Raw genomic sequence first — 92,793 nt, forward strand, 5'->3', positions numbered from 1 at the left:
CTTGCTTGCGCCCCCTTTCTCCGCGTAGAAGAACCGTGCATTTCTCGTAACAAGACGTGAGATCTCTATGGCAGAGGATACCAGGTACGTGCTGAAACCGCTTCGCGAAGAGACGGACTTCACGCTTTACCGGGGCAGAGAACTCGGCAATCCGATGCCGATCCTGGTGCTGGCAGCCGTCGCCGAACCACCGTCACCCCAAGCCCTGCGGCGACTCGAACACGAATGCGCGCTGGCTACCGAACTCGACGCGGCATGGGCAGCCCAGCCGCTTGCGCTGGGCCGCTACCAGGGGCGAGCAGTCCTCATCCTCAAGGACCCGGGCGGAGAACCGCTGGATTGCGTCATTGAGCGCCAGAAAGACCACCCGCTCGATCTTGCCCGTTTCCTGCGTACCGCTATCGGCCTGGCGTCGGCGCTTGGCCAGATACATCGGCAGGGCCTCATTCACAAAGACGTCAAGCCTGCCAACGCATTGGTCGATGACGCTGGTCGCGTTTGGCTCACCGGCTTCGGCATTGCGTGCCGACTGCGTCGCGAACGTCAAGCGCCCGATTCCCCCGAATTCATCGCGGGAACCCTGGCCTATATGTCTCCCGAGCAAACCGGCCGCATGAATCGCTCGATCGATGCGCGCAGCGACCTCTACGCGCTCGGCGTGACGTTCTACCAGATGTTGACCGGAATGCTGCCATTTTCGGCAACCGATCCCATGGAATGGGTTCATTGCCACATCGCACGCAGGCCGCTGGCGCCCGACCAGCGTCGTACCGAAATACCAGCGCCCGTGTCCGATATCGTCATGAAGCTTCTGGCGAAGACGGCGGAGGAACGCTATCAGACTGCGGTGGGGCTTGAGCAAGACCTGCGGCTATGTGCACTCCAATGGGCGCGCGAGGAGCGCATCGACCCCTTCCCGCTTGGGCGGCAAGAACCGCTCGACCGGCTCTCAATCCCCGAGAGACTGTATGGGCGCACGCGCGAAATTGAGGCGTTGCAGCGCGCTTTCGACAACATCGTCCAAAACCCGACGACGGCGTTGATCCTCGTGTCCGGCTATACGGGAATTGGTAAATCGTCGGTGGTGAATGAGCTTCACAAGGTGCTGGTTCCGCCGCGCGGCTTGTTTGCATCGGGTAAGTTCGATCAATACAAACGCGACATTCCCTATGCAACCTTGGCGCAAGCCTTTCAACGGCTGCTCCGCCCTATCCTCGGCAAGAACGAAGCCGAATTCGCCCGATGGCGGGCGTCTCTGCAGCACGCGTTAGGATCGCTGGGTGCCCTCATCGTCGATCTCGTACCGGAGCTGGAGCTTATCGTCGGAGCGCAGGAGGCCGTCCCTGAACTGCCTGCGGCCGACGCGCAGCGGCGCTTCCAATCGTTATTGCGGCGCTTCATCGGTGTCTTCGCACGGCCAGAACATCCGCTCGCGCTGTTTTTTGACGACCTGCAGTGGCTCGACGCAGCGACCATGGACCTATTCGAGGATCTGCTCACGCGCGAGGGCGTTCCCCATCTGCTTCTCATTGGAGCCTATCGCGACAACGAGGTCGATGCTTCGCATCCGCTCATGCGCAAACTCGGCGCGATCAAGGCGGCCGGCGTACGGGCTGTCGAGGAGATCGTGCTGGGTCCGCTCAACGCACAGCACATTTCGCAGATAGTCGCGGACACATTCCATTGCGAACGAGATGCGGTGCGGGATCTGGCACAGCTAATTTCCCGGAAAACGGATGGCAATCCGTTTTTTGTCAACCAGTTCCTCTCGGTTTTGACGGATGAAGGTCTGATTGCGTTCGATCGTGTGAACGCGCGCTGGTCGTGGGATCTCGAGCGCATCCACGCGAAGGGTTACACGGACAATGTGGTTGACCTGATGGTCGGCAAGCTGGTCCGACTCCCTGGTAGCACTCAGAAAGCGCTGCAACAACTGGCGTGTCTGGGCAATATCGCGTCCACCGCGATGTTATCCATCATCTACGATAGCGCCGAAGAGGAAGTACACGCCAGCCTACTTGACGCACGTCGCCTGGAACTGGTCGATTATCTCGAGAACTCCTACCGCTTCGTGCACGACCGCGTTCACGAAGCGGCGTATGCCCTGATTCCGACCGGGCAGCGCGCCGCTCTCCATCTTCGGATCGGCCGGCTGCTCGTCGCCCATACGCCTCCCGGCAAGCTGGACGAGATGATCTTCGAGATTGTCAATCAACTCAACCGTGCGGCATCGCTGGTGACGGCACGACAAGAACGCGAGCAACTGGCCGAATTCAACCTGCTTGCAGGCAAGCGCGCCCGAGCCTCGTCCGCTTACCTGTCTGCGTTGAAATATCTCACGATGGGTGCGGCGCTGCTGTCCGAGGAGAGCTGGCAGCAGCGTCACGAACTTCGGTTTGCGCTGGAGCTAGCGAGAGCCCATTGCGAGTTCGCGTCGGCAAAGATCGGGGAAGCCGAAGTGCGTTTGCGCAATCTTTCCCATCGTGCCGTTACTACGGGCGAGCGCGCGGCGGTGGCCTGCCTTCAAATCGACCTTTATCAGGCAATCGATCGTAACGGCGAAGCCGTCGCGGTGGGTCTGCGCACGCTACACTCACTTGGCATTGATATTCCAGCTCATCCGACACGGGCTGAAGCGCGACATGCCTACGATGGCATCTGGACCCGGTTGGGTGCACGCGCGATCGAAGACCTTGTCGATTTACCGCTTGCTAGCAATCCGGATGCGCTAGCGGCTCTCGAGCTTCTGATCAAAGTCGCCGTACCGGCCCACTATTTTGAGTCCATTCATTTACTTGCCGTGGTGGTATGCACGGCGGTTGGTCTGGGACTCGAGCGAGGTCACAGCGAAGCATCGTGCATCGCCTACGCGCAGGTGGGCTTCCTGGCAGGGCCGATCTTCGGTCAGTTCGATGCCGGCTACCGCTTCGGACGCCTCGGCTGCGAACTCGTCGAGCGACCGGGGTTACAGCGCTTTCAAGGCAGGACATTCGAGGCGTTCGGATTTATCGCCGCCTGGACGCAACACGTCCGAAAAGGGCGCGAATTCCTGCTTCGTGCCTTCGACCTCGCCAGTCAATCTGGTGAGATCAGCTACGCCGGATACGCCTGCGGCCAGCTCAATACTAACTACCTCCTGGCCGGCGACCCGTTGGCCGACGTCCAACGGCAAGCAGAAGAAGGGCTCACCTTCGCACGCAAGGCTGGGCTCGGAACCGCGGAGCGCTGGATTCTAGGGCAACTCGGTCTCATTCGCAGCTTGCGCGGACTGACCACGCGCCTGGGCTCATTCGACAATGGGGCATTTCGCGAACGCGATTTTGAGCGAGAGTTGGCCGACAACCCGGCGCTGGGGTATCCGAAGTACTGGTACTACATCCGCAAGCTGCAGGCACGCTACCTCGCGGGAGAATTCCTGGACGCCTTGCAGGCCGCCACCACTGCCGAACCGTTGCTGTCGAACTACGTATTCGTCCTTGAGACGGCTGAGTTCCGCTTTTACGGAGCGCTTTGCCATGCGGCGGTCTATCAATCTGCGCCGCCCAACGAACGTCAATACCATCGCTCAAAACTGACAGAACAGCTCGAGAAGCTTGACACCTGGGCGCGCAATTGCCCGGAAAATTTCACGAACCGGGCTGCACTCGTGCGCGCCGAGATGGCCCGGATCGACAACCGGGAACTCGATGCCGAACGTCTCTACGAACGCGCGATTGATTCAGCGCGTGCCGCTGGCCTCGTCCACAACGAGGCCCTTGCCCACGAGCTTGCGGCGCGCTTTTACCTTGCGCGTGGCTTCGAGCGCATTGCGAACGCTTATTTCCGTATAGCACGCGATGGTTATCTTCGCTGGGGCGCAGAGGCCAAGGTGCGGCAGCTTGAGGAATCCTATCCCCAGATCAAGCCAGAGCAGACGCCATCGGGCATCGGCACAATCCTCGCGCCAGTTGATCAGCTCGACCTCGCGACAGTTATCCGGGTATCTGAGGCCGTATCGGCGGAGATGGAGCAGCAAAAACTGATCGATACGCTCATGCGCACGGCCATTCAATACGCAGGCGCCGAGCGCGGGCTATTGATTCTGCCGCACGCAGGTGCGTATCGAATCGAAGCGGAAGCAACGACGCACGCGGACGGTCTTGTAGTCGTGCTACGCCATGGGAGCATCGCTGGCACGGACCTGCCGGCGTCCGTTTTTCAGTTCGTTGTGCGGACCGGAGAGAGCTTGCTGCTGAACGACGCCATGGCAGACAGCGCTTTCTCCAACGATGACTATATTCGTCAGCGCAGCACCCGATCCGCACTGTGCCTGCCTATCGTCAGACAGAAGAGACTCGTTGGCGCATTGTATCTGGAGAACAATCTGGCGCCACATGTTTTCACATCCGATCGGGTTGCTATCCTGCGGCTTGTGGCATCACAAGCGGCTATTTCTCTGGAGAATGCTGCCCTCTATACCGATTTGCAACGCAGCGAAGCTTTCTTGGCTCACGGGCAAAGGATCAGTCACACTGGCAGCTTCGGCTGGAGCAGGGCAACTGGAGAGTTCTATTGGTCCGAAGAAAACTACCGCATTCTTGAATACGATCGCAGTGTCCCCGCCTCAGTGGACCTGGCTTTGCAACGGATACATCCTGACGACCGGGAGCGCACGCGGCAACTTCTCGATGCTGCGGTCAGGGAAATGAAGGACTTCGACAGTGAGCATCGCCTGACGATGCCGGACGGCAGAATCAAGCATGTTCATACCACGGGCCGGAAGGTGAATACCGGCGAGCTCAACTTTGTTGGAGCCGTTCGCGACATTACCGAGCGCAAGCGCGCCGAAGAAGCGTTGCGCCAAGCCTTGACCGATCTGGCTCGCAGTAATCGCGCAACGACCATGGGCGAACTGGCGGCTTCGCTGGCTCACGAAATCAATCAACCAATTGCGGCGGCGATCGCCTATGCCAACGCGTGCGTGCGATGGCTCTCTCGCGATGAGCCGGATCTCGATGAAGCGCGCGCGGCCGCGACTCACATTGTAAGCGATGGACAACGCGCCGCCAAAATCATCAGCAGGATCCGCGCGCAATTCGAAAAGGGTGCCCCGAACCGCGAAGTCGTCGATGTCAGCGAGATTGTCGAGGAGACGGTCGCCCTCTTGCACGGCGAGGCAGTGCGATACAACGTATCGGTGCAGATGGAACTGGAATCCGACCTGCCCCATATTGTCGGGGATCGCGTTCAACTGCAGCAGGTCACGATGAATCTGATCGTCAATGGTATCGAAGCAATGAAGGACCTTGACGGAATACGCCGGATGGTCATCAAATCGCGGCTGGCGGAAAACGAGCAGATTCTCGTCTCCGTCAGTGATACAGGCTTAGGCGTTCCGCCGCGTCTCGCTGAACAGATTTTCGATCCGTTCTTTACGACCAAATCCCATGGTACCGGAATGGGGCTGCGCATCAGCCGTTCAATCGTTGAGTTGCATGGCGGCCGTTTGTGGGTTGACAACGCCCTGCCCCACGGCGCCCGTTTTCAGTTTACATTGCCCGCCGGGATTCCTGAACCCGTAAGTAATTCGTGTGCATGACTCGCGCGTTGAAAACATCACACGGCCGGACATATTGTCCCTGAAGAGTCACATCATTCAGGTGAATCGTGACCGTGCGTACTTTTTCTGTGGCGACGTTGACCGTCACGTCGCTAGTCATTTTCACCGGGACGTTCGCATAAAATGCCGCGTTTTCAGAAGGACATCCTGAGAACTGGTAACTTCCGGATGTCTAGACCCGGACGGTCAGTTGAAACTCCTCCGGTTGTGGTCGCGTAAAATCCCCCACCGGGTGAAGCAGGATGAGGTCGAGTTTTATTCCTCTTTCGTTTTCTGCGCAAGCGCCTCGGCGGCTTCCTTGAGCCGGTAGCTGCGACCGTTGAACTCCAGCTGGTGGCAGTGATGCATGAGCCGATCAAGAATCGTCGTGCTCATCGTGTTGTCGCCCAGATACGCGCCCCAATCCTGTACTACGCGATTGGATGTGACGATGATGCTCCTTCGCAGTTTGTAGCGCTGATGGACCAGCGTCTGCAATAGCGCGCCGGCCTCGTCAGGAATCGAGCGCGCCAGGAACAGATCGTCCAGCACGAGCAGATCCGCCTCGAGTATCGCGCGCAGTCGCGTCTGTCGCTGCTCGGGCACACTGAGCGCGTAGCGGTTAAAGAAGTCGTCGGTTTCAAGATATTGGACCTTGTGGCCCTGGAGGACGGCCTGGTATGCGACTGCCTTGGCAACGTGCGACTTGCCAGTGCCAGGTTTGCCGATGATCAGCCCGTTCTCGCCCGCGGCGATGAACTTCAGCGCGTTGAGTTGGAAGCAGGCCTGCCGCGGGATTTTTGGATTGAACGACCAGTCGAACTCGGCCAGCGTGAGTTTTTCTTCAAGGCCCGACTGCTGGTAACGCCGCTCGATGAGCCGCGACTGACGCCGGTCGAGCTCGTCTTGCAGAATCATGGCAAAGGTCTCCAGGAACGGCTGCTGGGTGCCCTGTGCCTGCAGCACGCGGGTCTCCAGTGTGTCGCGTACGCCGGACAGGCGCAGCATTCTGAGCGCCCGCTCGATATCGGGTAGCGTGGTGGTCATACAGTTTCTCCTGTTGCGGGAGGTTGAGAGCTGGCGCTGTGCTGCGCGCCGACGTTGAAGAACTCGCCGTATTCGTTACCCGGGCGGATCAGGGGATGCTCTTGCGTGAGCGGCAAGGCCAGTTGTGGCGTCCGATCGAGGCGCTCAAGCGCCTGTTCGAACAGCCGCTCGACGACGGCGCGTACCTGCCGGTATCGATAGAGGTGATGACGCAGGGCGTGATCGCAGGCCTGCTCGACCAGCCAGGCGGGATACTTCTTCGCCAGCGCGACGATGCCCCACATGCCGCGGTGGCCGACGCGACCTTCGGCGTCAAACAGATGCTGGCACAGCGCCTTCGTTTGTGGACCGATGTCGCTGGCGCTGGCTAACGCGATGCTCGTCTGGCGCGATGGATTGAATGGCCGCTCGTTCTCGGGAAGCTCGAGCGAACCGGGCTCAGTGTGGCGTGGATGGGTGCGCAGCAGCTCCTGCGAGCGGCGATCACGGATCTCGATCGTGGTGTCGTAGATGCGCACGCACACGAGACTCCCGATGGGCGCAGGCCGCGCCGCATAGTTGCTGCGATCGACACTCACGGTGGTATCGTCCCAGACGGTGCGCACGACCTCAGTGAAGTAACGGAAGCCCGTCGCAGGCAGCGGCCGCAGGTGCGGTCTTTCCTCCTGGAACATCGCTTCGACCTGTCGCCGGGCGCGACCATGGATGCGTTTGGCGGCCCAGTTCTCTTCCCAGTGCATCAGGAATTCGTTCTGGGCTTCGAGCGATTCGAAACGCCGGCCGGCGAGCGCAGTGTTCTGCGTGTGCTGGATTGCATTCTCAACGGTGCCCTTTCGATTCGGATCACGCACGCGGGCCGGGTCGGCGACGACGCCGTAGTGCTCGAGCATCGAGGCATAGAGCCGGTTGATCTCGGGCTCGTACAGGTCGGGCGTGATGACGCCCTCGCGGAGGTTGTCGAGGACGACGTAACTGACGCTGCCACCGAAGTACCGGAAGGCCTCTTCGTGGAGTTGCGCCCAGACCTGTTTGCTGGACTTCCAGACCACGCGCCTGAAGCTGCGTCGCGAATACCTCAACGTCATGACGAACAGGCGTGGCCGGCGGTAGCGGCCCGTCTTCGGATCTCGGGTCGGTGCGCCTTCGCCGTAGTCCACCTGCGCCTCTTCGCCAGCGGCGCATTCGAGACGGTCGAACTGTTCCGGATCAACGTGGCGCAGGGCTCGCACGAAGCGTTTGACGCTCTCGTAGCTGGCCGTGAAGCCATGCTGGTCGACGAGGTAGATCGCCTGGGCGTTGCGCTTCAGACGCACCTGCTGTTCGATCCACTCCCGATAGGGTTCGCTGGCCGAACGCGCGAAGTTGAAGGAACTGGACGGTACGCCGCCAGAAGCCGGTGGTCGCGGGAGTGGAATGATATGAACGGCCCCGCCTACCGTGAAGGCGCCTGCTGGGGCGGATCCTCACGGGCCGACGGCATCAGAGTGCCCAGATTGGAAGATCATGAGGTCTTCACAGGCAACCGGAGGATCCAAAGTGAACTATACGACAGTCGGCGTAGACATCGCGAAGAACGTGATGCAGATGCACTGGGTCGATAACGACACTGGGGAGATCGTCAACAGGTCGATCAAGTGGTCAGCGTTTCTCGAGCATTTCGCGAACCGCACACCGTGTCTAATCGGGATGGAGGCGTGCGGCGGCGCGCAGCACTGGGCCCGCGCGCTGACCAAGATGGGGCACCAAGTCAAACCGATGCCTGCAAAGTTCGTCAAAGCCTTTAATATCGGTAACAAGAACGATCCTGCAGATGCACGAGCGATCTGGATGGCAACGCAGATCCCGAGTAAGTCCGTTGCCGTTAAAACCGAGGGCCAGCAAGCGGTCCTCGCTATGCATCGCATGCGCCAGCAACTGGTGAAGTTCCGTACGATGCAAGTCAACAGCCTTCGAGGATTGCTGACCGAATATGGTGAAGTCATGGGCAAGGGCCGGACTGCGCTGGACAAGGCAATACCGAGCGTTCTTGCCAAACTGTCGGAGCGTTTGCCAGCCATGCTGATTGACACGCTTCGCGAACAATGGAATGGCCTCACCAAGCTTGATGAGAAGGTCGATGAAATCGAACGACGGCTGAAGACCTGGATGAAGGATGACAAGGCAGCCCGGGCGATTGCTGAAATACCCGGCGTTGGTCCATTGAGCGCGACCGCTGCTGTCGCGACGATGGGTGATCCGGGGGCGTTCAAGTCGGGCCGTGAGTTTGCCGCGTGGCTCGGGCTGGTGCCCGGGCAAACAGGCACTGGAGGAAAAGTTCAGCTGCTTGGAATAAGCAAGCGCGGCGACACCTATTTGCGAACCTTGGTGATTCATGGTGCCCGCAGCGTTCTGTCTCATGCAAAACAGCCTGGAGAATGGCTCGATCAGCTCCAAAAGCGGCGACCACCGAAGATCGTCACAGTCGCGCTCGCCAACAAGATGGCACGAATCATCTGGGCCATGCTTGCGCACGACCGCCCCTACAACAAGGATCACGTAAGCACGAAACCAGCTTGACCAGTCGCTGTCTTTAGAGCGTGTTAGGCACTTCCAGCCAGACCTGGTATCCTGGCGGAATGAAAAACGCAGGCCTTACCCAACGGATGTATCGGATGAAGAGTGGTACTTCGCGGCTCCGTACCTGACCTCGATGAACAAGGACGCACCGCAGCGCCGCTACGAATTGCGCGAGATGTTCAACGCGCTGCGCTGGATCGTGCGCGCGGGTGCGCCGTGGCGTTTGCTGCCCAATGACTTCCCACCGTGGGAGATGGTCTACCAGCAGACGCAACGCTGGATTCAGGCGGGCTGTTTCGAAGCCATGGTGAGCGATTTGCGCTCGATCATCAGAGTTGCGCAGGACCGGCGAGGCCAGCCCAGCGCGGTCATTCTGGATGGTCGCACACTGCAGTCGACCTGCGAGAGCGGCCCACGCGCGGGCTATGACGGGTACAAGCGCAAGAAAGGCAGCAAGGTACACATGGCGGTGGATGCGTTGGGGCAACTGCTCGCGGTACACGTGACCCCGGCCAACGAACAGGAGCGTGCGCAGGTCGGAGAACTTGCGCGGCAGGTTCAGCAGGCCACAGGCCAGACGGTAAAGGTAGCGTTCGCCGATCAGGGATATACCGGCGAAGAGCCTGCACAGGCGGCACTCGACGAAGGCATCGAGCTTCAGGTTATCAAGCTGCCGGAGGCGAAAAAGGGCTTTGTGCTGTTGCCGCGCCGCTGGGTGGTCGAACGTAGCTTCGGCTGGCTCAACCGGTTCAGGCGGCTGGCAAGAGACTACGAGCGGTTGCCCGAAACCTTGGCTGGCTTGCACTTCGTCGTATTCTCCGTGCTCATGCTGGTTCACTTTGCAGCCCTTAACAAAAGTGCCTAACACGCTCTAGCGGCCGCTCGCGGCCCCCAGTACCGAAGCAGACTCGTTCCAGCCTGTAATGCCAACACCTCGCTGGGAACACGGACGATGAGGTAGATCCGGGAACCCGCTAACGAGATTATTTAGCCTGGCTACGCTGCAGATTGCGCAGAATCGAAATCGCCGGAGGAACAGGCTGGCGTGCCTTGCTCACGACAGGTGTCTCGAAGGTCTGCGTGTTCCCCGGGTCAAGAAGCTGCAGCAGAAAGTTGGCACCTTGGTAACTGAAGCCAAGCAGGTCTCCATGATTGTTTAGGCCCGTAATCACGGACAGGTTCAGCCCCGCAGGCAGATTGACGACCAGATCGGCCAAATTCAGTCGCACGCCAGGCGTGGGCACAAGATAGCTATTACCATCGCCGCTCCTTGTGATGACGATGAGGTTGTTCTCATTGAAGAGCAAGCTGGAGGAGCTGACGCTCTCGACAAAGTAGGTGTAAAACACGCCGTTGGCCCCCCAGATCCCGATGCGCTCATGATAGTTCGGTCCGAGCGTAAACGAGTACCCGAGAACATTGCCGGCCTGGTTGATAGCCTGCGCCCAGGCAAGGGTCTCACTTGGATCCCCGGGAAACGGGTCGAGAATTATAGTGTTGCTGTTCCGTGTGTCAAAACGGAAACCCCGAGCTCCGTTGAATGGAGCCGGACCCTCGGTTCCCGCAATGATTCCGTTATTGTTGATGCCTACAACGAATTGAACAGGGTTTGGCATACCCGGACCGAAGTTGATTGGCGTTGCCATGCCGTCGCGGTAAAGCACAAAAACGGTTCCCGACGCAGTGTATGACACGACGAGAGCTGTGCCGTTATCGTTAAGTGCCACAACATAGCCATACACCTCTCCGGGCTGCGGCGGAATTAGCTTGATCGAGCCACCCTGAATCAAGGCTGCCTGAAAGATACCATTGACGGGATCGACCAGTATGGACGCTCCAATGGTCCCGCTTGCGTTGACGGCATCCACGATACTTCCAGGCGGAACGGACAGAAGAACAGTAAGCTTCCCGCTTTGAACGTAGCCGAACTCGGTGACGTTGCAGAATATCGTGTCGCAGATCGCACCATAAACCCGACCGCTATTCTGAAGTGCACCGGGGGTAAACGTAGTAAACCCTGGCGGTAACGCGATCTGGTCGAGGGATACGTAGCGATAGTGAGGTGTCTGCGCATGGACTCCCACCGCCCAGCAATTAAGGATGAGTGCGAGAATGCAACCGCGACCTACGAACCACGATGGATTGACTCGTCTCCTGCATGAAGGGGCAAGCACGGTCGCACGCCTGACCGACAACCGAGATATCGAAGTGCGAATTGCAGCGGCGATTCCGCTCCACAAGACCACCAGCCACATCGGTACATTTTTCATTACTTCACTCCTTGCGATGCCGATCCTGCATTGGTTTGGGCGGCGAACCGTAGCCAACCTGTTTCCGCCGGTCGATGGCAGTTGACCTGAAAGTTGCAATACAAAAGCAGGGTGTTATTCACCACGAGCGCAAACGTGCCGTCAACGGGCGGGGGCAATGGCTGCACCGAGAACGTCGCTGTACCTCTACTTCCGCTGCACTTTCCGGTGGTGTTACGCGTGATCCAGAACCCTATGACGAGGGTGGTCCGAGTTTGGGTAGGCGTGTGATTCGTGTGAGTCATACTACCGTGCTGCGGCAAATTGAGCGTCTGGTCTGACAGAAACTGACAAGGACACGCCCATTGCCAATGCTGTTAAAGTCCATTTCATTTCCAATGTCCGTTTGATTACTTCTCGAAACTCGATCTACATTCTCCATCCCCCTGAATTAAATAAATATAGAGGCCAATTGAGCATATAAATTTATTAACCATGATCTAGAATAGATTTCTCAGTCGTCGAACTGCGATTCCACTGTGGCCCTCAGCTCCAGTAGGAAGCTAGCGCACGAACCGACTTGCAGCGAATACACTTGTTATAGATGTAGATTCGCCTTTCGCAAGCGGGTCGAGAGCGATATTTAAGAATGAAGGCTTACATTTGCTGTTTCAGCTTGTTCGCCTATGCCAGTAAATAGTTCAGACGTTAACGCAAGGTAACGGCAGGCGAATAGGATCCCAATTGCCGGCCAGACATTGGATTCCCATTCGTCAATCGAATGACAGCTTTGTAGAGCGGAACGGCCTTATTACTGGCCGAGCGACGCACTCGACGTAGGTCCCTTCAGGGTCGGTCAGCGACCAATAGCTGCGCGGCACACTGGATCTCCCTCCAAATGGAAGGAGAACGTCATGGAAACGCAGAATGACCCCACCGGCTACCGCGTGCCTTGGAATAAAGGCAGACTCACTGGACAGAAGCCACCACTGAAGCTGCCGGAAATCTGGGCGATTCGCACTAGGCTGCAAATGTCTTCGAACGTCCGAGAGCTGGCGATGTTCAACCTTGCAATTGATAGCAAACTCCGGCCGTGTGCCTTGACTCGGCTGCTGGTGAAAGACGTCTTAGCCATGTCGGATCGCGAGCAATGGTCATGCAGCAGAAGACGCAAAGACCGGTTCAATTCGAGATCATGCACATCACCGTCGCAAATCCCGTCGTTTGAAGAAACTGGTTGAGCCGATGGGCCGCGTTGGGAGAAGTTTCCTCTACGTCAAGGGAGTGGATTCGACCATGGTGGCTCTCCTCTCTGTCGTCCGATCGGGCTGTCAGGTGACGCGCGCCAGTTCTACTTGACGACCGACATGACCGGCGTAGTGCGTTTCGTCAACAGGCGATGGCGAAATGGCTCGGCGCCGCCGGTGCGCACGCCATGTCTCTCTCACTTGTCCTTGTAGGCTTTCGCCATGGCAATGATCTTGTCCTGACTGAAGTTGTTGATCTCGTCGATCAGGTCGTTCGTTATGAGCTCGTTTGCCGGGACCTTTACCTTGGTCACGCCCCACCTCTGCATGAAGTCCGTATAAGCGGAAAAGCTTTTCTCGGAGCTCTCTCCCCATTTGGACACACCGGACTTTTCGAGCCTTAAATTCGTCATGCGTGCCTGCAGAGTCCTCATGCCTTCGCGAAGGGCCGTCGCCTCGTCAACGCCGGTAGGTTTGGTCTCTGGATAGACTTCCCAGAGAATACGTATCGCGGCTTCCGGATTGGCAAAGGTGAAGACGGTACCCTTCGCGTAGCCTTGAGCGAGCGCTATTGCCTGATTGTGGTTGGTTCGTAAAGTATCTTCGAGAGCAAGGAAGCCATTTGAAGGAAAGTTCTCAATCTCGCCGGTCGGGAGACGCCGGAGCTTTACCCCGGCATTTTCGACCAGCGCATACTGCGTGTCGAACTGGCTCAGGGCGTCGATCTGGCCTGAGCGAAGCAGTGCTGCCGTCTGCGCCCCTTCGCCGGCCACGACGATGTGGATGTCGCGATCGGGATCAAGCCCCGCACTGGCGGCGAGAGCCCGCGCGATGAGCGCTCCAGTCGAACTCATTGCGGTGACGCCGATGGTCTTCTGCTTCAAGTCAGCGAGTTTAGTGATGGTGCTACTCTGAGGAACCGCGATACCGAAAATGTTTCCCTGGTAGGCGGTGTAGAAAATCCTCGCCTTCACCCCTTGCGAACGGATAATCGCGAGCGGTTCGACGGAAGCAAGTGCGTAGGGAATTGTCTTCGTCGCGACGAGCTTGACGCAGTCTGTACCCGCCAGCGGCACCAGCTCGACCGCAATTCCATTCCGCTCGTACCAGCCCATCTTCATGGCAACGGCGAACGGGGCCGCGGCGGTGGTGATGGTGCGAGCACACCAGCCAACCCGCACCGTGGTCTGAGCGGCGGCATCAAGTTCTGCAGCACCGAATAAATATGCGATTGCTACAAACAGGTAGACGCGTTTCATCGGATTTCTTCCCCGTCCAGCAGATCCGGAACCCGGTCCTGCGACCTGTCCCAGAAAAGTAGCCGCCTGCGGACGACAACGATGGCAGTGTGCAGAAGAAGACCCAGCAGGGAAAGAATGAAAAGAACTGAGAACTGACCCGCGGCGTCCATCGTGAACGTCATGCTCATCAGTAGCACGCCGAGTCCTTTTTGCGCACCGACAAACTCCGCCACAATTGCGCCAATAAGCGACAGCATCATGGCAATTTCGAAGCCCGCAAAAATGTAGGGCATTGCCCCCGGCATGCGCAGCATCCAGAAGATCTGCATCTCCGAGGCGTCAAGCGAGCGCATGAGTGCGACTCGATCTTCGTCAGCAGACCGGAGGCCCGCGATCGTGTTGACCATCAATGGAAAGAAGGCTGTCAGGGCAGCCTGGGCGACCTTCGACTCGAGACCGAGCCCAAGCCAGATAATGATGAGTGGTGCCAACGCCACCTTTGGCATGGCCTGAAACATGAGAATGAAGGGATAGAGAAAATACTCACAACGCGGGCTCAACGCGATGAGCGTGCCGAGAACGAGCGCCACGATGGAACCGGCAGTGAAGCCGAGCAGCGTTTCGACGAGAGTGATCCAGAGGTGGTGAACGTAGAGCATCGATGCTACGCCGTGATAGAGGGCGACGACGATTTTCGACGGCGGCGGCACGATATAGGCGGAGACTTCGAAGAGGCGATCGGCGCCTTCCCAGGTCGTGAGCACGATGAGCACGAGAAGCAGGCGCAACAGTGACCTCGGCGGCCGACTCATGCTGAGAGGTCGCCCACGGTTTTGAAATGATCCCGGATTCGTTTCACATGCCGGCCAAAGTCAGGCGTTGTCATGACATCAAGATTGCGTGGCCGCGCGAGGTCGATGACGACGTCATCGACGATATGTCCAGGGCGCGGCGTCATCACCAGCACGCGGTCTGCGAGAAAGACCGCCTCCGGGATCGAGTGAGTGATGAAGAGTATGGTCTCCCTCCGCTCGAGCCATATGTGCTGCAACTGCATGTTCATCTGCTCCCGGGTCATCGCATCGAGTGCACCAAATGGCTCATCCATGAACAGGATGGTGGGATCATGAACAAGCGCTCGCACGATGGCGACGCGCTGCTGCATGCCGCCGGACAACTCCCGTGGATAGCGCTTTTCAAAGCCGTAGAGACCCACGAGGGAAAGCAGAATCATCGCGCGCGCCATCAGCTTGTCGCGGCCAAGTCGCTGCACGTCGACGGGAAGCAGGACGTTATCTAGCACCGTTCTCCAGGGAAATAGCACGGGAGACTGAAAGACGACGCCAATGTCCCGGCGCGGTCCGGCGATCGCAATGCCGCTCAGTCGTGCCTCGCCCTGCGAGGCCGGGATTAGCCCGATCAGAATCTTGAGGAGTGTGGACTTCCCGCAGCCCGACGGTCCCACGATCGCAACAAACTGTTCCTTCTCGATCGCGAAGTGGATGTCCTGTAACGCAATCACCGAGGCGTCACTCGTCCCGTAGACCTTCCGGAGACCGTTCACCGCGATGAGTTCCATGACGGTACAAGATGAGATCGGGGGACGTTATTGCACGTCGCCCGTTAAGCGTAGACTAGCTAAACAAATTCTAGGCGATAAAAACTGCGCCGGTAGCTGCCGGTCTGCACGATCGCGCCGTCGGGCGGACATCGGTTCGTTGAAAAGCATCTGCGTAGCAGTTATTGAAATGGGCACTGACGATACTCGCCACGGAACCCGTATGCCTCACCACTTCATGTTCGGGTCCGGCGGCGAGGCATGTGACGGACTGAGGCTGGTCACCAGAGCGACGCCCGGGAACGCCCATGCGAGTGCAAGCGCAACCCGGGGCTTCAGTTTGCGCGTGCGGGCTCAGATCCAGAAATCCTCCTACCAATGCCTGGGACGCCCCACTCAACTCCACGGATGCCGATCTGCGCCCGTCGGCTAAGGTGTATTAGCCGGGGACTCGTCATATCAGGTGCCGCGCTGAACGACCGTTGCGCCATTGGAAGCTGTCGTTGATCTATTGCGCGCTTGAAGGGCAGTTCAGGGTCGCTTTATGCGTTTTGCATGAATCGCGTCCAAGACATTCATCGTGCTCGGTCGTGGGGCGCAGTGCGGCCATCTACGGCCGCTCGACAAAAGTCGGAAAGGGACAATCGAGCGTCCGCAGTACGCTGTGACGTGACACACATAGTCGATGCCGCGAGCACTACCGAACCAACCCGATCGCCCTTCGCTGCCGCGTGGGGATGCCTGTCGGCCACTTGAAACACCTACACTCATCCATGCTCCGCGCTACCTGAATGCCGCCCGCCACATCAGTTCGACGGGCGCGGGGGGACATGTTCATTCCTCATGGCGCCGCTCATTCGCGGCAAAGGAGAAACCATGGAAAAGATCCCCAAAGCCACGGCCTTGTTCGTCGCAGGCTTCGGCCCGATTGTCATTGAAGCGCGGGCAAGCCGCGAACTCTACAGTCGAGCCTTCGGTATTCCCTTCAAGGAAGAGAAAGGCGGCTACCTCCATACGGAGAGTCTGCAAGGCGCAAACACTTTCGCCTTGTGGCCGCTCTCCCAGGCCGCTCAGTCGTGCTTCGGCACGGATTCGTGGCCTCGTGACGTACCGGTCCGCAAGCCTGGATTGAGTTTGATGTCGACAACGTCGAAGCGGCTACGGCGGAACTTGAATCACGCGGATATCGAATGCTGGTCAGGAACCGGAATGAGCCGTGGGGCCAGACCGTGAGTCGCTTCATCGGGCCAGAAGGATTGCTGGTAGGAATCACCTTTACGCCATCAATGCGGCAAGGGAAATGATGGCGGTCACCGTGGCAGTCCCGCGTGCGACTGATTCGGCTGCCGAGCACTCGCCTCCCCCCGGTGAATGGCTGATGAAGTGCTGAAAACAGGCCTCACTGTCCTTGCGGACCTGGTGGCTGCAACGGAGTCGACTGCGGAAGTTCGCCGGCCACTGCGATCCGCTGCGCACGGGCTTTCGATGGACCTTCGGGTTCGGTCGTCGACAGGCGCTGGCCCACACCGATGCTTGCCGTCGCGAGGAAGCTCCCAATCGCCTGAGGGACATCTGGCAAGTATCCGACAATCCGGTCACCCTTTTTAACGCCGAGCCCGCGCAAAGTGTGCGCGACGGCGGCAACCTGGCGTCGTAGTTCAGCCCAAGAAAGGGACCCCGCCGTCGGTCCCCCAGGTTCCGACTCGGCAATTAGCGCCAGCCCAGGCAGCTTTTCGTGCCGCAGTACCTGGTCAACGTAGTTGAGGCGAGTACCGGGGAACCAGCGGGCGCCCGGCATGCGCGATTCTGCTACCATTCGAATCAACGGTCATACGGCATAACCGAAAAAATCTCTGCGGACCATGACATCATCGGTAAGGTGTGCGGTCATGTGAAAGGCACTGGTTGCACTACTAAAGCCGCTTGCCCTCCACCGTCGCGTGGAGCGATGCGGCAGCGAGCCGCTAAGGCGAACCGTACCGGCGACGTTGCGCTGCGCACAAAAACGGAAGCTATTCGAACACTGAGCGGGCAAGTCACTCGCGCAGGCGATGCCGTCTATCGCCCTCATATTGCGGTACCCGCGCTGCAAAGCACGGAAGCCATGGCTTTGGCCTCCGTCATGAAAGCGATTCCTCGAGAGCATGTCATCTGAGCCTCGGTCCCCCTCGATTCCAGATAGCAGCCAGGTCTTATGGGAGGATGGCGAGCGATACCTCGCGCGCGCATCGCGCTTGAGCCCGGATGGCACGCCGACTTCGGTCATGGAGTTGCGGCCTTTGGCTACCGGCTGTACGCCCGCGAGCCTCGAACGCCTGGCGCACGAATACCATCTGAAGGAAGAGCTTTCCGGCGATTGGGCCGTACGGCCGCTCGAACTGGTGCCTGAGGGCAGCCAGACCGTGCTGGTGCTGGAGGATTCGGGCGCCGCTCCGCTCGACCGGCTGATTGGCCCCCCCCTTCGACTGGAACGGTTCCTGCAGCTTGCCATTGACATTGTCAGTGCTTTGGGGAAGGCCCATCAGCGCGGCCTTATCCACAAGGACATCAAGCCGGCGCATATTCTGGTGAACGACTCAACGGGCGAGGTTAGACTCACCGGCTTCGGCATCGCCTCGCGTCTTCCGCGCGAACGCCAGAGCCCGGAACATCCTGAATTGATCGCGGGAACCCTCGCGTACATGGCGCCCGAGCAAACCGGACGAATGAACCGGTCGATCGATTCGCGCAGCGATCTCTACGCGCTTGGGGTCACGTTGTACGAGATGTTGACCGGGACCCTTCCTTTCACTGCGCTGGATCCTCTGGAATGGGTGCACTGCCACATCGCGCGACAGCCCGCTGCGCCGCATGAGCGCGTCTCAGGCATCCCTGCCCCGCTCTCGGCTATCGTGATGAAACTGCTATCGAAACCCGCCGAGGATCGCTATCAAACCGCAGGCGGCCTGGAGTGGGACCTCAGAAAATGCCTGAGTGAATGGCAAGCCGCTCATCGGATCGATCCTTTCCCGCTCGGAACGCACGATACGACGCGACAGCTTTTGATCCCCGAGAAGCTCTACGGACGTTGCAATGAAATCGCGACGCTTCTGGAGGCGTTCGAGCGCGTCGCAACGCAAGGAACGCGGGACCTGGTCCTCGTGTCCGGCTACTCAGGCATTGGAAAATCCTCCGTCGTCAATGAGTTGCACAAGGTGATCGTGCTGCCCCGGGGTATATTCATCTCGGGAAAATTCGACTTGCGCCTGAGAGACATCCCCTATTCAACATTGGCCCAGGCATTTGCCGAACTAATCCGACAAATCCTGAACGGCCAGGATGCCGAAATTGCGCACTGGCGCGACGTGATCGAAAAAGCCGTTGGCCAGCACGGGCGATTGCTGACCGATCTGATTCCCGAACTTGCGAGCTTGATCGGGCCCCAGCCTGCAGTTCCGGTACTTTCGCCACTGGAAACCCAGTTGAGATTCCAGGCCGTCTTTCAAAAGTTCGTTGGCGTGTTCGCGCGCGCCGAGCATCCGCTCGTGATTTTCCTGGACGATCTACAGTGGCTCGATCCGGCGACATTAACGGTGGTCGAATATCTGATCACGCATCCTGACATGCATCACTTGCTATTGATCGGTGCGTATCGCGACAACGAAGTCGCGCCCGGGCATCCGCTCATCGAAATGCTCAGTTCGATTCGCGAGGCCGGGACGAAGGTGCATGAGATCGTACTCGGCCCGCTCTCGCCGGAGGACTTTGCCGAACTGCTTTGCGACGCTTTCAGATGCACGCGCGAGCAAGCTTTGCCTCTAGCCAGACTGGTCCACCAGAAAACCGACGGCAATCCATTCTTTGCGGGCCAGTTATTGACGAATCTCGTTGAGGAAGGCCTTCTCGAGTTCGAGCCGGATTCAGCTTCGTGGCGGTGGAACCTCGAGCAGATCGACGCAAAGGGCTTCACCGACAACGTCGTAGAACTGATGGTCCGCAGACTGCAGAGGCTTTCGCCTCGTGCACAGGACGCGGTAAAGTTGCTGGCGTGCCTCGGCAGCCAGGCCGACTTCGGCACGCTAGCGAGCGTCTGGGATGACTCCGAGGCCAGGGTCCATGCCGATTTCGCCGACGCCGTCCGGGCCGGCGCGATCGTTTGCATGGACCGCAGCTTCAAGTTTCTCCATGACCGGGTGCAAGAAGCCGCCTATGCACTGATTCCAGCCGAATCCCGGGCAGAGCATCACTTGCGCATTGGCCGACTGCTTTTGTCGAAACTCGATGAAGCGGACATTGCGACCAGGATTTTTGATCTCGTGAACCAGTTGAATCACGGATCCGAACTGATGGTCGAGCGGCCCGAACGACATCGCGCAGCAACGCTCAACCTCGATGCCGCGAAAAAGGCGAAGGCCTCGACCGCATATCGCTCGGCCTGCAATTATCTCGCGGCGGCTGCATCGCTGCTTTCGCAGCAAGGTTGGGACGACAGTTACGAGTTGACCTTCGGCGTCTGGTTCGAGCGGGCCGAATGCGAGTTTCTGCTCTCCCATTTCGGCGAAGCCACGCTATGGATCGATGATATATTGCTTCGAGCGCGATCGAAAATACACCGTGCCGAGGCTTACCGGCTCAGGATGGTCCTGCAGTTGGTGAATGCCGACAATGCGTCCGCCGTCAGAACCGCTCGCGAATGTCTGGAAATGTTCGCCATCGATTTACCCGATCATCCTACGGATGACGAAGTATCCGCAGAATTCGATGCAGTATTCGCGCACCTCGGCGCGCGCCCGATCGAAAGCCTCCTTGAACTCCCGATGATGGAGGACCTGGAGATGCGGGAAGTCATGCAGATCTTCCATATGCTAGGGCAGACTGCGTATTTCACCGATATGAACCTCGCCCAGACGATTGCTTGCCGAATGGTCGTCGTGACGCTGGAATACGGCACGACCGAATCGGCTGTCATCGCCTATGCATTTACCTCCATTCTTCTAGGTCCGTTCTTCCACCGATACCAGGACGGCGAGGCATTCGCCCGGTTGGCGGTCGCCGTGGCGGAGAAACATCGTTTCGTGGCTCAACAAGTGGCCGCACATTTCTTTATGCAAATGGCGGTTCTATGGACGCAACCGATCGAGGTCGCATTGGGGTGCGTCGATACGGCCAGGCGGTATGCGCGAGAAACGGGCGAAGTCATTTATGCCAGCTTCAGCCTCGAACATCGACTGACGGATCTTCTTGCGCGCGGCTACCGCCTCAACGAGGCGTGGCTCGATTCGATCAACGCAATCGAGTTCGTCAAGCGAATCCACTTCCGTCACGTGCACGATATTCTCTGCAGTATCCAGCACTTCATCCAGAGGCTTCGCGGGCGCGCCAGCGATGAGACACCGATCGAGGACGCCACGATCGACGCTCAAATCGCGGAAGGTGGTATTGCCGTGGTCAACTGCTTCCACTGGATTTTGCAGGTCCAGCGCCACTATCTGCTAGGCGAACCTGAGAAGGCGCTCGCGTGCGCCGCCAAGGCCAGCCCACTACTTTGGTCCACACGCTGCCACATTCAGTTCGCGAACTACTGCCTCTATCATTCGCTTGCACTCGCCGCGGTTCACAACTCCGCGTCAGCTGCTCGACAAGCGGAGATCAAGGCAGACATCACCGCAAATATCGAGGCATTCGCAACATGGGCGAAAAGCTGTCCTATCACTTTTGCGCACAAGCATCTGCTGCTGCGCGCCGAACTGGCCCGTCTGAATGGACACGACATGCAGGCCATGCGGTTCTATGAGCATGCCGCCCGCTCGGCGGGCGAGCAAGGATTCGTCCAGGATCAGGCACTGGCCAACGAGCTCGCTGCGCAATGCTGCCTCGCCGCTGGCCTCGAACGCGCCGCACACGCTTATTTGCGTGAGGCGCGGGACGCCTATTCCCAATGGGGTGCGCACGGCAAGATCGAACAACTGGATCGGCTCTACCCCTCGAGCAAACCCGAAGCTGCGCCTGTCCCACGCGTGACCATCGAGGAACTCGGCGAGCAACTGGATCTCGCGACGATCGTGAAGACGGCTCAGGCAATCTCAGGCGAAATGGTGCTCGAGAACCTGATCAAGTCTTTGATGACGACTGCAATCGAGCACGCTGGCGCCGAACGTGGTCTGTTGATCCTGCGACAGGGCGCCCTGCAGCGGGTCGAAGCCGAAGCCACCATTCAAGATAGCCGGGTCATCGTGGAATTGCCGCAGCAGTCGCCGAACTCGTTGGCACTGCCGGATTCGCTCCTGCGCTATGTCACAAGCACGCACGAACCCGTCATCATTGACGATGCCTCAGTCGAAAACCGATTCTCCGGCGATCCCTATATCCGCCAGAAATGCGCACGTTCCGTCCTTTGTCTGCCATTGCTCAAGCAGGCCGGGCTGATCGGTGTACTGTACCTCGAGAACAACCTCGCGCCCGGCGTCTTTGCTCCGAAGCGCATCGCCCTGTTGAAGCTGCTCGCCTCGCAGGCGGCGATCGCCTTGGAAAACGCGCGCCTGTACCGCGACCTTGCAGAGCGTGAAGCGAAAATCCGGCGCCTCGTCGATTCCAACATCGTCGGGATCCTGATCGCGGATCTCGAAGGCCGGATCCTCGAAGCCAATGACGCGTTCCTTCGTATGTTGGGATACGGCCGTGACGATCTGCTGGTCGGGCGTCTTAGCTGGAGGGATCTGACGCCACCCGAGTGGATCGAGCGCACCAATACGGAGTGGGAAAAGCTGGAAAAGACCGGGATCTTGCAGCCCTACGAAAAAGAGTACTTCAGGAAGGATGGCAGCCGCGTGCCGGTGCTGATCGGCATTGCAATGCTTGGCGAGAACTCGACTGAAGCTATCGGGTTTGTGCTCGATCTGAGCGAACTCAAACGCGCGGAAGCGGATGCTCGCCAGATGCAGCTTGAGCTCGCACATGCGAACCGCGTCACTGCAATTGGGCAACTCGCAGCGTCGATCAGCCACGAAATGAAGCAGCCGATCGCTGCGACGACCGTCAATGCGTCGACAGGTCTGCGCTGCCTGGGTCTCGACCCACCGGATGTCGAGGAGGCACGTCGGGCGTTTGATCGTATCGTCCGTGACGCGAGGCGTGCAGGCGAGGTGATAAAGCGTATTCATGGCCTCGTCATCAAGGCCCCGATGAGCAACGAGATCTTGCAGATCAACGAGGCGATTCGCGAGGTGATGGCGCTCACGTCCAGCGAGGCGACCCGGAACGGCGTTTCCGTGCGGCTGCGGCTTGCGGAGGATCTACCGGCCATCAAGGGCGACCGGGTGCAAATCCAGCAGGTGATTCTGAACCTCATTATCAACGCCATTGATGCAATGAGCGCGGTTGATAAAGGGCCGCGGGAATTGACGATCGACACCGCGATGAGCGAGCCGGGCGTCGTCCTTGTGGCTGTGCGCGACTCCGGTCCGGGCATCGCCCCGGAGAACATCGAGCGCCTCTTCGAACCGTTTTACACGACGAAGGCCAGCGGAATGGGCATGGGGCTGCCGATCTGCCATTCGATCGTCGAAACTCATGGCGGGCGCCTGTGGGCGGGCAACCACGCCGGCCGCGGTGCGATCTTTCAATTCACGTTGCCCATCAATCCCGCCGTTTCAGCCGCCGTTTCAGCGTAAGCCTGCCCAAACCGACACCAAGGTATATTGACTCCCGGTTCTCGAAAGCCGATCGTTGTAGCGTAAGGCACGCGGCAAAAAGGATCGCGATGGAAAACGAACTCAGTCGTACTGTGGATGCGCTCCCAGGGTTGGTCTGGACAGCCTTCCCTGACGGCCGCATCGAGTTCGTCAATCGGCGCTGGTGCGAATATACGGGGCTTTCCGTCGAGCAAGCGTCCGGCGAAGGCTGGCAGACGGCGTTCCATCCCGATGATCAGCCGGGGCTGATCGAAGCCTGGCGAACCGTCCTCGCCTCCGGCGAGCGGGGCGAGGCGGAAGCGCGCATGCGTCGCTTCGATGGCGTGTATCGCTGGTTCACATGCCGAGCCAGTCCGATTACCGATGCTACCGGTCAAGCCGTAAAGTGGTGCGGGATCAACTCAGACATCGAGGACCGCAAGCAGACCGAAGCTGCGCTGCGCGCGCAAGAACAGCGCTTCGAACTGATCGTCGATGGCCTCCCCACCCGGGTCATCCTTTTCTCGCCCGACGGGGACGTCTTGCACGCCAACCGTCATACGCTCGAATTTTCCGGCTCGACCCTCGAGGAGTTGCGGGGATGGAAAACCAACGGCCTGACCTGCCCCGATGATCGGGCGGCGGTGATCGCCCGGTTCCGGGCGTCGATCAGCACCGGCGAGCCCTATGATGCGGAGTCGCGCCATCGCCGTGCCGATGGCGTCTACCGATGGTTCCGCGTGCAAGGCTTTCCGTTACGCGATACCGAGGGCCGAATCGCTCTCTGGTATTTCCTTCAGACGGATATCGATGATCGCAAGCGTGCCGAGGCACTGCTCGAGGGCGAGAATCGCCTGCTGGAGATGGTCGCGACAGGGCAGCCTTTGCCAAACGTTCTCGACGACCTATGTCGACTCGTCGAAGAGATCGCGACCGACTGCGTCTGCAGAGTCACCTTTCGGGAAACACACGACACCGCGTGCCTGCATCTGGGGTCTCCCGGTCTCCCGAAGCGTTTTCTCCCCCCTGTCGGTGCGCGTGCCACGTCCGATGACTCCGGCCCACTGGGCATGGCGGTGTCCCTCAAGGCGCAGGTGATCGTGCCCGATGTCGCGTCGGACGCGCGCTGGACCAAGGCGTGGCGCGAGCGCAGCCTCGCGCATGGACTGCGTTCCTGCTGGGCGACGCCGATCCTGTCGCGTACCGACGAAGTGCTGGGAACGTTCACGCTGTTTCGGTCTGCTCCCGGCGATCCCACGCCTATCCAGCGCGAACTGATCGCACAGTTCACGCACATCGCGAGCATCGCCATCGAGCGGGCACATAGCATCGCTGCGCGTCAGGAGGCGGATGAGCGCTTACGCCAAAGCGCGGCGCTGATGGCCAAAGTGGAGCAGCTCAGTTCGAGCGGCAGCTTCTGCTGGCACCTTGAAACGGGCGCGTTCACGTGGTCAGATCAGCTTTACCGCATCTTCGGGATCGAACCGGGGGTGCCGATTACGATAGACACGATCGCCTCCCGCTTCCACCCTGGCGACCGCCATCTACTTGACGAAATGATCGAGCGGGCGCGAGAAGGCAAAGATCTGGAGTTCGAAATCCGACTGCTGCTGCCCAACGGCCCGGTCAGGCACATTCACATACAGGCGCACGCCACGCGCGACCCGCAAGGCTCGCTGGACTACATCGGCGCCGCGCAGGACATGACGGAGCGTCGGGCGTCCGAAGATGCGCTTCTCGCGTTGCGCGCCGAATTGGCCCATCTGGGCCGGGTCAACACTCAAGGCGCGTTGACGGCCTCGATCGCGCACGAGATCAACCAGCCGCTGACTGGCATCGTGACCAACGCCAGCACCGGCCTGCGCATGCTGAGTGCAGAACCGCCCAATGTGGAAGGCGCGCTCGAGACGGTACGACGCACGATCCGCGACGGGTACCGCGCATCGGAGGTGATGAAACGCCTGCGCGCGCTGTTCAGCAACAAATCCATCACGACCGATACGGTTGATCTGGTCGAAGCGACTCGGGAGGTGATTGATCTGCTGCAAGGCGAGATTCGCAACAAGCGGATCGTGCTGCATCTGAAGACGGCTGACGATCTGCCGCCTGTCGCCGGGGACAAGATCCAGCTCCAGCAGGTGGTGCTCAACCTGCTTGTCAACGCCGTGGAGGCGATGAATGGCGTCGACGACCGGCCACGGCAGATATTGGTGAGCATCGAGCGCGACGATGGTGACCACGTGCGGCTCTCCGTGACCGATTCGGGCGCGGGCATCGACCCACAGCTTGCCGGCAAGCTCTTCGATCCGCTTTTTACGACCAAGCGGGAAGGCATGGGCATCGGCCTGTCCGTAAGCCGTTGCATTATCGAAAGCCTCGACGGCCGGTTGTGGGTCTCCTCGAACAAAGACTGCGGCGCCACATTTACTTTCTCCATTCCGTGTCGGCCGGACAGCGTGGCCGCCGCCGAGCGGTCCGCGCCCGCAGGACAGTCCGCGCGCGCGGACGCGGAGCGACCCCGAAGGAATCTGTGATGACAGAGCGCCCGCTTATCGCGGTGGTCGACGATGACGAGTCGGTGCGCGAATCGCTGCCCGACCTGCTGCATATGTTCGGCTTCGCAACCCGGGCATTTGGGTCGGCAGAAGAATTTCTGGCCTCCGGTTGCGCCGGTGAAGTGCGCTGCCTGATCCTCGACGTCGCCATGCCCGGCATGTCCGGCGAGGACCTTCAGCACGAGCTCAAGCGGCGCCGGGAAGCCGTTCCCATTGTCTTTATCACGGCGCATGGGGACGAGGTGCTGCGCCCGCGCATGCTCGAACAAGGTGCCGTCGATTGTCTGCTCAAACCCTTCAGCGACACCGCCCTTCTGGGGGCGATCCAGGCCGCGCTCAAGGTCGAATGATTCACCCCGGGGCCTGTGAATGGAGTTCAAAATGATACCCGCTCGTGCAGTTGAAGCCGCCTCGAAATCGTCGTCAGCGCAAGGCACGCCGGTCGTCTTCGTCGTCGATGACGATGTCTCGGTGCGTGAGTCGCTCGAAGCCATGATTCGCTTTGCTGGTCTAAGGGCGGAGACCTTTGCTTGCGCCCAGGACTTTCTCGGACGCACGCGCGCGATGGTCCCGAACTGTCTCGTGCTGGATGTCAGCCTGCCCGATCTCAGCGGCCTCGACCTGCAAAACCTGATTGCGTCCGAGCGTACCGACATGCCGATCATCTTCATCACCGGCTACGGCGACGTGCCGATGACGGTGCGAGCCATGAAAGCGGGAGCGGCCGAATTTCTCACCAAGCCATTCGACGACCAGGTGCTGCTGGACGCCATCCGGCACGCGATCGAGCGCAGCCGCGCGGCGTTGGGCGAAGAAGCCGGGATGCAGTCGATCCGTGATCGCTACGCCTCACTCAGTCAGCGCGAGCGGGAGGTCATGGCGTTGGTGGTATCCGGCCTGCTGAACAAACAGGTCGGAGCCGAACTGGGCATCAGCGAGATCACAGTGAAGGTGCACCGCCGACATGTGATGCAAAAGATGGCTGCCCGCTCGCTCCCCGAACTAGTCAACATCGCACGAAGACTGACCCAGAGCACGCAAGTGCGTGAAGGCTAGGTCACCTTACCCGCACGCAACCGGTTCCTCGTCGCGATACCCGCCTCCGAGCGCTTTCGACAGTGCGATCGCCTGACTGAGGCGCTGCCCGTCGAGTTCCCGCTTGGAGATGCATTCGAGCAACACTACCTGGCGAGCGTCCATCGCCGCAAGACGGCTCGCAACGCCCCTATCATAGTGCGCCTGAGCACTGGCCTCGGCGAACGACACCGCGTCGATTTTCTCCGCCTGCAGCAGGGCTTCCTGGTCGAGGTCCTGAAGTCTGCTACCCGTTACCGCTACGTCGCGCACCGCATTCAGCACGGCCTGGTTGTATTGCGCGATGAGTGTGTTGCTGGCCTGCGAGCGCCGCTCAGGTTCGCGTTGAGCCGGCCGCCATCAAATACCGGCAGATATAGACCGGGAATCAGATTGATCTGCTGACTGGCATGTGTAAAAAGGTCCGAAAGGTGTAGCGCGTTGAGGCCAAAAAACGCCTTGATGTCGAAGCTCGGATAAAACGCGGCCTTCGCGGCGTCGATACGATCGAACGAAGACTGCACATACCAACGCAGCACTTGCAGGTCCGGACGACGCGCAAGCAGTTCGTATGACAGTGTCGGCGGCAATGCGGACTGCTGCAGCGGCAACGCGACGGGCCTGATGTCGGAAAGATCGTCCGGACCTGCGCCAAGCAACGCACGCAGCGATTCACAAAAATCGATCAACGTGAAAACAGGCTTCAGTGCCGATGCGAATTGCCCGACCGTCGTGCGCAGCGAGACCACCCGACCGTCGAACGGCGCATGCACCTCCGTGAACTCGAGATTCAGCTCGGCAAGGGCAATTTGTGCCCTGACTTCCGCGCGCTGCGCGACCAGCGCATCAACGCCGCTAACCGCTGCGCTAGCCTGCTGCGCCTCGCGCATCGCGGCATTTAGTTCGCCTGCGCGGAGCGCTGCGCAGTTCGTGCGCGATCGACTTCCTCGGCGGATACTTAGCCCTGCGCGAGCAAGGGTTCGGCGCGGCGCAGCGTGTCCTCGGCCTGGTTTGCCACTGCGCGGGCCCGCTCGAAGGCAGCCTGCACGGAATCCGCGTTGTATTGCTGCGCATGGACCGTACGCTGCGTCAAAACGATCTGGTTGTTGAGCGTGTCGAGCCGTGCGCGCGCCTCATCCCGCGCAGTCTGACAGGGGCGCGGGTCGATGCGCAGTAGCAGATCGCCTCGCTTGACGGCCTGATTGTCGCGCACGGGAAGCTCGATGATCCGGCCGCTGACTTCGGGAACGACGCTGATCGTGTCCGCGTACAGCGTCGTCGGTAGGCGGTGCGTGATCGAGCTGCCACAGAACCACGACCAGTAAGCCGATGGCGATCAGCACAATCGCAGCGGCAGGATGCTTCTTCATGTGCCGCGCGGCGCGAGCGTCGTCAGTCATTTTTGGACCACGTCAACGGTGAAAAAACGCCAGCCAGGCGGTCATCGCAAGCAGCGCACTCGGCGCCGGATACGAGCGGTGCGAGCGCCAGGATCGCTCCGCGCCGGCTCAATGCGAGGTGGACGAGAATAGTCCCCGTGATGCCGCCGAGAATACAGAGCAACCAGTCCGGAAAGGCTACACCGAACAGCGGAATCGATGGCGCAAATGCGCAACCGCCGAGCAGCACAGCCGTGCATTGTCAGCAATGACAGACTCACGGCAATCGAGCGGCTCATTGCGGGTCGTTCGCCGTAGGGCGGCCTTCGATCAAACGTTCGCTGACACTTTCTCCGTTCCACGACGCCAGAGCGAACGCGACAACATACGCCGCTTTACCGAGGCATTCGACCGTCGAGACGAGAGCAAGGGCAACACTGTGCGTGTACTCTAGAGGTAACGCCGGTGCCACAGCGAATACACTCGCTGCGCAAATGAAAGCGAAGACGTGACGGGTCAAGCGCAGGTCGACAATGGCAGCGAAACCGATGAGGCAAACCAGTACCTTCGACGCCACCACAGCGAGCAGTGAGGTTAAATCGATCGACCCGCTCAGTTCCAGCGGTGCCTCAATCAGTGTCCAGCAACAGACCACAATGACTGACACCTTGAGCAGGCGCTCCGATCTGGACACGAGATCGTCGGCATCCGCCGAGACCCCCGATACGTAGTACGCGCCGGGAACGCGCTTCGTCAAATTGCCAAAGCCGTGGTTCATCGCACAGACCTCCACGCGGACATGGCCGGCCGCGCTGGCGCGGGCGAATAGACATTCCACGATCCATCGCTGTGACGGAAGAAGACAATCGACAGCAGACCGCCGCCGGAGAGCACCGTTTCGACGCACACGCAGCGCCGATGCATGCCAGTGCCGCGAACCCGCACGACATGCGCGCGCATCGCAAGCGTGGGCGCGAGCCATTTGTCGACGGCCCAGTGCAGGGTCATTTCGGTCGGGCTCATGGTGGCCTCCTTCGCGCCTTTGTCCGTATCTAATTGAAGTGAGGGGAATCACGCCGCAGTAACCGCTGCGCGATCGGTTTTGACCCGGATGCCGATGAGGGCGCTCACGAGACACAGCAGCGCGTGGACGCCCGCGCCCGGATGTTTGAGGAATGCGTGGATCTGTTCGCTGCGGCTTTCACCAACCAGACACCATGCGCAGAAGTGCTCGCAATTGTTCGTCAGCAGGCGATAGCGGTCTTCGCCGAGCCGCGAGCGGGCGCGCAGCACGGTTTGGACGCCGGAATACTTCGGGTACGGACGCCGACGCACAGCAACCGTGTGACCATCGGCGAACTGGTCGAGCGGGACTTCCTCGATGGGGCCGCGACGCACGGATTTCACGAAACCCGCATAGTGAATGACCATGCCGCTACCGACATAAATGCCGTGATGTTCGTAGCCGTGGCGTTTAGTGATCAGGTGGGCACCGAGAACGGGTTCGTCATTCGAGCCGCCAAGCGCGACGTCAGTCGATGTATAGGCGGCTGCACGTTGCGCGCAGTATTCAGTACCTGATTGGTGGCGGTTACGATACATTGCTCAGCTCCAGGTCCTCGGGGGCAAACGGCTGATCCTGCAAACGAGCCATGCCAGCGCATGAAAGCGTGGCCTCGTTTGGAGTGGCGGCTTACGAACCAATCTAGGGCGTCCCCAACTCAGCCGCAATTACACCTTGGGGTGCAAGACACGTATTTGCCGGGATGCGAAGGTGTGACTAACACCATCGTGCAATGGCTCCCCGCTCCGCCGTGGGCCTAACCTCGCCTGGTGTACGAAGACTGTTGGAGATGATCCATGGAAAAGAATCCTGGGCGTTCTGCGCCCGCCCCACTGAAGGCTGGCCATGTGTTCGAAGTATTTGCGAGGACCCTGTGGTACCTGCGTGCGCCGCTTGCAGCGTTATTTGTGTTGTTCATTCTGCTTTCGGCGGTGATGTATTACGCCGGCGGTCCAAACGAAACGGGAAGCGGAACGCCATCCTCGTTTGGGAAAGTCCTCTACTTTTGCATAATCACGGCACTCACGATCGGCTACGGCGACGTGGTGCCCACGACAATCGTGGGGCGCATCGATTCGATACTGATCGGAGTGCAGGGCGTATTGTTGACGAGTATGGTCACAGCCGCATTCGTTCACGCGGTTCAGGAGGCAGCGCGCCGCGCCGGCGCGCAAGATGATGCCCAGGTGCTGCGCGGCCGCGGCAAGTTCAACATTGGCGAAAATGACGAAGCCGCTCCGGCTTCACGAAAACCAGCAGCCAACCCGGAATACGCTGCCAATGCCAACACGCGCCCAACAGGCCGTCAGTAGTGCGGCCAGAAGCACGGCGCCAACCATGAGCGCGAGAATCGCGTAACCGGCCGGTGGCATAGGGCCGTCCGCAAAAGCAGCCCACTTTCTGGCGCTTGTCGCGATCTGGACGGTGCGTCGCACCTGGCCCGTGATGTAAGCGCTACAAAGGCGCGACGCAATGGCGGTGAAGATTTCGCTTTTCATCATGACGGGTCGCCGCAAGCACCATCCAGACAGTCCCCAATACAGAGACCTTGTATAGCGAGCCGATCTGACCGCCGTCTCGTTGGTATTCGCGAAAAACGTTTTGCCTGCGAACCAATTTAGGCCGAGCCGCCCACAGTCGCAATTAAACTTTGGGAGCAGGTTTTCGTGACCTTCGATCGCTTCGGCGCCTCGGTATCGTTACACCTTTGTGCAATTGAGCCGCGCACCATCAATGCCTAAGGTTGCTCTATACGGGCAACGTCTCCCAATGCTGGCGTCGCTCAAACGTAGCCACTCGCACACCGCAATGGGACGGTCACCATGCTCACTGACGTACTCCAGCTCTCGCGCGCGCAGTTCGCGATGACCACGATCTTCCACATCGTGTGGCCTATCCTCACTGTCAGTCTGTCGATATTTCTGCTGCTGATCGAAGTCCTGTGGATTCGCACCGGCGACGTGATGTACTACCGCCACGCCCGCCACTGGAGCAAGCTGCTCGCGCTCAATTTCGCGGTAGGCGTGGTGACTGGCATTCCGCTGGAATTTCAGTTTGGCACCAACTGGTCCCGCTTCGCACGGTTCAGTGGCCAGTTCGTCGGCAATATTCTCGGTTTCGAAGGCGCAATGGCGTTCATGCTCGAAGCCGGATTCATCGGCGTGATGATGCTCGGCTGGGGACGTGTGTCACGTGGCGTCCACGTCTTTGCCACGGCGATGGTAGCGCTCGGATCCAGCATTTCCGTATTCTGGATCATGGTCGCCAATTCGTGGATGCAGACGCCCGCCGGTATCACCGTCGTCAACGGCAAGCTAGTGATCACAGACTATGCAGCGGCCATCTTCAACCCCGACATGGTGTGGGCCGTCTCTCACATGTGGACGGCCGCGATCGAAACCGGGATGTTTGTGATCGCAGGCATCTCGGCATACCACCTGTTCCGCCGGAGGCACCCGGAGTTCTTTGCGCGTTCCTTCAAGATCGCACTGGGCGTGCTCGTTGTCGTTGCACCGCTTCAGGTCTGGCTGGGGGACTCCAGCGGCACCAGCGTGTTCGCGACTCAACCCGCGAAAGGTGCCGCGATCGAAGGGCACTGGCAGACCAACAAGCCGGGCACAGGCGCCGCATGGTCGCTCGTTGCATGGCCCGATCAGCAAAATCAGCGTAATGACTGGTCGATCGAAGTGCCGGGACTCTTGAGCATTCTCGGCACGCACTCGCTGCACGGACGGGTCTCGGGTCTCACGGACTTCCCGCGTGCCGACCAGCCGCCGATGGTGCCGCTCCTCTACTACGCGTTCCGGGTGATGGCCGGCATCGGCTTCGCGTTCATGCTGCTCGCGCTCTGGACCGCGTATGCGCTGCACAAAGCGCGCGGCAACCTCGAACGCCTCCTCGCGCAGCGCAAGCTCCTGCTCGCATGGGTACTGTGCATCCCGCTGCCTTACGTGGCCGTCGAGGCCGGATGGATCGTACGCGAGGTGGGACGTCAGCCATGGGTCGTCTACGGACTGCTGCGAACCAGTCAAGCCGTGTCCGCCGTGCCCGCGTCCTCGGTAACGGCCAGCATGGCGATGTTCTTCGTGTTCGACGTCGTGTTACTCATCACCTTCTTCCTTCTCGCGCGGCGTTGGCTGATGAATGGTCCCGAACTCACTGCCACACCGCCCGCGATCACGAGCATCACGCCCCGAACGGTGGGGGCCGAATACTGAAACTTCCTTCTACAACTCAAGGGAGATCGTTCGATGGAAAGCACCACTCATTCCCTGCTGGCCCTCACGTGGTTCGGCCTGATCGGCCTGATGCTGGCCTTCTACGTCGTGACCGATGGATTCGACCTTGGTGTCGGTATGCTCACTCTGCTGAGCAGAAATCGCGGAGACCGCGACGTGATGGTTCAAACCATCGGTCACGTGTGGGATGCGAATGAGACATGGCTGGTCGTGGTCGGCGGCGCCCTGTTCGGCGCGTTTCCGGCTGCCTACGCGGCCTTGATGCAAGCGCTTTATCTGCCCGTCATGGCGATGATAGCCGGGCTGATCATGCGGGGTGCAGCCATCGAATTCCGCCATAGCGCGCAGCACGCAAGCCTGTGGGACATGGTGTTCGGCGTGGGCAGCCTCGTCGCGGCCATCTCGCAGGGCATCGTACTCGGCAAGGTGATCACGGGGTTCGAGCCTGGCGGGTCCAGCACGGCGTTCATCACGGTGACAGCCATCGGGGTCGTCAGCGGCTATAGCCTGCTCGGCGCGACGTGGCTCGTCAGGAAGGCGGTGGGTCCGCTCGAACGTTGGGGCCGCCGGCTGGCCCTCTTGAGCGCACAGTTCGCCGTCGCGGCCGCGATCGTGCTCACTGCGGCGACCTGGTTTGGCAGCGTGGCGGTCCATGCCCGCTGGATAGAGACTGGGGTGTTCGCCCCACTTGCGGTACTCGGCGTACTCGCCGTCCTCTCGTACGGCTGGCTCATGGCGTCGCTCTATCGCGGACGCGACCGCGGGCCCTTCGGGGCGGCGATAACGCTTTTCATCGTGTCGTTCGCGGGCCTTGCAATTAGCCTCTACCCCTACTTCGTTCCGGGCCGGCTCACGATCCTGGAAGCCGCGTCGGACACCATGACCCTCGCGTTCATGTTGATCGGAATCGGCGTCGTGTTCCCGGTGATGATCGGCTACAACCTGCACCAGTATGCGATCTTCCGCGGCAAGGTTGTCGACACGCCCCACGCGTGAGGGCACGCATTTTCAGCGAAAAAGCCCTATTTCAGGAGCAGCCAGTGAAAACGTCAGAGTACGCTACGTTAGACGACGCACGAGTCCGGGTCGAAATTCTCGAACAGTCCGAGACAACACTCATCATTCGCTGGGTGGAGCCCGGACGATGTCACTACGGGGAGCAGCGCTGGCGTCTTCGCCATGCGAGAGCGTCGGGCGTGTGCGTGGTGTCGCGGCGTGCAATCCGCCGCGGCGACGCCGTCTTTCGCCCCGCCGAACGCCCCGCTCCAGCCAACGCATCGGCGATGATCTCTGTTGAAGCGTTTGGCTATTCAGGTCGCGGCGTTGGCTTCAACTCAACGGAATCCGCACGTTGCGTGTAATTCCGACTCTCTTCCTGGTTGGCGACGCTGCGTTGCAGCGTCGTTCTCAATTCACTCATATCGGGAAGTAACATGCCGCTCCAAAGAGCGGCGAACATCAACATCTGCTGGGCCACGAAAGCCCGTCAAGCGAGTCGAATCGCCGGTTGAGCCAATCCGTTGATTTGCTCCGCCGTCCAGAGCAGAGTTGCCCGGCGAAAACCGTGCAGCGCCTGCTGATGGTGTCGGTACAACATCGCGTGACTGAGCTGGGCAAGCTTGCCCCGAATGATCCCCCCAGGAAACAATCCAAAACGACCAAGCGTGCCGAACGAGTCGTACTCGCTCAATGACACAAGGGATCCAAAATCCCGGAATGCGAAGCGAGGAAGAGGTTTGTTGTGACGGATCCATTCCGGCAAATGGCGCGCCAGGTGCTCCGCCTGCTGAGTGGCCACCTGCGCAGTAGGAGGCAGCGGTCGCTGCGCACCTTGCGGCGTGAGCGAAGCGCAATCGCCGAGCGCGAAAATATTCTCGTCGCCCAAAGCCTGCAGCGTGCCCGACACCACGATCTGGTTCGACCGGTTGGTCTCGAGGCCGGCTAGCCGGTTCATGAAATCGGGAGCCTTCACGCCAGCCGCCCATACCATCAAATCCGCTTCGGCAAGCTTGGCGTCTCCGTACACAAAGCCTCCCCGTTCCACAGCGGAGACCCCGGTCGAGGTCAGCACGCGAAAGCCAATTTTCTCAAGTCGTTGCTGGCTGGCTGACGAGATTTCCGCTGGGAAGGCCGGAAGCACGCGAGGGCCGGCCTCCAAAAGCGTCAAGCGCAGCCTGTCTCTAATCGCAGGATCGCCGTAGCTGGCCGCGAGCTCGAAAAGATGACTGAGCTCGGCCGATAACTCGACCCCGGTAGCACCAGCGCCCACGATCGCAATCCTGAGCGCCTCATCCTTGACCACGGAACGAAGGGAACGCTCGCGCAACGCGACGTTGAATGTCTCTGCCTGCTGTTGGCTGTCGATAAGATGGCAATGCTCGAGGACGCCAGGCACGCCGAAGTCGTTCGCGCGGCTGCCTACGGACAGCAGCAGCACATCGTATGGAACTGTTCTCCGCTCGAGCATCAAGCCGCCCTCGTGCGACTCGATTGCGGCAAGTTGAACTTCACGTCGTGCTCGGTCCAGTCCGCACATTTCTCCCGGCTGATACGTAAAGCTGTGTTCACGCGCATGGGAAAGATAGATTACACGCTGTTGATTCACATCGCGCGTACCTGCCGCAATCGTGTGCAGCATTGGTTTCCAGATATGCGTCGGGCTTCTGTCGATCAGAGTCACGCTTGCTTCAGCCGACCGGCCTAACCGGTCGCCGAGCCGGGTTGCAAGCAGAATTCCGGCGATTCCGCCACCTACGATAGCGATACGAGTTGGCTTTTTCATGGCAATCACTCAATAAACGAAGGACGATTTCGATTAACCTGTGCCGAACACAATGCACTGGTTCGCAATAGCGGTTCCTCCAATGAGACTCATCGGTACTTTCGCAAAATAGGCTATGCGGCACGACATCCGCAATTACACCTTGGGCGCAGGATTGAACGACAAGTCTTCCCACCGACACGATGGTGTCGTTACACCATCGTGCAATTGAATCGATGCCGATCACCAGATAGATTGATGTCCATGAACAACGCCCCCGACACCGGCGTCGTTCAAACCCCCGGCCAGTCGCTCCGTCACGGGCGCATCGCGCGCCTCGGCGAGCGAAAGCACCGATACCTGTGGCGCTCGCTTTCTGCCCGATGTTCTGCGTTCACATTACCTCCGGCAAAACGTTAAGGATGGCAAATGACTACCACTCACACCAATTCAAGCAGCGTTTCTCAGGACACGGTTTGCTCGGGACGATTGTTTCTCCTCGAATTGAGCAGCAACTCGATTTACTCGATGAATCCAGATGGATCCGACCGCAAGACGATCGTCACGGACTGCCACCTCCCCGATGGCATCGCAGTGGACGCGCACGCCGGCCACATTTACTGGACCAACATGGGTCACGCTCTGAGCGCCAATGACGGATCGATCGAGCGCGCCGACCTCGACGGCAACAACCGCGTTGTCATCGTCCCCCAAGGCCTCACGCATACACCAAAGCAGCTCCAGCTCGACCAGGACGGTGGAAAACTTTATTGGTGCGACCGCGAAGGCATGCGCGTGATGCGCGTCAACTGCGACGGCTCTGATATCGAAACACTGGTCGAGACCGGGCGCGGCGACAACGACCGCCACGACCAGAACCGATGGTGCGTTGGAGTCGCTGTCGATCGCGTGCATCAGAAGCTCTATTGGACACAAAAGGGCCCTGACAACGGCGACCAGGGCCGCATCCTCCGCGCGAATCTGGAGATCCCGAGTGGCGAAAGTCCGGCCACCCGCTCCGATATCGAAGTGCTCTTCGACCATCTGCCGGAGCCGATCGATCTCGAGTTCGACGAGGCGAACCGCGTCCTCTATTGGACGGACCGCGGCGATCCCCCGCGCGGAAACACAGTCAATCGCGCCCCGGTCGACGAAGCGGCGACGCCCGAGATCGTCATCACGCATCTGCTGGAAGGGATCGGCATCACGCTTGACGTTGCTGGTAGCCGAATGTTCGTCACGGACCTTGGGGGATCGGTCTATTCAGCGCAACTCGATGGCAGCAACCTGCGCAACTTTCTCTACGCCCAGGGCAACCTCACCGGCGTTGCCTACGCCGAAGTCTGACCCGTACATTGGAGAAACGACATGACTGACACCAAGCCCATTCGCCGCGTCGCCATCATCGGCACGGGCGTGATCGGCGCGAGCTGGGCCGCGCTGTTTCTCGCCAAAGGATTGCATGTCGTGGCGACGGACATCGCACCGAATGCGGAAGCGTCATTGAAAAACTTCGTGGAGTCCGCGTGGCCGGCGCTCACGAGATTGGGTCTTTCGCCCGGTGCATCAGTTACGAACCTCACATTCACGCCCGTGCTCGAGCAAGCACTCGCGGGCGCGGACCTCGTCCAGGAAAACGGACCCGAGCGGATCGATTTCAAGCAGAAACTCTATGGGCAACTCGACGAGCTGGTGCCTGCAGACGTGATCATTGCTTCGAGTTCGTCGGGGCTCACCATGAGCGAAATCCAGAAGGGGGCTGCGGCGCATCCGGAACGCTGCGTCATCGCGCATCCGTTCAACCCGCCCCACCTGATCCCGCTGGTCGAGATCGTCGGCGGCTCGAAGACATCGGAAACGACGATCCAGCGCGCAGCGGAATTTTATACGGCGATCGGGCAGCGTACGGTGCGGGTCAACAAGGAGATGCCGGGCCACGTCGCGAACCGGCTGCAGGCCGCATTGGCGCGCGAGGTGTATTACCTCGTCGCCGAGGGCGTAGTAAGCGCTGCCGACGTCGACACCGCCCTGTCCTGGGGGCCGGGCCTGCGCTGGGGCGTGATGGGCAACATGATGCTCAACCATCTTGGCGGGGGCCCTGGCGGAATCGAGCACTTCTTCCAGCAGTTCAGCGGCCCGATGACGGCGTGGTGGAAAACGCTCGGCGAGCCGGTTCTGAGCCCAGAGGTTCAAAAGAAGCTCGTCGACAGCGTACACGTTGAGGCCGGATCGCGCTCGATCGAAGAGCTGGAGGCGCAGCGTGATGAGGTTCTGCTTGGTCTGCTTGAGCTACGCCGCAAGGTTGGCGGTTCGAAACAGACGAAATAACTCGCTCCGGTCGCGCGAGCCTAAGCACAACCTTCCGGATTGCTCATCCGGCTGACACGTCTTTCTTTCGACTTTCTACTCATAGCAACAGGAGTCGCAAAATGTCTATCGCTGCAACGGACAGCAAGGCCGCTTCCAGGGAGCTTCCGCCACCGAACAGTGACTTCTATCACTACGCAGACACTCTGAACGCAGACGAGCGAGCGATTCTGCAGAAGGTGCGCACGTTCATGGAGTCCAAAGTCGCTCCCATCATCAACAAGTACTGGGTCGAGGACGCCTTTCCGTTCGAGCTGCTGCCTGCCGTCAAGGAGCTGAATCTCGGCGGCCTCGGCATCCAGGGGTACAGCTGCGCCGGCGGGAGTCAATTGCTGGTCGGCCTGATCGGGATAGAAATGGCGCGCGTCGATGCCTCGATTGCGACCTTCTTTGGCGTCCATAACTTCCTGGCGATGGGTTCGATCGCGGTCGCTGGATCGGAGGAGCAGAAACAAAAATGGCTGCCGCCGATGGCACGCATGGACAAGATCGGCTGCTTCGGCCTGACCGAACCGCTGATCGGCTCGGGAGCCGCAGGCGGACTGACCACGACGGCGAAGCGCGAGGGCGACACCTGGGTTCTGAACGGACAGAAGCGGTGGATCGGCAACGCACCCTGGTGCGATATCTCGATCATCTGGGCACGCGACGTCGATGACAACCAGGTCAAGGGCTTCATCATCGAGAACAAGACCACACCCGGCTTCAGCGTCGAGAAGTTGGAGAACAAGATCGCGCTCAAGGTAGTCCAGAACGGACAGATCACGATGAAGGAATGCCGGGTGCCGGAAGCGAACCGGCTCGCATCGGGCGACCAGTCCTTTCGCGACACCGCGCGCGTGCTGCGTGGGACGCGGTACTACGTTGGATGGGAATCGACGGGATGCGCGATGGGTGCGTACGAGCACGCGCTCCAGTACGCCCAGCACCGATTGCAGTTCGGAAAGCCTATCGGCTCGTTCCAGCTTATTCAGGATCTTCTTGCGAAGATGCTCGCCAACATCACGGCGTGCCAGGGCATGGTGGTTCGCACGGCACAGCTCGCCGACGAGGGCAGGCTGACGGACCAGCAAGCCGCGCTGTCGAAAGCGTTCACAACGTCCAAGGCGCGTGAGACCGTTTCGTGGGCGCGAGAGCTGCTCGGGGGCAACGGCATTCTCGCCGACTACGACGTCGCGCGTTTCTTTGCCGACGCCGAGGCGCTCTATTCCTACGAGGGTACGTTCCAGATGCAGAACCTGATCGTCGGGAAAGCGATCACTGGGTTCAGCGCGTTTATCTAAGACCGCAGGCGTGACGGCGAGTTTGTCGCCGTCATCGATTCACCCGAATTAGAAGGATAGCTAAACATGTCATCGACAACCGTGACAGCCCCATCTTCACCCGTAGTAGTAGTGCCTGATGATCCGCCGGCGAAAGTCGTCACGCTCGCGAACGTTCTGTACGAAAAGCGCAATGGGATCGCGTACGTGACCGTCAACCGCCCCAAGGTTCTCAATGCCCTGAGCACGCAGACATGGAAGGATCTGCGAACGGCTTTCGAGGATGCACGCGAGGACACCGTCGTGCGCGGCGTCATTCTCACCGGCGCGGGCAATAAGGCGTTCATCGCCGGCGCGGACATCAGTGAGCTTGCGCACGCGAGCGCGATCGAAGCGGAGCAGTCGAGCCGTTTTGGGCAAGCCGTGCTCGACCTGATCGAGAACCTCGGCAAACCAGTGGTCGCGGCAATCAATGGCTTTGCACTCGGCGGCGGCTGCGAGACGGCAATGGCGTGCACGCTCCGCATCGCCGCGGAGCACGCGATGCTCGGCCAGCCGGAGGTCAAGCTGGGACTGCTCCCCGGCGGCGGCGGCACGCAGCGGCTGCCGCGCCTTGTCGGAAAGGGCCGCGCGTTGCAGCTCATTCTATCGGCGGAGCTCATTAGTGCCCAGGAAGCCTGGCGCATCGGGCTGGTCAACGAGGTGGTTCCGGCAGCCGACCTCATCGGTCGCGCTGAAGCCATTCTGAAGACGATCGCCTCGAACGCGCCTGTCGCGGTGAGGCTATCGCTCGAAGCGGTGAACAAGGGCCTGGACGCGGACCAGAGCGAAGGCCTCGCTCTCGAAGCCTCCTACTTCGGGCTGTGCGCCGGGACTGAAGACAAAAAGGAAGGCACCTCGGCCTTCCTCGAAAAGCGCGCCCCGCAGTTTGCGGGACGGTGAAGCAGGCAACACGATCCAGGAGAGATCCCATGGCAAGCGACAATATTTTTTCCGGGCTGAAGGTGGTCGACTTTTCGAGCTTTATCGCGGCGCCCGGCGCCGCCGTCATGCTGTCGGACTTCGGTGCGGATGTCATCAAGGTCGAACCCCCGAGCGGTGACCCATGGCGACACGGGCACAAGATTGCGTCGCAACCGATGGCAGATGAGCCGTATCAGTGGCATCTCGCCAATCGTAATAAACGCGGCATCGCGCTCGACCTGAGGTCGCCCAGCGCCCAGCAAATTCTCCAGCGGCTCGTCACATGGGCTGACGTGTTCACCGTCAATACGCCACATCCGGCGCGCAAGAAGTTGAAGCTCGAATACGACGATCTGGCGCGCTGGAACCCGCGACTGATCTATGCGGATGTTACCGGCTTTGGCGAAAGCGGCCCGGATGCCGATCTGCCCGGCTTCGATCTGACCGCGTTCTGGGCGCGTAGCGGCCTGTTGTCGATGACGCGTGACGCCGGCGCGCCACCAACCTGGCCGGTGGCCGGAAGCGGCGACAACGCGACGGCAGTTGGAATCTATTCGGCGATCGTCACGGCGCTTTACCGCCGGGAGCGCACGGGCAAAGGCTCTTACGTCACGACTTCGCTCCTGGCCTCAGGCGTCTGGTCGGCCAGCGTTGCAATCCAGGCCGCCCTGGCCGGCGCGACGTTTCCAGCACCGCACGATCGCACGCATCCCGCGAATGCGGCGCTCAACGTGTACCGCGCCTCAGACGGCACCTGGTTCGTCCTGGTGGTGATGCACGACAAGTTGGCGGCCGTTGCGAAAGCCATCGGACGTCCCGATCTGCTGACTGATGCACGGTTTGCGGATCCGGCGAAGGTGACGGCGAACATGCCGCAACTTACGGCCATCCTGGACGAGGTTTTCAGCGCGCAGCCGATGGCGCACTGGCACGAGGCATTCAGCAGTCTCCACGTCACGTACGGCGCCGTGCGCGGACCACAAGAGGTGATCGACGACCCGCAGCTGCGGGCCAACGATGTCATCGTTCCGCTCGAGGAAGCCGGCGGCAAATTGACCTTGACGATCAGCAATCCGATCCGGGTTCATGGCGTCGACAAAGTGCCAGCGCGACGCGCGCCCGATCTTGGCGAGCATACCGAAGACATCCTCCGCGAGCTCGGCTTCGATGCAAACGACGTCGAGGGCCTGCGCGCGAGCGGCGCGGTGGCGAGCGTGAAGGAACACGCCGCCTGACACACGATGCACAGAGAGAAAGGAGCAAGCATGAGCGACATCGTCACCGAGCGTACCGGCAGCATCCTGCGGGTCGCCTTCAATCGCCCCGAGAAGAAGAATGCCATGACCGGAGCCATGTACACGAATCTCGCGGACATCTTCAACGAGGCCGCCGAAGACGAAGAGGTCCGCGTCGTGCTCTGGCACGGCGTGGGCGAGTCATTCTGCGCAGGCAACGACGTCGGGGATTTTCTCGAGCATCCGCCCCGGCCGGGTGACTTTCCGCAGGGCCGCCTTATCTCGGCGCTCATCCGGTTCGAAAAGCCTATCGTGGCGGCCGTGCAAGGCGCGGCGATCGGCGGCGGAACCACGATGCTGACCCACTGCGATTTCGTCTACGCGGGCGAAAATGCGAAGTTCCAGTTGCCGTTCATCAACCTTGCGCTGGTGCCGGAATTCGGATCGAGCTTTTCGATACCAGCGCGCGTAGGACATCTAGGGGCAACGGACCTGTTTCTGCTCGGGGAGCCTTTCACTGCCTCGCGAGCAGTGGAGCTGGGCCTCGCGACCCGCGTGCTGCCCGACGGCGATCTACTCGAGACCGCTACTGCAACAGCACATAAGCTCGCGGCAAAACCGGCCAGCGCGTTGCTCGCTACCAAACGACTCATCAAGCAGGCCGCGCTTCAGCAGCTCCAGGAGGCTGTGAACAGTGAAAACCAGACGTTTTTTGCACAGGTGAGTTCAGCAGAGGCCAAGGAAGCATTCTCGGCCTTTCTAGAGAAACGTCGGCCCGATTTTACGAAGAACCGAAAAGGCTGATTGCATGCTTTGGGTTCCAAATCAACCTCATCAATACAGCTGAAGTAAATGACTCCATGCGATCGCGACGCATCACCGCACGACGTTCTCTCGTGCACGGCATGGGATTGTTCGCGCTACAGCCGATCGCCGCGGGCGAGCGGGTCATCGAGTACAAGGGCGAATTGACCGGCTGGCGGCGCGCCGCCGCCCGTCAGCGAGCCAAGGCTGGCCATACGTTCGTGTTCGGCCTGTCTGACGGGCGTGGGATCGGTAGCCGTGGCGCTTTGAATCTCCTTTAACAAGGTCGCGGCCACTAATACACCGTACACGAGAGCGCTATTTCAACGGCTTATTTCATGGAGTGTTCTGTGGTTAGCCTGATCATCAACGACACAACCCATCCCGTCGACGCGCCTGATGACATGCCGCTGCTCTGGGTTATTCGCGACATTGTCGGATTGACCGGCACCAAGTTCGGCTGCGGGATTGCGCAGTGCGACGCATGCACCGTGCATCTCGACGGAGTCGCGGTGCGTTCATGCGGGCTTCCGGTCGCTTCGGTAAGTAACAGGAAAATCACCACGATCGAAGCAGCAGACACCACAGGGGCCGGCCGCAAGGTACAGCAAGCGTGTGAACGCTCGATGTCGTCCAGTGCGGCTACTGCCAGTCGGGCCAGGTGATGGCGACCGCCGCGCTGATCGCGTCGAACCCGAACCCGAGCGACCCCGACATCGACGCGGCAATGGCCGGCAATATCTGCCGCTGCGGCACGTACAACCGGATTCGCGCGGCGATCAAGCAGGCCGCGAAGGAGGCGTGAAATGAAACCGCCCCCACGTTCACTTCGTTCACTGCTCCCCAAGGGGTTGGTCAGCCTCCTTGGGACGGCCCGGCTGAGGCTGACATGTCGGGCGGAGTGATCGAGGCGGGCAAGACCGGCTCGGGCGTCTCGCGCCGTACGTTCCTCAAGTTCGGCATGACACTAGGCGCGGCGGCCGGATGGATCCCGCACCGGGAAAGCTGCTCCCCGACACGGTGGAACAGGTACGACGTTCTTCTTGCCCAGCGCATCGGCAAAGCCAATTTCCGACACCCGCATCATGAGCGTGGCATCCGACACAGACGAGCATGTGCGTACGTACTCCAGCCGCCCAGCCCAGTCTCTCACGCTCGAAGCCGGTCACACTGCCGGGCAGCGCCGCGATCAGCAGCCGTGACACAATTTCGAAGTTTCCAGTCATTTCCTGTTCCCGATCGTTATCTCCTTAGCCAACAGGACGCGCACGGGAACTTGGGACATTTTTGTAACAGCGGTCCCGTTCACGAACGAACCGGTCGTCGCCCAGCGGCTCGCCTTTTCACTGGCCGCTACGGCGCCACGATCGAGCACCATAACAGCGTAACGCGCGGGTGCAACGCCATCATCATGAAATGAGCTGCGGCTTGCGCGTAAGCGGTGACAGTTCCATCCGCAACACGCCTGACGGTGTGGCACGCCACGCATAACGTCCTGGCCGATGAAAGACGATGTGACAGGGCGTCCCGCGCGCTGACGCTGCGCACCGGGCTTTCGCTTCGCGTCGAGCCGCGTGACGCGTCTCGCCCCCTGCGGGCGTCAACCCCTTACGCACAAACCTGAACCCCTTAACACCCCGGTCAGGTGGAGGCCGCTCACGGCCTCCACGATCGCGCTCGCCGCGCGGCGGCTCATCCCGGTCAAACCCGACGCTTCGCATCCGCCAGTCGCCTGGGTTCCCGCCCGACACGCGACCGTAGCCGGTGGCAGGCAAACATCAAGGGGCAAGGGACCGTGTTGCCCGCACCCCTCCCTCGCCTTTTTCCTTGACGTCTGCCTGCCACCGGCTCCTTCAGTCGCACGGGCGCGAACTCAGGAGACTGGCGGCAGCACAGCCAGCACCGGGTTCCACCGGGACGAGCCCACCCCCTACGGGACGGGCGGAATCTTGGAGCCCGGTCAGCACAACCCCCTCAACTCTTTCGCTGTGGAGAGTGTCATGCAACTCGCTTCCTCCTTCCGTTACGGCTCCCCGATTCTCCGTTCCGATTCGCCCCTCCAGGACGACCAGATCCGCCGCGTCGCCCCTTCGATCTTCGCAGACAGCAAGCACGAAAGCCGCTCCGAACGCTACACCTGCATTCCGACCATTGACGTGCTGCGCGGCCTGCGCAAAGAAGGCTTCCACCCCTTCATGGTGTGCCAGACCCGCGTGCGCGACGAGGGCAAGCGCATGCACACGAAGCACATGCTCCGCCTTCGCCACGCCGACCAGATCATCGGCGACGAAGCTAACGAAATCGTGCTGCTCAATTCACACGATGGCACAAGCAGCTATCAGATGCTCGCAGGCGTGCTGCGCTTTGTCTGCCAGAACGGCATGGTAGCGGGCGACAACGTGCGCGATATCCGCATCCCTCACAAGGGCAACATTGTGCGCAATGTCATCGACGGCGCTTTCGACGTGCTCGACGGCTTCGAGCTGATCCGCGAGCAGAAGGACGGCATGCGCGCCGTTGAACTGAACCGCGAAGAACAGCACGCGTTTGCACGCTCCGCGCTCGCGCTGCGCTATGACCCGACCGACGCCGAAGCACCCGCCCCGGTGACGGAAAGCCAGTTGCTCGCTCCGCGCCGCTTCGAGGATCGTCATGACGACCTCTGGACGATCTTTAACCGCGTTCAGGAAAACTTGACCAGAGGCGGTCTGCACGGGCGCTCGCGCAGTGGCCGCTCCATGTCCACCCGGCCCATCACCGGCATCGACCAGAACGTGAAACTCAACCGCTCGCTGTGGATGCTCGCCGACGCCATGCGCCAGATGAAGGCGTAGCCACCTAAGGGCGGCGTCCTGCGCCGCCCCCGTTACTATCTTCCCGCCTCGATAATCGAGGCTTTGGCCAGCCAGGCCCGGCATGATTCTCGCCCCCAGTCGCAGTCATGATCCGGGGGGTGTTGTCACCGGGTCTGGTGGGTGGCTGGTGATCGCTAATAGATCCTATGAAGCGTACGGGGTCCCGACGAACCGCTGGGCCTAAAATCAGCGCGTCGCCCCCAGCGGACAGGAGAGCATCATGCATGCAAATCCGGCATATACGACGAGTACCGAGCCACTTGTACTAGCGGTGTCACTTGAGCTTGCGGCCGCCAAATGGAAGGTCGCGCTGCACGACGGGCGGCGCAATCGGCCAGCAGTGCATACCGTGACCCAACCCGATGCCGCGACCCGCCTGCAAGCCGTGCTCGAACTGGTCAGGCGGCACAAAGTGGAGTGGGCGCTCCCAGATGACGTGCGCGTCGTCGTCAGCTACGAAGCTGGTCAGGATGCGTTCTGGATTCATCGTGCGCTGCAAGCACAACGCATTGAGTGCTACGTCATTGATCCGGCAAGCATTCCGGTCGAACGGCACAAGCGGCGCGCAAAGACCGACCGGCTCGACGCCATTATGCTGGTCATCAACCTGCGCGCGTGGCTGCACGGCGAACGCGATCGGATGCGTGTAATCCGCGTGCCGTCGCCGCAAGACGAAGCGTCGCGCCATCTGATGCGTGATCGGGCCCAGCTGCAGAAAGAGGTGCTGCAACACCGCGACCGGATGCGCAAACTATTGGCCACGCTGGGCTGCTGGGAGGACGTCGGGCAGAAGCACTTTGTCAGCCGGCTCGCACGCGGCGAAGTGAAGTGCCACGACGGCACGCCGTTGCCTGCAGAGCTGCATCAACGGCTGACGCACGAGTGCGATCGGCTTGGACTAGCCGAACAGCAACTGGCACTTCTCGAGAAGACGCGCCAAGCCAGCCTGCCCGCCGCCGTACGCGAGCGAAGCGATGCGCTTGCGCGCCTCAGAGGCATCGGCGAAGTGGGCGCATCTCGTCTCGCGCTAGAACTATTCTGGCGCAAATTTAGCAACCGGCGCCAAGTGGGAGCGTGCGTTGGACTCGTGCCACAGCCGTTCGATAGCGGTCAAAGCCAAGCCGACCAAGGCATTAGCAAACAAGGTAACGGTCGGGTCCGCGCGTTACTGATCGAGATAGGCTGGTCCTGGCTACGCCACCAACCCGATAGCACGCTTGCGAAGTGGTTCAACGAGCGTACACAGGGCACGGGCCCGAACCGTCGAGCCCGGCGGATCGCCATCGTCGGAGTCGCACGGCGCCTCGCGATCGCGCTTTGGCGCTATTTGAAAGACGGCGTCATTCCCGAAGGCGCACACCTGAAGTCAGCTTAATTCCTCAGGTTTGCAGGAAAGGAGACAAGGTTCCGCCCAGCAGCACTTTCCAGATACCGGTTTGGAGTGAACATGCCCGTCGAGCCCCTGGGTTACCGACGTAACCGATTCAATAGATTGGGCATGCTCCTGAATAGAAAATCCAGCGTAACGCGCATACAGGATAAGGCTGGCAAGGGTGCCAGCGGATAGAAGGCGGTGAGACGTTGGAGTCTCACGGGCGCGACGATCGGCTTCAGACCAGGATGTAGAACAGATCGCGGTCATGGTTGACGGGCGGCAGAAATCCACTGGAATACTAGGTGCGAAATGCGCTTGTACGCTGACGAGCCACAATCGATGTAAGAAGAAACCGGCCTCAAAATGAGAAGAGTTATCCACCGCCGGTCGGCGTCGTGGTCGGGACAGGCGCCCCACCGACCGGCCATGGATAACTCTTGGAGATCAGTTCATGGCGTCCGCAAACCGCATCGGTGCATCAGTTTGCGAAAGCCCTTGACAACTCTCTGCTCATAGAAGGGGCTCGGCTGGGATATTCCAAGGCCGTCCGTAACGTGGATGCCGAGACTTGCCACCGTTGTTGCAGGCCAATCCGTTCAATCTGCACAAACTTCGATGCAAGAATTCCAACAACATGACGCCGTCGATGTCTTCATTGGTGTCGACGTCGGTAAAGGCCAGCATCACGCAGTAGCACTGGGTCGGAATGGCAAGCGCCTGTACAACAAGGCGCTCCCCAACGACGAGACCAAACTGCGCGCCCTCATCGCCGAACTCAAGGTGCATGGCCGCCTTCTCTTCGTTGTCGACCAGCCCTCCACCATTGGCGCATTACCGGTGGCCGTCGCGCGCGATGAAGGCGTTCTGGTTGCCTATCTGCCCGGACTGGCGATGCGCCGCATTGCCGACCTGCATGCCGGTGAAGCCAAGACAGACGCCCGCGACGCCGCAATCATCGCCGAGGCCGCCCGCTCGATGCCGCATACACTGCGCTCGCTTCGGTTAGCTGATGAGCCGCTCGCCGAGCTGACCATGCTCTGCGGCTTCGACGACGATCTCGCCGCTCAAATTACACAAACCAGCAACCGCATTCGCGGCCTGCTCACCCAGATTCATCCCGCACTTGAGCGCGTTCTCGGACCGCGCCTCGACCATCCCGCCGTGCTTGATCTACTCGAGCGCTATCCGTCTCCAGCCGCACTTGCAGCGATCAGCGAGAAGACACTCGCCAACCGCCTGACCAAACTCGCGCCGCGCATGGGCAAAGGATTGGCCGCCGAAATCGTTCAAGCGCTGCGCGAACAGGCCGTGATCGTGCCCGGCACGCAAGCCGCCACCATCGTCATGCCGCGCCTGGCTCAGCAACTTGCCGCCTTACGCAAGCAGCGCGACGAAATCGCCGCCGAAGTTGAGCGGCTGGTGCTTGCTCACCCTCTTTGGCCGGTCCTGACCAGCATGCCGGGAGTCGGCGTCAGGACCGCCGCTAGACTCCTCACCGAAGTCGCGCACAAAGCATTCGCTTCGGCAGGTCACCTAGCGGCCTACGCTGGCCTCGCACCAGTTACCCGGCGCTCGGGCTCATCTATCCGTGGCGAGCATCCGTCCAGGCGCGGCAACAAGGTACTCAAACGCGCCTTGTTTCTATCGGCCTTCGCAGCCTTGAGAGACCCCATCTCACGGGCTTACTACGCACGCAAGGTCCAGCAGGGCAAGCGACATAACCAGGCGCTCATTGCACTGGCACGGCGACGCTGCGACGTCCTGTTTGCCATGCTGCGAGACGGCACCTTTTACGAACCCAAGTCAGCCCCTAACGGCTTGACGAACCACATAGGGGCACCCCCCTTGCATTCGTCCAGGATTCCTTTCCGGGTTAGGTTCTGACGAACCGGGCAGCGCCGACCCGGAAACCTCCTTTTCAAAAATCCGGTGGGGATCGTCGGCGAAGGTAAAACCCTCGCGATTTCACTGGCCGAGAACATCGACCGCGAATGGCTCGACCCGCTCGATATGCTGCGCGCATAGCAGATGGCAGCCGAAGGGAGCTGCAGCGGCGATTACATCGCCGCACTCTTTTCCAGCTCCCCGCTCACAGTCAAACGGCACATGAAGCTCGCCACCGTGTCATCGCAAAATGGCTCGCGCTGCTGCGCGAGGATGCCGTCATGCTCAACCAGCTTGCCGCCCTCGCGCTCCCGGATATGAAACGCAGGAACACAGCTGGTTCGAGCCGAGCCGCAGCCGCCTCGTACGCTTGATCGGCCTCGCAGCCTATGAAGCGGTGGGTGGGTACGTGCAACGCGACCTGCCAAGCGACGATGAAAACACCGGTTCCATTGCCGACGCCGAACTGTTGCCGCGTCTCGTCGCGCAGTAGCTGGATGCTGCCGCAGAGGAAGTGCGCGCCGAGGGGTGGAGCTGGATCAGAAACACATGTGGGGCGCGATTTTCCGGAGCTGAACCGCTACTGCAGGTTGCGCCCGATACAGCCCCCGTATACCGACGACGTGCGGGAGCAGAGGGACGCCCTCACTGCGAGCAGGACTCACTGGCGGATAAGCTGGTGGCGCTCCCGGAGGACGACAGTAACGCCTGGGAAGAAAGCGACCGGTTCAACGAGAAAATCGGGCACGTCAATGCGGCCCTCATCGCGCTCGAAAGCGCCGCAGCGGCATGGACTCACAGCGCATGGCCGAGGCGGGCGCATTCGTGATCCTCGGGCCGCAAGGCGATCTCGTCATCGCCCGCTGGCTCGATAGTGCGCCGCACGACGAGCGCCGGAGTTGCCGCGAGCACACGCGGCGTGGACACCGTTAAAACCTGGCATGCCGACGGGCTGGAGCACCACGACACAGCAGTCTAGCCCGCCTGGGCCGCGTGGGCCGCAGACGTGCTTCGCGATTTACCGCGCCGCGGTCGAGGACGATACCAGCGAGGTATGGCTCGTGCGCCCGAACGACGACTATCGCCCTGCCGCCCCCCAATGGGCACCAGCCCACCAACCGACCACGCCGCCGGCGCCCGCCGCCAGCAGTATCACAAGCAGTCCGCACGCCAACAGCCCGTAGCACGCTCGCATCAACCGCCGCATGGTGGACTGCTCGAACGATGTGAGCGCCGCATCGAGCCGTTGCCGCTGTTCACGCGCTGTCACCAGCATCGCCCCCACGAGCCGGTTTCCGGCAACACGCGCGATGCGGCTCGCCGCCCGTTGTGTGAGCGCCGCCAGTGCTTCGTCGTTTAGCGCTGCAAGCGCCGCCCGGTAGCGCATCTCGTGCTCGGTGGTCATTTTCTCCGCCAGCCTGATCGTTTCCTTGCAACGCGTGAGCGCGTCGCGATGCTGCATCATCAGCGCCTGTGTCGCCGCGTGCGCCTCTGCCCGCACCGTATCGACGCCGCCCGCGCCTGCCGCCCGGATGCGCTCAGGCATCGCTTCATAAAGTCGCGTGTAGTATTCGAGTACCGCCAGCACCGACCAGAGAGCATCGTTGTCACGCAGATTCAGCGCCGTCGACACACGGCGCATGCGCAGCAGGCTCCTGTCGTCGGGTGGCTCGCCGCTTACTTCGAGAAAAAGCCGTGCGAGCGGATCTGGCGAGCCGGTACGCTGCGAGCGCCGCTCACGCATCGCCCGTCACCTGCCTGAACATCGCGTCGTAGCATGCTCGCCAGCGCAGCAGTTCCGCGCGCTGGCCGATTGGCAGCGTCTCGACCGCCTTGCGTACCGACAGACGCTGGCTGCGCAGATCATCGGCGACCCGGTCGGCAAGTTCCGGAAAATCAAGTGACCGGCCTTTTGCCTCAACGCTTTTGCGCAGCTTCGAATCCTGATAGAGCACGAAGCGCTCGGGCGCGCCGTAGTAGCCGTTGCGCACGACATGCACCGTTGCATCCGGGAACGTCTCACTGAACTGTCGCAACAATTCGAGACTGTCGCGCTGCCGGTTGATGACCCAGAACACGACGAGCCTCCGTCCGAGTTCACCGAGCGTACTGCTGAGTGTCGCGCCGTACCGCGCGACGCCATCCTGGTTGCGTGCCGCCGTGCTGACCACCACGACGGCGTCCCGGTGCCCGTCACAGTAGTTCACGAAGTCGATCCACCCACCAGCTTTGTCCAGATCGAATGAAGCACAATCGATTTCCTCGTGAACCGCTCGCATCACGTCCGGGTTCGACGTATCGTTTTCCACCAGCACGGTATTGACCCCCCGGCGTTCCAGATGATCCACGAGCGCAAGCGCAACCACGCTCTTGCCGACACCGCCCTTACCACCTCCGACGAGATAGATGGGATTGACTGTCGTGTCCATTGCCACTCCCTACAGATCGTCGGTGTCGGGCCGGATTGCAAATCCGAGCGCGCCCTGCACCGGCATGGGTTGTCTCGTTACGGCCTTTCCCCCTTGCTTGCGGACCTGAATCGTGCGAGGCTCAGGATCCGGTGCGCGCGCCGTCGGTCCGCCTGTCTGTCCAGGCGCGCGCGCGCCGTTGGCAGATGCGCTTCCTTTCGCAGCCACGCGCAACGCGTAACGGATGGTGTTTGCAGTGATGTCGATGCCGTGCGGCTTTGCCTGCTCCGCAATCTGCTCCAGGGTGTAGCCCTTCGCCTGCGCCGCGCGCACACGCGCACGCATCTCCTTCATGGCATCGCGCATCGAGACCAGGCGTTCGGTCTCGGGCCTTTCAGGAAGCGCATCAAGTGCGCTGGCAAACGCTTCCCATTGCGACTTCGTATAAACCTTCGCGACAGGCATTAACGTCCTCCTGCGCACACCTTCACACACGCCGTTACGAATGATCCTCACACCATCCTGCGCACTGTAAGCGCACCCGTCAACCCCATCTTTTTGCACGCGAGCCCATTTCGGAACGCATGGGAAGCAATGGGAACCGCTGAGAACAATGCACTTTTTCGCACTGTCATACACTTGCAACACCCTCGCGCGACGCATCCCGGTTTGCTCCGGCCAGGCAGGCTCTCTCCGCGCCCCATCGCCACGGATCACGCGCAGACATCGATCGCGCATACACAACATAAGTGCATCGACACGGGAAGATCAGGAGACGCGAAAACGCAGCAGATCGAACACCGATGATGTCGGTCAATTCTATCGCGTGTTACTCGCCAGCCGGCCTGCTACGCACACCATCGAGGAAATCCTGTGAACGTTCACTCGCACGACATACGCACAACAGTACGCACGCATCAGGCAGGGCGTTGACCACTGAGCCGAAATCTTCGCGTACGGGTTACGCGGCCTCTACGCATAGGCATACGCATTTCAATGACGGCCGAGGGCGACCTCTGGACAGCGGCTTAGTCAGTCGCTTGTGCAGAATAGTGCAGGGCCTGAACAGGCGTACACGCGGTTGCAGAACGCTCCGCGCAAAACGTTTACGCCGAACGACAAATAGCGCACGGAAAATTCGGTATCGCAGGATAGGCTGTTGCCGGTTTGGGGCGCCTTGTACATCTCGCAGGTACTCGGAGCGGGATGGCACTAGCTTTGCGCTTCCCAGCAAGTGCTCAAACGTAGACCGGGATCCCATCGCGAATTTCAGAAAGTGCAGCCGGGTGTTTCTACTTCAATGAAGGCGAGGTAATCGTCGAAATGAGTTGCGCGACCGCGAGGTGCGTTGCCTCCGGGATGCCCGAGCTCCCGTTTAGTCAACGGCGCCCATCGCATCGGATGCCTGTCATCCCGACGCATCCCGGCCGCCTTCCGCCGGTGTGCGACCGGCTCAGGGTCGATGTGGCTCGCTGCGCCTTCAGTGCAGCGGACTTGCACCGCCCTCCAATCGCGCGGCAGACTCAGAATTTATGACCGGTGATGCAATTCATATGGGAGCGTTAGCTAGCGGCTCGCTTACATTGGCGCCCAACCTCCAAAAAGCTTGATGTCTGGGGACAGTTCATGTCCGTTGCCGACGATACACTCGCGCGCGACCGGATCCGACGTTGATCATTCATTCGAGGCACATTTTGAATGACGAGCCATTGCGGGCCCAGCGCATGTATGACATTGTCGGTGAAATCGCCAATGCACGCGCGTGCGACCGGCATTTTCAGCCGTGACCAACAGCGGATATCGAAGCGCGCATTCGGAGCCATCGGGCATCATGCCCAGGTCGCGTGGTCTGTCGTAAAGCTGACCGAAGGTATGGACGCGCATGTCGCCCACACCTGAGAAGCCACGCTCATGCGCCTCTCGCGAGCGGGTATGCAGGTTGCCACGCTGCACCTGCCACTGCTGGAGCGCTGCCCGCCATCAATTGCATCGGCTTCTCGCCGATCGAGGCCTACGCGACGCAGCGCAGCCGGCTCCAAGCGCATGCTCAGCGCCACTACGCGCACGTGCTCGCGTGCATCCGCCTGGGTGGATCGGCGAGCGCCGCCGCGATGTCACAGGCGCGCGCCGCGCTCGTGAGCTTCACTGCCTTCCTCACGGCGACCGTGTCCATCGTGCCACCCGTCATCGCGGCACTCGAAGCCGATCCGGCGCACTCCGTGGCAACGAACGCGCTCGCGCTGCGCAATCCCTCGGTGGTGAGTTTCCACGACGGCTGCGCGGTGTCGCTGCCGTGCGCGCCGCGCAGCAACGCACCTGGGCTTGAGCGTGGCGGGCCTCGCCGAAAGCGACGCGCACGCTTTGGGCGTGGCCACCGCAATCGAAAGCGTGCTACAGAGCGCCAACGCCGCCTGATGCGCGGCGGTGCCCGCCCCGATCAGCTAAGATACGGCTCCGCAAAAGCCATTTTTCGAACCAACGGAGTGTTTTCAGTGATTCAAGCAATTCAACCGGGCGCCGCCTTCAAGGACAATCTCGCACTGCTGCCGGGCATCGACGGCATCGAGCGCATCGATCTCGTGGACGCTCAGGGCAACATCGCCGCGAGCATCGAAAACAAGCCCGGCAAGCAGGGCTCGCTCGCGGTCTACCACTATCTGCGCGAAGCCTTCGGCACGCTCGACTCCAACGCCGCCGAGCATGGCCTCGCGGTGTTCGCCGAGCACACCGCCGACGCGCGCAACCGTCCGGGCGCACACCCGAACGTCGATCGCCTGCTGGAAATCGCGGCAGGCGGCCCGACGCTGCGCATCGACGTGATCGCCGCAGCCTGAGCGCTGCCCAAGCGGGCGTGCCGGCCGGCACGCCGCTCTCCCTTTCCCCTCACGCCGAAAGCTCTTCGAGCCGCACGCCATTCGTGCGCGGCCCGAAGCCGCCGATCGAAATCATCACCGCGAGCATGCACACGGTGATGCCGGCGAACACACCGCTCACGCCGAAATCGCGCAGCAACGCGGCGATGATGAAGCCCGACATCATCGCGCCAACCCGGCTCGCGGAATAGACGATACCGTTGGCGCTACAACGCACTGCCGTGGGGAAAAGCTCGGCCTGGTAAGCGTGATAGCACACGGATATGGTCTGCCCCGCCAGACTGATCAGGACACCGATCGAAATCAACGCGAGCGGTCCGCGCGCCTGTGAGAACAGCAACCCGAACACGATCACGGCGAACGCCGAGCCGACGATGAGCCACTTGCGCTCGATGCGATCGGCCACTAGCATCGCGAGCAGCGGCCCGCACGGCAGCGCAATGGCGATCACGACCGCATACAGCAGGCTCTTCGTAACGGTCACGCCCTGCCCGATCAGGAGCGTGGGCACCCAGTTCGCGAAGCCGTAGTAGCCCACGGCCTGGCACAGGTTGAACGCGATCAGCATGATGAGGCGCGAGCGATACGGCGGCTTCCAGAGTTCCGCGAGCGATGCGCGCCGGTGCGCGGGCAGCACGAGCGTCGGCGAAGGCTCCGGCAAGGGCTTGCCGCTTTCAATCGCCGCGCGTTGCTCCATCTGCGCGATCACCCGCTCGGCCGCCCCGGTTTGACCGTGCGCGACGAGCCAGCGCGGGCTTTCCGGCACGGCGCGGCGCACGAACCACACGATCGCCGCACCGAGCGAGCCGGCGAGCACGACCCAGCGCCAGCCGTCGAGACCGAGCGGCGCCTGCGGCACGAGCCACCACGAAAGCAACGCCGAAATGGGCGCTGCCGAAAACATGATCGCCTGATTCAGTGCCATGGCGCGCCCGCGCATCTGCTGCGGGACCATTTCCGTGACATAGCTGTCGATGGTGACGATCTCGATGCCCACACCGATGCCGGTGATGAAACGCCACAGGATCAGCCCCTGCGAGGTATGCTGAAACGCCATCGCCACCGAGCCCACCGAATACCAGAGCAGCGAGAAGGTGAAAACGCTTCGTCGTCCGAAGCGGTCGGGCAGCCAGCCGAAGCAGAATGTGCCGATGAACAGACCCGCGAAGGTCGCGGCCACGAAGGCCCCGATGCCGTTGAAGCCGAAGAATGCATGCGTGGTGGTTTGCAGCATGCCGCTTTTTGCCATGCCCGGCGCGATATAGCCCGTGAAGATGAGATCGTAGACCTCGAAGAAGCCGCCCAGCGAGATCAACATGACCAGCATCCAGAGCTGGCGCGTGGCGGGCAAGCGGTCGAGCCGCGCGGAAAGCGCTGCTGCTGCGCGATTGCCTGCGGGTAGGGCCGTGACGGCGTCGAGCGGGACGTCCGCGCCGAGGGTTCGTTGCATGCTTGTCTCCGTGACGACGCCTCGCCGGGCGTCATTCCTGTGAACGCCGGTCCGCAAGCGCGCGGCGCGTGCGAGCTTCAGATGACTCGTGGCACGCGCAACCGTATGGCAGACCGGCGGTGGAACTGCGAACCTGCTGCTATTTCGTCTGCCGTGGGCTCAGGGCGCTGCGTGTGACTTCAGGGCCGCCAGCACCGCTTCGGTATGCTCGCCAACCTTTGCCAGCGGTTGACGCACGCCGGGACGGCGGCCGCCCATCATGAGCGGCAGCAGCACGACTTCGGTCGTGCCGCCGTCGTCGGTCTGCATCGGCACGAGTCCGCCGCTCGCCTTCAGGTGCGGATCATCGAGCAACTGGTCGGGGCGCACGATCGGCGCGTACGGAATGCCGGCCGCTTCGAGACGCGGCATGAGTTCGGCCACTTGCTGCGTGGCGAGCACGGCGCCGAGGCGTTCGAGCAGTTCGGGCCGCACGGCCACGCGCAGGGCGTTGTTCGCGAAGTGCGGCTCGTCGGCGAGCTGCGGGCAGCCGATCACGTCGCACAGCGTCACGAACTGCTTGTCGCTCACCGCGCCGATGAAAAGCTGTTCGCCCTCGGCAAGCGTGAACACGTCGTACACACTCCAGGCCGACACGCGCGAAGGCATGGGCGGCGGCGCTTCGTGCGTCATGGCGTACTGCTGCATGTGCTGCGCGCTCAGGAACACACAATTCTCGAACAACGCGCTCTGCACCTCCTGGCCGCGCCCGGTCGCGTCGCGCTCGCGCAGCGCGGCCAGCACGCCGATCGCGCCGAACATGCCGCCCATGATGTCGTTCACCGACGTCCCCGCGCGCAGCGGGCGCCCCGCAGGTCCAGTCATGTACGAGAGGCCGCCCATCATCTGCACGACTTCGTCGAGCGCGAGACGCTTTTCATAAGGGCCGGGCAAAAAGCCCTTGTGCGAGACGTAAATGAGGCGCGGGTACCGCTGCGAGAGTGTGACGTAATCGAGGCCGAGCTTTTCCATCAAGCCGGGTCGGAAGTTTTCGAGCATCACGTCGCACTCGCCGATCAGCTCGACGGCTGCCGCACGGCCCGACTCGGTGTTGATGTCGAGCACCACGCTCTTCTTGTTGCGGTTGAACGAGCGGAAGAAGCCGATGCCGAGACCGGGCAAGTTGCGCGTCTTGTCGCCGCCGGGGGGTTCGATCTTGATGACTTCGGCGCCCAGGTCCGCGAGGATCATCCCGCAGGTGGGGCCCATGACCATGTGCGTGAATTCGACGACGCGCACGCCTTCGAGCGGCAAACGGTTTTGCGTATTCATAAGGATCTCAAACTAGTCAGGCATGGTGCGCAATTGCGCCAAAGGTCTTCGGCAGACCGGCGCGCCAGAGCGTGCCGTGCAGCGTTTCGCCCGCCAGCCACTGGGCCACGCGCGCGCGCAGCGCCAGCAGCCGTTCGATGTCGATGCCGGTGTCGATGCCCATGTCGGCGAGCATGAACGCGAGGTCTTCACTCGATGCATTGCCGCTCGCGCCAGGCGCATGTGGACAGCCACCGATGCCGCCGAGCGTGGCGTCGAAGCGCGTGACGCCCGCCTCCAGCGCCGCATAGACGTTGGCGAGCGCGAGGCCGCGCGTGTCGTGAAAGTGCGCGCAGCACAGCCGCTCGCCCGCGATCTCGCGCGCGGCTTCGAAGAGTTCCCGCACGGCTGCGGGGTTCGCGTAGCCCACGGTGTCGGCGAGGCTCACGCGGTCCGCGCCCGCGTCGAGCAGCGCCTGCATGCAGCGCAGCACCTCGGCGGGCTCGACGCGCCCTTGTAGCGTGCAGCCGAACGCCGTGCCGATGCCGCCTTCGATCAGCGTCTTCGCGCCGCTGGCGTCCCGCGCGGCGCGGATGCGCGCCACTTCGGCCACGACTTCATCGGGCGTCTTGCGCAGATTCGCGAGGGTATGCGCCTCACTCGCGGAAAGGGGCACGAGCAGCAGGTCCGCCTGCGCCTCCAGCGCGCGCTCGGCGCCTTTCAGGTTCGGCACGAGCACCGAGACGAAGAGGTCCGGCAGCGTCTTTGCGTAAGCGACGAGCTCCGCCGTATCCGCGAGTTGCGGCAGGAGGCGCGCAGGGACGAACGAACCCACCTCGATCTCGCGCTGGCCGGCTTCGTGCGCGGCGCGGATCCATTCGATCTTGTGTTCGGTGGGCAGCGCCGTCTGGATGCTCTGCAGGCCGTCGCGCAGGCCGACTTCGCGTATCACGGCACGCGTCTGGGCCCACTGAGGTAATGGGGGCATGAAAGTGTCTCCGTTTTTGTCTCCAGCGATGTGCTAACTTTAGGCATTCCGCAAAATACATAAAGCGGTATTTTGGAAGCTTCAAGATTCCAATACGGAAACACAAAAAACGCAGCAAGGAGACACCGTGCACGACATCGACCTCAAGACCCTGCGCCTTCTCGTGAGCGTGTGCGAGCACGGCAACATGGGGCGCGCCGCGCGCGAGGAGCACATCGAGCCTTCCGCCATCAGCAAGCGCATCGCCCGGCTTGAAAGCGAATTCGGCGTGCCGTTGCTCACGCGCTCGCGCCGTGGCGTGCAGCCCACCGCGGCGGGCCTGGCGCTGCTCGAGCATGCGCGCAGCGTGATTTTCACGCTCGAGCGCGCGGCCAGCGACGTCGCCGCGCTCGGCAGCGGCCTCTCGGGCAGCGTGAGCGTGTGCGCCTCGGCGTCCGCGATCGCCGAGGCCCTGCTCGACGATCTCGCGTCGTTCATGCGCCTGCCCGAGTACAAGAACATCCGCGTGAACGTGGAAGAGCGCACCTCGCACGAACTCGTGGAGCGCGTGCGCGATGGCGCGGCCTCGCTAGGCGTGTGCTGGGACAACGTGGAACTCGGGGGACTGCAATCGCGTCCCTGGCGCGAAGACCGGCTCGTGCTCGCCGTGCATCCCGAACACCCGCTCGCGAAACGCCGCACCATCGCCTTCGAGGACACGCTCGATTACGAGCACGTAGGCCTGCCGACCTCCACGGCCGTGCATACGATGCTGCGGCAGTCGGCGGCGCGCAGCGGGCGCACGGTCGCCTATCGCGCGGTAGTGTCGACGCTCGATGCGGCGTTTCGCGTGGTGGCCGCCAACCTCGGCATCAGCGTCGTGCCCCAGGAGGTGAGCAACACCTACCGGCGCATCCTGGACGTGCACACCATTCCCCTCACCGACGCCTGGGCCCGGCGGCGTTTCATCGTCTGCTTTCGTGCGTTCGACACGCTTCAGCCGGCGGCGCAGCGCATGGTCGAGCATCTCGTGGAGCACGCGGCGCAGAAGAAGCGCGGCGCGAAAAGCGACGCCTGATCGCGCGCCTCAAGCTGCCGCTTTCTTCGCGCGTTTGCGCGCGGGCTCGCGATCGGCGGTTTTCATCTGCGCAATCAAACCGTCGTGGTGTTCGCGCAGCACCTCGACGAATTCGGCCACGAGACGCTCGCGCGGCCGGTTCGGCGGAAACAGCAGGTACGTGGGGAACAGCACCGCCGGCGAGAACGGCCGGATCGCGATGTCCGGCCCCGCGAAATCGCGCGCGACGATGGGATGCGCGAGCGTCACGCCCATGCCGCAGCGGACCATCTCGCAGCAGATCGCCGTGTACTGCGCCTCGATGGCGAGCACGCGCTCCACGCCTGCGCGCTGGAACACTTCGTCCATTTGCGTGCGCGTGCCGTCGCCGTGGCACAGCGAGATGAACGATTCCCCTTCCAGATCGGCGGGCCGGATCATGGCCTTCTTCGCGAGCGCATGCGAAGCCGGCATCACGCAGACGGCCGCGACCTTCGAAAGCAGTTCGACCTCGCAGTTCGACGCTTCGCTGATGTACACCGCCACGCCAAGGTCGCAGAACTGCGAACCGGTCCAGTGGTTCACCGTGCCCGACGTATTCACGTGCAGCGAGACCGTCACGCCCGGAAAGAGGCGGCGAAACTTGTCGATGGCGTGTGGCACGAGCGTGAGCCCCGCGGAAGGCATGGCGGCGATGCGCAAACGCCCGCTGCCGAGATTGCGGATTTGCGCGGCGGCGGTACTGAGTCCCTGCAGGCCCACATACGCGCGCTCGACTTCGCGAAAGAACGCATTGCCCTCGCTCGTGGGAATCAGGCGGATGCCCACGCGCTGAAACAGCGTAAGCCCGGTCTCGCGCTCCAGTTGCCCGATCAGGCGGCTCACGTTGGGCTGGGAGGTGTAGAGCGCCTTCGCGGCGGCCGTCATCGAGCCTGACACCATCACTGCGCGAAACGCCTCGACGTGCTTCAGATCCAAGGTGGCTTCTCCTGGGCTTAACCCTGATTTGAGCCTGGTCCATGCGCCAGGGCCTAACCCTGGTCCATATCATTCCCGTATAGGTTGGCATTTTATTCGTATTGGACGATATGGTCAGCCCGGCACAGACTGCGATGCATCGGCGCACTGTCCGGTTCGCCGCTCCCCACATTCGAATGGAGATCGTCGTCATGAAAGCCGCGATGCGCCGTCGTTCAACCTTCCCTCCCAAAGCCGCATTCGTCGCACTCGCCGTCGCCGGCACGCTCGCCGCGGCCACGCTCGCCCAGGCCGAAACCACGCTGTATGTCGCCAACGTCGGCGGCTCCAACGAGCAGCTCTATCGTCAGAAGATCATCCCGGCGTTCGAAAAGGCGCATGACGTCAAGATCGTGTACGTAGCGGGCAATTCGAGCGACACGCTCGCCAAGCTCCAGGCGCAAAAGGGCCACGAGCAGATCAACGTCGCCGTGATGGACGACGGCCCGATGTATCAGGCGATGCAACTCGGCCTGTGCGGCAAGCTCGACGACGCCCCGCTCATGAAGGACCTCTATCCGCTCGCGCACATCGGCCCGACCGCCGTGGGCGTGGGCATGGTGGCGACCGGCATCGGCTATAACGAACAGGCGTTCAAAAAGCTCGGCCTGCCCGCGCCCGATTCGTGGAAGTCGCTCGAAGACGCGCGCGTGAAGGGCAAGCTCGGCGTGCCGCCCATCACCAACACTTACGGCCTGCATACGCTCGTGATGCTCGCGCGCCTGAACGGCGGCGGCGAGAAGGACATCGACCCCGGCTTCAAGGCCATGACGAAGCAGGTCGCGCCCAACGTGCTTTCGTGGGCACCCACGCCCGGCGAAATGGACGGCCTCATGCAGTCCGGCGACGTGATCATCGCGCCTTACGGCAGCGGCCGCGCGGTGGCACTGCAAAACACCGGCTTCCCGCTCAAGTTCATCTACCCGAAGGAAGGCGGCGTGGCGCTGCAGGTGGCCGCGTGCTCCGTCGCCCAAAACGCGCAGCCGCAGCTCTCGCAGCAGTTCATCCAGTTCCTGCTGAGCCCCGAAGTGCAGGCGCAGCAGGCGGCGGACATCGGCCTCGGCCCCGTCAACAAGACCGTCAGGCTCACGCCGGAAGTGGCCGCGCGCGTGCCGTACGGTCCTGACCAGATCGCGAAGCTCACGGCGATGGACTGGAGCACCATCAACGAGCATCGCACCGAGTGGACCGAGCGCTGGAACCGTTCGGTCGAGCGCTGATGCGCGCGCTCCTCGCCCCGCACCCAACGCACAACGAGGACCGACGCTCATGAGCTTCCTCACCCTGCAAGGCATCTCGAAGCGCTACGGCGACTTCACGGCGATCGAGCAGCTCGACCTCACGGTCGAGCGCGGCGAGTTTCTCTCACTGCTCGGTCCCTCGGGTTGCGGCAAGACGACGACACTGCAGATGATCGCGGGCTTCGTCACGCCGAGCACGGGCCGCATCATGCTCGACGGCCGCGACATCACCCACGAGCGGCCGGAGAAGCGCGGCATCGGCGTGGTGTTTCAAAGCTATGCGCTCTTTCCGCACATGACCGTGGCCGGTAACGTGGGCTTCGGTCTGGAGATGCGCAAGATGAAGCGCGCGCAACGCGCGGAGCGCATCGCCGAGGCGCTGGAACTTGTGCGTCTGCGCGGGCTCGACGCGCGCTACCCAAAGGAGCTTTCGGGCGGCCAGCGCCAGCGCGTGGCGATCGCCCGCGCGCTGGCCATGCAGCCCGAACTCCTGCTGCTCGACGAGCCGATGTCGAATCTCGACGCCAAGCTGCGCGAAGAGATGCATATCGAACTGCGCGCGATCCAGAAACGCCTTGGCATCACGACCCTGCTCGTCACGCACGACCAGGTGGAGGCGATGACGATGAGCGACCGCATCGCCGTGATGCACCGCGGCACCATCGCGCAGCTGAGCACGCCGTTCGATGCCTACGAGCGCCCGGCCACGCCCTTCGCTTCCACCTTCCTTGGCCGCACCAATACGTTCGAGGGCGAAGTGCTGCGCCGCAATCCGCGTTGCGCCGAGGTCGAGGTAGGCGGGACGATGCTCCACGTGCCGCACGAAGGCCGCGAGGTGGCGGGTGCCGTGAACGTGTACATCCGCCCTGAAAAAGTGCATCTGGCCAACGGCGACGCGCGCCTCACGGGGCGCGTGACGACACGCGTGTTCGTGGGCAACCAGTGGCTGCTCGCCGTGGAAACCCCGCTCGGCAAGCTGCATGTCGCCCAGCCCAACCACGGCGCGCCGCCGCCCGAGGAAGGCCACGAAGTGGGCCTCGCCTGGACCGACGACGATCTGCGCGTGCTCACGCGGGAGGGCACCCATGGCGACGCTTGACGACTCGCGCGCGGGCGCCGCGCCGTGGCTGCTCTCCGCGCCCGCGCTGCTGCTTTTTCTCGCGCTGCTGCTGGTGCCGCTCCTGCTCACCTTCGTGCTCTCGTTTCATGTGTTCAGCGACATCGCGGGTGTGCAACGCGGCTGGACCGCCACCAATTACCTTGAGGTCCTGAGCGATCCCTACTACGGCGAAATCTTCCTGCGTACGGCCGGACTCGCGTTCGCCGTCACGCTGCTATCCATCGTGCTGGGGGTGCCCGAAACGCTGGTGCTCGCGCGCATGCGCAGGCCCTGGCAATCGGTTTGCCTGCTGATCGTGCTCGGCCCGCTGCTGATCTCGGTGGTGGTGCGCACGCTCGGCTGGCAAATCCTGCTGGGCAATAACGGGGTGCTCAACAACGCGCTGCAGGCACTGCATATCACCGACGAACCCATTCGTCTCGTCTTCACCATGACGGGCACCATCATCGCGCTCACGCACGTACTCGTGCCGTTCATGGTGATGTCGGTCTGGGCGACGCTGCAAAAGCTCGACCCGCAGGTGGAATGGGCCGGGCGCTCGCTCGGCGCCTCACCGCTGCGCGTGTTCCGCCGCGTGATCCTGCCGCAGATCATGCCGGGCGTGCTCTCGGGCTCGATCATCGTGTTCGCGCTTTCGGCCTCCGCGTTCGCCACGCCCGCGCTGATCGGCGGACGACGCCTGAAGGTCGTCGCCACGGCCGCCTACGACGAGTTCCTCGGCACCCTGAACTGGCCGCTGGGCGCAAGCATTGCCGTGCTGCTGCTGATCGCCAACGTGGCGATCGTGATGGGCTGCAGCCGTCTCGCCGAACGCCGTTTCAAGCATATCTTCGACTGAAGGGGCCCCGCCATGAAACGCAACGGATTCCTCGGGCTCGCGTTCAACGCGCTCTTTCTGACCTTCATGCTCGCGCCGATCGTCGTGGTGCTGCTCGTGGCCTTCACGGACAAGGGCTATATCTCGATGCCGTTCGACGGCGCTTCGCTGCGCTGGTTCCGCGCGATCTGGCAAAACGGCGACATCGTCTCGGCGTTCTGGCTCTCCGTGCGCCTTGCGTTCGCCGCCGCCACCATCGGCGTGGCGCTCGCGGTGCCCGCCGCGCTCGCCATCGCACGCTACCGCTTTGCAGGCCGCGGCGCGCTGGTGAGCTTCTTCCTCTCGCCGATGATGATTCCTGCCGTCGTGCTTGGCATCGCGTTCCTGCGCTTTCTCTCGCTGCTCAACCTGAACGGGTCGTTCTGGGCGCTCGTCGCCGCGCACGTGGTGATCGTGCTGCCGTATGCACTGCGTCTCGCGCTTTCTTCGGCAGTCGGCCTCGATCGCGACGCCGAGCGCGCGGCGCTTTCCTGTGGCGCGAGCCGCTTCACGGCATTCCGCCGCGTGGTGCTGCCGATGATCCGCACGGGCGTGGCGGGCGGCTGGGTGCTGTCGTTCATCCAGAGCTTCGACGAGCTCACCATGACCATCTTCGTCGCGACGCCCGGCACCACCACGCTGCCCGTCGCGATGTACAACCAGATCGCGCAGACGATCGATCCGCTCGTCACCTCGGTGTCGGCGGTGCTGATCGTCGGCACGATCCTGCTGATGCTGCTGCTCGACCGCATGGTTGGGCTAGACCGCATCCTGATCGGAGAAGCCCGATGACACAGAACTCCCCCGCGAGCCCCGACGTGCTCGTGATCGGCGGCGGCCTCGTCGGCTCCGCCGTGGCCTACGGGCTCGCCCGCGAAGGCGCGCGCGTGACCGTGCTCGACGAGGACGACGGCGGCTTTCGCGCCTCGCGCGGCAACTTCGGCCTCGTCTGGATTCAGGGCAAGGGCTACGGGCTTTCGCCCTACGCGCGCTGGTCGCGCAGTTCGGCGCAGCGCTGGCCGCTGCTCGCGCAAAGCCTCGCCGACGAGGCGCGCGTGGACGTCGCGCTGCGCCAGCCTGGCGGCTTTCACATCTGCTTCTCGGTCGAAGAACTCACCGAGCGCCATAAACGGCTCTCCACCTTGCAGGCCGAGATCGGCGATTATCCGTTCGAACTGCTAAATCATGCAGATCTGCGCGAACGGCTGCCCGGCATCGGACCCGCGGTCGTCGGCGCGAGCTATACGCCGATGGATGGCCACGTCAACCCGCTCAAGCTGCTGCGCGCACTGCATGTCGCGATGCAGCGGCGCGGCGTACGGTTCGTCTCGGGCGAGCGCGCCGAGCGTATCGTCGCCGGGCCGGGTGGATTCAGCGTGCAAGGCCGGCGTGGCGTGTACCACGCTGCGCGCGTCGTGCTCGCGGCCGGCCTCGGCAATCGCGTGCTCGCCCCGCACGTGGGCCTGAATGCGCCCGTCGCGCCCAATCGCGGCCAGGTGCTCGTGAGCGAGCGCGTCGCGCCGTTTCTGCGCTACCCGACCATCAACGTGCGGCAGACCGACGAAGGCACGGTGCAGTTCGGCGACTCGATGGAAGAAGCCGGCTTCGACGACTTCACCACCACACCGATCCTGCGCCAGATCGCGGCGCGCGGCGTACGTGCGTTTCCGATGCTCGCCCATGTGCGGCTCGTGCGCATGTGGGCCGCGCTGCGCGTGTACAGCCCCGATGGCTTTCCGATCTACGACCAGTCCGAGGCGCATCCGGGCGCCTTCGTCGTCACCTGCCATAGCGGCGTGACGCTCGCCGCGGCCCACGCGCTGCGCATCGCGCCCTGGATCACGGGTGGCCCGATGCCCGCCGAACTGCCCGCTTTCTCCGCACGCCGCTTCGCGACCGACGCGGCTGCCGAACCGATCCTCGCTCACTAATCCCGCCATGACAGCCCAATCTACCCAGGCGCCCGCGCCGCTGTTCAAGACGCTCTCCGACGCCGAAACGCGCGTCGATATCTCGTTCAACGGCCAGCCGCTGTCCGTGCCTGCCGACCGCTCCGTCGCCGCCGCGCTGCTCGCCGCGGGCGTATCGCGCTTTCGCGCGACGCCCGTTTCGGGTGCGCCGCGCGCGCCGTTCTGCATGATGGGCGCATGTTTCGAATGCCTCGTGGAGATAGACGGCGTGCCGAGCCGCCAGAGCTGCATGGTGCCCGTGCGCGCGGGCATGCAGATCCGTTCACAGGAAGGCGCGCGCGACCTGCCGCCCGAACCCGGCACGCATGCCGGCACGCTCGAGGAGAACGCTCATGCCCGGTGATTATCAAGGCGATGCCAAAGCCGATTTCAATGCGCAAGCCGTCGATGTCGTCGTGGTCGGCGCGGGTCCCGCCGGGATGAGCGCGGCCACCCGTTCGGCGCGTGCCGGACTCTCAGTGGTCCTGATCGACGAGCAGGACGCCGTGGGCGGCCAGATCTATCGCGCGATAGGCCGCGCCGACGCACGCCGCAAGGCGATACTCGGACCCGACTACGCGGCAGGCGACACCATCGTCCAGGCGTTCGCGCATTCCGGCGCGCGCCATGTCGCCCATGCCAGCGTTTGGCAGGTCACGCGCGAGCATGCCGTTCATTACCTCAAGGACGGCAAGGTCGGCAGCTTCCAGGCAAAGCGCGTGATTCTCGCGAGCGGCGCGCTGGAGCGGCCGTTTCCCATTCCGGGCTGGACCCTGCCCGGCGTGCTCACGGCGGGCGCCGCGCAAATCCTGCTCAAGAGCGCGGGCGAAGTGCCCGCCTCGCCACCCGTGCTCGTGGGCTGCGGGCCGCTGCTCTACCTGCTCGGCTGGCAATACGTCCGGGCAGGCGTGCCGATTCGCGCGCTCGTCGACACCACGCGCCACGAAGACCGCTGGCGCGCGAAACGCCACCTGCTTGCCGCGCTGCGCTCGTGGCCGTTCCTGAGCAAGGGCCTGCACCTGATCCGCACGCTGCGCGAGGCCAGGGTGCCCATTTTCGAATCCGCCGACGACCTCGCCGTGGAAGGCCGTCAGGGCAGCGACGGCGTGCAGCGCGCGGCAGCGCTCACGTTCACGTCGCAAGGCCGCGCGCACCGCATCGAAGCCGAGGTGATCCTGCTGCACCAGGGCGTGGTGCCCAACACGCAGTTCACGCAGGCGCTGCGCGCCACGCATCGCTGGGACAACGGGCAGCTTTGCTTCACACCGCAAACGGATGCATGGGGCGAACTCGACGTGCCCGGCATCTTCGTGGCGGGCGACGGCGCGGGCATCGGCGGCGCCCAGGCCGCGGCGCAACAGGGTGTACTCGCGGCGCTCGCCGCCGCCGCACAGCTAGGCTCGATCGATGCCGCCGCGCGCGATCGCGAGGCGGGCCCCCATCGCGCGGAACTCGAGCGCGTAATGCGCATCCGTCCGTTCCTCGACAGCCTCTACCGCCCGCGCGATGCGAACCGCATCCCCGCCGACAGCACCATCGTCTGCCGATGCGAAGAAGTGACGGCGGGCGAGTTGCGCGGCTTCGTCGGCCTCGGCTGCCTCGGCCCGAACCAGGCGAAGTCGTTCGGCCGCTGCGGCATGGGGCCGTGCCAGGGCCGCATGTGCGGCCTCACCGTGACCGAAGTGATCGCCGAGGCGCGCAGGGTGCCGCCAGCCGAGGTGGGCTACTACCGCATCCGCCCGCCGATCAAACCGCTCACGCTCGGAGAACTCGCCGGTGAATGACGTCCGAACTCCCCCTGCGAGCGCCCTGCAGGAAGCGGACGTGCTCGTGATCGGCGGCGGCCTGCACGGTTCGAGCAGCGCCTTTCACATGGCGCGGCGCGGCGCAAGCGTGATCGTGCTCGAAGCCGACTACGTGGGCCGCCATTCGTCGGGCGTCAACGCGGGCGGCGTGCGCACGCTCGGCCGCCCGCTCCCCGAGATCCCGCTCGCCCTCATGTCGCGCGAAGTCTGGCACACGCTGCCCGACACCATCGGCCACGACGGCGGTTTCGTTCCCTCTGGACAACTGAAGATTGCCGAGACCGAGGCCGAACTGGAGGAGTGCCGCGAGCGCGTCGCGCTGCTCGAAGCGCACGGCTTCACGCACGAAAAGCTGATCGACCGCGAGACGGTGCTCGAACTCGAACCGGCACTGGCGAAGCACGTGACGGGCGGCATCTGGGTCGAACGCGACGGCTATGCGCTGCCCTTTCGCACCACCACGGCGTTTCGCCTCGCCGCGCAAAAGCACGGCGCGCGCTTTCACGAAGGCACGGCGGTCACGCACATCGAGCCGCGCGGCGAGCGCTGGATCGCGCAAACCCCGCGCGGCACCTTTGCCGCGCGCAAGCTGCTCGTCACGGCGGGCGCGTGGTCGGGCGAACTGGCGCGCCAGGCGGGCGAGCCGGTGCCCGTGCACCCCGAAGGGCTCATGCTGATGGTCACGCACCGCGTGGCGCCGTTCTGCCGCGCGACGCTCGGCGCAACGGGCCGGCCGCTCTCGTTCAAGCAGTTCGACAACGGCACGGTGGTGATCGGCGGCAAGCTGATCGGCATCGCGGATCTGCCGGGGCGGCACGGCGAAGTCGATTTCATGCGGCTCGTGAAAAGCGCGCAGACCGTCGTCGATCTGTTTCCGCATCTGCGCCATCTGGGCGTGAACCGCGCATGGGCCGGCGTGGAAGCGTTCACGGCCGACTCGCTGCCGATCATCTCGGCGAGCCGGCGCGCCGCGAATCTCTACTACTCGTTCGGCTATTGCGGCAGCGGCTTTCAACTCGGGCCCGCGTGCGGGCGCCTCGTTTCCGAACTCGTGCTCGACGGCGCGCCTTCGCTTTCGCTCGATGCGTTCGCGATCGACCGCTTCGAGCGCGCCGCGGTGCAAGCGCCGCTGGCCGGCATTGCCGCGCACTGACGCCATCGATTTCCTCACCCTGTCTCGCCATTGCGGCGAAGGAGCTTGCAGACACATGAACGATATCGTTCGTATCGAAACCAGTCAGCGCATGAGCCGCGTCGTGAAGGCCGCCGGACTCGTGTTCGTGGGCGGCCAAACATCCGCCGATCCGTCGCCCGACGTGAAGATCCAGACCGCCGCCGTGCTCGCGAAAATCGACGGCTTTCTCGCCAAGGCCGGCATCGACAAGACCCGGCTCGTCTCCGCGCAGGTCTGGCTCGCCGATATCGCGCGCGACTTCGCGGGCATGAACGAAGTGTGGGACGCATGGGTGCCCGAAGCTTGCGCGCCCACGCGCGCGACAGTGCAGGCGCAGCTGGCGTCGCCGCAACTGCTCGTGGAAATCGCGGTCGTGGCGCTGGGTTAAGCACCGCGCATGAGGGCTGCCGGCGCTGCCGTGAAAGCGCGTCGACAGCCACAGTCGAACAACCGTAAAGCGATGGGCACGGCATCGCGCGCACGCTGTGAGCGCAAGTTCACGTTCGCGCGGCACAATGGCGGACCCACCCGAACTTAGAGGAGCGCGCGATGGCCCTTCCTTACGGTTACGTCAAGGCGAAGATTGTTTCCGCACCGCAGTTGAAGGCCACGCGGCGGCCACACGAAGTCCAGTACCACCTGCACTTCGGCGTGACGGTCGATGGCGCGCGCTGGGACATCGCCGTGAACGTGGGCACCACGGACGCGGACGACCTGCTCAAGTACAAGCTCGTGTTCGACTTCAACCACAACGTGCTCTCCACGCTCGAGGGCGCGGCCGAAGGCTCGACCGATCTTACGGGCACCGACGCGCTGCCGGCCATCGACTTCGAGCGCAGCGACTTCCTCGCCAATACGGGCGCATGGCGCAACAGCGATGTAATGGACGGCTCCGATCAGGTAGAGCCCGTCGCCTCGCTGCAGCGCCTGCTGTTGCGCGCGCAACAATCGTCGCTCGATGTCTACGTGTTTGGCCGCTTCTACAGCGAAGGCGACGGCATCCACGACGTCCACATGAACCAGGGTTCGAAGGGCGAGTTCATCCACAAGGCCGGCAACGACGCGAACGACCACAACGATATCTGGCAGGACGGCGCGCTGCTCGTGGATCTGGGCGACCCGGAATGGGCCTTGTATGTGGCGGCGTTCGATCAGCAATACGTGCCCACCGACAATCTCGGCAACCCCACGCCGGATTCGCAGCCGATTTCGTAAACGGCGCGTGGGCGCATGCCGGAATCCCGCCATGCGCCCGGCCGTTGAAACGGATCGACTCGTTTAGAAGTCGATCTTCGCGTTGAGGCTGACCGTGCGCGGATCGCCCGGCGCGATGTAATCGGAGTACTGGAACATCCAGTAACGTCGATTCGTGATGTTGTCGATGGCCGCGCGCAGCGTCACGTCGTGGCCGCCAATGCGCGTGAAGTAGTTCGCGCCCACGTTCACGACCATATAGCCGCCCGTTTCCAGATTGTTTGCCGGACGCACCTGGGTGCTGCCCGTGAACTTCGCGTCCGCGGCCAGCTGCAGGCCCTGCACATAAGGCACGTCGTAAGTCACGCGGCCCGCGGCGACGAAGGTCGGCGCGCCGGCCACGCGATTGCCGTTGTACGACTGGCCCTTCGCGTACCACGTATCGAGCAGCGTGACGCTGCCTGCCACCTGCCAGCTTCGGCCCAGCCGCACACTGCCGGCCGCCTCGACGCCTTCGTAGATCGAATTGCCGTCCTGCACGTAGACGTTGTCGGCGTTCGCATAGGCCGCGCCGCGCTCGATGCGGAACAGGGCCGCCGTGGCGCTCCAGCGCTCGTGTTCGCTCTTGATGCCGATTTCATACTGGCGCGAGCGCAGCGGACGCAGCATCGCCCCGCCGTTCGCGTAGATGCTGTCCACGATCGCGCCCTGCTCCAGCGCCTCGACGTAGCTCGCGTACAGCGTCGTGTTCGGCTCGAGCTTGTACATGAGCGCGAAGGTCGGCGTGAGCACGCCGTTCTGGCTGTACTGGGAGGTCTTTTCGCCCGTGGTTGCGTAGTTGTTCTGACTATAGTTCGTGTAACGCAGGCCGGCGAGCACCGACCAGCGGCTCGTGATCTGCATCGTGTCGCTCACGAACGCCGACGCCTGTGTGATGTCGCTCGTGCGGTAGGTTTCGAGCCCGCCGCCCGAATAGAAGCGCCACGGGTTGGGCTGATACAGATTGCCGTTGCCGAGCACCGTATAAATCGAGTTCAACGCGTAGTTGTTGGTCTGGTGCTGGTACGCGCCGCCAATCACGAGTTGATGCGTGAACGGCCCGGTCTTGACCTTGCCCTCGAACATGCCCTGCCAGTAGATGTCCTGGTGGGCTTCGTCGCCATTCCAGCGCGCGTCGGTGTAGTCGCCTTGCTGGTTGAGCAGCGTGAGCGTGCTCTCGTTGCGGTCGCGCGCCGACTTGCTGTAGCTGCCCGAGGTCGCGAACGACCAGTCGGGCGTGAGCTGGTAACGCACGCCCGCCGTGTAGAGCTGCAGGTTGGTGTTGATGTGCTGGTCGGTACCGCCGAGCAGGTTGCTGCCGCCGCTGATCACCGCGGGCAGGCTCGACGCCGTGTAGCTGCCTGTGTAGATCGCGGGCGTCTGGCCGCTGGAGCGGATCGTCTGGTAGAGCGCGTTGAACCACACCTGCAGGTCGCGCGTGAGCTGGCCGTCGAGCGCGAGCGAAACCGAGTTGCGGTTGATATCGCCGGCGTTATAGGTCTTGCCCGCTTCCTTCGTGTAGTTCAGGCGCGCGCCGAACATGTCGTCCGGGCCGAAGCGCCGGCTCAGGTCGACGTGCGTGCTCAGCACGCCGTCCATGCGATAACCCACGTCGAGGCTCGTGACGGGGTCCTTCTCCGGCCGCTTCGTCACGTAGTTGACGAGGCCGCCCGGCTGCGCGAAGCCGTACATGAAGCCGCCCAGGCCCTTGAGCAGTTCCACGCGCTCGAGTTGCTCGTAGGGCATGGTGATGCCGTACGAAATGAACGGATTGCCGTCGATGCGAAAGCCGTTCTGCCAGTCCATGGGCAGGCCGCGAATCGTGATGTAGGTGGCCCACGCGTTATAGGCGTTGCTGTTGTTGGTGACCGAGGCGTCGCCGGCAAACACGTCGCCGAGCTTGTAGACCTGGCGCTCGGCCAGATTCTCGCCCGTCACGACGGTGGTCGAGAACGGCGTGTCGAGCTGCGAGCGCGTGCCGAGCGCGCCGCTGTTCACCGGCGTGCTCAGGTTCAGCGGCGAATCGGCGACCTGGCTCGCACTCACCTTCACGGCGGGCAGCGCCTGGTCCTTGCCGGCCGTACCGGAGGCGGCGGCGGCCTGAGGCGCCTTTGGGGTTGCGCTCGTCGCGCCGCTGTCCTGCGTCGACGTTTGGGCAACAGCGGCTTGAGCCGCCGCGAAAGTAAGCCAGGCCGCAATATGCAACGGCCGCGGCAGCGTGCGTCGCGCTTGTCGCGCGTGTTCTCGGTTGTTCATGTCGTTTTCGAAGGGTCGTCTCGCCAGTGCTTGCCAGGATACTTCAATGAGAAGCATTCTCATTTTCACTGGCGGGCGATATTAACAAACCCTTACGACTTTTCCTAGAACCCGCGGCTCATTCGTCAGATTTGATGGATTCCCTCGAAATACTGCTCAAAACGGACTCAAAGCGACCAGATAGTGTCTATTTTGCGCAAGAATCACTGGAAATCGTCTGGATTGGACAGCCGGACGAAAGGTGGCGCGCCCGTGCCCGGCTTGCTACTTTGCGTGATGCCGGCGCCTGGAAATTCGCTAAGCCGCGACATAAAATAGAGGCCCAGTCAGTGCATTCACGTGGTGACCGCGTATGAGACACGCTACGTTCCCCGTGCTGATCGTTCTGGCTTCGGTCCCGGCCGCATGGGCCATGGGCCTCGCCGCGGCGAACGAAAACACGGATCTGCCCTCTCCCCAGAGCGCGGCGTCTGCCACGCTCCATTGGCCTCCCGCCTCCCCCTCGTCCATCCCGCCGGGCATTTCGCGCGCCGCGTTGCATACGGGGACCCAGAAAGACGACAAGACGTATTTCGAAGCGCTCCCGGGCGGCGATAAAAAGCTCGACGATGAAGGCGCGCCCCTTCGCGGCGATCGTTTCCACTGGCAGCAACCCTAGCACTCACACGCTGCACGCTTGCACACGTACAATCGTCAGTTTTCCTGATTATTGTTGTCGGCCGCCAGCATCAACTGGCGGCCCTGCCCTCACTGTGTTGCGCGCTTACGCCTTCACTGCCGGCCTGTGCGGCGGCACGACCGCGGGCGATTGTCCCGATGCAGGCGCCGGCGCATGCCCCGGATAGACGACGATCACCGGCCCCGGCATCGCCCACACGGGCACCGCGAACAGCACCGGCATCGGTGCGGGCATCGCGAACGCACCGTTGAATGCCGCTTGCTGAAGCTGCTGCATCTGGGCCTGCATGGCCCACATCTGCGTGGTCATTGCGCGCATCTGCTGCAGCGCCCACGCGGGCGGCGGTCCGCCGCTGCTGCTCTGAACCTGAATGCTGCTGGCGCCGTTCGGGCTATGCCAGCTCCACGTACTGATCTTGACCGGGCCTGCCGAGGTCTGGACCACATGGGTCTCGCCCTGAGCCGGAACGAAGTGGCCGTCGACGTTGACGAAAAGCGGCTGGGCCGCCAATGCGAGGGCCGGTGCGCACACCAGTGCGGCCGCCGCCATAGCAGTGCGAAAACGCATCTCATCCTCCATTGTTCGAGTCTCCACGCGCGGTTTGCGCCGGGAGGCGTTTTCTACTATGTCGAGCAAGACTTAAAAATCGCTTAAAACGCGCCGGTGCGCTGGCATTAATCCACGGTCAAGAATCCGCTCTATGCTCGTCTTGCGAGCCGCCGGGCCCTTCGCCGGCGACATCGCGGCGAACACGATGGAGGTCGGATCATGAAAACCGGAATCTGTTCAACCGCGCTCGTTGCTGCGCTGATCTTGCCAGCCGCAGCCTTCGCGCAACGCGGCAATGCTTACGCCCAGCTCGATTTGAACAGCGGCCCCGCGGCGCACGTGCAGCTTCCCGCCGACGTGCACGCCGCCGAAGCCCGCGTCGCGACGCGCAGCGGCGCCGACGATGCCACGCTCTGGGGCGTGGGCGGCGTGCCAGGCGGCATGTCGCAGTCGGGCATGACCGCGCACTCGCATTCGCGCGCCGTGCTGTATCTGCACCACTGAGCCGCCGATAAACGGCCAACCGGCCAGCGACATCTGCACCAGGCTATCCGCGCCGCATAGCGCGCGCGAGGGCATGCTTGTGCTTCGGCCATGCTGGAACGGCTCAAAGCGCGTTCCATGACATGATCGGCGCGTCCTGCAACTGGAACGCCATCATGTCCCGTCTGGTTCGTTCGCGTCTGCGCCTGAAAGCCTGCGTGCTTGCTACTTCGCTCGCCGTGCTGGCAGCGCCGCTCCTCATTGACCCTGCGCTTGCCTGTACGCGCGCGCTCTACGTGGGCGACAGCGGTCTCGTCATCACGGGGCGTTCGATGGACTGGTCCGAGGACATGCGCTCGAACCTCTGGGTCTTTCCGGCCGGGATCGAACGCGACGGCAACGCGGGCCCGCGCTCGCCGCACTGGCGCTCGAAATACGGCAGCGTGGTGGTCTCGGGCTACGACATCGGCAGTGTGGACGGCATGAACGAGCGTGGCCTCGTGGCCAACGCGCTCTATCTCGCCGAAACCGATTACGGCAAGCCCAATTCGGGGCGGCAGCCGCTTGCCATCAGCCTGTGGGCGCAATACGTGCTCGACAATTTCGCCACGGTTGGCGAGGCCGTCGATGCGCTTGGCCACGAGCCGTTCCAGATCATCGCGCCGCCGCTGCCCGACGGCAAACCGATCTCGATCCACCTCGCGCTTTCCGATTCGCAAGGCGACTCGTCCATCCTCGAATATATCGACGGCAAGCTCGTGATCATGCACGACAAGGCGTACAAGGTGATGACGAACTCGCCGATCTACCCCGAACAGCTTGCGCTCGATACGTACTGGAAAGGTGTGGGCGGTCTCGCCTTTCTGCCCGGCACGAATCGCGCGGCCGACCGTTTCGTGCGCACCTCGTTTCTGCTCGACGCCATTCCCAGGAAGCCCGACCCGGCCTATATGGCGGGCGTGCCGCAGCAGAACGCCAACTATCAGGCCGTGGCGAGCGTGATGAGCCTCATGCGCTCGGTGAGCGTGCCGCTCGGCATCACCACGCCCAACATGCCGAATCTCTCGTCGACGATCTGGCGCACGGTCGCGGACCAGACGAACCGCGTCTATTACTTCGATTCCGCCACCCGCCCCGACACGTTCTGGATCTCGCTGAGCAAGCTCGACCTCAAGCCCGGCGCGCCCGTGATGAAGCTCACGATCGATTCGGGCCAGGTGCATTCGGGCGAGGTGTCGGGCAATTTCGTGGCGACGCCGTCGTTCAAATTCATGCCTGCGCCGGCGCCTTGATCGCCACGCGGCGATTCGATTCGCGCTTATTTGGCGAACAGCTGACCGATGTCCTTGAACGCCTTGAATTCGAGCGCGTTGCCGCACGGGTCGAGCAAGAACATCGTGGCTTGCTCGCCCACCTGCCCCTTGAAGCGTACGTAGGGCTCGATCACGAACTTCACGCCGAAGGTCTTGAGGCGCTCGGCCAGCGCCTCCCAGTCGCCCCAGCCCAGCACGACGCCGAAATGCGGCACCGGCACGTCGTGGCCGTCCACGGGGTTCGTGTGCGCGTGGTTCTGCGAGGCCGTTTTCGGGTGCTCGTGAATCACGAGCTGGTGGCCGAAGAAGTCGAAGTCGACCCACTGCGCGCTGGAGCGCCCTTCCGCGAGGCCGAACACGCGGCCGTAGAAGTCGCGCGCGGCTGCGAGGTCATAAACGGGAATGGCGAGGTGAAAGGGGGAAAGCGACATGCATGTCTCCACTGTCTTCGAAAGCGATCCCGCCATGGTAGACAGGCCGAATCAAAAACAAAATCAATATATAATTTTCTGATCCACAAATATTCTTGATGAATGATACGCGAACTCAGAACCCTCGTGGCTGTGGCGAGAGAAGGCACGTTCGCTGCGGCGGGACAGAAGATCGGCCTGACCCAGGCTGCGGTGAGCGCGCAAATGCAGCGACTCGAGGCGGAGCTGGGCTTCGCGCTGTTCGACCGCGAGGGGCGCGCGGCGCGCCTGAACGCGATGGGCCAGCAGATCCTCGCCCAGGCGCACGAAGTCATCCGGCTCTATGAAAACCTGAGTTCGAGCGCGGCCGGGCCCGCGGCGACCGGGCGCGTCACGCTCGGCGCGATCGCTTCCGTGCAGCGCGCGCTGGTGCCCGAGGCGCTCGCCGAATTCCACCGCCGTTATGCCGGCTGCCGCACGCGCGTGATCCCCGGCGTTTCGATGGAGCTTCACAATCTCGTGGATGCGGGCGAAATCGACATGGCGGCCATCATCCGGCCACCCTTCGCACTGCAAAGCGATTTGCGCTGGACCACGCTCGCACGCGAGCCGTTCCGCCTCATCGTGCCGCGCCACGTGAAAGGCCACGACTGGGCCGAGCTGCTGGCGACGCAACCCTTCATCCGCTACGATCGGGCATCGTTTGGCGGGCGCCAGGTCGACCGCTTCCTGCGCCGCATGCACTACACCGTGCAGGACCTGAGCGAGCTCGACGAGCTGGAAGCCATCGTCGGACTGGTTGCGAACGGCGTGGGCGTCGCGCTCGTGCCGCAAACGTCGGCGTGGCGGCGCTGGCCGGCCAGGGTGCGCGCGATCGATCTCGGGCAGCACACGTTCCACCGCGACGTCGGCCTCGTGCATCGCGCGCCGGGCACGCTGAGCGACCCCGCACGCCTGCTGATCGACCTGCTCGAATCGCGCGCCCGTGCGCAACAGCCGGCGGACGAGGCGCCATGAACCCGTCATGCCTTGCAGGCCCACTGGAGAAACACACGTGCGCACTCCCGAACAATTGCTTTTCCTGCCCGGCGCCTCGGGCAACAAGGCCTTCTGGCGACCATTGGCCGATCGGCTCGCCACGCCGGCAGCGCGCCGCTTCGTCGGCTATCCGGGCTTTGGCGGCGAGCCGCCGAACCCGGCGGTCGCCAGCATCGACGCCATCGTGCAGCGCGTGCTCGCCATGCTCGATCGGCCCACGGCGCTGATCGCCCAGTCGATGGGCGGCGTCATCGCCGTGCGCGCGGCGCTCGAGAAGCCGCGGTTCGTCACGCATCTGGTGCTCTCGGTCACGTCGGGCGGCATCGACACCGCGGCGCTCGGCGCGCAGAACTGGCGCGCGGGCGACACGAGCGCCTTCCCCGAGTGGTTCGTCTCGTTCCATACGGACCTTTCGAACCAGATCGCCAGCATCACCCAGCCGGCCCTGCTGCTGTGGGGCGACAACGATCCCTTGAGTCCTGTCGCGGTCGGCGAGCGGCTCAACGCGCTGCTCGCCCATTCCACGCTGCACGTGGTGCGCGGCGGCGAGCACGATCTCGCGAGCGTCCACGCCCAGGCGTTGGCGCCGCTCGTGGATGCCCATCTGACGGCGGGCTGACCCGTTGCCCTGCGGGACGAGCGACAGTTGTTTCGACCAAATTCGTCGAAAAATACATTAAAAATAACTGGACGAAAATCAATACGATTGCACAAATCACTAGACCGTCGCCATCCAACCCACAGGAACGCCTATGCCGCGCCCCATCGTCGCCCGCATTCAACCCGACGCCATCCGTCACAACCTGCAGCTCGTAAAGCAGATGGTGGCCGGCTCGCGCGCCTTCGCCGTGATCAAGGCCAATGCGTACGGTCACGGCATCGAGCGCATCTATCCGGCGCTCGCGGGCGCCGACGGCATCGCCCTGCTCGACCTCGATGAAGCCGTGCGCGTGCGCGAACTGGACTGGACCAAACCGCTGCTGCTGCTCGAAGGCGTGTTCGAACCCGCCGACGTCGAGCTGGCCGCAGCATACCGCCTCACCGTGGCCGTGCACTGCGACGAGCAACTCGATCTGCTCGCGGCAGCGAAGCCGCAGCAGCCCATCGATATCCAGCTGAAGATGAACTCGGGCATGAACCGCCTGGGTTTCCGCCCGCACGCGTATCGCGCTGCGTGGGAACGCGCACGCGGCATTGCGTCGATCGGCGCGATCGGCCTCATGACGCACTTCGCGAACGCCGACGACGGCCACATCGACTGGCAGCTCGACACCTTCGACGCGGCGGTGCAGGATATGCCCGGCGAGCAGTCGGTGTCGAATTCGGCGGGCGTGCTCTGGCACCCGCGCGCGCATCGCGACTGGGTGCGGCCCGGCACGATCCTCTACGGCGCTTCGCCCACGGGCGTGGCACGGCATGTGGAAGGCTTCGGCCTGCGCGCGGCCATGACGCTCACGAGCCGCATCATCGGCGTGCAGACGCTCGCACCGCAGGAAACCATCGGCTACGGCCGCACCTTCGAGGTCGACCGGCCCATGCGCATCGGCGTGGTGGCGTGCGGCTATGCGGACGGCTATCCGCGCCACGCGCCCACCGGCACGCCGATTGCCGTGGACGGCGTGCGCACGCGCGTGGTCGGGCGCGTCTCGATGGACATGCTCACGGTCGATCTCACGCCGTGCCCGCAGGCGGGCATCGGTTCGAGCGTCGAGCTGTGGGGCGACCAGGTGCGCGTGGACGAAGTGGCCGAAGCGTCGGGCACGATTGGCTACGAGCTGATGTGCGCACTCGCGTTGCGCGTCCCGGTGGTCGTGGCCGACGGCGCGGATACGGCCCGCGCTGCGCAATCACACGGCGAGCGCGTGGCAGCCTGACGCCGCCGAAAGCTCGCTGATGAAATTTCGTCAAACTTCCGGTTGAGCCCTGGCCTTACGTCACCTATTTTTGTGTTGACACGCGCGGTGCATCGCACACCGCGCACTGCCAACACTTCAAGGAGACACCCGTGGCCGACCAGGAGACTCACGCCTACGCGCCGCATCATGCGGACTACCGGCTCATCGGCGGTGCAGGCGAACGCGCGCGCGCAGCGGGCCTCGTCAACGCGGACTGGTACCGGTGCGCCGTGCCGCGCCCCGTCATGAAGCAGTTGATGCAGCGCAGCGACGCGCGCGCCATCCGCGACACCGCGATCTGGTATGCGGCCATCGTCGCGGGCGGCGTGCTCGCCGGGTTCCTCTGGCACGTGCACTCGTGGTGGGCCGTGCCCGCGTTCCTGGTCTACGGCACGCTTTATTGCAGCCCCGCCGATTCGCGCTGGCACGAAGCGGGTCATGGCACCGCTTTCAAGACGCGCTGGATGAACGACATGCTCTATCAGATCGCGTCGTTCCAGGTGTTCCGCTGCGCGACGATCTGGCGCTGGAGCCACGCGCGTCATCACACCGACACGCTCGTGGTGGGCCGCGATCCCGAGATCGCCGCCCCGCGCCCCACCGACTGGCTCTCGCTCACCCTCAACATCTTCGCGCTCAAGCACGCCTCGCGCGAGCTGCCGCGCATGATCTCTGCTGCATGCGGACGCCTGGGCGCGGAAGAACAAAGCTTCGTGCCCGTCTCCGAATGGCCCAAGGCCATTCGCGAAGCGCGCCTGAGCCTGCTCGTGTACGCGATCGTGATTGGCGCGTGCATCGGCTTTCGCAGCACCCTTCCGCTGCTTTATATCGGCCTGCCCAGCCTCTACGGCGCGTGGCTTTATCTCTACTTCGGCCTCACGCAGCACGCGGGCATGCCCGAGGACGTGCTCGACCACCGGCGTAACTGCCGCACGGTGATGATGAATCCCGTGTTCCGCTTTCTCTACTGGAACATGAATTATCACGTCGAGCATCACATGTTTCCGATGGTTCCTTTTCACGCGCTGCCGCGCCTGCACGAAGTCGTGAAAATGGATATGCCGCCGCCCTATCGCAGCAGCCTTGCCGCGTACGCGGAAATCATTCCCGCGCTCGTGCGGCAAACACGCGATCCCTACTATCACGTGGCGCGCCCGGTGCCGGGCCACGCCGAAGCCTGAGCCGTTGCGCACACAACCTTCAATACCAGTCTGGAGACACCCGATGACCCAATGGATCGACGCAGTCGCACTCGACGATATCGAAGACGAAGACGTCATGCGTTTCGACCACGGCGGACGCACCTTCGCGATCTACCGCGTGGAAGACCAGGTCTACGCGAGCGACGGGCTCTGCACGCACGAACACGTGCACTTGAGCGACGGGCTCGTCATGGGTCATGTGATCGAATGTCCGAAGCACAATGGCCGCTTCGACGTGCGTGACGGCAAGCCGCTTTGTGCACCGGTATGTGAGAAGCTCGCCACGTATCCGGCCAGGGTCGAAGGCGGACGGATCTATATTGAAGTGTGATGCACCGAAACCTTGCAAAGGGAAGCGAAAAAACGCGCAAACGTTAGCGTGGCATTCGCCGATCGTTACGGTGTATTAAACAAGCGAACTTGAGCGCTTACTCTCGCCCATGTAACGAGAATGACATAAATAGCCATTAGCGTGCTGATTCTCCATATTAATCGGAATGGATAGTCATGCACCCCGCGCTCGCGCAGTTTCGTCGTCCGGGTCTTCCCGTAGGCCCGCGCAGCGCCGGAGAACTGGCTCTGGAAGTGCCGGCCATCGACGCTTCGGATTCAAACTCTCTCGTCATGGAGATTTTCTATTCGAGGCGCGACATGGCCAGTCTCGCGGTGATCGAAAACGATCGCCCCATCGGACTCATCAATCGCGATATCTTTCTGTCGCAAATGAGCAAGCCGTTTCACCGCGAGCTCTACGACAAGAAGAGCTGCATCGCATTCATGGACAAGGAGCCATTGATCGTCGATGCGGCCATGAGCATCGAGGCGCTCACGTTCAAAACGGTTGAAGTCGGCGAAAAGGCGCTGGTCGATGGTTTCATCGTGACGCGCGAAGGCCGCTTCGCTGGCGTGGGCAACGGCTTGCGCCTGCTGTCCATCGTCGCGGAAATGCAGGCGGAAAAGAATCGGCAGATCATGCAGAGCATCGAGTATGCGAGCGTGATCCAGCAAGCCATGCTGCGCGCCTCGCGCGAGACGCTCGCGACCATGTTGCCCGATGCCGCGCTCGTCTGGGAGCCGCGCGACGTGGTGGGCGGCGACTTCTACCACTTCGCGGCGTTCGCCGACGGCTGGTTCGGCGCGGTGGCCGATTGCACGGGACACGGCGTGCCCGGAGCGTTCATGACCTTGCTCGCCTCGGCGTCGCTCTCGCAGGCCCTCGAACAGATCGGCCCGCGCAACCCCTCCGCGTTGCTGGCAGCCGTCAATCGCAATGTGAAGGGCCTGCTCGGTCAAATCAACGGCGCGGGCGACGCCCCGCAGTCCAACGATGGTCTGGATGCCGCGTTCTTCTGGTTCGACGCCGCCAGCCAGGTGCTGCACTTTGCGGGTGCGCGTGTCGCGCTGCACGTCTTGCGTGCGGACGCACAACAGTTCGAAAGCATTGCCGGCGACCGCATGGGCGTGGGCTATGTCGACAGCCTCGCCGATTACACGTGGAGCCAGCACGCTGTAGCTGTGCCGCACGGCAGTCTGCTGTTCGTTTCCACGGATGGCCTGACCGATCAGATTGGCGGCCCGCGCAAGATCGCCTTCGGCAAACGCCGAACGCTCGACCGCATTCTCGCCGCGCGCGAGAACACTTCTTCATTCATCTGCGCACGCCTGCTCGAAACCTTCGCCGAATGGCAAGGCTCCCAGGCGCGCCGCGACGACGTCACGCTTTTCTTCGCACGAGTTTGAGGTAGTTCACCACTATGTCTGGAATTCTGGATCAAAACTGCTGCTTCTTCGAAATCGCACAGAAGCGCAGTTTGCTCTTCTATCACAAAGGCTATTTCTCGCACAGCATCGTCGCGGCGATGAGCGAGGTCGTCAAGCTGCAACTGGAAGTGGCAGGACTGAGCACGTCTACGCGTAGAAGGATCTTCTCCTCGTTCATCGAGCTTTCGCACAATATCGTGCACTACTCGTGCGACGCGCTCTCGGAAGATCAAGGCCAGGGCGGCGCAATACGCGAAGGCGCGATGTGCATTTCCGCCGAAGGCGAGCGCCACCTCATGGTATGCGTGAATCCCATCGCCACGGCGGCCGTGGACGACTTGCGCGAGAAGCTGGAGCCGCTGCGCAACATGTCGATCGAAGAAATCAAGCAGGCCTACAAGATGTCGCTGCGCGCCGACACGCCTGCCGACAGCAAAGGCGCGGGACTGGGTTTTCTGACGATGGCGCGCGACGCCAGTGCGCCGCTCGAATTCGCGTTTCATCCACGCGAAGACGATACGGGCACCACACTGTTTTGCCTCAAGACCATCATCTGACCAGGGCACGCGTTCAAAATGGAAAACCTTTTTATCGCCGCCACGGCAACGTCACCGGAAATCGACTTCCGCTTCGACGAAAACGTGCTGTCTCTGCGAGGCGAATCGTATCCCGAGAATGCCGCCGCGTTTTATGCGCCGATCATCGAGCGGCTCAATCTCTGGCTCAAGGCCTGCGAAAACGCCGCGATCACGGTCGAGGTCACGCTCACCTACTTCAACAGTTCGAGCACGAAAATGCTGTTCAGCGTGTTCGACGCCCTCGATCGCGCCGCCGCGGCGGGCAACCAGGTGCAGGTGAACTGGTATCGCGACGAAGAAGACGAAACGATCCTCGAATTCGGCGAGGAACTGCAAACCGACTTCACCGCAATCAAGTTCAATGATTGCCCGGTTGCAACGTGAGGATGCCTTGAGAACGACGCGCGTGGAAACGACTGGCTTGCGGGACGCAATGAAGGATCATTACCTCGACCTGTTCCGCAGCGAAAGCGAGGCGCTGGAGCGGGCCCGGATGATTGCCGAGGCTCCGGAGGCGTACGCGCATAGTCATCGCGAGGCGCTCATCGAGCTGATCCAGCACTACGAGCGCCTGATGCGCGAAACGCGCCGCCTGATCGGGCGCAGCGATCGCGCCGAGCGCGAAATGCAGGCGCTCACGCAGCAACTGCAATATCGCGCGACGCACGACGCGCTGACCGGCGTGCTCAATCGCAGCGCCGTGATCGAACGCACAGTGAAGGCGCTGCGCGCGAATCGGGCGGTCATGATCCTGCTCGACATCGACGACTTCAAGAAGGTCAACGACGACTTCGGGCACCCGGCCGGCGACAGCGTGATCTCGGGCATCGTGAACTGCCTGCGGCGCATTCTCGGCGAGACCGGCATCATCGGTCGGGTTGGCGGCGAAGAGTTCACGGTCGTCTTGCCGGGCTTCGACATCGCCGACGCCTTGCAACTCGCCGAGCGCATGCGCGAAGCCATTGCGAATCACGCGTTCCCCGCGCCAGTGTGTCGCGCCATTACCGCCAGTTTCGGTGTCAGCGACAATCCAGCCGGCACCGATTTCGACACGGCGTACGGACTCGCCGATTCCGCGTTGTACACCGCCAAGCGCGGCGGCCGCAACTGCGTGACGTTCGAAGGGCAGATCGCCTCGGCCGGTTGAGCGATGGCGGCCATTCGGGCCGTTGCCACGCAACGCTCGTCTTTTCCGAACGCCACTACAATGGTGCGGAGAAAACGGCGACGCGTATGAAGAATGCATGTCACGAAATCGCGCGTCGGTAGAGCAAAACAGCGAGGCGATCGATGACAGCGAAGCAGCCGGCAAGCCTGGCATTGCCAGGGCAAGTCGTACTCGTATTGCAGGGCGGCGGCGCGTTAGGCGCCTATCAACTCGGTGTCTATGAGGCGATGCACGAAGCCGGCATCCAGGTGGACTGGGTGATCGGCACTTCCATTGGCGCCATCAACGCTGCATTGATCGCCGGAAACGCACCCGAGCACCGCTTCGAGCGTCTGGTCGAATTCTGGCACCGCGTCACCGACCGCACCCGTCTCGACGTCCCAGTCACGTGGCCTGGTTTCGCGCCCGGTTGGGACAAGACGTTTGCAAAGCTGATGATCATCGGCGGCGGCATTGCGGGGTTCTTCCAGCCCAACCCGGCATCGTGGTTCGGTCCGCTCGCGCGCCTCGGCGTCGATCGCGCGTCTTATTACAAGATCGCCCCGCTGCACGACACGCTCGTTTCCCTGGTCGACTTCGAATTGCTGAACGCCGGGCATCCACGCCTCACCGTGGGTGCGGTGAACGCACGCACGGGCGCCATGCGCTATTTCGATTCTCGCGACCAGCGCCTGAATGTCGAACACATCATGAGTTCGGGCGCGTTGCCGCCCGCATTCCCGGCGGTGCGCATCGACGGCGAGCCGTACTGGGACGGCGGCATCTATTCCAATACGCCGGTCGAGGTCGTGCTGGACGACAAGCCGCGCCACAGTTCCGTGATCTTCTCGGTGCAGGTGTGGAATCCAGCGGGCCCGGAGCCGCAAAGCATCTGGCAGATCGCAGAACGGCAAAAGGACATTCAGTACGCGAGCCGCACGGAAAGTCATATCGCGCGTCAACAGCAGATCCACCGCTTGCGCCACGTAATCCGCGAACTGGCGAAGCGCGTGCCCGCCGACGAGCGCGACGCGCTCGATGTGAAGGAACTGGCGGCATGGGGCTGCGAGACCACCATGCGGCTCATCAAGCTCGCGGCGCCACGACTCGACGGCGACGACCAGTTGAAGGACATCGACTTCACGCCGTCGGGCATTGCCGCGCGCCGGCGCGCGGGCTACGAGGCCGCCATGCGCGCGATCGACGCAAGACCCTGGGATGCCCCGATGGACCCGATAGAAGGCCTCAGCGTCTACAGCGCGGACGAAGAATAAAAGAAAGCGATAGAGCACGAAGCCCATATCGCCCCACTCGAACGGCAGTGGAAAAAAGCCGGCGGGTGGAGCCACCGGCCGAGCAGATCGATCCGTTCGTTCAGTGCACGGCAGCGGCGAGCAGCGACTTCAGTCTGGTCGCGTTGTCGGCAAGCAGCTCGGGTTCGATGCGCACACGGCGCGCAATCAGTTCCTGCGCAATCCGTACGTCGCGGGCGATTTCGCCCGTTTGTCCCACGCCGCTCGCGCCCACCAGCAGGCCCGCCTCGTCGAACGCGAAAAGCACCTTCGATGCCGCGCCCGTCGCACGCACGGCCTTCGTCGAGCCGAATGCGGGCAAGCCCGCGATCTGGATCGTCATGTCGTATTGATCGGACCAGAACCACGGCACGGCGCTGTGCACCTCGTCGCGGCCGAGCATGTTGAGCGCCGCCACGCGCGCCTGATCCTCGGCGTTGCGCCAGCATTCGAGACGGACGCGCCGCCCGTACAGCGGATGCACGAACGAACACACGTCGCCCGCGGCGTAGATATCGGGGTCGCCGGTCCGCAGCATGGGGTCGACGGCAATGCCGTTGTCGATCTCGAGACCCGCTTGCTGTGCGAGCGCCACACGCGGCGCGACGCCAATGCCGACCACGACGGCATCGCAAGGTACGACGGCTCCGTCGCCGAGCACGACGGCATTGACGCGCCCTTCGCCCTCGAAGCGCTGGACCTGCACGTCGAAGCGCACGTCCACGCCGCGTTCGCGATGCAGGTCCACGAGGCACTGCGCAACCTCCGCAGGCACCGCGCGCATCAACGCGCGCGGCGCGGCTTCGAACACGACGACCGCGCAGCCGCGCTGCACGGCCGAGGACGCGACTTCGAGCCCGATGAAGCCCGCGCCGACCACCGCGATGCGGCGCCCCGGCCCGAGTTCGCCCGCGATGGCGAGCGCGTCGCCGGCATTGCGCAGCACGTGCACGCCCGCGAGATCTGCGCCGGGCACGCTCACGCGGCGAGGCTCGGCACCGGTCGCGATGAGCAGGCGACGGTAGGCAAGCGTCTCACCGTTCGCGAGCGTCACCGTGTGCGCAGCGCGATCGATCGCGCTCGCGACACAACCGCAGCGCAGATCGACACCTTGTTCGCGATAGAACGCCTCGCGGTGGATTGCGCCCTGCTCCGGCGTGCGCTCGCCTTGCAGCACCGCCTTGGAAAGCGGCGGCCGCTCGTACGGTTGCGCGGTTTCGTCGGCGATCAGCGTGATCGCGCCTTGCCAGCCGCCTTCGCGAAGCACCTGCACGGCGCGTGCGCCGCACTGGCCGCCGCCGATCACCACCATGGCGTCGCCCGCACTCATGCTGACTCCTTGCGCGCTCAACGATACTGCCCCGCGAGCGCAGACACCTGCAGAATGTTCTGCGGCGTGATGAAGCCCGGCCCGGAGCTGATATTGCGCGCCTCATAAACGGGCTTGAGTCCATAGTCCTTCAGCCGCTGCTGGAACTTCGGGTTCTGCTCGAGCGCGGTGCGCGCCTGCAGCACGTCGTTGTTGTGGTTCTGATGCATGATCGCCAGCAGGGCCACCGGAATATAGCCCTGCAAATACGGCTGCTGGTCGGTGCAGAACTTGATCGTACCGTCCTTGATGCCCTTCGCGACGTCCGGGTCGATATCGAAAGTCGCAAACCAGATCTTGCCCGCCAGCCCGAGGCTCTTCACCGCGCGTATCGTCGGATCGGCCGAGGTCGGCCCGAGCGTGAGCACGGCCTGCGTGTCCGGGTGATTACGCAAATATGCACTCACCTTCGATTCTATGCCCGTGGGGTCGGTGCCCGCATCGAGCACCGAAGTTTTCATGTTCGCGCCGATGGCGTCGGCAAAGCCGCGACAGCGCTCGAACGAAAGCGGATTCGTGGCGTAATGGTTCACGCACAGGAACGTCTTCACGCCGTCCGCCTTCGCGCGCAGCCCCGCCTCCTTGCCCGCAAGATATTCGGGCTGGCCCACGTGCATGAGCGCGCCAAGCTCGGCGCTCTGTTGCTCGGTGCCCGTATTCGCGGTGATGAACGGAATGTGCTTCGCTTTCAGGCGTGACACGGCGCCCTTGAGCAGATCGAAATCCGCTATGGTCGTCACCACGCCGTCGTAATTGCGTGCGGCCGCCTGATTCACGAGCTGCACCATGTCGGCGATATCGCCATTGGGCGGATTGCGGTAATCGGTCTGCACATTGAAGTCCTGATCGGCCTGCTTGATGCCGTTCTTGACGGTATTCCACCACGCATCCGAATCGGGCGCGTGCGAAATGAAGTCGAAATGCGCCACGGGGTCCGCGTGCGCTACGGGACTCATTGCGAGTGCCAACACCGTCGCCGCCAGCGGCAATACCTTCAGGAAAGGAACGTTCACGGCTGTCTCCTAGGTTGCGTCGTTATCGTGGTGATTCAAGGATTCGTATGCCGAATCAATCCGAGGCGAGCCCGAGATAGATCGTGCCGCCTTCCACCTTGACCGGGTGCGTGGCGAGGTTCACGCAAACCGGCGCCCCCCTGGCCGCGCCCGAGGGAATGTGAAAACGCCCCATATGCATCGGACATTCGATGATGTCGCCGAACACGAGACCTTGCGCGAGACGCGCCGTTTCGTGCGTGCAGACCCCCGCGGACGCGTAGTAGCCCGTGGGCGTGTGATAGATCGCGTACAGCTCGCCTTCGTGTTCGAACTCCATCACGTCCTCTTCTTCGAGTTCGTCGCTCGCGCACACCTCATGCCATTGAAGAATGTTCATGTCGTCTCCTCCATCGTCATCTTTCGAAAAGGGTCTACAGGTCCAGGCGTCATTGCGTATCGGCGGCAAAGGCATTCGCAGCGGCGGCCTCGCGCATCGCGCCCGCCGTCTTGCCGGGCACCTGCGGCGTGATCATGTAGTTCGGGTCGTGGCGCTGCACGCGCAACACGTGCACGATCTCCGTCCACGCGTCGAACAGACCATCGTAAGCGGGTGGCAAGTCGGCCTCGATCGCTTTGCGCAATTTAGGCAGCGCATGAAACGGCACATTGGGGAACATGTGGTGCTCAACGTGATAGTTCATGTTCCAGTAGAGGAACTGCAGCACCGGGTTCAGGCGCAGCGTGCGGGTGGAGAAGCGGTGATCGAGTTCGTTCTCGCGCAGGCCGGTGTGCTGCGTAATGGCCAGCAGTTCGTGCAGCCACGCGCCGTAGGCGCGGGGCAGCAGCAGGAACACCACCGGCAGCCAGCTATGCGCTGCGAAGGCCCACACGCCAACGGCCACGTAGAGCGCGAGCATGACCCGCGAATTGCGGCGCATCGCCCGATATTCGACCACCGGCACGACGGCCTTCGCGCTCCTCGTCACGATGCCGAGGCTATGCAGCACGATGTTGCCGAGATGATGAATGCCATGGGAGACGCGCAGGAAGTCGGTGGCGAGCTTGAGGTAATTGGGCGGCCGCTTGACGGCAATCTCAACGTCGGCGGGCACCGTGGCCGTGAGGTGCGTATAGGTGTGATGCTGCGCGTGCGACCAGCGGCTATAGATCTGCTCGCGCCAGGTCATGAAGCAGATCACCCAGTGCACAGACTCGTTGAGCCACTCGCTCCTGAACGGCGTGCGATGACGCAACTCGTGCTCCATCGCCTCGGCGAACGCGTAGATCGTGCCGTACAGCAGAAAAGCCGGAATGCACCAGAGCGTGCCCAGCGAAAACCAGGCGAGCGCGCCGGTGGCGAGCACGAGCGCCATGAAGCCGCCGAAATACGTCAGGGCAGTCCTGTCGTTGCGCCGCGTGACCTCCTTGAGCACCTTGCGGTCGAGCGGGCAACGATACCAATCGTCCATCGTGATGACTTGTGGCGAGCCTGGCTGTGCGGACATGAGTCGAACTCCCGTGCATGACATTGAACGCTGATGAGCCGCTTTGATTTTACTCATCCTTGAGTCGAATTACAGGCTCTAAATGAGCCATAGTCAAAGACTAAAATGACTCATTTTGAGCATGAAAGGGTTTTTACCTAAGCCATGTGTGCCTGAAAACGTTCTCCACGTGGAGATAAAATTCAGATACTCGCGACGAAAGACTCATTTTGAGGCAAAATGAGTCCATACTCACCCGCTGCGGAGCCCCGATGAAAAGCCGCCCTACGCTGAAGCAGTTAATGGAACTCACGCAGCTAAGCCGCGCGACCATCGACCGGGCGCTCAACGATCGGCCCGGCGTGCACCCGCGCACACGCAGCGCCGTGGAAGCTGCGCTCAGGCAACTGGGCGCGGGCGACGGCGAGACGTTGCCCGAGGCGTCGCGTAGCTCGTCCAATGCGTTGCGCGTGCGCCTGCTCCTCCAGGCCGGCGACGCCTTCACCGCCGAACTCACGCGCACGACAGCGAGCCTCGAAGCCGAGTTCGCGGCGGCGGGCGTGACGGTCGAGGTGGTCAATTGCGTGGGCGCCAGCGACGAAGACGTCGCGCTGCGCGTGCGCGAGTCGGCGCAAGGCGCTGCCGACGCCATCGGCATCATCTGCACGAACACGCCGCCCATTACGTCGGCGCTGCGCGAATGCATGGCACGGGGCCTGGGCGTCGTGACGCTCATCACCGATGTCGACGCCGATGCGCGCCACACCTACGTCGGCGTGAACAACCGCGCCGCGGGCCAGTCGGCCGCGTTCCTCGTCGGCCGGCACCTGGAGGGGCGGCCCTCGCCTTCGGTCGCCGTTGTGGTCGCAACGTTCTCGTACACCTGTCACGAAGACCGCGAAATCGGCTTTCGTTCGCTGTTGCGCCAGCGCTTTCCCCACGTGAACGTGGTCGAAGTGATCAAGGGCGCCGACTCGGGTCCGGCAACCTACGAGGCCACGCGCCGCTGCATGGAAATGCACGGCGCGCTCGACGGCATCTACAACGTGGCGGGCGGCAACGAAGGACTCGCAGCGGCGCTGCGCGAGCGCGGGCTTGCGGGCCGCACGCTCTACGTGACGCATGAGGTGAACGCCGTGACGGAGCCGCTGTTGCGCGCGGACGTGATCGACTACCTGCTCTCCCAAGATTTGCGTCTGCTGCTGCGCACGGCCGTCGAACAGATGCGCCACGCGGCGGCCGGCGCCACGCCGCCCGCGCAGGCGCTCCTGCCGATCGAGACCTATTCGCGCTATTCCCTGCCCTGACGCGGCTGAAGCGGCTACGCCCCGAACGCCGCACGGCTGGTTGCGTGCATTGCCCGTTTACGATACTTTATGCTCGTTTTTGCTCGATTAAACGGGCAAGCCAACGAGCGAGCGGGAGCCGAAACTCATGCAACGAACACGCCTGGAGGCCAGTGAAGGCCTGCTCCCCGACGAGCGCGAGCGCCTGATCCTCGAAAAACTGCGCGCCGAGGGCCGCGTGCTGGCCACCGAACTCGCCGCGCAGCTCGACACCTCGGAGCACACGATCCGGCGCCATTTGCGCGACCTGGCCGAGGCGGGGCATTGCAAGCGCGTGTATGGCGGCGCGCTGCTCATCTCGCCCGCCAACAAGCCCGCCTCCGTGCGCATGCGCGAGCAACTGCCGGCCAAGGCGCGCCTTGCGCGCGCCGCCGCCGCGCTCGTCAAACCCAACCAGGTGATCCTGCTCGACGCCGGCTCCACGAACGTCGAGATCGCGGCGGCGCTGCCCGAGAACGCCGGCCTCACGGTCGTCACCACGTCGCCCCAGGCCTGTGTGCGCCTGCTCGAGCGCCCAGGCATCGAAGTGATCCTGATCGGCGGGCGCGTGAGCGCCCAGGCCGCGGGCGCGCTGGGGGCCACGGCGCTCGTGCAGATTCAGCAGATCAAGGCCGACCTCTGCTTTCTCGGCGCCTGCGCGCTCGATCCGTCCGAGGGCATCGCCGCCTTCGATGCGGAGGATGCCGAAATGAAACGCGCGATGGTCGCGGCAAGCGGCCAGATCGCGGCAGCAGTCACCACGGAAAAGCTCATGACATCCGCGCCCTTCGTCATCGCGCCGTGCGCCTCGCTCGACTATCTGGTCGTCGATGCCGACGTACCGAAACTGCATCTGAAGCAACTGAAAGCCGCATGCGGCGACGTGGCGGTGGCGCGATGAGGCCCCTGCGCGAACGCTACGCCACCACGGCGGTCTTTCTGGCGAACGGTTTCGGCATCGGTGCGTGGGCCGTCGAGGTGCCGCGCGTGAAGGACAAGCTGCTGCTTGGCGACTCCCTGCTCGGCGTCGCGCTCTTTGCCTTCGCGCTCGGCGCCATCGTCGCCATGCCGCTTGCGGGGCGTCTCGCGCCGAAGTTCGGCAGCGGCCGCGCGACCGCCCTGCTCGGCGTGCTGTTCGTCGCCGCGTTTCCGTTGCCCGCGCTCGCGCCCAATGCGGCGCTGCTGTGCGCCGCGTTGCTGCTGCTCGGCGCGCTCAACGGCGCGCTCGACGTTTCCATGAACGGCCACGCCAGCGCGATCGAAAAAATCTGGCATGCACCGATCATGTCGTCGTTCCACGCGGCCTGGAGCGCGGGCGGTCTGACGGGCGCAGCCGTTGGCACGGTGCTGCAGAAAGCAGGATTTGGTGTGCTAAGCGGGCTTGCGCTGCCCGCCATTCCCATCGCCGTGCTGATCGTCGGCGCGGCGCTGTTTTCGCTGCGCGACGTGGGCACGCGCCCGGAGGCTGCGTCGGGCGGCGGCTTCGCGTTGCCGCAGGCGGGCGTCGTGAAGCTCGCCGCGCTCGCGTTCCTGTGCATGATGACCGAGGGCGCCATTGCCGACTGGAGCGCCGTGTATCTACGCACCGCCTTGCCCGCTCATGCGGATAGCGCAGGCATCGGCTATACGTCGTTCGCGTTCGCCATGGCGGCATGCCGCGTGGTGGGCGACGCGTTCGTGCGGCGGCTGGGCGCGGTGCGTGTGGTCGCGCTGGGCGGCCTGCTTTCGGCTGCGGGCCTCGCGGCCGTGCTCGCTGCGCCGGCGCTCGCCACGGCAGTGGTAGGGTTCATTTGCGTCGGCATTGGGCTTGCCAATGTGGTGCCGGTGATTTTCAGCGCGGCCGGGCGCACAACCGATCCGCCCGTTACCGGCGTGTCGATGGCGGCCACTGCGGGGTATGCGGGCTTTCTCGTGGGGCCGCCGGTCATCGGCTTCGGCGCGGGGCTAGTGGGGCTGCAGCTCGCGCTCGGCGTGCTGGTGCTCGCGACGCTCGCGGTGTGCTTTGCGGGTAGCCGTGCGGTTCGCGATGTCGATGCGTCGCGAGGCGAATCGGCAGCCCATGCGCAGGTGCGCAACGATTCGCGCGACGCGGATCGTATCGAGGCGGACTGACCTGCGTTCGCCTGACGCATCGAATATCACCACAAGATCCGGATATTTCCACCCAGGCGCCCTGCGTAGACTCGTTCCCGAAGCTCAAACCACCGCATCCGGCTCGCGCCGGATCGATCTTCGGGACATCGACAATGAGCACAACCGGTAGCGCGACGCCACAGCGCGTCGTCGTCAATCTTTCGCACGCGAGTCTCGCCGCGCAATTCAGCGAGCAGATGGCCATTGCGGTCATCCCGATCGTCGCCGTGGTGGCATTGGGCGCCACGGCACAGCAAAGCGCCTCACTGCAGGCCGTCAATACCTTGCCCTTCCTGCTGCTCTCGCTGCCCGCCGGTCTCATTGCCGATCGCAGCCGCCGCAAGCCGCTCATGATCGCAACCGAACTGCTGCGCGCCGCCGCCCTCTTCGTGCTGTTCGCGTTGTTCCATGCGCGCGTGCTTTCGCTCTATACGCTCGGCACGCTGGGCTTCGCCATTGCGACCGGCACGGTGGTATTCAGCGTGACCGCGCCCTCGCTCGTCGCGGCCATGGTCGAAACGGGCGACCTGCTCGCCGCCAACCGGCGGCTCGAAATCGCGCGCAGCATCGCCTACACGGCGGGGCCTTCCGTGGGCGGCATTTTTGCGGGCTGGGCGTCGGGCGTGTTCGCGTTTCTCGCGGCGTTCGCCCTCTCGCTCGCCAGCGCGTGGTGTCTCGCACGGCTGCCCGCCGAGGCGCCGCGTCCGCATTCGCGTCGCGCGCTCGCACACGAACTCTTCGACGGCGTGCAGTTCATCGCGCGCAGCACGCATCTGCGGCCCATCGTGGCGACGGCCTTCGTCTTCAATACGTCGTGGTATCTGCTGCTCGCGGTGTTCGCGTGGTACGCGATACACCGGCTCGCGTTCGCGCCATCGGCGGTAGGCGCTGCACTCGGCGTATATGGCTTCGGGATGGTAGGCGGCGCGTTTCTCTACAAGATCATCGCCAGGCGGCTCGTCTTCGGGCGGCAAATCCTGCTCGGCCCGACGAGCGCCGCGCTTGGCTCGCTGTTGATGGCGAGCACCGTACTCACGCATTCGCGCGCCACCGTGTTCCTGGCTTTCTTTTTGTTCGGCTTCGGACCGATTGTCTGGACCATCTCGACCACGGCGTTGCGCCAGGTCGTTACGCCTCGTGATCTGATCGCACGCGTCTCGTCGGTCATCATGATGGCGACGTTCGGCGCACGTCCACTCGGCGCCCTGCTCGGCGCGTTCCTGAGCACGCGCCTTGGCATGACGAGTTGCCTCGTCGGCGCCGCGTGCGGTTTCGCCCTTCAGCTCGCGATCATCGTGTTCTCGGCGCCCGCGCGGCTGCGCTCGATCGAAGGACTCGATGAGGCGCGAGCCGAGCCGCACAACGTGAAGCCAATGCGCTTCGCGACCGAGAACCGGCAGGAGTAAGGCGACCGAAGCCGCCCTTCATTGCCTAGCCGTTCGAACCGTCGAAGTCCACCACTTCGACCCAGTTCGCCCCCTTGCCCACCGGGTACTTGTCAAGCTCATGCAGCGCGCCGCTCTTCGCGTCGATGCGGTATGCGCTCAGCGTGGGCGAGAGCTGGCCCACGGCGAACAGATACTGGCCCGACGGATCGATATTGAAACCGCGCGGCTGTTTCTCGGTGGCGTACGTGCCGATGCGCGTGAGCTTGCCCGTTTGCTGGTTCACGCGGTACGCGCCCAGCGTGCTCGACGTACGCTCCGAGATATACAGGTGGCGGCCGTCGGGCGTGAGGTGCACGTCGGCGCCCCACGGCTTGTCGCCGGAGAAGCCGGCGGGTAGGATCGAGATCGTCTGGATCGGCTTGACCGTATTGTTCGCCGCGTTGAAGGCGAGCACGTGCAGCTTGCCGTCGAGTTCGTCGATCAGATAGACGAAGCGCTGGTCCGGCGAAAACTGGAAGTGACGCGGACCGGAATCCTTCGGCAGCGAGTACGCGGGCTTCGCGTCTTCGGTGAGCGCGCCCGTCAAGGCGTCGAATTTCAGGCGCAGCGAGGCGTCGGCGCCGAGCACCGAGGCGAATGCGTAGCGGTTGTCCGGCGAGGTGCGAATGATATGCGCCATCGGGCCCGTCTTCACGGTTTGCTGCACGTCGCCCGCCACGCCGTTTTCGCCGATGCGGTTCACCGCCAGCAGATTGCCGCCGTACGAAGCTGAGAGCAGATAGCGCCCCGTGCCGTCGGTGGACACATAGGCCATGCTCTCGGCGAGCGGCGCGCGGCCCAGTTCGGCAAGACGGCCGTCGAGCGGATTCACGGAGAAGCTCACCACGCGATACGGCTTCGAACGCAGCGCCGCATACAGGTGATGATGGTCGGGCGAGAACGCCATCGGCATCACCGTGCCGCCCACCGGCACGGTCTCGACCGCGGCCAGCGCGCCGTTCTGCGCATCGAGGCGGAACACTGAAATGTCCTGGCTGTCGGCGTTCGACACGTACACGTAGCTAGTGTCGTGAGTTAGAAGTTCGTTGAATCAATTTCCCGGTCTTCCTGGAATG

Annotated in this window: 78 protein-coding genes and 7 pseudogenes; 54 read left to right on the forward strand and 31 right to left on the reverse strand. The window is 62.7% G+C overall.

Going from position 1 to position 92,793, the window contains the following annotated elements:
• The first annotated feature begins 88 nt into the window (after positions 1-88).
• Entirely contained in the window at positions 89-5,578 is a 5,490-nt protein-coding gene (locus ACOJB8_RS09840; protein ID WP_475012301.1) for a trifunctional serine/threonine-protein kinase/ATP-binding protein/sensor histidine kinase, read from the forward strand.
• A gap of 276 nt (positions 5,579-5,854) precedes the next feature.
• Here the strand turns inward: ACOJB8_RS09840 and istB are convergent, their stop codons facing one another.
• Both istB and istA read right to left on the reverse strand, forming a co-directional pair.
• A complete protein-coding gene (gene istB / locus ACOJB8_RS09845) occupies positions 5,855-6,625 on the reverse strand; it encodes an IS21-like element helper ATPase IstB (protein WP_475012303.1) in 771 nt (256 codons plus the stop codon).
• Positions 6,622-8,031: pseudogene (istA, locus tag ACOJB8_RS09850) on the reverse strand (IS21 family transposase); the annotation flags it as partial. The gene istB and the pseudogene istA, both read right to left, overlap by 4 nt.
• Before the next feature lie 130 nt (positions 8,032-8,161).
• On the opposite strand from istA, the gene ACOJB8_RS09855 reads away from it, so the two are divergent.
• Together ACOJB8_RS09855 and ACOJB8_RS09860 are read left to right on the forward strand one after the other, a co-directional pair.
• Positions 8,162-9,181 (forward strand): IS110 family RNA-guided transposase, encoded by a 1,020-nt coding sequence (locus ACOJB8_RS09855; RefSeq protein ID WP_475012304.1) that lies wholly within the window; start codon positions 8,162-8,164, stop codon positions 9,179-9,181.
• A gap of 43 nt (positions 9,182-9,224) precedes the next feature.
• On the forward strand, positions 9,225-10,046 hold the full coding sequence (locus tag ACOJB8_RS09860; RefSeq protein ID WP_475012405.1) for an IS5 family transposase: 822 nt from the start codon (positions 9,225-9,227) through the stop codon (positions 10,044-10,046).
• A gap of 118 nt (positions 10,047-10,164) precedes the next feature.
• Here the strand turns inward: ACOJB8_RS09860 and ACOJB8_RS09865 are convergent, their stop codons facing one another.
• Complete coding sequence (locus ACOJB8_RS09865) at positions 10,165-11,451, reverse strand: hypothetical protein (protein WP_475012306.1); 1,287 nt, start codon at positions 11,449-11,451, stop codon at positions 10,165-10,167.
• A gap of 893 nt (positions 11,452-12,344) precedes the next feature.
• Between ACOJB8_RS09865 and ACOJB8_RS09870 the strand changes: the two are divergent.
• Positions 12,345-12,637: pseudogene (locus tag ACOJB8_RS09870) on the forward strand (site-specific integrase); the annotation flags it as partial.
• 237 nt (positions 12,638-12,874) lie between these two features.
• Here ACOJB8_RS09870 and ACOJB8_RS09875 read toward each other — a convergent pair.
• Genes ACOJB8_RS09875 through ACOJB8_RS09885 form a run of 3 tightly spaced genes read right to left on the reverse strand, consistent with a single transcriptional unit; the run spans position 12,875 to position 15,497 of the window.
• Complete coding sequence (locus ACOJB8_RS09875) at positions 12,875-13,936, reverse strand: ABC transporter substrate-binding protein (protein WP_475012308.1); 1,062 nt, start codon at positions 13,934-13,936, stop codon at positions 12,875-12,877.
• Positions 13,933-14,706 carry an ABC transporter permease gene (locus ACOJB8_RS09880; protein WP_475012310.1) on the reverse strand — a complete coding sequence of 258 codons (774 nt, stop codon included), beginning with the start codon at positions 14,704-14,706 and terminating at the stop codon, positions 13,933-13,935. The genes ACOJB8_RS09875 and ACOJB8_RS09880 overlap by 4 nt, the downstream gene beginning before the upstream one ends.
• Positions 14,707-14,726: 20 nt before the next feature.
• Positions 14,727-15,497 (reverse strand): ABC transporter ATP-binding protein, encoded by a 771-nt coding sequence (locus ACOJB8_RS09885; RefSeq protein ID WP_475012312.1) that lies wholly within the window; start codon positions 15,495-15,497, stop codon positions 14,727-14,729.
• A gap of 855 nt (positions 15,498-16,352) precedes the next feature.
• Here ACOJB8_RS09885 and ACOJB8_RS09890 point away from each other — a divergent pair.
• A pseudogene (locus tag ACOJB8_RS09890) lies at positions 16,353-16,780 on the forward strand (VOC family protein).
• A gap of 95 nt (positions 16,781-16,875) precedes the next feature.
• Here the strand turns inward: ACOJB8_RS09890 and ACOJB8_RS09895 are convergent.
• Positions 16,876-17,292, reverse strand: a complete 417-nt coding sequence (locus ACOJB8_RS09895) for an AMP-binding protein (RefSeq protein ID WP_475012314.1) — start codon at positions 17,290-17,292, stop codon at positions 16,876-16,878.
• A gap of 463 nt (positions 17,293-17,755) precedes the next feature.
• Between ACOJB8_RS09895 and ACOJB8_RS09900 the strand changes: the two genes are divergently transcribed.
• From ACOJB8_RS09900 to ACOJB8_RS09915, 4 genes are all read left to right on the forward strand, one after another.
• A complete protein-coding gene (locus ACOJB8_RS09900; RefSeq protein WP_475012316.1) occupies positions 17,756-23,125 on the forward strand; it encodes a trifunctional serine/threonine-protein kinase/ATP-binding protein/sensor histidine kinase in 5,370 nt (1,789 codons plus the stop codon).
• Between the two features lie 89 nt (positions 23,126-23,214).
• Complete coding sequence (locus ACOJB8_RS09905) at positions 23,215-25,659, forward strand: PAS domain-containing protein (RefSeq protein WP_475012318.1); 2,445 nt, start codon at positions 23,215-23,217, stop codon at positions 25,657-25,659.
• Positions 25,659-26,030 (forward strand): response regulator, encoded by a 372-nt coding sequence (locus tag ACOJB8_RS09910; protein ID WP_342924161.1) that lies wholly within the window; start codon positions 25,659-25,661, stop codon positions 26,028-26,030. The genes ACOJB8_RS09905 and ACOJB8_RS09910 overlap by 1 nt, the downstream gene beginning before the upstream one ends.
• Positions 26,031-26,061: 31 nt before the next feature.
• The gene (locus ACOJB8_RS09915; RefSeq protein WP_475012406.1) at positions 26,062-26,736 is read left to right on the forward strand and encodes a response regulator transcription factor; all 675 of its coding nucleotides are present in this window, start codon (positions 26,062-26,064) and stop codon (positions 26,734-26,736) included.
• Between the two features lie 6 nt (positions 26,737-26,742).
• Here ACOJB8_RS09915 and ACOJB8_RS09920 read toward each other — a convergent pair.
• From ACOJB8_RS09920 to ACOJB8_RS09945, 6 genes and pseudogenes are all read right to left on the reverse strand, one after another.
• Positions 26,743-27,293: pseudogene (locus ACOJB8_RS09920) on the reverse strand (TolC family protein).
• A gap of 141 nt (positions 27,294-27,434) precedes the next feature.
• A pseudogene (locus ACOJB8_RS09925) lies at positions 27,435-28,124 on the reverse strand (multidrug transporter subunit MdtN); the annotation flags it as partial.
• 22 nt (positions 28,125-28,146) lie between these two features.
• The gene (locus ACOJB8_RS09930; protein ID WP_475012321.1) at positions 28,147-28,383 is read right to left on the reverse strand and encodes a YtcA family lipoprotein; all 237 of its coding nucleotides are present in this window, start codon (positions 28,381-28,383) and stop codon (positions 28,147-28,149) included.
• Between the two features lie 45 nt (positions 28,384-28,428).
• A complete protein-coding gene (locus ACOJB8_RS09935; protein WP_475012322.1) occupies positions 28,429-28,911 on the reverse strand; it encodes a hypothetical protein in 483 nt (160 codons plus the stop codon).
• Positions 28,908-29,156, reverse strand: coding sequence for a hypothetical protein (locus ACOJB8_RS09940; RefSeq protein ID WP_475012324.1), 249 nt, complete (start codon positions 29,154-29,156; stop codon positions 28,908-28,910). The genes ACOJB8_RS09935 and ACOJB8_RS09940 overlap by 4 nt, the downstream gene beginning before the upstream one ends.
• Before the next feature lie 48 nt (positions 29,157-29,204).
• Complete coding sequence (locus ACOJB8_RS09945) at positions 29,205-29,735, reverse strand: lecithin retinol acyltransferase family protein (RefSeq protein WP_475012325.1); 531 nt, start codon at positions 29,733-29,735, stop codon at positions 29,205-29,207.
• 258 nt (positions 29,736-29,993) lie between these two features.
• Between ACOJB8_RS09945 and ACOJB8_RS09950 the strand changes: the two genes are divergently transcribed.
• From ACOJB8_RS09950 to ACOJB8_RS09965, 4 genes are all read left to right on the forward strand, one after another.
• The gene (locus ACOJB8_RS09950) at positions 29,994-30,509 is read left to right on the forward strand and encodes a potassium channel family protein (RefSeq protein ID WP_475012326.1); all 516 of its coding nucleotides are present in this window, start codon (positions 29,994-29,996) and stop codon (positions 30,507-30,509) included.
• Positions 30,510-31,019: 510 nt separating this feature from the next.
• On the forward strand, positions 31,020-32,414 hold the full coding sequence (locus tag ACOJB8_RS09955) for a cytochrome ubiquinol oxidase subunit I (protein WP_475012328.1): 1,395 nt from the start codon (positions 31,020-31,022) through the stop codon (positions 32,412-32,414).
• A gap of 33 nt (positions 32,415-32,447) precedes the next feature.
• A complete protein-coding gene (locus tag ACOJB8_RS09960) occupies positions 32,448-33,431 on the forward strand; it encodes a cytochrome d ubiquinol oxidase subunit II (protein ID WP_475012330.1) in 984 nt (327 codons plus the stop codon).
• 44 nt (positions 33,432-33,475) lie between these two features.
• Positions 33,476-33,796 (forward strand): DUF3331 domain-containing protein, encoded by a 321-nt coding sequence (locus ACOJB8_RS09965; RefSeq protein WP_342924152.1) that lies wholly within the window; start codon positions 33,476-33,478, stop codon positions 33,794-33,796.
• A gap of 125 nt (positions 33,797-33,921) precedes the next feature.
• On the opposite strand, the gene ACOJB8_RS09970 is transcribed toward ACOJB8_RS09965, so the two are convergent.
• Entirely contained in the window at positions 33,922-35,217 is a 1,296-nt protein-coding gene (locus ACOJB8_RS09970; RefSeq protein WP_475012332.1) for an NAD(P)/FAD-dependent oxidoreductase, read from the reverse strand.
• Between the two features lie 408 nt (positions 35,218-35,625).
• Here ACOJB8_RS09970 and ACOJB8_RS09975 point away from each other — a divergent pair, with 408 nt between their 5' ends.
• The 8 genes and pseudogenes from ACOJB8_RS09975 (at position 35,626) to ACOJB8_RS10010 (ending at position 42,632) form a co-directional block, all read left to right on the forward strand.
• Positions 35,626-36,543 (forward strand): DUF5050 domain-containing protein, encoded by a 918-nt coding sequence (locus ACOJB8_RS09975; protein WP_368702594.1) that lies wholly within the window; start codon positions 35,626-35,628, stop codon positions 36,541-36,543.
• A 21-nt stretch (positions 36,544-36,564) separates the two neighbouring features.
• Complete coding sequence (locus tag ACOJB8_RS09980) at positions 36,565-37,524, forward strand: 3-hydroxyacyl-CoA dehydrogenase NAD-binding domain-containing protein (protein WP_342924149.1); 960 nt, start codon at positions 36,565-36,567, stop codon at positions 37,522-37,524.
• A gap of 101 nt (positions 37,525-37,625) precedes the next feature.
• On the forward strand, positions 37,626-38,846 hold the full coding sequence (locus ACOJB8_RS09985; RefSeq protein WP_475012334.1) for an acyl-CoA dehydrogenase family protein: 1,221 nt from the start codon (positions 37,626-37,628) through the stop codon (positions 38,844-38,846).
• A gap of 66 nt (positions 38,847-38,912) precedes the next feature.
• Entirely contained in the window at positions 38,913-39,767 is an 855-nt protein-coding gene (locus ACOJB8_RS09990) for an enoyl-CoA hydratase-related protein (protein ID WP_342924147.1), read from the forward strand.
• A 29-nt stretch (positions 39,768-39,796) separates the two neighbouring features.
• Entirely contained in the window at positions 39,797-41,023 is a 1,227-nt protein-coding gene (locus tag ACOJB8_RS09995; protein ID WP_342924146.1) for a CaiB/BaiF CoA transferase family protein, read from the forward strand.
• 30 nt (positions 41,024-41,053) lie between these two features.
• Positions 41,054-41,827, forward strand: coding sequence for an enoyl-CoA hydratase (locus ACOJB8_RS10000; RefSeq protein ID WP_342924145.1), 774 nt, complete (start codon positions 41,054-41,056; stop codon positions 41,825-41,827).
• Between the two features lie 56 nt (positions 41,828-41,883).
• A pseudogene (locus ACOJB8_RS10005) lies at positions 41,884-42,090 on the forward strand (SET domain-containing protein-lysine N-methyltransferase); the annotation flags it as partial.
• A gap of 87 nt (positions 42,091-42,177) precedes the next feature.
• A pseudogene (locus ACOJB8_RS10010) lies at positions 42,178-42,632 on the forward strand ((2Fe-2S)-binding protein).
• 145 nt (positions 42,633-42,777) lie between these two features.
• Here ACOJB8_RS10010 and ACOJB8_RS10015 read toward each other — a convergent pair.
• Positions 42,778-43,053, reverse strand: a complete 276-nt coding sequence (locus tag ACOJB8_RS10015) for an MgtC/SapB family protein (protein WP_475012337.1) — start codon at positions 43,051-43,053, stop codon at positions 42,778-42,780.
• A gap of 774 nt (positions 43,054-43,827) precedes the next feature.
• Here ACOJB8_RS10015 and ACOJB8_RS10020 point away from each other — a divergent pair.
• From ACOJB8_RS10020 to ACOJB8_RS10035, 4 genes are all read left to right on the forward strand, one after another.
• Complete coding sequence (locus tag ACOJB8_RS10020) at positions 43,828-44,661, forward strand: DUF932 domain-containing protein (RefSeq protein WP_342924219.1); 834 nt, start codon at positions 43,828-43,830, stop codon at positions 44,659-44,661.
• 241 nt (positions 44,662-44,902) lie between these two features.
• Positions 44,903-46,057 (forward strand): IS110 family RNA-guided transposase, encoded by a 1,155-nt coding sequence (locus ACOJB8_RS10025; protein WP_475012339.1) that lies wholly within the window; start codon positions 44,903-44,905, stop codon positions 46,055-46,057.
• A 615-nt stretch (positions 46,058-46,672) separates the two neighbouring features.
• On the forward strand, positions 46,673-47,941 hold the full coding sequence (locus ACOJB8_RS10030; RefSeq protein WP_475012340.1) for an IS110 family RNA-guided transposase: 1,269 nt from the start codon (positions 46,673-46,675) through the stop codon (positions 47,939-47,941).
• A gap of 370 nt (positions 47,942-48,311) precedes the next feature.
• On the forward strand, positions 48,312-48,434 hold the full coding sequence (locus tag ACOJB8_RS10035) for a hypothetical protein (protein ID WP_342924143.1): 123 nt from the start codon (positions 48,312-48,314) through the stop codon (positions 48,432-48,434).
• 302 nt (positions 48,435-48,736) lie between these two features.
• Here the strand turns inward: ACOJB8_RS10035 and ACOJB8_RS10040 are convergent, their stop codons facing one another.
• The 4 genes from ACOJB8_RS10040 to ACOJB8_RS10055 form a co-directional block, all read right to left on the reverse strand.
• Positions 48,737-48,868 (reverse strand): hypothetical protein, encoded by a 132-nt coding sequence (locus tag ACOJB8_RS10040; protein ID WP_368702598.1) that lies wholly within the window; start codon positions 48,866-48,868, stop codon positions 48,737-48,739.
• A 151-nt stretch (positions 48,869-49,019) separates the two neighbouring features.
• Positions 49,020-49,685 (reverse strand): hypothetical protein, encoded by a 666-nt coding sequence (locus ACOJB8_RS10045; protein ID WP_475012341.1) that lies wholly within the window; start codon positions 49,683-49,685, stop codon positions 49,020-49,022.
• Complete coding sequence (locus tag ACOJB8_RS10050; RefSeq protein ID WP_475012408.1) at positions 49,678-50,370, reverse strand: nucleotide-binding protein; 693 nt, start codon at positions 50,368-50,370, stop codon at positions 49,678-49,680. Before ACOJB8_RS10050 ends, ACOJB8_RS10045 begins: the two co-directional genes overlap by 8 nt.
• 9 nt (positions 50,371-50,379) lie before the next feature.
• A complete protein-coding gene (locus ACOJB8_RS10055) occupies positions 50,380-50,814 on the reverse strand; it encodes a hypothetical protein (RefSeq protein ID WP_475012343.1) in 435 nt (144 codons plus the stop codon).
• 1,949 nt (positions 50,815-52,763) lie between these two features.
• Between ACOJB8_RS10055 and ACOJB8_RS10060 the strand changes: the two genes are divergently transcribed.
• Positions 52,764-53,183, forward strand: coding sequence for a DUF2322 family protein (locus ACOJB8_RS10060; protein WP_475012409.1), 420 nt, complete (start codon positions 52,764-52,766; stop codon positions 53,181-53,183).
• Between the two features lie 49 nt (positions 53,184-53,232).
• Here ACOJB8_RS10060 and ACOJB8_RS10065 read toward each other — a convergent pair whose 3' ends face one another.
• The 3 genes from ACOJB8_RS10065 to ACOJB8_RS10075 form a co-directional block, all read right to left on the reverse strand.
• Positions 53,233-54,672: an MFS transporter gene (locus tag ACOJB8_RS10065; protein WP_475012345.1), complete on the reverse strand. Its 1,440-nt coding sequence runs from the start codon at positions 54,670-54,672 to the stop codon at positions 53,233-53,235.
• Between the two features lie 159 nt (positions 54,673-54,831).
• Complete coding sequence (locus ACOJB8_RS10070) at positions 54,832-55,983, reverse strand: CaiB/BaiF CoA transferase family protein (RefSeq protein ID WP_475012347.1); 1,152 nt, start codon at positions 55,981-55,983, stop codon at positions 54,832-54,834.
• Positions 55,984-55,999: 16 nt separating this feature from the next.
• Positions 56,000-56,950, reverse strand: a complete 951-nt coding sequence (locus ACOJB8_RS10075) for a hydroxymethylglutaryl-CoA lyase (RefSeq protein ID WP_475012349.1) — start codon at positions 56,948-56,950, stop codon at positions 56,000-56,002.
• A 127-nt stretch (positions 56,951-57,077) separates the two neighbouring features.
• Between ACOJB8_RS10075 and ACOJB8_RS10080 the strand changes: the two genes are divergently transcribed.
• Entirely contained in the window at positions 57,078-58,007 is a 930-nt protein-coding gene (locus ACOJB8_RS10080; RefSeq protein ID WP_475012351.1) for a LysR family transcriptional regulator, read from the forward strand.
• Between the two features lie 9 nt (positions 58,008-58,016).
• Here ACOJB8_RS10080 and ACOJB8_RS10085 read toward each other — a convergent pair whose 3' ends face one another.
• Positions 58,017-58,964 carry a LysR substrate-binding domain-containing protein gene (locus ACOJB8_RS10085; RefSeq protein ID WP_475012353.1) on the reverse strand — a complete coding sequence of 316 codons (948 nt, stop codon included), beginning with the start codon at positions 58,962-58,964 and terminating at the stop codon, positions 58,017-58,019.
• Between the two features lie 191 nt (positions 58,965-59,155).
• Here ACOJB8_RS10085 and ACOJB8_RS10090 point away from each other — a divergent pair, with 191 nt between their 5' ends.
• From ACOJB8_RS10090 to ACOJB8_RS10135, 10 genes are all read left to right on the forward strand, one after another.
• Positions 59,156-60,223 carry an ABC transporter substrate-binding protein gene (locus tag ACOJB8_RS10090; protein WP_475012355.1) on the forward strand — a complete coding sequence of 356 codons (1,068 nt, stop codon included), beginning with the start codon at positions 59,156-59,158 and terminating at the stop codon, positions 60,221-60,223.
• Between the two features lie 49 nt (positions 60,224-60,272).
• Positions 60,273-61,343 (forward strand): ABC transporter ATP-binding protein, encoded by a 1,071-nt coding sequence (locus ACOJB8_RS10095; RefSeq protein WP_475012357.1) that lies wholly within the window; start codon positions 60,273-60,275, stop codon positions 61,341-61,343.
• Positions 61,330-62,202 carry an ABC transporter permease gene (locus ACOJB8_RS10100; protein WP_133179416.1) on the forward strand — a complete coding sequence of 291 codons (873 nt, stop codon included), beginning with the start codon at positions 61,330-61,332 and terminating at the stop codon, positions 62,200-62,202. Before ACOJB8_RS10095 ends, ACOJB8_RS10100 begins: the two co-directional genes overlap by 14 nt.
• Before the next feature lie 12 nt (positions 62,203-62,214).
• Positions 62,215-63,012: an ABC transporter permease gene (locus ACOJB8_RS10105; protein ID WP_342921975.1), complete on the forward strand. Its 798-nt coding sequence runs from the start codon at positions 62,215-62,217 to the stop codon at positions 63,010-63,012.
• Entirely contained in the window at positions 63,009-64,151 is a 1,143-nt protein-coding gene (locus ACOJB8_RS10110; protein ID WP_475012359.1) for an NAD(P)/FAD-dependent oxidoreductase, read from the forward strand. The genes ACOJB8_RS10105 and ACOJB8_RS10110 overlap by 4 nt, the downstream gene beginning before the upstream one ends.
• Before the next feature lie 7 nt (positions 64,152-64,158).
• Positions 64,159-64,533 carry a (2Fe-2S)-binding protein gene (locus ACOJB8_RS10115; RefSeq protein WP_475012361.1) on the forward strand — a complete coding sequence of 125 codons (375 nt, stop codon included), beginning with the start codon at positions 64,159-64,161 and terminating at the stop codon, positions 64,531-64,533.
• Entirely contained in the window at positions 64,523-65,953 is a 1,431-nt protein-coding gene (locus tag ACOJB8_RS10120; RefSeq protein ID WP_475012362.1) for an FAD-dependent oxidoreductase, read from the forward strand. Before ACOJB8_RS10115 ends, ACOJB8_RS10120 begins: the two co-directional genes overlap by 11 nt.
• Positions 65,946-67,127: an NAD(P)/FAD-dependent oxidoreductase gene (locus tag ACOJB8_RS10125; RefSeq protein WP_475012364.1), complete on the forward strand. Its 1,182-nt coding sequence runs from the start codon at positions 65,946-65,948 to the stop codon at positions 67,125-67,127. Before ACOJB8_RS10120 ends, ACOJB8_RS10125 begins: the two co-directional genes overlap by 8 nt.
• Before the next feature lie 55 nt (positions 67,128-67,182).
• Positions 67,183-67,536, forward strand: a complete 354-nt coding sequence (locus ACOJB8_RS10130) for a RidA family protein (protein ID WP_342921980.1) — start codon at positions 67,183-67,185, stop codon at positions 67,534-67,536.
• A 161-nt stretch (positions 67,537-67,697) separates the two neighbouring features.
• Positions 67,698-68,363, forward strand: a complete 666-nt coding sequence (locus ACOJB8_RS10135; protein ID WP_368707308.1) for a DUF2278 family protein — start codon at positions 67,698-67,700, stop codon at positions 68,361-68,363.
• A 63-nt stretch (positions 68,364-68,426) separates the two neighbouring features.
• Here the strand turns inward: ACOJB8_RS10135 and ACOJB8_RS10140 are convergent, their stop codons facing one another.
• A complete protein-coding gene (locus ACOJB8_RS10140) occupies positions 68,427-70,637 on the reverse strand; it encodes a TonB-dependent siderophore receptor (protein ID WP_475012366.1) in 2,211 nt (736 codons plus the stop codon).
• Between the two features lie 352 nt (positions 70,638-70,989).
• On the opposite strand from ACOJB8_RS10140, the gene ACOJB8_RS10145 reads away from it, so the two are divergent.
• Positions 70,990-71,295 (forward strand): hypothetical protein, encoded by a 306-nt coding sequence (locus tag ACOJB8_RS10145; protein ID WP_342921983.1) that lies wholly within the window; start codon positions 70,990-70,992, stop codon positions 71,293-71,295.
• A 105-nt stretch (positions 71,296-71,400) separates the two neighbouring features.
• On the opposite strand, the gene ACOJB8_RS10150 is transcribed toward ACOJB8_RS10145, so the two are convergent.
• On the reverse strand, positions 71,401-71,883 hold the full coding sequence (locus ACOJB8_RS10150; RefSeq protein ID WP_475012368.1) for a hypothetical protein: 483 nt from the start codon (positions 71,881-71,883) through the stop codon (positions 71,401-71,403).
• 201 nt (positions 71,884-72,084) lie between these two features.
• On the opposite strand from ACOJB8_RS10150, the gene ACOJB8_RS10155 reads away from it, so the two are divergent.
• Both ACOJB8_RS10155 and ACOJB8_RS10160 read left to right on the forward strand, forming a co-directional pair.
• Positions 72,085-72,369 (forward strand): hypothetical protein, encoded by a 285-nt coding sequence (locus tag ACOJB8_RS10155; RefSeq protein ID WP_475012369.1) that lies wholly within the window; start codon positions 72,085-72,087, stop codon positions 72,367-72,369.
• Between the two features lie 155 nt (positions 72,370-72,524).
• Complete coding sequence (locus ACOJB8_RS10160; protein ID WP_475012370.1) at positions 72,525-73,640, forward strand: linear amide C-N hydrolase; 1,116 nt, start codon at positions 72,525-72,527, stop codon at positions 73,638-73,640.
• A gap of 26 nt (positions 73,641-73,666) precedes the next feature.
• Here ACOJB8_RS10160 and ACOJB8_RS10165 read toward each other — a convergent pair whose 3' ends face one another.
• On the reverse strand, positions 73,667-74,092 hold the full coding sequence (locus tag ACOJB8_RS10165) for a VOC family protein (protein ID WP_475012372.1): 426 nt from the start codon (positions 74,090-74,092) through the stop codon (positions 73,667-73,669).
• Between the two features lie 102 nt (positions 74,093-74,194).
• Here ACOJB8_RS10165 and ACOJB8_RS10170 point away from each other — a divergent pair, with 102 nt between their 5' ends.
• The 10 genes from ACOJB8_RS10170 to ACOJB8_RS10215 all read left to right on the forward strand — a co-directional run bounded on the left by ACOJB8_RS10170 (position 74,195) and on the right by ACOJB8_RS10215 (position 82,966).
• Entirely contained in the window at positions 74,195-75,088 is an 894-nt protein-coding gene (locus ACOJB8_RS10170; RefSeq protein ID WP_475012374.1) for a LysR family transcriptional regulator, read from the forward strand.
• A gap of 7 nt (positions 75,089-75,095) precedes the next feature.
• Positions 75,096-75,728: an alpha/beta fold hydrolase gene (locus ACOJB8_RS10175; protein WP_475012376.1), complete on the forward strand. Its 633-nt coding sequence runs from the start codon at positions 75,096-75,098 to the stop codon at positions 75,726-75,728.
• Positions 75,729-75,861: 133 nt separating this feature from the next.
• Entirely contained in the window at positions 75,862-76,983 is a 1,122-nt protein-coding gene (gene alr / locus ACOJB8_RS10180) for an alanine racemase (RefSeq protein ID WP_475012378.1), read from the forward strand.
• Positions 76,984-77,114: 131 nt separating this feature from the next.
• Complete coding sequence (locus ACOJB8_RS10185) at positions 77,115-78,185, forward strand: fatty acid desaturase family protein (protein ID WP_475012380.1); 1,071 nt, start codon at positions 77,115-77,117, stop codon at positions 78,183-78,185.
• Positions 78,186-78,228: 43 nt separating this feature from the next.
• Entirely contained in the window at positions 78,229-78,537 is a 309-nt protein-coding gene (locus tag ACOJB8_RS10190) for a non-heme iron oxygenase ferredoxin subunit (protein ID WP_342921992.1), read from the forward strand.
• Positions 78,538-78,830: 293 nt separating this feature from the next.
• Positions 78,831-79,946: a SpoIIE family protein phosphatase gene (locus ACOJB8_RS10195; protein WP_475012411.1), complete on the forward strand. Its 1,116-nt coding sequence runs from the start codon at positions 78,831-78,833 to the stop codon at positions 79,944-79,946.
• 14 nt (positions 79,947-79,960) lie between these two features.
• Complete coding sequence (locus tag ACOJB8_RS10200) at positions 79,961-80,524, forward strand: SiaB family protein kinase (RefSeq protein ID WP_475012382.1); 564 nt, start codon at positions 79,961-79,963, stop codon at positions 80,522-80,524.
• Between the two features lie 18 nt (positions 80,525-80,542).
• Complete coding sequence (locus ACOJB8_RS10205; protein WP_254353895.1) at positions 80,543-80,929, forward strand: DUF1987 domain-containing protein; 387 nt, start codon at positions 80,543-80,545, stop codon at positions 80,927-80,929.
• 49 nt (positions 80,930-80,978) lie between these two features.
• Positions 80,979-81,692 carry a GGDEF domain-containing protein gene (locus ACOJB8_RS10210; protein WP_342921996.1) on the forward strand — a complete coding sequence of 238 codons (714 nt, stop codon included), beginning with the start codon at positions 80,979-80,981 and terminating at the stop codon, positions 81,690-81,692.
• A 143-nt stretch (positions 81,693-81,835) separates the two neighbouring features.
• Complete coding sequence (locus tag ACOJB8_RS10215; protein WP_342921997.1) at positions 81,836-82,966, forward strand: patatin-like phospholipase family protein; 1,131 nt, start codon at positions 81,836-81,838, stop codon at positions 82,964-82,966.
• A gap of 100 nt (positions 82,967-83,066) precedes the next feature.
• Here the strand turns inward: ACOJB8_RS10215 and ACOJB8_RS10220 are convergent, their stop codons facing one another.
• The 4 genes from ACOJB8_RS10220 to ACOJB8_RS10235 all read right to left on the reverse strand — a co-directional run bounded on the left by ACOJB8_RS10220 (position 83,067) and on the right by ACOJB8_RS10235 (position 86,853).
• Positions 83,067-84,314: an NAD(P)/FAD-dependent oxidoreductase gene (locus ACOJB8_RS10220; RefSeq protein WP_475012384.1), complete on the reverse strand. Its 1,248-nt coding sequence runs from the start codon at positions 84,312-84,314 to the stop codon at positions 83,067-83,069.
• A gap of 17 nt (positions 84,315-84,331) precedes the next feature.
• A complete protein-coding gene (locus ACOJB8_RS10225; protein ID WP_475012413.1) occupies positions 84,332-85,309 on the reverse strand; it encodes a sugar ABC transporter substrate-binding protein in 978 nt (325 codons plus the stop codon).
• A 112-nt stretch (positions 85,310-85,421) separates the two neighbouring features.
• Positions 85,422-85,745 carry a Rieske 2Fe-2S domain-containing protein gene (locus ACOJB8_RS10230; RefSeq protein WP_342921999.1) on the reverse strand — a complete coding sequence of 108 codons (324 nt, stop codon included), beginning with the start codon at positions 85,743-85,745 and terminating at the stop codon, positions 85,422-85,424.
• Positions 85,746-85,794: 49 nt separating this feature from the next.
• A complete protein-coding gene (locus ACOJB8_RS10235; RefSeq protein ID WP_342922000.1) occupies positions 85,795-86,853 on the reverse strand; it encodes a fatty acid desaturase in 1,059 nt (352 codons plus the stop codon).
• 251 nt (positions 86,854-87,104) lie between these two features.
• Between ACOJB8_RS10235 and ACOJB8_RS10240 the strand changes: the two genes are divergently transcribed.
• From ACOJB8_RS10240 to ACOJB8_RS10255, 4 genes are all read left to right on the forward strand, one after another.
• The gene (locus tag ACOJB8_RS10240; RefSeq protein ID WP_342922001.1) at positions 87,105-88,139 is read left to right on the forward strand and encodes a LacI family DNA-binding transcriptional regulator; all 1,035 of its coding nucleotides are present in this window, start codon (positions 87,105-87,107) and stop codon (positions 88,137-88,139) included.
• A 127-nt stretch (positions 88,140-88,266) separates the two neighbouring features.
• On the forward strand, positions 88,267-89,058 hold the full coding sequence (locus tag ACOJB8_RS10245) for a DeoR/GlpR family DNA-binding transcription regulator (RefSeq protein ID WP_342922002.1): 792 nt from the start codon (positions 88,267-88,269) through the stop codon (positions 89,056-89,058).
• Positions 89,055-90,269 carry an MFS transporter gene (locus ACOJB8_RS10250; protein ID WP_475012386.1) on the forward strand — a complete coding sequence of 405 codons (1,215 nt, stop codon included), beginning with the start codon at positions 89,055-89,057 and terminating at the stop codon, positions 90,267-90,269. The genes ACOJB8_RS10245 and ACOJB8_RS10250 overlap by 4 nt, the downstream gene beginning before the upstream one ends.
• A gap of 134 nt (positions 90,270-90,403) precedes the next feature.
• Complete coding sequence (locus ACOJB8_RS10255; protein WP_475012387.1) at positions 90,404-91,696, forward strand: MFS transporter; 1,293 nt, start codon at positions 90,404-90,406, stop codon at positions 91,694-91,696.
• 25 nt (positions 91,697-91,721) lie between these two features.
• Here ACOJB8_RS10255 and ACOJB8_RS10260 read toward each other — a convergent pair whose 3' ends face one another.
• A complete protein-coding gene (locus ACOJB8_RS10260) occupies positions 91,722-92,735 on the reverse strand; it encodes a lactonase family protein (RefSeq protein WP_475012389.1) in 1,014 nt (337 codons plus the stop codon).
• Positions 92,736-92,793 lie beyond the last annotated feature (58 nt).

The sequence above is a fragment of the Paraburkholderia sp. BR10141 genome (assembly GCF_056155635.1).

What these genes read in the sequence shown, in the direction of transcription:
- ACOJB8_RS10235 (WP_342922000.1), bottom strand. Translation starts at nt 86,853, where the DNA reads ATGTCCGCACAGCCAGGCTCGCCACAAGTCATCACGATGGACGATTGG.
- ACOJB8_RS09910 (WP_342924161.1), top strand. Translation starts at nt 25,659, where the DNA reads ATGACAGAGCGCCCGCTTATCGCGGTGGTCGACGATGACGAGTCGGTG.
- alr (WP_475012378.1), top strand. Translation starts at nt 75,862, where the DNA reads ATGCCGCGCCCCATCGTCGCCCGCATTCAACCCGACGCCATCCGTCAC.
- ACOJB8_RS10165 (WP_475012372.1), bottom strand. Translation starts at nt 74,092, where the DNA reads ATGTCGCTTTCCCCCTTTCACCTCGCCATTCCCGTTTATGACCTCGCA.
- ACOJB8_RS10160 (WP_475012370.1), top strand. Translation starts at nt 72,525, where the DNA reads ATGTCCCGTCTGGTTCGTTCGCGTCTGCGCCTGAAAGCCTGCGTGCTT.
- ACOJB8_RS10000 (WP_342924145.1), top strand. Translation starts at nt 41,054, where the DNA reads ATGAGCGACATCGTCACCGAGCGTACCGGCAGCATCCTGCGGGTCGCC.
- ACOJB8_RS09950 (WP_475012326.1), top strand. Translation starts at nt 29,994, where the DNA reads ATGGAAAAGAATCCTGGGCGTTCTGCGCCCGCCCCACTGAAGGCTGGC.
- ACOJB8_RS09980 (WP_342924149.1), top strand. Translation starts at nt 36,565, where the DNA reads ATGACTGACACCAAGCCCATTCGCCGCGTCGCCATCATCGGCACGGGC.
- ACOJB8_RS09940 (WP_475012324.1), bottom strand. Translation starts at nt 29,156, where the DNA reads ATGAGCCCGACCGAAATGACCCTGCACTGGGCCGTCGACAAATGGCTC.
- ACOJB8_RS09990 (WP_342924147.1), top strand. Translation starts at nt 38,913, where the DNA reads ATGTCATCGACAACCGTGACAGCCCCATCTTCACCCGTAGTAGTAGTG.
- ACOJB8_RS10020 (WP_342924219.1), top strand. Translation starts at nt 43,828, where the DNA reads ATGCAACTCGCTTCCTCCTTCCGTTACGGCTCCCCGATTCTCCGTTCC.
- ACOJB8_RS10070 (WP_475012347.1), bottom strand. Translation starts at nt 55,983, where the DNA reads ATGAATACGCAAAACCGTTTGCCGCTCGAAGGCGTGCGCGTCGTCGAA.
- ACOJB8_RS09975 (WP_368702594.1), top strand. Translation starts at nt 35,626, where the DNA reads ATGACTACCACTCACACCAATTCAAGCAGCGTTTCTCAGGACACGGTT.
- ACOJB8_RS10105 (WP_342921975.1), top strand. Translation starts at nt 62,215, where the DNA reads ATGAAACGCAACGGATTCCTCGGGCTCGCGTTCAACGCGCTCTTTCTG.
- ACOJB8_RS10055 (WP_475012343.1), bottom strand. Translation starts at nt 50,814, where the DNA reads ATGCCTGTCGCGAAGGTTTATACGAAGTCGCAATGGGAAGCGTTTGCC.
- ACOJB8_RS10200 (WP_475012382.1), top strand. Translation starts at nt 79,961, where the DNA reads ATGTCTGGAATTCTGGATCAAAACTGCTGCTTCTTCGAAATCGCACAG.
- ACOJB8_RS09875 (WP_475012308.1), bottom strand. Translation starts at nt 13,936, where the DNA reads ATGAAACGCGTCTACCTGTTTGTAGCAATCGCATATTTATTCGGTGCT.
- ACOJB8_RS09955 (WP_475012328.1), top strand. Translation starts at nt 31,020, where the DNA reads ATGCTCACTGACGTACTCCAGCTCTCGCGCGCGCAGTTCGCGATGACC.
- istB (WP_475012303.1), bottom strand. Translation starts at nt 6,625, where the DNA reads ATGACCACCACGCTACCCGATATCGAGCGGGCGCTCAGAATGCTGCGC.
- ACOJB8_RS10240 (WP_342922001.1), top strand. Translation starts at nt 87,105, where the DNA reads ATGAAAAGCCGCCCTACGCTGAAGCAGTTAATGGAACTCACGCAGCTA.
- ACOJB8_RS10050 (WP_475012408.1), bottom strand. Translation starts at nt 50,370, where the DNA reads ATGGACACGACAGTCAATCCCATCTATCTCGTCGGAGGTGGTAAGGGC.
- ACOJB8_RS10255 (WP_475012387.1), top strand. Translation starts at nt 90,404, where the DNA reads ATGAGCACAACCGGTAGCGCGACGCCACAGCGCGTCGTCGTCAATCTT.
- ACOJB8_RS10030 (WP_475012340.1), top strand. Translation starts at nt 46,673, where the DNA reads ATGCAAGAATTCCAACAACATGACGCCGTCGATGTCTTCATTGGTGTC.
- ACOJB8_RS10110 (WP_475012359.1), top strand. Translation starts at nt 63,009, where the DNA reads ATGACACAGAACTCCCCCGCGAGCCCCGACGTGCTCGTGATCGGCGGC.
- ACOJB8_RS10245 (WP_342922002.1), top strand. Translation starts at nt 88,267, where the DNA reads ATGCAACGAACACGCCTGGAGGCCAGTGAAGGCCTGCTCCCCGACGAG.
- ACOJB8_RS10060 (WP_475012409.1), top strand. Translation starts at nt 52,764, where the DNA reads ATGCGCGGCGGTGCCCGCCCCGATCAGCTAAGATACGGCTCCGCAAAA.
- ACOJB8_RS09865 (WP_475012306.1), bottom strand. Translation starts at nt 11,451, where the DNA reads ATGAAAAATGTACCGATGTGGCTGGTGGTCTTGTGGAGCGGAATCGCC.
- ACOJB8_RS09935 (WP_475012322.1), bottom strand. Translation starts at nt 28,911, where the DNA reads ATGAACCACGGCTTTGGCAATTTGACGAAGCGCGTTCCCGGCGCGTAC.
- ACOJB8_RS10170 (WP_475012374.1), top strand. Translation starts at nt 74,195, where the DNA reads ATGATACGCGAACTCAGAACCCTCGTGGCTGTGGCGAGAGAAGGCACG.
- ACOJB8_RS09970 (WP_475012332.1), bottom strand. Translation starts at nt 35,217, where the DNA reads ATGAAAAAGCCAACTCGTATCGCTATCGTAGGTGGCGGAATCGCCGGA.
- ACOJB8_RS10095 (WP_475012357.1), top strand. Translation starts at nt 60,273, where the DNA reads ATGAGCTTCCTCACCCTGCAAGGCATCTCGAAGCGCTACGGCGACTTC.
- ACOJB8_RS10225 (WP_475012413.1), bottom strand. Translation starts at nt 85,309, where the DNA reads ATGAGTCCCGTAGCGCACGCGGACCCCGTGGCGCATTTCGACTTCATT.
- ACOJB8_RS10145 (WP_342921983.1), top strand. Translation starts at nt 70,990, where the DNA reads ATGAGACACGCTACGTTCCCCGTGCTGATCGTTCTGGCTTCGGTCCCG.
- ACOJB8_RS10065 (WP_475012345.1), bottom strand. Translation starts at nt 54,672, where the DNA reads ATGCAACGAACCCTCGGCGCGGACGTCCCGCTCGACGCCGTCACGGCC.
- ACOJB8_RS10190 (WP_342921992.1), top strand. Translation starts at nt 78,229, where the DNA reads ATGACCCAATGGATCGACGCAGTCGCACTCGACGATATCGAAGACGAA.
- ACOJB8_RS09985 (WP_475012334.1), top strand. Translation starts at nt 37,626, where the DNA reads ATGTCTATCGCTGCAACGGACAGCAAGGCCGCTTCCAGGGAGCTTCCG.
- ACOJB8_RS10100 (WP_133179416.1), top strand. Translation starts at nt 61,330, where the DNA reads ATGGCGACGCTTGACGACTCGCGCGCGGGCGCCGCGCCGTGGCTGCTC.
- ACOJB8_RS10220 (WP_475012384.1), bottom strand. Translation starts at nt 84,314, where the DNA reads ATGAGTGCGGGCGACGCCATGGTGGTGATCGGCGGCGGCCAGTGCGGC.
- ACOJB8_RS10115 (WP_475012361.1), top strand. Translation starts at nt 64,159, where the DNA reads ATGACAGCCCAATCTACCCAGGCGCCCGCGCCGCTGTTCAAGACGCTC.
- ACOJB8_RS10120 (WP_475012362.1), top strand. Translation starts at nt 64,523, where the DNA reads ATGCCCGGTGATTATCAAGGCGATGCCAAAGCCGATTTCAATGCGCAA.
- ACOJB8_RS10230 (WP_342921999.1), bottom strand. Translation starts at nt 85,745, where the DNA reads ATGAACATTCTTCAATGGCATGAGGTGTGCGCGAGCGACGAACTCGAA.
- ACOJB8_RS10135 (WP_368707308.1), top strand. Translation starts at nt 67,698, where the DNA reads ATGGCCCTTCCTTACGGTTACGTCAAGGCGAAGATTGTTTCCGCACCG.
- ACOJB8_RS10090 (WP_475012355.1), top strand. Translation starts at nt 59,156, where the DNA reads ATGAAAGCCGCGATGCGCCGTCGTTCAACCTTCCCTCCCAAAGCCGCA.
- ACOJB8_RS10130 (WP_342921980.1), top strand. Translation starts at nt 67,183, where the DNA reads ATGAACGATATCGTTCGTATCGAAACCAGTCAGCGCATGAGCCGCGTC.
- ACOJB8_RS10175 (WP_475012376.1), top strand. Translation starts at nt 75,096, where the DNA reads ATGCCTTGCAGGCCCACTGGAGAAACACACGTGCGCACTCCCGAACAA.
- ACOJB8_RS09905 (WP_475012318.1), top strand. Translation starts at nt 23,215, where the DNA reads ATGGAAAACGAACTCAGTCGTACTGTGGATGCGCTCCCAGGGTTGGTC.
- ACOJB8_RS09945 (WP_475012325.1), bottom strand. Translation starts at nt 29,735, where the DNA reads ATGTATCGTAACCGCCACCAATCAGGTACTGAATACTGCGCGCAACGT.
- ACOJB8_RS10015 (WP_475012337.1), bottom strand. Translation starts at nt 43,053, where the DNA reads ATGACTGGAAACTTCGAAATTGTGTCACGGCTGCTGATCGCGGCGCTG.
- ACOJB8_RS09895 (WP_475012314.1), bottom strand. Translation starts at nt 17,292, where the DNA reads ATGGTAGCAGAATCGCGCATGCCGGGCGCCCGCTGGTTCCCCGGTACT.
- ACOJB8_RS10045 (WP_475012341.1), bottom strand. Translation starts at nt 49,685, where the DNA reads ATGCGTGAGCGGCGCTCGCAGCGTACCGGCTCGCCAGATCCGCTCGCA.
- ACOJB8_RS10210 (WP_342921996.1), top strand. Translation starts at nt 80,979, where the DNA reads ATGAAGGATCATTACCTCGACCTGTTCCGCAGCGAAAGCGAGGCGCTG.
- ACOJB8_RS10205 (WP_254353895.1), top strand. Translation starts at nt 80,543, where the DNA reads ATGGAAAACCTTTTTATCGCCGCCACGGCAACGTCACCGGAAATCGAC.
- ACOJB8_RS10195 (WP_475012411.1), top strand. Translation starts at nt 78,831, where the DNA reads ATGGAGATTTTCTATTCGAGGCGCGACATGGCCAGTCTCGCGGTGATC.
- ACOJB8_RS10250 (WP_475012386.1), top strand. Translation starts at nt 89,055, where the DNA reads ATGAGGCCCCTGCGCGAACGCTACGCCACCACGGCGGTCTTTCTGGCG.
- ACOJB8_RS10215 (WP_342921997.1), top strand. Translation starts at nt 81,836, where the DNA reads ATGACAGCGAAGCAGCCGGCAAGCCTGGCATTGCCAGGGCAAGTCGTA.
- ACOJB8_RS09915 (WP_475012406.1), top strand. Translation starts at nt 26,062, where the DNA reads ATGATACCCGCTCGTGCAGTTGAAGCCGCCTCGAAATCGTCGTCAGCG.
- ACOJB8_RS10150 (WP_475012368.1), bottom strand. Translation starts at nt 71,883, where the DNA reads ATGCGTTTTCGCACTGCTATGGCGGCGGCCGCACTGGTGTGCGCACCG.
- ACOJB8_RS10025 (WP_475012339.1), top strand. Translation starts at nt 44,903, where the DNA reads ATGCATGCAAATCCGGCATATACGACGAGTACCGAGCCACTTGTACTA.
- ACOJB8_RS10155 (WP_475012369.1), top strand. Translation starts at nt 72,085, where the DNA reads ATGAAAACCGGAATCTGTTCAACCGCGCTCGTTGCTGCGCTGATCTTG.
- ACOJB8_RS10075 (WP_475012349.1), bottom strand. Translation starts at nt 56,950, where the DNA reads ATGCCCCCATTACCTCAGTGGGCCCAGACGCGTGCCGTGATACGCGAA.
- ACOJB8_RS10140 (WP_475012366.1), bottom strand. Translation starts at nt 70,637, where the DNA reads ATGAACAACCGAGAACACGCGCGACAAGCGCGACGCACGCTGCCGCGG.
- ACOJB8_RS09995 (WP_342924146.1), top strand. Translation starts at nt 39,797, where the DNA reads ATGGCAAGCGACAATATTTTTTCCGGGCTGAAGGTGGTCGACTTTTCG.
- ACOJB8_RS09960 (WP_475012330.1), top strand. Translation starts at nt 32,448, where the DNA reads ATGGAAAGCACCACTCATTCCCTGCTGGCCCTCACGTGGTTCGGCCTG.
- ACOJB8_RS09885 (WP_475012312.1), bottom strand. Translation starts at nt 15,497, where the DNA reads ATGGAACTCATCGCGGTGAACGGTCTCCGGAAGGTCTACGGGACGAGT.